The sequence below is a fragment of the Pseudomonas sp. PA1(2017) genome (genome assembly GCF_001945375.1).
Lineage (GTDB): Bacteria > Pseudomonadota > Gammaproteobacteria > Pseudomonadales > Pseudomonadaceae > Aquipseudomonas.
The window spans coordinates 87,026-197,846 of the sequence record NZ_MSXU01000012.1; the positions used below are offsets into that span (position 1 = coordinate 87,026).

110 protein-coding genes and 3 pseudogenes (1 of these 113 only partly in view) are annotated in these 110,821 nt (G+C 63.9%); 73 read left to right on the forward strand and 40 right to left on the reverse strand.

Annotation, left to right across the window (positions count from 1 at the left end; genetic code table 11):
* Window positions 1-6: 6 nt before the first annotated feature.
* Window positions 7-1,389 (reverse strand): NorM family multidrug efflux MATE transporter, encoded by a 1,383-nt coding sequence (locus tag BVH01_RS17685; protein ID WP_075931566.1) that lies wholly within the window; start codon window positions 1,387-1,389, stop codon window positions 7-9.
* A 139-nt stretch (window positions 1,390-1,528) separates the two neighbouring features.
* On the opposite strand from BVH01_RS17685, the gene BVH01_RS17690 reads away from it, so the two are divergent.
* The 9 genes and pseudogenes from BVH01_RS17690 (at window position 1,529) to BVH01_RS17725 (ending at window position 11,196) form a co-directional block, all read left to right on the forward strand.
* Window positions 1,529-2,449, forward strand: a complete 921-nt coding sequence (locus BVH01_RS17690) for a LysR substrate-binding domain-containing protein (protein WP_075931567.1) — start codon at window positions 1,529-1,531, stop codon at window positions 2,447-2,449.
* Between the two features lie 240 nt (window positions 2,450-2,689).
* Window positions 2,690-3,757, forward strand: a pseudogene (locus BVH01_RS25270) (Cache 3/Cache 2 fusion domain-containing protein); the annotation flags it as partial.
* A 132-nt stretch (window positions 3,758-3,889) separates the two neighbouring features.
* Complete coding sequence (locus tag BVH01_RS25275) at window positions 3,890-4,612, forward strand: methyl-accepting chemotaxis protein (RefSeq protein ID WP_371915610.1); 723 nt, start codon at window positions 3,890-3,892, stop codon at window positions 4,610-4,612.
* Between the two features lie 520 nt (window positions 4,613-5,132).
* Window positions 5,133-6,296: a type III PLP-dependent enzyme gene (locus tag BVH01_RS17700; RefSeq protein ID WP_075931569.1), complete on the forward strand. Its 1,164-nt coding sequence runs from the start codon at window positions 5,133-5,135 to the stop codon at window positions 6,294-6,296.
* Between the two features lie 135 nt (window positions 6,297-6,431).
* Window positions 6,432-8,900, forward strand: coding sequence for a Lon protease family protein (locus BVH01_RS17705; RefSeq protein ID WP_075931570.1), 2,469 nt, complete (start codon window positions 6,432-6,434; stop codon window positions 8,898-8,900).
* Window positions 8,901-9,080: 180 nt separating this feature from the next.
* Entirely contained in the window at window positions 9,081-9,422 is a 342-nt protein-coding gene (locus BVH01_RS17710; RefSeq protein WP_075931571.1) for a hypothetical protein, read from the forward strand.
* Window positions 9,423-9,611: 189 nt separating this feature from the next.
* Window positions 9,612-10,100: a TIGR00645 family protein gene (locus BVH01_RS17715; protein WP_075931572.1), complete on the forward strand. Its 489-nt coding sequence runs from the start codon at window positions 9,612-9,614 to the stop codon at window positions 10,098-10,100.
* A gap of 106 nt (window positions 10,101-10,206) precedes the next feature.
* Window positions 10,207-10,512 carry a DUF6482 family protein gene (locus tag BVH01_RS17720; protein ID WP_075931573.1) on the forward strand — a complete coding sequence of 102 codons (306 nt, stop codon included), beginning with the start codon at window positions 10,207-10,209 and terminating at the stop codon, window positions 10,510-10,512.
* A 66-nt stretch (window positions 10,513-10,578) separates the two neighbouring features.
* On the forward strand, window positions 10,579-11,196 hold the full coding sequence (locus BVH01_RS17725) for an FKBP-type peptidyl-prolyl cis-trans isomerase (protein ID WP_075931574.1): 618 nt from the start codon (window positions 10,579-10,581) through the stop codon (window positions 11,194-11,196).
* 221 nt (window positions 11,197-11,417) lie between these two features.
* Here the strand turns inward: BVH01_RS17725 and BVH01_RS17730 are convergent, their stop codons facing one another.
* Both BVH01_RS17730 and BVH01_RS17735 read right to left on the reverse strand, forming a co-directional pair.
* Complete coding sequence (locus BVH01_RS17730) at window positions 11,418-11,645, reverse strand: hypothetical protein (protein ID WP_070887188.1); 228 nt, start codon at window positions 11,643-11,645, stop codon at window positions 11,418-11,420.
* 172 nt (window positions 11,646-11,817) lie between these two features.
* Window positions 11,818-12,786 carry a polyprenyl synthetase family protein gene (locus BVH01_RS17735; protein WP_075931681.1) on the reverse strand — a complete coding sequence of 323 codons (969 nt, stop codon included), beginning with the start codon at window positions 12,784-12,786 and terminating at the stop codon, window positions 11,818-11,820.
* 272 nt (window positions 12,787-13,058) lie between these two features.
* On the opposite strand from BVH01_RS17735, the gene rplU reads away from it, so the two are divergent.
* From rplU to BVH01_RS17760, 5 genes are all read left to right on the forward strand, one after another.
* Window positions 13,059-13,370, forward strand: coding sequence for a 50S ribosomal protein L21 (rplU, locus tag BVH01_RS17740; protein WP_013789840.1), 312 nt, complete (start codon window positions 13,059-13,061; stop codon window positions 13,368-13,370).
* 38 nt (window positions 13,371-13,408) lie between these two features.
* Entirely contained in the window at window positions 13,409-13,666 is a 258-nt protein-coding gene (gene rpmA / locus BVH01_RS17745; protein ID WP_013789841.1) for a 50S ribosomal protein L27, read from the forward strand.
* A gap of 213 nt (window positions 13,667-13,879) precedes the next feature.
* Window positions 13,880-15,103 (forward strand): Obg family GTPase CgtA, encoded by a 1,224-nt coding sequence (cgtA, locus tag BVH01_RS17750; protein WP_075931575.1) that lies wholly within the window; start codon window positions 13,880-13,882, stop codon window positions 15,101-15,103.
* A 101-nt stretch (window positions 15,104-15,204) separates the two neighbouring features.
* Window positions 15,205-16,323 carry a glutamate 5-kinase gene (proB, locus tag BVH01_RS17755; protein WP_075931682.1) on the forward strand — a complete coding sequence of 373 codons (1,119 nt, stop codon included), beginning with the start codon at window positions 15,205-15,207 and terminating at the stop codon, window positions 16,321-16,323.
* 21 nt (window positions 16,324-16,344) lie between these two features.
* Window positions 16,345-16,809, forward strand: coding sequence for a CreA family protein (locus BVH01_RS17760; protein WP_075931576.1), 465 nt, complete (start codon window positions 16,345-16,347; stop codon window positions 16,807-16,809).
* A 265-nt stretch (window positions 16,810-17,074) separates the two neighbouring features.
* On the opposite strand, the gene rpsT is transcribed toward BVH01_RS17760, so the two are convergent.
* A complete protein-coding gene (gene rpsT, locus BVH01_RS17765) occupies window positions 17,075-17,350 on the reverse strand; it encodes a 30S ribosomal protein S20 (RefSeq protein WP_075931577.1) in 276 nt (91 codons plus the stop codon).
* A gap of 260 nt (window positions 17,351-17,610) precedes the next feature.
* Between rpsT and murJ the strand changes: the two genes are divergently transcribed.
* From murJ to BVH01_RS17870, 20 genes are all read left to right on the forward strand, one after another.
* Entirely contained in the window at window positions 17,611-19,155 is a 1,545-nt protein-coding gene (gene murJ, locus BVH01_RS17770) for a murein biosynthesis integral membrane protein MurJ (protein ID WP_075931578.1), read from the forward strand.
* Between the two features lie 106 nt (window positions 19,156-19,261).
* Window positions 19,262-20,212 carry a bifunctional riboflavin kinase/FAD synthetase gene (ribF, locus tag BVH01_RS17775; RefSeq protein ID WP_075931579.1) on the forward strand — a complete coding sequence of 317 codons (951 nt, stop codon included), beginning with the start codon at window positions 19,262-19,264 and terminating at the stop codon, window positions 20,210-20,212.
* Window positions 20,209-23,043 (forward strand): isoleucine--tRNA ligase, encoded by a 2,835-nt coding sequence (gene ileS, locus BVH01_RS17780; RefSeq protein ID WP_075931580.1) that lies wholly within the window; start codon window positions 20,209-20,211, stop codon window positions 23,041-23,043. The genes ribF and ileS overlap by 4 nt, the downstream gene beginning before the upstream one ends.
* Window positions 23,044-23,073: 30 nt before the next feature.
* On the forward strand, window positions 23,074-23,580 hold the full coding sequence (lspA, locus tag BVH01_RS17785) for a signal peptidase II (RefSeq protein ID WP_075931581.1): 507 nt from the start codon (window positions 23,074-23,076) through the stop codon (window positions 23,578-23,580).
* Complete coding sequence (gene fkpB / locus BVH01_RS17790) at window positions 23,573-24,010, forward strand: FKBP-type peptidyl-prolyl cis-trans isomerase (protein ID WP_075931582.1); 438 nt, start codon at window positions 23,573-23,575, stop codon at window positions 24,008-24,010. The genes lspA and fkpB overlap by 8 nt, the downstream gene beginning before the upstream one ends.
* A gap of 48 nt (window positions 24,011-24,058) precedes the next feature.
* A complete protein-coding gene (locus tag BVH01_RS17795; protein WP_075931583.1) occupies window positions 24,059-24,253 on the forward strand; it encodes a stability determinant in 195 nt (64 codons plus the stop codon).
* Window positions 24,253-24,528 (forward strand): type II toxin-antitoxin system RelE/ParE family toxin, encoded by a 276-nt coding sequence (locus tag BVH01_RS17800; RefSeq protein WP_013789853.1) that lies wholly within the window; start codon window positions 24,253-24,255, stop codon window positions 24,526-24,528. The genes BVH01_RS17795 and BVH01_RS17800 overlap by 1 nt, the downstream gene beginning before the upstream one ends.
* A 36-nt stretch (window positions 24,529-24,564) precedes the next feature.
* Window positions 24,565-25,509 (forward strand): 4-hydroxy-3-methylbut-2-enyl diphosphate reductase, encoded by a 945-nt coding sequence (ispH, locus tag BVH01_RS17805; RefSeq protein WP_075931584.1) that lies wholly within the window; start codon window positions 24,565-24,567, stop codon window positions 25,507-25,509.
* Between the two features lie 1,247 nt (window positions 25,510-26,756).
* A complete protein-coding gene (locus BVH01_RS17810; protein WP_075931683.1) occupies window positions 26,757-27,710 on the forward strand; it encodes a sigma 54-interacting transcriptional regulator in 954 nt (317 codons plus the stop codon).
* A gap of 40 nt (window positions 27,711-27,750) precedes the next feature.
* Window positions 27,751-28,647, forward strand: coding sequence for a sigma 54-interacting transcriptional regulator (locus BVH01_RS17815; RefSeq protein WP_075931585.1), 897 nt, complete (start codon window positions 27,751-27,753; stop codon window positions 28,645-28,647).
* A 110-nt stretch (window positions 28,648-28,757) separates the two neighbouring features.
* A complete protein-coding gene (locus BVH01_RS17820) occupies window positions 28,758-29,063 on the forward strand; it encodes a hypothetical protein (protein WP_075931586.1) in 306 nt (101 codons plus the stop codon).
* 56 nt (window positions 29,064-29,119) lie between these two features.
* Window positions 29,120-30,055 carry a hypothetical protein gene (locus BVH01_RS17825; protein ID WP_075931587.1) on the forward strand — a complete coding sequence of 312 codons (936 nt, stop codon included), beginning with the start codon at window positions 29,120-29,122 and terminating at the stop codon, window positions 30,053-30,055.
* 94 nt (window positions 30,056-30,149) lie between these two features.
* Entirely contained in the window at window positions 30,150-30,524 is a 375-nt protein-coding gene (sctI, locus tag BVH01_RS17830) for a type III secretion system inner rod subunit SctI (RefSeq protein WP_075931588.1), read from the forward strand.
* Between the two features lie 44 nt (window positions 30,525-30,568).
* Window positions 30,569-31,333, forward strand: coding sequence for a type III secretion system inner membrane ring lipoprotein SctJ (gene sctJ, locus BVH01_RS17835; protein WP_371915309.1), 765 nt, complete (start codon window positions 30,569-30,571; stop codon window positions 31,331-31,333).
* Window positions 31,334-31,861: 528 nt separating this feature from the next.
* Window positions 31,862-32,488 carry a type III secretion system stator protein SctL gene (gene sctL / locus BVH01_RS24690; RefSeq protein ID WP_075931590.1) on the forward strand — a complete coding sequence of 209 codons (627 nt, stop codon included), beginning with the start codon at window positions 31,862-31,864 and terminating at the stop codon, window positions 32,486-32,488.
* Entirely contained in the window at window positions 32,485-32,709 is a 225-nt protein-coding gene (locus BVH01_RS17850; RefSeq protein WP_075931591.1) for a type III secretion protein, read from the forward strand. Before sctL ends, BVH01_RS17850 begins: the two co-directional genes overlap by 4 nt.
* Window positions 32,696-33,109, forward strand: a complete 414-nt coding sequence (locus BVH01_RS17855) for a hypothetical protein (protein ID WP_075931592.1) — start codon at window positions 32,696-32,698, stop codon at window positions 33,107-33,109. The genes BVH01_RS17850 and BVH01_RS17855 overlap by 14 nt, the downstream gene beginning before the upstream one ends.
* Window positions 33,110-33,121: 12 nt before the next feature.
* Entirely contained in the window at window positions 33,122-35,221 is a 2,100-nt protein-coding gene (sctC, locus tag BVH01_RS17860; RefSeq protein ID WP_075931593.1) for a type III secretion system outer membrane ring subunit SctC, read from the forward strand.
* Window positions 35,221-35,430 (forward strand): HrpT family type III secretion system protein, encoded by a 210-nt coding sequence (hrpT, locus tag BVH01_RS17865; RefSeq protein WP_075931594.1) that lies wholly within the window; start codon window positions 35,221-35,223, stop codon window positions 35,428-35,430. The genes sctC and hrpT overlap by 1 nt, the downstream gene beginning before the upstream one ends.
* A gap of 2 nt (window positions 35,431-35,432) precedes the next feature.
* Window positions 35,433-35,780: a type III secretion protein HrpV gene (locus tag BVH01_RS17870; RefSeq protein ID WP_075931595.1), complete on the forward strand. Its 348-nt coding sequence runs from the start codon at window positions 35,433-35,435 to the stop codon at window positions 35,778-35,780.
* Window positions 35,781-36,184: 404 nt separating this feature from the next.
* Here BVH01_RS17870 and sctU read toward each other — a convergent pair whose 3' ends face one another.
* The 12 genes from sctU to BVH01_RS17930 all read right to left on the reverse strand — a co-directional run bounded on the left by sctU (window position 36,185) and on the right by BVH01_RS17930 (window position 46,608).
* Entirely contained in the window at window positions 36,185-37,261 is a 1,077-nt protein-coding gene (sctU, locus tag BVH01_RS17875; RefSeq protein WP_075931596.1) for a type III secretion system export apparatus subunit SctU, read from the reverse strand.
* Window positions 37,258-38,058: a type III secretion system export apparatus subunit SctT gene (gene sctT / locus BVH01_RS17880; protein WP_075931597.1), complete on the reverse strand. Its 801-nt coding sequence runs from the start codon at window positions 38,056-38,058 to the stop codon at window positions 37,258-37,260. Before sctT ends, sctU begins: the two co-directional genes overlap by 4 nt.
* On the reverse strand, window positions 38,059-38,325 hold the full coding sequence (gene sctS / locus BVH01_RS17885; protein ID WP_075931598.1) for a type III secretion system export apparatus subunit SctS: 267 nt from the start codon (window positions 38,323-38,325) through the stop codon (window positions 38,059-38,061). It abuts the gene before it with no gap.
* Between the two features lie 7 nt (window positions 38,326-38,332).
* Window positions 38,333-38,986: a type III secretion system export apparatus subunit SctR gene (gene sctR, locus BVH01_RS17890; protein WP_075931599.1), complete on the reverse strand. Its 654-nt coding sequence runs from the start codon at window positions 38,984-38,986 to the stop codon at window positions 38,333-38,335.
* Window positions 38,983-39,447 carry a FliM/FliN family flagellar motor switch protein gene (locus tag BVH01_RS17895; RefSeq protein ID WP_075931685.1) on the reverse strand — a complete coding sequence of 155 codons (465 nt, stop codon included), beginning with the start codon at window positions 39,445-39,447 and terminating at the stop codon, window positions 38,983-38,985. The genes sctR and BVH01_RS17895 overlap by 4 nt, the downstream gene beginning before the upstream one ends.
* The gene (locus BVH01_RS17900; protein ID WP_075931600.1) at window positions 39,434-40,150 is read right to left on the reverse strand and encodes a hypothetical protein; all 717 of its coding nucleotides are present in this window, start codon (window positions 40,148-40,150) and stop codon (window positions 39,434-39,436) included. The genes BVH01_RS17895 and BVH01_RS17900 overlap by 14 nt, the downstream gene beginning before the upstream one ends.
* Window positions 40,147-40,563 (reverse strand): type III secretion system HrpP C-terminal domain-containing protein, encoded by a 417-nt coding sequence (locus BVH01_RS17905; protein ID WP_256562798.1) that lies wholly within the window; start codon window positions 40,561-40,563, stop codon window positions 40,147-40,149. The genes BVH01_RS17900 and BVH01_RS17905 overlap by 4 nt, the downstream gene beginning before the upstream one ends.
* Window positions 40,564-40,687: 124 nt before the next feature.
* Window positions 40,688-41,134: a type III secretion protein gene (locus tag BVH01_RS17910; RefSeq protein ID WP_075931602.1), complete on the reverse strand. Its 447-nt coding sequence runs from the start codon at window positions 41,132-41,134 to the stop codon at window positions 40,688-40,690.
* Between the two features lie 2 nt (window positions 41,135-41,136).
* Window positions 41,137-42,486: a FliI/YscN family ATPase gene (locus tag BVH01_RS17915; protein WP_093505572.1), complete on the reverse strand. Its 1,350-nt coding sequence runs from the start codon at window positions 42,484-42,486 to the stop codon at window positions 41,137-41,139.
* 5 nt (window positions 42,487-42,491) lie between these two features.
* Complete coding sequence (locus BVH01_RS17920; protein WP_256562799.1) at window positions 42,492-43,436, reverse strand: FHA domain-containing protein; 945 nt, start codon at window positions 43,434-43,436, stop codon at window positions 42,492-42,494.
* The gene (gene sctV / locus BVH01_RS17925) at window positions 43,433-45,529 is read right to left on the reverse strand and encodes a type III secretion system export apparatus subunit SctV (protein ID WP_075931604.1); all 2,097 of its coding nucleotides are present in this window, start codon (window positions 45,527-45,529) and stop codon (window positions 43,433-43,435) included. Before sctV ends, BVH01_RS17920 begins: the two co-directional genes overlap by 4 nt.
* Window positions 45,529-46,608 carry a TyeA family type III secretion system gatekeeper subunit gene (locus BVH01_RS17930; protein ID WP_075931605.1) on the reverse strand — a complete coding sequence of 360 codons (1,080 nt, stop codon included), beginning with the start codon at window positions 46,606-46,608 and terminating at the stop codon, window positions 45,529-45,531. Before BVH01_RS17930 ends, sctV begins: the two co-directional genes overlap by 1 nt.
* A 228-nt stretch (window positions 46,609-46,836) precedes the next feature.
* Between BVH01_RS17930 and BVH01_RS17935 the strand changes: the two genes are divergently transcribed.
* On the forward strand, window positions 46,837-47,391 hold the full coding sequence (locus BVH01_RS17935) for an RNA polymerase sigma factor (RefSeq protein WP_075931606.1): 555 nt from the start codon (window positions 46,837-46,839) through the stop codon (window positions 47,389-47,391).
* 146 nt (window positions 47,392-47,537) lie between these two features.
* Here BVH01_RS17935 and BVH01_RS17940 read toward each other — a convergent pair whose 3' ends face one another.
* Complete coding sequence (locus tag BVH01_RS17940; protein ID WP_139317872.1) at window positions 47,538-48,761, reverse strand: hypothetical protein; 1,224 nt, start codon at window positions 48,759-48,761, stop codon at window positions 47,538-47,540.
* A 315-nt stretch (window positions 48,762-49,076) separates the two neighbouring features.
* On the opposite strand from BVH01_RS17940, the gene BVH01_RS17945 reads away from it, so the two are divergent.
* Window positions 49,077-50,117: a hypothetical protein gene (locus BVH01_RS17945; protein WP_075931608.1), complete on the forward strand. Its 1,041-nt coding sequence runs from the start codon at window positions 49,077-49,079 to the stop codon at window positions 50,115-50,117.
* Window positions 50,118-50,186: 69 nt separating this feature from the next.
* On the opposite strand, the gene BVH01_RS17950 is transcribed toward BVH01_RS17945, so the two are convergent.
* Together BVH01_RS17950 and BVH01_RS17955 are read right to left on the reverse strand one after the other, a co-directional pair.
* Entirely contained in the window at window positions 50,187-52,376 is a 2,190-nt protein-coding gene (locus tag BVH01_RS17950) for a hypothetical protein (RefSeq protein WP_075931609.1), read from the reverse strand.
* A gap of 10 nt (window positions 52,377-52,386) precedes the next feature.
* The gene (locus BVH01_RS17955) at window positions 52,387-52,866 is read right to left on the reverse strand and encodes a CesT family type III secretion system chaperone (RefSeq protein WP_075931610.1); all 480 of its coding nucleotides are present in this window, start codon (window positions 52,864-52,866) and stop codon (window positions 52,387-52,389) included.
* Between the two features lie 310 nt (window positions 52,867-53,176).
* Between BVH01_RS17955 and BVH01_RS17960 the strand changes: the two genes are divergently transcribed.
* A complete protein-coding gene (locus BVH01_RS17960; RefSeq protein WP_075931611.1) occupies window positions 53,177-53,917 on the forward strand; it encodes a dienelactone hydrolase family protein in 741 nt (246 codons plus the stop codon).
* A 54-nt stretch (window positions 53,918-53,971) separates the two neighbouring features.
* Here the strand turns inward: BVH01_RS17960 and ppa are convergent, their stop codons facing one another.
* The 3 genes from ppa to BVH01_RS17975 all read right to left on the reverse strand — a co-directional run bounded on the left by ppa (window position 53,972) and on the right by BVH01_RS17975 (window position 55,930).
* Window positions 53,972-54,499, reverse strand: a complete 528-nt coding sequence (ppa, locus tag BVH01_RS17965) for an inorganic diphosphatase (protein ID WP_070887203.1) — start codon at window positions 54,497-54,499, stop codon at window positions 53,972-53,974.
* Window positions 54,500-54,537: 38 nt separating this feature from the next.
* Window positions 54,538-55,407: a zinc-dependent peptidase gene (locus BVH01_RS17970; RefSeq protein WP_075931612.1), complete on the reverse strand. Its 870-nt coding sequence runs from the start codon at window positions 55,405-55,407 to the stop codon at window positions 54,538-54,540.
* Window positions 55,408-55,474: 67 nt separating this feature from the next.
* The gene (locus BVH01_RS17975) at window positions 55,475-55,930 is read right to left on the reverse strand and encodes a GNAT family N-acetyltransferase (protein WP_075931613.1); all 456 of its coding nucleotides are present in this window, start codon (window positions 55,928-55,930) and stop codon (window positions 55,475-55,477) included.
* Between the two features lie 229 nt (window positions 55,931-56,159).
* Here BVH01_RS17975 and mpl point away from each other — a divergent pair.
* The 3 genes and pseudogenes from mpl to BVH01_RS17990 all read left to right on the forward strand — a co-directional run.
* Window positions 56,160-57,506 (forward strand): annotated as a pseudogene (mpl, locus tag BVH01_RS17980) (UDP-N-acetylmuramate:L-alanyl-gamma-D-glutamyl-meso-diaminopimelate ligase); the annotation flags it as partial.
* 87 nt (window positions 57,507-57,593) lie between these two features.
* The gene (ubiX, locus tag BVH01_RS17985) at window positions 57,594-58,226 is read left to right on the forward strand and encodes a flavin prenyltransferase UbiX (RefSeq protein ID WP_075931614.1); all 633 of its coding nucleotides are present in this window, start codon (window positions 57,594-57,596) and stop codon (window positions 58,224-58,226) included.
* Entirely contained in the window at window positions 58,219-58,512 is a 294-nt protein-coding gene (locus BVH01_RS17990) for a YceK/YidQ family lipoprotein (protein ID WP_075931615.1), read from the forward strand. The genes ubiX and BVH01_RS17990 overlap by 8 nt, the downstream gene beginning before the upstream one ends.
* A 235-nt stretch (window positions 58,513-58,747) precedes the next feature.
* Here BVH01_RS17990 and BVH01_RS17995 read toward each other — a convergent pair whose 3' ends face one another.
* From BVH01_RS17995 to BVH01_RS18010, 4 genes are all read right to left on the reverse strand, one after another.
* On the reverse strand, window positions 58,748-59,680 hold the full coding sequence (locus BVH01_RS17995) for a 2-hydroxyacid dehydrogenase (RefSeq protein WP_075931616.1): 933 nt from the start codon (window positions 59,678-59,680) through the stop codon (window positions 58,748-58,750).
* Between the two features lie 34 nt (window positions 59,681-59,714).
* Window positions 59,715-60,302 (reverse strand): YigZ family protein, encoded by a 588-nt coding sequence (locus BVH01_RS18000; RefSeq protein WP_075931617.1) that lies wholly within the window; start codon window positions 60,300-60,302, stop codon window positions 59,715-59,717.
* On the reverse strand, window positions 60,302-60,961 hold the full coding sequence (locus BVH01_RS18005) for a TetR/AcrR family transcriptional regulator (protein ID WP_075931618.1): 660 nt from the start codon (window positions 60,959-60,961) through the stop codon (window positions 60,302-60,304). The genes BVH01_RS18000 and BVH01_RS18005 overlap by 1 nt, the downstream gene beginning before the upstream one ends.
* A gap of 110 nt (window positions 60,962-61,071) precedes the next feature.
* Entirely contained in the window at window positions 61,072-61,995 is a 924-nt protein-coding gene (locus BVH01_RS18010; RefSeq protein ID WP_075931619.1) for an aldo/keto reductase, read from the reverse strand.
* Window positions 61,996-62,181: 186 nt separating this feature from the next.
* Here BVH01_RS18010 and BVH01_RS18015 point away from each other — a divergent pair, with 186 nt between their 5' ends.
* Both BVH01_RS18015 and BVH01_RS18020 read left to right on the forward strand, forming a co-directional pair.
* Window positions 62,182-62,700, forward strand: coding sequence for a Rho termination factor N-terminal domain-containing protein (locus tag BVH01_RS18015; protein WP_075931620.1), 519 nt, complete (start codon window positions 62,182-62,184; stop codon window positions 62,698-62,700).
* On the forward strand, window positions 62,697-63,065 hold the full coding sequence (locus tag BVH01_RS18020; protein ID WP_075931621.1) for a DUF3140 domain-containing protein: 369 nt from the start codon (window positions 62,697-62,699) through the stop codon (window positions 63,063-63,065). Before BVH01_RS18015 ends, BVH01_RS18020 begins: the two co-directional genes overlap by 4 nt.
* Window positions 63,066-63,092: 27 nt before the next feature.
* On the opposite strand, the gene BVH01_RS18025 is transcribed toward BVH01_RS18020, so the two are convergent.
* Window positions 63,093-64,013, reverse strand: a complete 921-nt coding sequence (locus tag BVH01_RS18025; RefSeq protein WP_075931622.1) for a LysR family transcriptional regulator — start codon at window positions 64,011-64,013, stop codon at window positions 63,093-63,095.
* Between the two features lie 192 nt (window positions 64,014-64,205).
* Between BVH01_RS18025 and BVH01_RS18030 the strand changes: the two genes are divergently transcribed.
* Both BVH01_RS18030 and BVH01_RS18035 read left to right on the forward strand, forming a co-directional pair.
* Complete coding sequence (locus BVH01_RS18030) at window positions 64,206-65,552, forward strand: aspartate aminotransferase family protein (RefSeq protein WP_075931623.1); 1,347 nt, start codon at window positions 64,206-64,208, stop codon at window positions 65,550-65,552.
* A gap of 181 nt (window positions 65,553-65,733) precedes the next feature.
* The gene (locus BVH01_RS18035; protein ID WP_075931624.1) at window positions 65,734-67,233 is read left to right on the forward strand and encodes a CoA-acylating methylmalonate-semialdehyde dehydrogenase; all 1,500 of its coding nucleotides are present in this window, start codon (window positions 65,734-65,736) and stop codon (window positions 67,231-67,233) included.
* A 163-nt stretch (window positions 67,234-67,396) separates the two neighbouring features.
* Here the strand turns inward: BVH01_RS18035 and BVH01_RS18040 are convergent, their stop codons facing one another.
* Both BVH01_RS18040 and BVH01_RS18045 read right to left on the reverse strand, forming a co-directional pair.
* Complete coding sequence (locus BVH01_RS18040) at window positions 67,397-67,873, reverse strand: transposase (protein WP_256562804.1); 477 nt, start codon at window positions 67,871-67,873, stop codon at window positions 67,397-67,399.
* A 206-nt stretch (window positions 67,874-68,079) separates the two neighbouring features.
* A pseudogene (locus BVH01_RS18045) lies at window positions 68,080-68,468 on the reverse strand (NYN domain-containing protein); the annotation flags it as partial.
* Between the two features lie 214 nt (window positions 68,469-68,682).
* Between BVH01_RS18045 and BVH01_RS18050 the strand changes: the two are divergent.
* The 7 genes from BVH01_RS18050 to azu all read left to right on the forward strand — a co-directional run bounded on the left by BVH01_RS18050 (window position 68,683) and on the right by azu (window position 76,428).
* Entirely contained in the window at window positions 68,683-69,573 is an 891-nt protein-coding gene (locus tag BVH01_RS18050) for an MBL fold metallo-hydrolase (RefSeq protein WP_075931625.1), read from the forward strand.
* Window positions 69,574-69,992: 419 nt separating this feature from the next.
* Complete coding sequence (locus tag BVH01_RS18055) at window positions 69,993-71,114, forward strand: branched-chain amino acid ABC transporter substrate-binding protein (RefSeq protein WP_075931626.1); 1,122 nt, start codon at window positions 69,993-69,995, stop codon at window positions 71,112-71,114.
* A gap of 268 nt (window positions 71,115-71,382) precedes the next feature.
* A complete protein-coding gene (locus tag BVH01_RS18060) occupies window positions 71,383-72,297 on the forward strand; it encodes a branched-chain amino acid ABC transporter permease LivH (protein WP_070887221.1) in 915 nt (304 codons plus the stop codon).
* 4 nt (window positions 72,298-72,301) lie between these two features.
* Window positions 72,302-73,576, forward strand: coding sequence for a high-affinity branched-chain amino acid ABC transporter permease LivM (livM, locus tag BVH01_RS18065; protein ID WP_075931627.1), 1,275 nt, complete (start codon window positions 72,302-72,304; stop codon window positions 73,574-73,576).
* Window positions 73,573-74,445 carry an ABC transporter ATP-binding protein gene (locus BVH01_RS18070; protein ID WP_075931628.1) on the forward strand — a complete coding sequence of 291 codons (873 nt, stop codon included), beginning with the start codon at window positions 73,573-73,575 and terminating at the stop codon, window positions 74,443-74,445. Before livM ends, BVH01_RS18070 begins: the two co-directional genes overlap by 4 nt.
* Window positions 74,442-75,170, forward strand: coding sequence for an ABC transporter ATP-binding protein (locus tag BVH01_RS18075; RefSeq protein ID WP_075931629.1), 729 nt, complete (start codon window positions 74,442-74,444; stop codon window positions 75,168-75,170). Before BVH01_RS18070 ends, BVH01_RS18075 begins: the two co-directional genes overlap by 4 nt.
* An 808-nt stretch (window positions 75,171-75,978) precedes the next feature.
* On the forward strand, window positions 75,979-76,428 hold the full coding sequence (gene azu, locus BVH01_RS18080; RefSeq protein ID WP_075931630.1) for an azurin: 450 nt from the start codon (window positions 75,979-75,981) through the stop codon (window positions 76,426-76,428).
* Window positions 76,429-76,952: 524 nt separating this feature from the next.
* On the opposite strand, the gene BVH01_RS18085 is transcribed toward azu, so the two are convergent.
* Window positions 76,953-77,585: a TetR family transcriptional regulator gene (locus tag BVH01_RS18085; RefSeq protein ID WP_075931631.1), complete on the reverse strand. Its 633-nt coding sequence runs from the start codon at window positions 77,583-77,585 to the stop codon at window positions 76,953-76,955.
* 90 nt (window positions 77,586-77,675) lie between these two features.
* The gene (locus BVH01_RS18090) at window positions 77,676-78,116 is read right to left on the reverse strand and encodes a YhcB family protein (protein ID WP_075931632.1); all 441 of its coding nucleotides are present in this window, start codon (window positions 78,114-78,116) and stop codon (window positions 77,676-77,678) included.
* 173 nt (window positions 78,117-78,289) lie between these two features.
* Between BVH01_RS18090 and BVH01_RS18095 the strand changes: the two genes are divergently transcribed.
* The 3 genes from BVH01_RS18095 (at window position 78,290) to zapE (ending at window position 81,632) form a co-directional block, all read left to right on the forward strand.
* On the forward strand, window positions 78,290-78,919 hold the full coding sequence (locus BVH01_RS18095) for an alpha/beta hydrolase (RefSeq protein ID WP_075931633.1): 630 nt from the start codon (window positions 78,290-78,292) through the stop codon (window positions 78,917-78,919).
* Between the two features lie 47 nt (window positions 78,920-78,966).
* The gene (locus tag BVH01_RS18100) at window positions 78,967-80,316 is read left to right on the forward strand and encodes a tryptophan--tRNA ligase (RefSeq protein ID WP_075931634.1); all 1,350 of its coding nucleotides are present in this window, start codon (window positions 78,967-78,969) and stop codon (window positions 80,314-80,316) included.
* 221 nt (window positions 80,317-80,537) lie between these two features.
* Window positions 80,538-81,632 carry a cell division protein ZapE gene (gene zapE / locus BVH01_RS18105; RefSeq protein WP_075931635.1) on the forward strand — a complete coding sequence of 365 codons (1,095 nt, stop codon included), beginning with the start codon at window positions 80,538-80,540 and terminating at the stop codon, window positions 81,630-81,632.
* A 72-nt stretch (window positions 81,633-81,704) separates the two neighbouring features.
* Here zapE and BVH01_RS18110 read toward each other — a convergent pair whose 3' ends face one another.
* Window positions 81,705-82,616: a GlxA family transcriptional regulator gene (locus BVH01_RS18110; RefSeq protein WP_168177296.1), complete on the reverse strand. Its 912-nt coding sequence runs from the start codon at window positions 82,614-82,616 to the stop codon at window positions 81,705-81,707.
* A gap of 221 nt (window positions 82,617-82,837) precedes the next feature.
* Between BVH01_RS18110 and nfi the strand changes: the two genes are divergently transcribed.
* Window positions 82,838-83,545: a deoxyribonuclease V gene (gene nfi, locus BVH01_RS18115; protein WP_075931637.1), complete on the forward strand. Its 708-nt coding sequence runs from the start codon at window positions 82,838-82,840 to the stop codon at window positions 83,543-83,545.
* Between the two features lie 270 nt (window positions 83,546-83,815).
* Here the strand turns inward: nfi and BVH01_RS18120 are convergent, their stop codons facing one another.
* Window positions 83,816-84,853, reverse strand: a complete 1,038-nt coding sequence (locus tag BVH01_RS18120; RefSeq protein ID WP_075931638.1) for an NADP(H)-dependent aldo-keto reductase — start codon at window positions 84,851-84,853, stop codon at window positions 83,816-83,818.
* A 247-nt stretch (window positions 84,854-85,100) separates the two neighbouring features.
* On the opposite strand from BVH01_RS18120, the gene rplM reads away from it, so the two are divergent.
* From rplM to BVH01_RS18170, 11 genes are all read left to right on the forward strand, one after another.
* The gene (gene rplM / locus BVH01_RS18125; protein ID WP_013789889.1) at window positions 85,101-85,529 is read left to right on the forward strand and encodes a 50S ribosomal protein L13; all 429 of its coding nucleotides are present in this window, start codon (window positions 85,101-85,103) and stop codon (window positions 85,527-85,529) included.
* A 14-nt stretch (window positions 85,530-85,543) separates the two neighbouring features.
* Window positions 85,544-85,936, forward strand: a complete 393-nt coding sequence (rpsI, locus tag BVH01_RS18130; protein ID WP_013789890.1) for a 30S ribosomal protein S9 — start codon at window positions 85,544-85,546, stop codon at window positions 85,934-85,936.
* A gap of 363 nt (window positions 85,937-86,299) precedes the next feature.
* A complete protein-coding gene (locus BVH01_RS25020; RefSeq protein ID WP_256562800.1) occupies window positions 86,300-86,428 on the forward strand; it encodes a hypothetical protein in 129 nt (42 codons plus the stop codon).
* Between the two features lie 34 nt (window positions 86,429-86,462).
* Window positions 86,463-87,056, forward strand: coding sequence for a ubiquinol-cytochrome c reductase iron-sulfur subunit (gene petA, locus BVH01_RS18135; protein ID WP_075931639.1), 594 nt, complete (start codon window positions 86,463-86,465; stop codon window positions 87,054-87,056).
* Window positions 87,056-88,282 carry a cytochrome bc complex cytochrome b subunit gene (locus tag BVH01_RS18140; RefSeq protein WP_075931640.1) on the forward strand — a complete coding sequence of 409 codons (1,227 nt, stop codon included), beginning with the start codon at window positions 87,056-87,058 and terminating at the stop codon, window positions 88,280-88,282. The genes petA and BVH01_RS18140 overlap by 1 nt, the downstream gene beginning before the upstream one ends.
* The gene (locus tag BVH01_RS18145; RefSeq protein ID WP_075931641.1) at window positions 88,282-89,064 is read left to right on the forward strand and encodes a cytochrome c1; all 783 of its coding nucleotides are present in this window, start codon (window positions 88,282-88,284) and stop codon (window positions 89,062-89,064) included. The genes BVH01_RS18140 and BVH01_RS18145 overlap by 1 nt, the downstream gene beginning before the upstream one ends.
* Window positions 89,065-89,377: 313 nt before the next feature.
* On the forward strand, window positions 89,378-89,995 hold the full coding sequence (locus tag BVH01_RS18150; protein WP_075931642.1) for a glutathione S-transferase N-terminal domain-containing protein: 618 nt from the start codon (window positions 89,378-89,380) through the stop codon (window positions 89,993-89,995).
* A gap of 49 nt (window positions 89,996-90,044) precedes the next feature.
* A complete protein-coding gene (locus BVH01_RS18155) occupies window positions 90,045-90,458 on the forward strand; it encodes a ClpXP protease specificity-enhancing factor (protein WP_075931643.1) in 414 nt (137 codons plus the stop codon).
* Window positions 90,459-90,754: 296 nt separating this feature from the next.
* Window positions 90,755-91,120 (forward strand): BON domain-containing protein, encoded by a 366-nt coding sequence (locus BVH01_RS18160; protein ID WP_075931644.1) that lies wholly within the window; start codon window positions 90,755-90,757, stop codon window positions 91,118-91,120.
* 53 nt (window positions 91,121-91,173) lie between these two features.
* Window positions 91,174-91,371: a CsbD family protein gene (locus BVH01_RS18165; protein WP_075931645.1), complete on the forward strand. Its 198-nt coding sequence runs from the start codon at window positions 91,174-91,176 to the stop codon at window positions 91,369-91,371.
* A 145-nt stretch (window positions 91,372-91,516) separates the two neighbouring features.
* Window positions 91,517-92,416 carry a hypothetical protein gene (locus tag BVH01_RS18170; RefSeq protein WP_075931646.1) on the forward strand — a complete coding sequence of 300 codons (900 nt, stop codon included), beginning with the start codon at window positions 91,517-91,519 and terminating at the stop codon, window positions 92,414-92,416.
* A 21-nt stretch (window positions 92,417-92,437) separates the two neighbouring features.
* Here the strand turns inward: BVH01_RS18170 and BVH01_RS18175 are convergent, their stop codons facing one another.
* The gene (locus BVH01_RS18175; protein WP_075931647.1) at window positions 92,438-93,388 is read right to left on the reverse strand and encodes a threonine dehydratase; all 951 of its coding nucleotides are present in this window, start codon (window positions 93,386-93,388) and stop codon (window positions 92,438-92,440) included.
* 82 nt (window positions 93,389-93,470) lie between these two features.
* Between BVH01_RS18175 and BVH01_RS18180 the strand changes: the two genes are divergently transcribed.
* Together BVH01_RS18180 and amn are read left to right on the forward strand one after the other, a co-directional pair.
* Window positions 93,471-94,811, forward strand: coding sequence for a PLP-dependent aminotransferase family protein (locus BVH01_RS18180; RefSeq protein WP_075931648.1), 1,341 nt, complete (start codon window positions 93,471-93,473; stop codon window positions 94,809-94,811).
* A gap of 70 nt (window positions 94,812-94,881) precedes the next feature.
* A complete protein-coding gene (amn, locus tag BVH01_RS18185; RefSeq protein ID WP_075931649.1) occupies window positions 94,882-96,357 on the forward strand; it encodes an AMP nucleosidase in 1,476 nt (491 codons plus the stop codon).
* A 456-nt stretch (window positions 96,358-96,813) separates the two neighbouring features.
* Here amn and BVH01_RS18190 read toward each other — a convergent pair whose 3' ends face one another.
* A complete protein-coding gene (locus BVH01_RS18190) occupies window positions 96,814-97,038 on the reverse strand; it encodes a hypothetical protein (RefSeq protein WP_075931650.1) in 225 nt (74 codons plus the stop codon).
* Between the two features lie 147 nt (window positions 97,039-97,185).
* On the opposite strand from BVH01_RS18190, the gene BVH01_RS18195 reads away from it, so the two are divergent.
* The gene (locus BVH01_RS18195) at window positions 97,186-98,391 is read left to right on the forward strand and encodes an HD-GYP domain-containing protein (protein WP_075931651.1); all 1,206 of its coding nucleotides are present in this window, start codon (window positions 97,186-97,188) and stop codon (window positions 98,389-98,391) included.
* Here the strand turns inward: BVH01_RS18195 and BVH01_RS18200 are convergent.
* A complete protein-coding gene (locus tag BVH01_RS18200) occupies window positions 98,388-99,449 on the reverse strand; it encodes an ATP-binding protein (RefSeq protein WP_075931652.1) in 1,062 nt (353 codons plus the stop codon). The genes BVH01_RS18195 and BVH01_RS18200 overlap by 4 nt on opposite strands.
* Window positions 99,446-100,180: a response regulator gene (locus tag BVH01_RS18205; RefSeq protein ID WP_075931687.1), complete on the reverse strand. Its 735-nt coding sequence runs from the start codon at window positions 100,178-100,180 to the stop codon at window positions 99,446-99,448. The genes BVH01_RS18200 and BVH01_RS18205 overlap by 4 nt, the downstream gene beginning before the upstream one ends.
* 137 nt (window positions 100,181-100,317) lie before the next feature.
* Here BVH01_RS18205 and BVH01_RS18210 point away from each other — a divergent pair, with 137 nt between their 5' ends.
* From BVH01_RS18210 to BVH01_RS18225, 4 genes are read left to right on the forward strand one after another with little or no spacing between them, the layout of a single operon-like run.
* A complete protein-coding gene (locus tag BVH01_RS18210; protein ID WP_075931653.1) occupies window positions 100,318-101,457 on the forward strand; it encodes an efflux RND transporter periplasmic adaptor subunit in 1,140 nt (379 codons plus the stop codon).
* A gap of 15 nt (window positions 101,458-101,472) precedes the next feature.
* Window positions 101,473-104,613 (forward strand): efflux RND transporter permease subunit, encoded by a 3,141-nt coding sequence (locus BVH01_RS18215; RefSeq protein ID WP_075931654.1) that lies wholly within the window; start codon window positions 101,473-101,475, stop codon window positions 104,611-104,613.
* Window positions 104,614-104,615: 2 nt separating this feature from the next.
* Window positions 104,616-106,067 (forward strand): efflux transporter outer membrane subunit, encoded by a 1,452-nt coding sequence (locus tag BVH01_RS18220; protein ID WP_075931655.1) that lies wholly within the window; start codon window positions 104,616-104,618, stop codon window positions 106,065-106,067.
* 2 nt (window positions 106,068-106,069) lie between these two features.
* Window positions 106,070-107,578: an MFS transporter gene (locus BVH01_RS18225; protein WP_075931656.1), complete on the forward strand. Its 1,509-nt coding sequence runs from the start codon at window positions 106,070-106,072 to the stop codon at window positions 107,576-107,578.
* Between the two features lie 441 nt (window positions 107,579-108,019).
* On the opposite strand, the gene BVH01_RS18230 is transcribed toward BVH01_RS18225, so the two are convergent.
* The 3 genes in view from BVH01_RS18230 to BVH01_RS18240 are tightly spaced (at most 1 nt apart) and all read right to left on the reverse strand, a layout consistent with a single transcriptional unit that may run on beyond the window.
* Window positions 108,020-109,630 carry a gamma-glutamyltransferase family protein gene (locus BVH01_RS18230; RefSeq protein WP_075931657.1) on the reverse strand — a complete coding sequence of 537 codons (1,611 nt, stop codon included), beginning with the start codon at window positions 109,628-109,630 and terminating at the stop codon, window positions 108,020-108,022.
* Window positions 109,624-110,421, reverse strand: coding sequence for an amino acid ABC transporter ATP-binding protein (locus BVH01_RS18235; protein ID WP_075931658.1), 798 nt, complete (start codon window positions 110,419-110,421; stop codon window positions 109,624-109,626). The genes BVH01_RS18230 and BVH01_RS18235 overlap by 7 nt, the downstream gene beginning before the upstream one ends.
* 1 nt (window position 110,422) lies before the next feature.
* Window positions 110,423-110,821: the 3' portion of an amino acid ABC transporter permease gene (locus BVH01_RS18240; RefSeq protein WP_075931659.1), read on the reverse strand. Its footprint extends 372 nt past the window's final position; 399 of the gene's 771 nt are visible here — the last part of the coding sequence; its start codon lies off the right edge, out of view — the gene reads right to left on this strand; its stop codon occupies window positions 110,423-110,425.

Below are 110,821 nucleotides of genomic sequence, written 5' to 3' on the forward strand. Positions count from 1 at the left end.
GCTGGCCTAGGACAGGCAGGGCGCTGCGCCGGCACCTTGCACCCGCTGCAGGCGAGTGGTCTTCCAGCGAAAACCCACTACCAGGCCGGTTGCCGTTACCGCCAGGCCGGCGGCCAAGCCCCACCAGACGCCATGGGCGCCCCAGCCGAGCGGGAAGGCAAGCAGCCAAGCCAGCGGCGCGCCGATGCACCAATAGCCGGTCAGGCCGATCACCAGGGTCAGACGGCCGTCGTTGAGGCCGCGAATCGCGCCCATGGCGATGCTCTGCAGGCCATCGAACAGCTCGAACCATGCGGCGATCGCCAGCAGGCTCACCGCCAGGGTGACGATACTGGCGAACGCCGGATCGTGGCGGTCGAGGAACAGGCTGATGATCCACTCCGGCAGCAGCCAGAACGCCAGGGCGAACATCAGCATCAGCACGGCGCCCATGCCCATGCCCAGGTGGCCGGCCAGGCGCGACAGATGCAGGCGGCCCGCGCCGTAATGCATGCCGACGCGGAAGGTCACCGCGTAGGACAGGCCATGGGGCACGATGAACGCCAGGGCGACCGACTGCATGGCGATCTGGTGCGCCGCCAGTTGCACGCTGCCCAGCGCACCCATGCACAGCGTGGCGAAGGTGAACAGCCCCTGCTCGGCGGCGTAGGTGCCGCCAATCGGCAGGCCGAGGCGCAGCAGATCACGAATTTCGGCGCGTTGCGGGCGACCCAGCCCACCGCGCAACCGGTAGCGCTGGTAGGTCGGCGAGATCAGGATGTACAGCCCCAGTGCCAACGCCATGGCGCTGCTGACCAGCGCTGTGGTCAGGCCGATACCGCTCAGGCCCAGGTCCACGCCCAGCCAGCCCTTGATCAGCGCGTAGTTGATGACGAAGTTGGCAAGGGTGCCGACGATGCTGATGGTCATCACCGGGCCGGGATGGCCAATGGCGCTGGTGAAACCGCGCAGAGCCATGAAGCAGAGGTAGGCGGGCAGGCCCAGCGACAGCGGGCGTAGGAACGTCATGGCCTCGCTGGCTGCAGCCGGGTCCTGACCCAAGTGCGGCAACAGCGGGCCCAGGGCATTGAGGCACAACGCGCTGACGACGCCGAGCAGCATGGCCAGCCACAGGCCGTTGCGGATGAGGCGGGTCACGCCGTTCACATCGCCGGCACCATGGCGGATGGCGGCCAGGCTGCCGACCGCCGCGATCACGCCTGTGCAAAAGATCGAGAAGATGAAGTAACAGGTCGCGCCCAGCGCGCCGCCGGCCAACTGCCCCGGGCCGAGCATGGCCATCATCAGCGTGTCGGTGAAAATCATCAGCGCATGGGCCAGCTGCGCGGAGACCAGCGGGCCGGCCAGGCGCAGCAAGGCGCCAAGCTCGTGACCAAGGGGACTTTTCATGATGAGTAAAACTTCGGCTGGGTAAGCACTCCCGAGCTGTCGGGAGAAGGGCAATGCCAGCTATTCTCCGGTTTGCAGCACAAGTCCACAAAAGGAAAATAGCGATGCCAGGCATGATTAAAACTCATGGGTTAGTGCGGTGAGCCGGCACCTGCCACCGTTGTATGCCCTGCGCGCCTTCGAGGCCGCAGCGCGTCACCTGTCCTTTACCCGTGCCGCCGATGAGCTGGCGATTACCCAGAGCGCCGTCAGCCGGCACATCCGCACCCTTGAAGAACACTTCGCCTGCCGACTGTTCGAGCGCCGCGGCCGGGCGCTGCACCTGACCGAGCCGGCGAGCCTGTTACTGCCAGGCGTACGCGAGGGCTTCGAGTCCCTTGAGCGGGCCTGTGCGCATTTGCGTGTGGAGGAGGGCACCCTGCGCCTCAAGGCGCCCTCGACCCTGACCATGCGCTGGCTGCTGGCGCGGCTTTCGCTGTTTCGCGCCCGGCAGGCCGATCTCGAGGTGCAGCTTACCAGCGCCTGGATGGATCTCGACCGCGTGGACTTCCTGCATGAGCCCTTCGACTGCGCGGTGTTGCTCGGTGCCGGTAATTTCAGCAGTGAATGGCACAGCGTGCGGCTGTTCGAGGAATGGCTGATTCCGGTGTGCGCACCCGGCGCTCTGGGCGAACGGTCCTGGGACGTCGGCCGGCTGCAGCAGGCCGAGCTGGTGCACCCCACGCCTGACCGTCGCGACTGGCGCCGCTGGCTGCAGGCCATGGGCCTGACCGATCAGGTGTCACTCAAGGGCGGCCAGGTGTTCGACACCCTGGAACTGGGCATTGTCGCTGCCGCCCGGGGTTACGGCGTGTCGATCGGCGACTTGGCGATGGTCGCCGAGGATGTGCTGCTGGGCCGTCTGGCGCTGCCCTGGCCGACCGCCGTCTCCAGCGGCGAAAGCTATTACCTGGTGTGGCCCCGGTCGCGCCGCGGCCAGGAGCGTTTCGAGCGGTTGGCCGAGTTTCTGCTCGCGGAAGTCGCAGCCATGCAATTGCCCGAGGTCGAGCTGCGCCGCTAGAAATTCGTTGAAAACTTGCACCTACGAGGCGTTTTTCATCACGCCACGTAAAAAATGGGGTGATAGCGTCACGATGGCCATTGACGCACTAAAACTCTCAAGTATTCTCCGCGCTCGCCGACGTACAGGCTGATCATTATTTATTCAATTACTCCATACAGGGACGATGGAGCTCGGAGATGTTTCATGAACCAACCTCGTTCCCGTATCGCCTGGCAACTGGCGACGGCCCTCGCCGCCATGCTGGTGCTGCTGATCAGTGTGAGTACCGTATTCGCCCTGCGCTCGCTGAGCAGCGCCAACCTGGTGACGCGCGAAGAGCACCTGGGCAGCGAAGCACGCCTGCTGGCCGATCAGCTGAGTACCTTCCACGAAAGCCTGCGTGAAAGCACCCAGCGTCTGGCCGGCCTGTTCGAGCGCCGCTTCAGCAGCGGCCTGCGCGTCAGCCCGGACGAGCGAGTGACCGTCGGTGCCCTGCAGGCGCCGGCCCTGTACCTGGGCAGCACTCAACTGAACAACGATTTCAGCGAAGTCGATGAATTTCGCCGCCTGACTGCCGGTGTGGCGACCATCTTCGTGCGTGATGGCGAAGATTTCGTGCGCGTTACCACCTCGCTGACCAAGCAGGACGGCGGCCGGGCGATCGGCACCGTACTCGATCGCAAGCACCCGGCTTATGCACGCCTGCTGGCCGGCGAAAGCTATGTGGGCCGCGCGCTGCTGTTCGAGCGTTTTTACATGACCCAGTACACGCCGGTACGCGACAGCGCCGGGCGGGTCATCGCCGTGCTGTTCGTCGGCTTCGACTACACCGATGCGCAGAACGCCCAGTTCGCCAATCTGGAGCGCTTCCGTATCGGCAGCACCGGTTCCCTGGCCCTGCTCGACGACCAGAACAATTGGCTGGTGGCGCCCTATGGCGCGCAACGTCCCGAGCAACTGACCAGCAACATGACCAAGGTGCTCGGCACTCCGGGCAAGGGCGGTTTCTGGAGCGACGGCGCCCAGGAGTTCTACAGCGTCGCCGTGCCGTTCGCTGGCGGGCCGTGGACCGTGGTGGCGAGCATGCCGGAAGAAGAGATTCAGGCCGTAACCTGGCGCGTCGGCAGCCAGTTGGCGATCGGCAGCCTGGTGACCCTGGTGCTGGCCGTGCTGGCGGTGATCTGGCTGCTGCGTCGCAAGCTGCGCCCGCTCGGCGATCTGGTACGTCAGGCCCAGGCCCTGGGCGCCGGCGACCTGAGCGTGCGGCTGCAGGTCAGCAGCCACGACGAGATCGGCGAGCTGTCGCGCAGCTTCAACCAGATGAGCGAGGCGCTGTCGACCATGGTCGCGCGCATTCGCAGCGCCGCCGGCAACGTCAGCCAGCGCGCCGAGGCGCTGTCCGGCCTGTCCCGTGGTGCCTATGAAGGCATCGAGCAGCAGTCCGGCGAGATCAGCAGCATGGCTGGTGCGGTGGAAGAGTTCAGCGCCACTTCGCTGAACATCGCCGACAACATGCGCAGCACCGAGCGCATGGCCAGCGAGAACGCCAGCCAGACGCGCATCGGCCGCACCTCGATGGAAGAGGCGTCCAACGCGCTGGAGCAAATCTCCACCTCGCTGAACAGTGCGGCCAAGGTCATCGACAGCCTGGGGCAGCGTTCCCAGGAAATCGGCGGGATTCTCAGCGTCATCACCTCGATCGCCGACCAGACCAACCTGCTGGCGCTCAACGCGGCCATCGAAGCAGCACGTGCCGGAGAGCAGGGTCGCGGCTTCGCCGTGGTTGCCGATGAAGTCCGCAGCCTGGCCGGTCGCACCCGTGAGGCGACCACGGAGATCTCCAGCATGATCGGCAGCATCCAGGGTGAGACCAGCAGCGCGATCAGCACCATGGAGCAGGGCCGCCAGCTGATGCAGAACGGCCTGGAGCTCAACGCCAAGGTCGCAGCGGCGTTGACCCACATCGCCGAGCAGACCAGCGCCGCTGGCGAGCAGTTCGCCGCCATCACTACCGCTACCAGCGAGCAGAGCAGCACCGCCACGGTGCTGAGTAGCAACCTGCAGAGCATTGCCCTGGCCAACGGTGAGCAGCGTGAAGTGATCGCCAACCTGGCGCACACCTCCAAGGAGCTGGAAACCCTGGCCACCGACCTGCACCGCGAAGTCGAGCGCTTCCGCTAAGCCCGCCCTCTACGGCTTGCGCTGCCTACTGGCGCCAGCCGCCTTGCGAGCCCCGATTCCGGGGCTCGTCTACGCTTGAAGTCATCATCCTGAAAAGCCTCGGTGCCAAGCTGTCGCCCCGGTGTGGTGAGTGCTCGTGCAGCCCGCGGCTGTGCAGCATTTCGCCGCGATTCGTGTGGAATCCGAAACGCCTGGAAAATCAGTTTCCGTCACGGGCAATTTTTGATTGATCTGAACGAGTCATGGTCTTAAAGTCCGCGCCCGAACGTCCATGCTGGCAACGATCCATTCGGCTCAAGTACTGACGACGAGAGGTTGTCCGGCCTGTTTCAGGCCATGCAATTCTCGGCGACATGCCTTGGGAAGTAGGCGAACCAAAGTGGGGAAACTGATCAGACGTTCCTGGCCTGGCAGCAGGCTTTCCGGCCGATTGCAGAATTGGTCGCCCCCGACGTTGAACCTGTGCCCGGTTCAACTGCCCGAATCCTAGTGTTCATGGTTTAGCCATTTGGAGACCCGCATGTCGATCAAGGTCGAAGACTACTACCCACGCGAAACCTTCAACAAAATGAAGGCCTTCGCCGACCAGCAGGAAACCCCGTTCGTGGTGATCGACACCGCGATCATCAGCCAGGCCTACGACGACCTGCGCGCCGGTTTCGAATTCGCCAAGGTGTACTACGCCGTCAAGGCCAACCCGGCGATCGAGATCATCGAGCTGCTGCGCGACAAGGGCTCGAGCTTCGACATCGCCTCGATCTACGAGCTCGACAAGGTGCTGTCCGCCGGTGTCGGCCCGGAGCGCATCAGCTACGGCAACACCATCAAGAAAGCCCGCGACGTTCGCTACTTCTATGAAAAAGGCGTGCGCCTGTTCGCCACCGATTCCGAAGCCGACCTGCGCAACATCGCCAAGGCGGCGCCGGGCTCGAAGATCTACGTGCGCATCCTCACCGAGGGCTCGACCTCGGCCGACTGGCCACTGAGCCGCAAGTTCGGCTGCCAGCCGGACATGGCCCTGGATCTGCTGATCCTCGCCAAGCAACTGGGCCTGGTGCCCTACGGCATTTCCTTCCACGTCGGTTCGCAGCAGCGTGACATCGACGTATGGGATGCGGCCATCGCCAAGGTCAAGGTGATCTTCGAGCGTCTCAAGGAAGAAGACGGCATCGAGCTGCAGATGATCAACATGGGCGGCGGCTTCCCGGCCAACTACATCACCCGCACCAACAGCCTGGAAACCTACGCCGAGGAAATCATCCGTTTCCTCAAGGAAGACTTCGGCGACCAGCTGCCGGAAATCATCCTCGAGCCTGGCCGTTCGCTGATCGCCAACGCCGGCGTGCTGGTCAGTGAAGTGGTGCTGGTGGCGCGCAAGTCGCGCACCGCCGTCGAGCGCTGGGTGTACACCGACGTGGGCAAGTTCAGCGGCCTGATCGAAACCATGGACGAGTCCATCAAGTTCCCGATCTGGACCGAGAAGAAGGGCGAGATGGAAGAAGTGGTGATCGCAGGTCCCACCTGCGACAGCGCCGACATCATGTACGAGCACTACAAGTACGGCCTGCCCCTGAACCTGGCCAGCGGCGACCGCCTGTACTGGTTCTCCACCGGTGCTTACACCACCAGCTACAGCGCCGTGGAATTCAATGGCTTCCCGCCGCTGAAAGCCTTCTACCTGTAAGCCTGCTGCATCGCCAAGCGCCCGCATCCGTTGCGGGCGTTTTGCTTTCTGCGCCAGTCGGCATTGGTGCCTTGCCAGCGGGAAGTGGGCAGCGCGAGAATGCAGACACTTCTCCGAGGTATTTAAGGATCCCCGATGCCCGATCCCGTTGCAGCCGGCCTGCGCCTGGCGCCCGATGCACTCACCCGTCCCTTCTCGCCCACGCAGTTCGCCTTCACCACCACCGATGACCTGGAGCCCTTTCGCGGTGTACTCGGCCAGGAACGCGCCGTGCAGGCGCTGCAGTTCGGCGTGGCGATGCCGCGCCCCGGGTACAACGTGTTCGTCATGGGCGAGCCGGGCACCGGCCGCTTCTCGTTCGTCAAACGTTACCTGCAGGCCGAGGGCAAGCGCCTGGAGACGCCGCCGGATCGGGTCTACGTCAATCACTTCGACGAGCCCCGCGAGCCGCGAGCCGTGGAGCTGGCGCCCGGCACGGCGGGCGAGTTCATCGCCGACATCAACGCGCTGATCGACAACCTGCTGGCGACTTTCCCGGCGGTGTTCGAGCATCCGTCCTTCCAGCAGAAGAAGAGCGCCATCGACCGCGCCTTCAACAAGCGCTACGACCAGGCTCTGGATGTCATCGAGCGCCTGTCCCTGGAGCGCGGCATCGCCCTGTACCGCGACAGCACCAACATCGCCTTCACGCCGATGCTCGACGGCAAGGCGCTGGACGAGGCCGAGTTCGCCCAGCTGCCGGAAACCGACCGCGAGCGCTTCCACGCCGATATCGCCGCGCTGGAGGAGCGCCTCAACGAGGAGCTGGCCAGCCTGCCGCAGTGGAAGCGCGAGTCCAGCAACCAGTTGCGTCAGCTCAACGAGGAAACCATCACCGTCGCGCTGCAGCCGCTGTTGGCGCCGCTGTCGGAGAAGTACGCCGAGAACGCCGGTGTGTGTGCCTACCTGCAGGCCATGCAGGTGGATCTGCTGAAAAGCGTGATCGACCTGCTGATCGAGGTGGAAAAGCCCGACGCCCAGACCCGCAAGCTGCTCGAAGAGCTGTACTGCCCGAGCCTGATCGTCGGCCACCATGTCGATGGCGGCGCGCCGGTGGTGTTCGAGCCGCACCCGACCTACGACAACCTGTTCGGCCGCATCGAGTACAACACCGACCAGGGCGCGCTCTATACCAGTTATCGCCAACTGCGCCCCGGTGCGCTGCATCGCGCCAACGGCGGTTTCCTGATCCTCGAGGCGGAGAAATTCCTCAGCGAGCCGTTCGTCTGGGAGGCGCTCAAGCGCGCCCTGCAGTCGCGCAAGCTGAAGATGGAGTCGCCTCTGGCCGACCTGGGCCGCATCGCCACCGTGACCCTGAACCCGGAAACCGTGCCGCTGCAACTCAAGGTGGTGATCATCGGTTCGCGCCAGCTGTATTACGCGTTGCAGGACGCCGATCCGGACTTCCAGGAGATGTTCCGGGTGCTGGTCGACTTCGACGAAGACATCCCGCTGGCCGACGACAGTCTGGAGCAGTTCGCCCAACTGATGAAAACCCGCACCACCGAGGAAGGCATGGCACCGCTCACCGCTGCCGCGGTCGCGCGTCTGGCCACCTACAGTGCGCGCCTGGCCGAACACCAGGGGCGGCTGTCGGCACGCATCGGCGACCTGTTCCAGCTGGTCAGCGAGGCGGACTTCATCCGCAACCTGGCCGGCGAGGCGGTGACCGACGCCGATCACATCGAGCGTGCGCTCAAGGCCAAGGCCACTCGCACCGGGCGCGTCTCGGCGCGGATCATCGACGACATGCTCGCCGGCATCATCCTCATCGACACCGTCGGCGCGGCCATCGGCAAGTGCAACGGCCTGACCGTGCTGGAAGTGGGCGACTCGGCGTTCGGCGTGCCGGCGCGCATCTCCGCTACCGTTTATCCGGGCGGCTCGGGCATCGTCGACATCGAGCGCGAAGTCAACCTCGGCCAGCCGATCCACTCCAAGGGCGTGATGATCCTTACCGGTTTTCTCGGCAGCCGCTACGCCCAGGAATTCCCCCTGGAAATCTCGGCGAGCATTGCCCTGGAGCAATCCTACGGCTACGTCGATGGCGACAGCGCCTCGCTCGGCGAGGTCTGTACGCTGATCTCGGCGCTGTCGCGTACGCCGCTCAAGCAGTGCTTCGCCATCACCGGGTCGATCAATCAGTTCGGTGAGGTGCAGGCAGTCGGTGGCGTCAACGAGAAGATCGAAGGCTTCTTCCGCCTCTGCGAAGCCCGCGGGTTGACCGGCGAGCAGGGGGCGATCATCCCGCACTCCAACGTGTCCACCCTGATGCTCGACGAGCGTGTGCTGCAGGCCGTGCGCGCCGGGCAGTTCCATATCTATGCCGTGCGCCATGTGGATGAGGCGCTGAGCCTGCTGGTCGGTAAGGATGCCGGCACGCCAGACGACAAGGGCCACTTCCCCAAGGGCAGCGTGAACGCGCGCGTGGTCGAGCGCCTGCGCGAGATTGCCGAGATCGGCATGGGCGAGGAAGAAAAGCCCGAACAGGCCAAGGAAGCGCTCACCGCGGCGCTGCCGGAAAAGCCCAAGAAGCCGCGGGCGAAAAAGCCTGCGGCGGAATAGGGTGGTTGGCGAGCTGATCAATCGCTGATCGGCTCGCCTGCTACCCTTTGGCCGGCAGCATGCAGGTGCTTGCGCACCTGTCATGCACAAGGTTATCCACAGCTTCTGTGTATAAACCTGCCTTTGCCGGCAGGCGCTTCGGGTGTAGGCTGCAGGTCTGTCTCTGCGAGGATCGCCGCCATGTCGCGTAGCCTCTGCCTGACCCGTGATTGTCTCGGTGTGATCACGCGCATCGAATGCACGGTGCTGCCCCTGGCGGGGGAGCAAGGACTTTGGACGCTGATCTGCGTTGCCGGCCTGTCTGCCCGGCAACCCTCCACCGTCAAGGCGCAAGGCCCATTCCACGGGCCTCTGGTGGTCGAACAGCTGATCGACGACATCGCCGAAAGCCTGGCCGTCCAGGGTTACTGCACCTGCCACGAGCCCATGATCTGGCGCCTGCATGCCCAAGCGCAATTACGCCGTTTGAACAACGCGCGCAGCGCTTCTCGCGGCGTATCCCTGTCGCTGCCCGATAGTTGAGCGGGCCGTTTCGATGCGTTCGCGGCGCGACTCATCGGTCAGCCTGCGACGCCGGGCCGCAGATCTTATCCACAGTCGCCCAGCTACCGCATTCAGCCTGCTTTAGCGCTGTCGTCGGCGAACCCGCCTGCTTGCCTGCGGTCGGACGCTGGGTATACTCGCTCGCCTGTTCATTACCTGTGAGAGTCCATGGAACGCTTTATCGAGAACGCGATGTACGCATCGCGCTGGCTGCTGGCCCCCATCTATTTCGGTCTGTCGCTGGGCCTGCTGGCGCTGGCCCTGAAGTTCTTCCAGGAAATCTTCCACATCCTGCCCAATATTTTCTCCATGGCCGAGGCGGACCTGATCCTGGTGCTGCTGTCGTTGGTCGACATGGCGCTGGTCGGTGGCCTGCTGGTGATGGTGATGATGTCCGGTTACGAGAACTTCGTTTCGCAGCTGGATATCGACGACAACAAGGAAAAGCTCGCCTGGCTCGGCAAGATGGATTCCAGCTCGCTGAAGATGAAGGTAGCGGCTTCCATCGTGGCGATTTCCTCGATCCACCTGCTGCGGGTGTTCATGGATGCCCGTAACCATGATCCCGAGCACCTGAAGTGGTACGTGATCATCCACATGACCTTCGTGATCTCGGCTTTCGCCATGGGTTACCTGGACAAGCTGACCAAGCACTGATCCCGTTGCCTGCCCAACGCCCGGCCTTCCCTGAAAAGCGCCGGGCGTTTTGTTATCTGCGCGGCGACAATCGTATAGTGGTGCCTCTTGCCTGCGAGGACATGCCATGACCCTGCCCGAATTGCTGCGAGCGGCTCGCGATGGTGCGGTTAGCGAGCTCGAACTGATTTCCCTGGAAGGCGGCATCTACCTGTTGCAGATTCTCGGCGCCGAGCAGCGCGCCTACCTGCGCGACGACGCGGGGCGCAACCTGCACCTGCGCTCGGTGGAACATGCTCGCGACCTGCTCGAGGAGCTGCCGGACGTGCCGCTGTTTCTGGTGCATGCCTCGGCCTACGACGAGATGTGCGGCTTGCCGAGCGGCACCCGCGACGCCCTGCGTGTACCGGTCGGCCTGCGCAGCCGCTGGTAAGGCACGGGCGGCGACTGGAACCGTGATAGGCTAGCCGGCCTTTTTTCCTGCTAGCGGAGCGGCGACATGTCCGAACTCGATCTTTCCACTGACGAAGCACGCGTCAGCTACGGCATTGGCCGTCAACTGGGTGGCCAGCTGCGTGACAACCCGCCACCGGGCGTGAGCCTGGATTCCGTTCTGGCTGGCCTGGCCGATGCGTTCGCCGGCCAGCAGAGTCGCGTCAGCGAAGCCGAGCTGTCGGCCAGTTTCAAGGTCATCCGCGATGTCATGCAGGCCGAAGCCAAGGCCAAGGCCGACGCGGCTGCCGGTGCGGGCCTGGCCTTCCTGGCCGAGAACGCCAAGCGTGACGGCGTCACCGTGCTGGCTTCAGGCCTGCAGTACGAAGTGCTGACCGCGGGCGAGGGCGCCAAGCCATCGCGCGACGACAGTGTGCGTACTCACTACCACGGCACCTTGATCGACGGCAGCGTGTTCGACAGCTCCTACGAGCGCGGCCAGCCGGCCGAATTCCCGGTAGGTGGCGTGATCGCCGGTTGGACCGAGGCCCTGCAACTGATGGGTACCGGCAGCAAATGGCGCCTGTACGTGCCGAGCGAGCTGGCCTATGGCGCCCAGGGCGTTGGCAGCATCCCGCCGCACAGCGTGCTGGTGTTCGATGTCGAGCTGCTCGACATCCTGTAAGCACCTGCGAAGGCTGCTGCGCGTCGGCCCTGCGGCGTTAAAAATAGATGAGGAAAGCCGCTTGCGGCTAACGCGCTTCAGCGCGGCCCGAAGGGCGAGCGGAGCGAGTAATGCTCATGTACGAAAGTACAGTCGGTTGCGACCCCGACCGCTTCTTCGCCTATTTTTGCGGGGCCGCCTAGGCCTGGCAGGGCTCTAGCTCGCGAGCCTTCGGATAAGTGTCACGGGCGCAAGGCCCGGGCATAGCAATACAGGAACAGGCTGCGCACCAGTTCCTTGAGGATCAGCGGCTCGCTCGAGCTCAGTTCGTGCAGATCCAGGTCACCCTGCTTACGCAATTCATCCAGCGCCTCTTCTTCGAGTACGGCGCAGACCTCGCCGGTCTCGCGGTGCAGGATGCGCAGGTAGGGATGAGGGCGGTCCAGCCAGGCGTCTATTAGATAAGTCATGCTCGCATCTCCCTGAATGATTGGTAGATATGAGAATAGTTCTTATTACGCTAATAGCAAGTGTTAATCGCGCCTTTCGTCGAACGGTTGCCGTTACGCCTGGTTTGGAAGATGACGAGCATGAAAAAGCCCGTCGCAGGGACGGGCTTCGGGTCATGCGGTTTCCGCTGAATCAGTGCGTGCGCGCCACGGCGAAGTGGCTCAGCTCGACCAGGGCGTCGCGGTAGGCGCTGGCAGGCAGCACCTCCAGGCAGGCAATGGCGCGTTCAGCGTATTCGCGTGCCAGGTTGGCGGTGTAATCCAGGGCGCCTGCGGCCTGCACGGCTTCGCGGATGCTTTCCAGGTCTTCCAGGCCACCTTTCTGAATTGCCTTGCGTACCAGAGCGGCTTGCTCGGCGCTGCCTTCACGCATGGTGTAGATCAGCGGCAGGGTCGGCTTGCCCTCGGCCAGGTCGTCGCCGACGTTCTTGCCCAGCGTGGCGGCATCACCCTTGTAGTCGAGCAGGTCATCGACCAGTTGGAAGGCAACACCAAGATGGTCACCGAACAGGCGCAGCGCCTCGTTCTGCTCGGAGCTCGCTTCGGCCAGGGCGGCGGCGCTCTGTGTCGACGCCTCGAAGAGCATGGCGGTCTTGCCGCGGATGACTTCCATGTAAGTTTCTTCCGTGGTGCTGGCGTCGCGGATCTTCGACAGCTGCAGCACCTCGCCCTCGGCAATCACCCGGGTGGCCTTGGAAAGGATCTTCATTACCGGCATCGAACCGAGCTCGACCATCATCTCGAACGAGCGCGAATAGAGGAAGTCGCCGACCAGCACGCTGGGCGCGTTGCCCCACTGTGCGTTGGCGGTGCTGCGGCCACGGCGCATGTCGGACATGTCGACCACGTCGTCGTGTAGCAGGGTGGCGGTGTGCAGGAATTCGATGGTGGCGGCCAGCAGGCGCAGACGCTCGTCGTTCAGGCCCAGGGCCTTGCCACTGAGCAGCACCAGCAATGGGCGCAGGCGCTTGCCGCCAGCGGAGATGATGTAGTCGCCGATCTTCTCGACCAGCGGGACGCGGGATACCACTTGCTGACGGATAATGCCGTCAACAGCGGCGAAATCATCCGCTACCACACTGTAGAAAGTCTGGGGTTGCATCAGCGACATAAGCTCCTTGGACCGGCACTATCGGCTTTAATAGGCCATAGTTTGCGCGGCATGCTAGGGGGCAGGGTGGGGGCTGTCAAGGCGATGGCAGGCGGCGCTTGCGCTGTCCCGGTGGCTTGCGTACAATCGCGCACCCTGAACTTCCCCCTGGGTATTTCCCTGCCTTACGCAATTGCAAGGGTGTCCATCCGGCCCCGAGCAGCCATGCCAGCCGACACTATTCCTATAAAGCGCTGGGTGAGCAGGATCAACGGAGATTTACCATGTACGCAGTAATTGTTACTGGTGGCAAGCAATACAAAGTCACCGAAGGCGAATTCCTCAAGGTCGAGAAACTGGAGCTGGCCGCTGGCGAAGCACTGACTTTCGACCGCGTGTTGCTGGTTGGCAACGGTGATGACGTCACCATCGGCGCTCCTGTCGTCGAAGGCGCCAAGGTATCGGCTGAAGTCGTTTCGCAAGGTCGTCACGATAAAGTCACCATCATCAAGTTCCGTCGTCGTAAGCACCACATGAAGCGTCAGGGCCACCGTCAGTGGTTCACTGAGATCAAAATCACCGGTATTCAGGCCTGATTCATTTCGCTTGAACCCTTTATAGGAGTATTGAACTCATGGCACACAAAAAAGCTGGCGGTAGTACCCGCAACGGTCGCGACTCAGAAGCCAAACGCCTTGGCGTGAAGATGTATGGCGGCCAGAAAATCGTTCCTGGCAACATCATCGTGCGTCAGCGCGGCACCCAGTTCCACGCTGGTTACGGCGTTGGCATGGGCAAGGATCACACCCTGTTCGCCAAGATCGAAGGCGTGATCAAGTTTGAAGTAAAAGGTGCCTTCGGTCGCCGTTACGTAAGCGTCGTCGCGGCCTAATCGCGAAGTTGCTGGAAAAGCCCCGTCCTGCGACGGGGCTTTTTTGTTTCTGTATCCTGTTGCGCTCGGCTTCGTCCGATTCGGGCGCCGCGCGCGCATCGTGTGGGTTCTTGCCAAACTGTCCTGGGTTGACGCGGGTGGTTTCAGGGCAATTTCGCAAGCACCCGGTGTTTCCTGTTTCAGTGACCCGCGATTATGGCGGGAGGTGTACCCATGAAATTCGTCGATGAAGTATCGATTTCTGTAAAGGCCGGCGATGGTGGCAATGGCATGATGAGCTTCCGTCGCGAGAAGTTCATCGAGAACGGCGGCCCCAACGGTGGTGATGGTGGTGACGGTGGCTCGATCTACATCGAGGCCATGGCCAACCTCAATACCCTGGTGGATTACCGCTATACCCGCCGTTTCCAGGCGCCCAATGGTGAAAAGGGTGGCAGCACCGACTGCACCGGTGCCAAGGGCGAAGACCTGATCCTGCCGGTGCCGATCGGCACCACGGTCATCGATGCCGGTACTCAGGAAGTGATCGGCGACCTGACCAAGGCCGGGCAGCGCCTGATGGTGGCCCAGGGGGGCTGGCATGGCCTGGGCAATACCCGTTTCAAGTCCAGCACCAACCGTGCTCCGCGCCAGACCACGCCTGGCAAGCCGGGTGAGGCGCGTGACCTCAAGCTGGAATTGAAGGTATTGGCGGACGTCGGTCTGCTCGGTTTGCCGAACGCGGGCAAGAGCACCTTCATTCGCTCGGTGTCGGCGGCCAAGCCGAAGGTCGCCGATTACCCGTTCACCACGCTGGTGCCGAACCTGGGGGTGGTCAGTGTCGATCGCTACAAGAGTTTCGTGGTCGCCGACATTCCCGGTTTGATCGAGGGTGCCTCCGAGGGTGCCGGGCTGGGTATTCGCTTCCTCAAGCACCTGGCGCGTACGCGTTTGCTGCTGCACCTCGTCGACATGGCGCCTCTGGATCTGACCGATCCGGCCGAGGCCGCGGCCACCATCGTCGCCGAGTTGACCAAGTTCAGTCCGGCGCTGGCCGATCGTGAGCGCTGGCTGGTGCTCAACAAGGCCGACCAGATCCTCGATGAGGAGAAGGAGCAGCGCGTTGCCGAGATCGTCGCTCGCCTCGAGTGGGAAGGCCCTGTCTACGTAGTCTCCGCCCTGGCGCGCGAAGGCACCGAGCAGCTGTGCTACGACATCATGGATTTTCTCGAAGCGCGCGCCGAGCGCATCCAGGAGAATCCCGAGTACGCCGCCGAGCTTGCCGAGCTCGACCAGCGCATCGAAGATGAAGCGCGTGCTCAGTTGCAGGCGCTGGACGACAAGCGTGCGCTGCGCCGCTCCGGTGTGCGGGCCGTGGGCGACGTCGACGAGGACGACAGCTTCTGGGACGAGGAAGACGAAGAGGATGGCCCGGAGATCATTTACGTCCGGGATTGATAGGACGACAGACGCCGCTTTTTAGCGGCGTTTTTGTAGGTTTTGGCCGTTGCTACCGGTGATGGCTTGCGAAAATGTGCTTCTGGCTGGGGTTGGAAAACATGCGTGACAAGGTAAGTGGTGCGCAGCGCTGGGTAGTGAAGATCGGCAGTGCCTTGCTGACCGCCGATGGCAAGGGGCTGGATCGCGGCGCCATGGCGGTGTGGGTCGGGCAGATGGTGGCGCTGCGAGCGCAGGGCGTGGAGCTGGTGCTGGTATCGTCCGGCGCGGTGGCAGCGGGGATGAGCCGTCTTGGCTGGACGGCACGCCCGAGCGCCATCCACGAGCTGCAGGCTGCCGCGGCGATCGGCCAGATGGGCCTGGTGCAGGCCTGGGAGTCGAGCTTCGGCGAGCATGGTCGACGCACTGCGCAGATCCTGCTGACCCACGATGACCTGTCCGACCGCAAGCGCTACCTCAATGCGCGCAGCACCCTGCGCACCCTGGTCGAGCTCGACGTGGTGCCGGTGATCAACGAGAACGACACAGTGGTGACCGACGGTATCCGTTTCGGTGACAACGACACCCTGGCCGCGCTGGTGGCTAATCTGGTCGAGGCCGATCTGCTGGTGATTCTCACCGATCGTGACGGCATGTTCGATGCCGACCCGCGCAACAATCCCGATGCTCAGTTGATTCATGAAGCACGCGCTGACGACCCGGCCCTGGATGCGGTGGCGGGTGGCGTGGGCGGCGCCCTGGGTCGCGGTGGTATGCAGACCAAGCTGCGCGCGGCGCGCCTGGCGGCCCGCTCTGGCGCGCACACGGTGATCGTCGGCGGCGCCATCGATCAGGTTCTGGCGCGCCTCAAGGCGGGTGAACTGCTCGGCACCCTGCTGGTGCCCGAGCGCGGCATGCTGGCGGCGCGCAAGCAATGGCTGGCCGGCCACCTGCAGACCCGCGGCACTCTGGTGCTGGACGATGGTGCGGTCAAGGCGTTGGTCTCCGACCGCAAGAGCCTGCTACCGGTCGGCGTCAAGGCCGTGCAGGGCAGCTTCCGTCGCGGCGAAATGGTGGTCTGCGTGGCGCCGGATGGTCGGGAAGTGGCCCGGGGTCTGGTCAACTACAGTGCTCTGGAGGCACAGAAGATCATCGGTCGCCCGTCGGACGAGATCGAGCGCCTGCTCGGCTACGTCGATGAGCCGGAACTGGTGCACCGCGATAATCTGATTCTGGTCTAGTGAGCCCTTTGGGAGGTGGCGATGCGTAAGCTTCTGCTGGTTGCTGCGGCGTTGATGGCCGTGCCGATGGGTGCCCTGGCCGAGGAAATCGGTCAGGTCTCCACGGTATTCAAGTGGCTGGGGCCGAACGACAAGATCGTCGTTGAGGCCTTTGACGATCCCAAGGTGGCAGGCGTGACCTGCTACCTGTCGCGGGCCAAGACCGGTGGCGTGAAGGGCGGCCTCGGCCTGGCCGAAGATCGCGCCGAAGCCTCGATCGCCTGCCGCCAGGTCGGGCCGATCAGCTTTGCCGGTGACCTGAAGGATGGCGAGGAGGTGTTCCGTGAGCGCACCTCGCTGGTGTTCAAGACCATGCAGGTCGTGCGTTTCTTCGATCAGAAGCGCAACACCCTGGTTTATCTCGTCTACAGCGACCGCATCATCGAGGGCAGCCCGCAGAATGCGGTGACGGCAATCCCGATCCTGCCCTGGCCGCAGGGTAACTGAGTCGCTGGCCGCTAGGTTCGTCAGTAGGGTCGCTTCGCTGTGCCTGGGCAATTCGGAACGCGTTTTTGTTGGCGGCTCCGTTGGTTTGATATTGCCTCTGCTGCCTCTGTGCGGCCTTGCTGTTGCTCTTGAGGCTGGCACAGGTGCGGATTGTCAGCTGGGGGGCTCAGTGCTCGCGTGGAGAAGGGCATGGAGCAAAGGGTGGCGCTTTTCTCTGAGCAATAAAAAACCGGCCCTGAGGCCGGTTTTTCATGGAGCGGTACGCTTAGGCAGCAGCTTGGCTGAGTGCCTTGACGTGGCCGTTCAGGCGGCTCTTGTGACGAGCGGCCTTGTTCTTGTGGATGATGCCCTTGTCGGCCATACGGTCGATAACAGGCACGGCCAGGGTGTAAGCAGCTTGTGCTTTCTCGTGGTCTTTGGCGTCGATAGCCTTGACTACGTTCTTGATGTAGGTACGAACCATGGAGCGCAGGCTGGCGTTATGGCTACGACGCTTCTCAGCCTGTTTTGCGCGTTTTTTGGCAGAAGGTGTATTGGCCACCGTCAAGCTCCTCGAAAACTATGGGGTTACTGACAAATAAGGCCGCGAATCATGAAGGCGAGCGCGGCACTTGTCAAGGTCGATACTGCGTCAGTCGTCGCGGGGCGGATAACACGAAGGATGCTTTATCGCGCCGGCGATTCTACACTCCCGGCCGCACCGGCGCCGTCGCACCTTCGCGGGTCGGCGCGGTCTGTTGCTGGCGCGTGACGCGCGCGCCGAAATCGATCCAGTAAACGCCGATTGAGCATCCCTGCCGAATGAATCTTCTCAAGTCGCTGGCCGCGGTCAGTTCCATCACCATGTTGTCGCGGGTTCTGGGTTTCGTGCGCGACACCATCATGGCCCGGATCTTCGGTGCGGGTATCGCCTCGGATGCCTTCGTGGTGGCCTTCAAGCTGCCCAACCTGCTGCGCCGCATCTTCGCCGAGGGAGCGTTCTCACAGGCCTTCGTACCGATCCTGGCGGAATACAAGACGCAGAAGGGCGAGGAGGCGACGCGTACCTTCGTTGCCTACGTGGCCGGTCAACTGACGCTGATCCTGGCGCTGGTGACCCTGCTCGGCGTGCTGGCCGCGCCCTGGATCGTCTGGGCCTCGGCCCCGGGCTTCAGCGACAACCCCGAGCGCTTCGAACTGACCAGCGATCTGCTGCGGGTGACCTTTCCTTATATTCTGCTGATCTCCCTGTCGTCCTTCGCCAGCGCGCTGCTCAATACCTGGAACCGCTTCGCGGTACCGGCTTTCGTGCCGACCCTGCTCAACGTCAGCATGATCGTCTTCGCGCTGTTCCTGACTCCGTATTTCGACCCACCGATCATGGCCATGGGCTGGGCGGTGCTGGTCGGCGGCCTGTTGCAGCTGCTCTATCAATTGCCGCACCTGCGCAAGATCGGCCTCCTGGTGCTGCCGCGCCTGAACCTGCGCGACAGCGGCGTATGGCGTGTGCTGCGGCAGATGGGCCCAGCGATCCTCGGTGTGTCGGTGGCGCAGATCTCGCTGATCATCAACACCATCTTCGCCTCCTTTCTGGTCGCAGGCTCCGTGTCGTGGATGTACTACGCCGACCGCCTGATGGAACTGCCGTCCGGGGTTCTGGGCGTCGCCCTGGGCACCATCCTGCTGCCATCGCTGGCCAAGACCCACGCCGCCGAGGATCCGGCCGCCTACTCGAAGCTGCTCGACTGGGGGCTGCGCCTGTGCATCCTGCTGGCGCTGCCCTGTGCCCTGGCCCTGGCGCTACTGGCCGAGCCGCTGGTGGTGTCGCTGTTCCAGTACGGCAACTTCACAGCGCATGACGCCGACATGACCCAGCGCGCCTTGCTGGCTTATTCGCTGGGCCTGTTGGGCATGCTGCTGGTCAAGGTGCTGGCGCCTGCCTTCTATGCGCGCCAGGACATTCGCACGCCAGTGCGCATCGCCATGTTCACCCTGCTGATGACTCAGGTGATGAACGTACTGTTCGTCTTCGTGATTCGTCTGGAGCATGCCGGCCTGGCCCTGGCCATTGGGCTGGCCGCCTGCATCAACGCCGGCCTGCTGTTCTGGAAGTTACGTGCTCGCGGCTTCTACCAGCCGCAGCCAGGCTGGGGGATGTTCGCCAGCAAGCTGCTGGCGGCGCTGCTGGTGATGGTCGTGGTGCTGGTCGGCATGCTCTGGCTGATGCCGGCGTGGAGCGACGGCAACATGTTGGCGCGTCTGCTGCGCCTGGGGGCGCTGGTGGCCGCTGGTGCGCTGAGCTATTTCGCGGTGCTGGGCATCCTCGGTTTCCGCCTGCGCGACTTCTCCCGGCGCTCGGTGGCCTGAACCGCCGCCGTGTCGATGAGCAGTGCCGGTAACGGAGCGCCGTATCCGCTACCCGGCGCCAGCCGCTGTGCGTATAATTGGCCACTTTGTGAGCAAGAAGCGCGTTATGCAGCTGGTTCAAGGCCTTCATAATCTGCGGCCCCAGCATCGGGGCTGTGTCGCCACCATCGGTAATTTCGACGGCGTTCACCGTGGCCACCAGGCGATTCTGGCCCGTTTGCGTGAGCGCGCGGCAGAGCTGGGCGTGCCGAGCTGCGTGGTGCTGTTCGAGCCGCAGCCGCGTGAATACTTCGACCCCGAAGGCGCGCCGGCACGTCTGAGCCGCCTGCGTGACAAGCTCGCCCTGCTGGCTGCCGAAGGCGTCGACCGGGTGCTGTGCCTGACCTTCAACCCGCGTTTGCGTGAATTGAGCGCCGCCGAATTCGTGCAGCGCGTGCTGGTCGACGGGCTCGGCGTGCTGCATCTGGAAGTGGGCGATGATTTCCGCTTCGGCTGCGACCGCGCCGGTGACTTCGCCTTTCTGGCCGAGGCCGCGCAGCGTGAAGGCTTCAGTGTCGAAGCGGCCAAGACCGTGGTGATCGACGAGCAGCGGGTGAGCAGCACGCGAGTGCGAGAGGCCCTGGCCAGCGGCGACTTCACCGTCGCCGAACGCATGCTCGGCCGGCCCTTTCGCATCGTCGGGCGGGTGCTGCATGGGCAGAAGCTGGGCCGCCAGCTCAATGCGCCGACCGCCAACGTGCAGCTCAAGCGCAAACGTGTACCGCTGACCGGGGTGTATCTGGTCAGCGTCGAGATAGACGGCCAGCCATGGCCGGGCGTCGCCAATATCGGCGTGCGCCCCAGCGTGGCCGGTGACGGGAGCGCCCACCTCGAGGTGCACCTGCTGGATTTTGCCGGTGACCTGTATGGCCGGCGTTTGACGGTGGCTTTCCACCACAAGCTGCGCGATGAGCAGCGTTTCGCCTCGCTCGAGGCATTGAAGACGGCCATTGCGGCCGACATTGCCGCTGCCCGCGACCATTGGCAGCGCCAACCGCTGATGAAGAGCCCGACATGACCGATTACAAAGCCACGCTGAACCTGCCCGATACTCCCTTCCCGATGAAGGCTGGCCTGCCGCAACGCGAGCCGCAGACCCTGCAGCGCTGGATTGATATTGGTCTGTACGAAAAGCTGCGCAAGGCCGGTGAAGGCCGCCCGAAATTCGTGCTGCACGACGGCCCGCCCTATGCCAACGGCAGCATTCATATCGGTCACGCGCTGAACAAGATCCTCAAGGACATCATCACCCGCTCCAAGACCCTGGCCGGCTATGACGCGCCGTACGTGCCGGGTTGGGATTGCCACGGCCTGCCGATCGAGCACAAGGTCGAGACCACTTTTGGCAAGAACCAGCCGGCCGACCTGACCCGCGAGCGTTGCCGCACTTACGCGGCCGAGCAGGTCGAGGAGCAGAAGGCCAACTTCATTCGCCTCGGTGTGCTGGGTGACTGGAACAACCCGTACCTGACCATGAATTTCGCCAACGAGGCCGGCGAGATCCGCGCCCTGGCGGAAATGGTCAAGAACGGTTTCGTGTTCAAAGGCCTCAAGCCAGTCAACTTCTGCTTCGACTGTGGCTCGGCCCTGGCCGAGGCCGAGGTCGAGTACCAGGACAAGAAATCCGAAGCCATCGACGTGGCCTTCCCGGTCGAGGATGCCGACAAGCTGGCCGCCGCCTTCGGTCTGGCCAGCCTGAGCAAGCCGACCGCCATCGTCATCTGGACCACCACGCCGTGGACCATCCCGGCCAACCAGGCGCTGAACGTGCACCCGGAATTCACCTACGCGCTGGTGGACGTGGGCGACCGCCTGCTGCTGCTGGCCGAGGAAATGGTCGAGAGCTGCCTGCAGCGCTTCGGCCTCGAAGGCCAGGTGGTCGCCACAGCGGAAGGCTCGGCGCTGGAACTGATCAATTTCCGTCACCCGTTCTATGACCGCCTGTCGCCGCTGTACCTGGCCGAGTACGTCGAGCTGGGCGCCGGTACCGGTATCGTCCACTCCGCGCCCGCCTACGGGGAGGACGACTTCCAGAGCTGCAAGCGCTACGGCATGAGCAACGACGAAATTCTCAACCCGGTGCAGAGCAACGGTGTGTACGTCGACTCGCTGCCGTTCTTCGGCGGCCAGTTCATCTGGAAGGCCACGCCGGCCATCGTCGCCAAGCTCGAAGAAGTGGGCGCGCTGCTCAAGCACGCCACCATCAGCCACAGCTACATGCACTGCTGGCGGCACAAGACGCCGCTGATCTACCGCGCCACCGCGCAGTGGTTCGTCGGCATGGATACCAAACCCAAGGAGGGTGGCACCCTGCGTGAGCGCTCCCTGGCGGCCATCGAAGACACCAAGTTCGTCCCGGCCTGGGGCCAGGCGCGCCTGCACAGCATGATCGCCGGCCGCCCGGACTGGTGCATCTCGCGTCAGCGCAACTGGGGCGTGCCCATCCCGTTCTTTACCCACAAGGAGAGCGGCGAGCTGCACCCGCGTACTGTGGAATTGATGGAAGAGGTCGCCAAGCGCGTCGAGCAAGAGGGCATCGAAGCCTGGTTCAAGCTGGACGCTGCCGAGCTGCTCGGTGCCGAGGCCGACCAGTACGACAAGAGCCGCGACACCCTGGACGTGTGGTTCGATTCCGGTACCACCCACTGGCACGTGCTGCGCGGCTCCCACGCCGATCTGGCGCACAGCAGCGGCCCGGTTGCCGATCTGTACCTGGAAGGCTCCGACCAGCACCGTGGTTGGTTCCACTCGTCCCTGCTGACCGGCTGCGCCATCGATGGCCACGCGCCGTACAAGGAACTGCTGACCCACGGCTTCACCGTCGACGAGCAGGGCCGCAAGCAGTCCAAGTCCCTCGGCAACGTGGTCGCGCCGCAGAAGGTGATCGACAGCATGGGCGCCGACATCCTGCGCCTGTGGGTCGCCTCCACCGACTACTCCGGCGAGATGGCGGTTTCCGACCAGATTCTGCAGCGCAGCGCCGATGCCTACCGGCGCATCCGCAACACCGCGCGCTTCATGCTGGCCAACCTCAATGGCTTCAATCCCGCCACCGACCTGCTGCCGGCCGAGCAGATGCTCGATCTCGACCGCTGGGCCGTCGACGCCACCGCGCGTCTGCAGGACGAGCTGACCGACGCCTACGGCGAGTACCGTTTCTGGAACGTGTATTCCAAGGTCCACAACTTCTGCGTGCAGGAGCTGGGTGGCTTCTACCTGGACATCATCAAGGACCGTCAGTACACCACCGCGCCGGACAGCGTTGCCCGCCGTTCCTGCCAGAGCGCGCTGTTCCACATCTGCGAAGCGCTGGTACGCTGGGTCGCCCCGATCCTGTCGTTCACCGCCGAGGAAATCTGGCAGTTCCTGCCGGGCGAGCGCGCCGAGTCGGTGATGCTGGCCACCTGGTACGAGAGCCTGGCACGCCTGCCGGAAGGCTTCGAACTGGACAACGCCTATTGGGAGCGCGTCATGGCGGTCAAGGGCGCGGTCAACAAGGAACTGGAAAATCTGCGCGCGAGCAAGGCCATCGGTGCCAGCCTTCAGGCCGAAGTCACCCTGTTCGGTGACGACGCCCTGCGTGATGACCTGGCCAAGCTCGGCGACGAACTGCGCTTTGCGCTGATCACTTCCGCCGCCGCCACCGCGCCGCTGAGCGATGCTCCGGCCGATGCCGTGGTCACCGAGGTCGAAGGGTTGAAGCTGAAGATCGTCAAGTCTGCCCACGCCAAGTGCGGCCGTTGCTGGCACCTGCGCGCCGATGTCGGTACTTATGCCGAGCATCCGGAGTTGTGCGGCCGTTGTATCAGCAACATCGAAGGTTCGGGCGAGGTGCGCCACCATGCGTAACGCCCTGGCCCGCATCGCGGAGATGAACCAATGAGCGCACGTTTCGGCAAACTCGGCTGGGTGTGGCTCAGTGTCGTGGTGTTCGTGATCGACCAGATCACCAAGTTCTGGTTCGACAACAACCTGCAGATGTACGAACGCATCACCGTCATTCCCCAAGTACTGGACTGGACCCTGGCCTACAACACCGGCGCGGCCTTCAGCTTCCTGGCCGGTGCCTCCGGCTGGCAGCGCTGGCTGTTCACCCTGATCGCGGTGGTGGTCAGCGTGATTCTGGTGGTGTGGATGAAGCGCCTCAAGGCCGATGAAACCTGGTTGGCCGTCGGCTTGGCCCTGGTGCTCGGCGGCGCGCTGGGCAACCTGGTGGACCGGGTGATCTTCGGCCACGTGGTCGATTTCATCCTGGTGCACTGGCAGAGCAGCTGGTATTTCCCGGCCTTCAATATCGCCGACAGCGCGATCACCGTAGGCGCCGTCCTGCTGGCGCTGGACATGTTCAAGAGCAAGAAGCCTGAAGAAGAGGTGGCACGTGACTGATGTACGTATCGGCCCGGATCGGCAGGTCACCCTGCATTTCGCGCTGAAGCTGGATAACGGCGATGTGGTCGACAGCACCTTCGACAAGCAGCCGGCCACCTTCAAGGTCGGCGACGGCAACCTGCTGCCGGGTTTCGAGGCCGCGCTCTACGGCTTCAAGGCCGGCGACAAGCGCAGCCTGACCGTCGAGCCCGAGCAGGGCTTCGGCCAGCACAACCCGCAGAACGTGCAGGTCATGCCGCGCTCGCAGTTCCAGGAGATGGAGCTGTCCGAAGGGCTGCTGGTGATCTTCAACGACGCCGCCAATACCGAGCTGCCAGGCGTGGTCAAGGAGTTCGACGACGCCCAGGTGACCATCGACTTCAACCACCCGCTGGCCGGCAAGACGCTGACCTTCGACGTCGAGATCATTGAGGTCAAAGCCGTCTAGGCAGTGTAGGATGAGTGCCTTGTCGCCCGCTAAAACAGAGGCCGCACCATGAGCGTACAGCGTTCCCCCATCGTGTCGGAGTTCGAGACTCAGGAATTGGCGGACAGCCACGACGGCTGGTTTCGCCGCAAGGTCGCGGAATCTCTCGCGGACTCTCGCGTTGTGGTTGCTCATGATCAGGTGATGGCCGATGTCGAGGCCGTCATCAGCGAGGCAGAGGCACGGCGGCGGAGTAAGGATTGATGCTGCCGATCGTCTGGCGCGCCACTGCCAGGGACGATCTTTTGCAGATCATTCGCTACATCGCCAATGAAGACCCCAAAGCTGCCAGGCAGCTAAAAGAGCGATTGGAGTCGGTTGTGCTGCCGTTGGCCGAGCATCCCTATCTATATCGTTTTGGTCGGGTGCCCGGAACACGCGAGCTGATCGCTCATCCAAACTACATTCTGGTTTACCGAGTAGCCGCTGACGCTGTGGAAGTGGTGAATGTTCTTCATGCTCGTCAGCAGTATCCTTGAGACGCTGTTCGGCGCCGCGCAATCGAGACAACCAACATGCATATCAAACTCGCCAATCCCCGCGGTTTCTGCGCCGGTGTCGACCGCGCCATCGAGATCGTCAACCGCGCCCTCGAGGTGTTCGGCCCGCCGATCTACGTACGTCATGAAGTGGTGCACAACAAGTTCGTGGTCGAGGACCTGCGCAACCGTGGCGCGGTGTTCGTCGAAGAGCTGGACCAGGTGCCCGATGACGTGATCGTCATCTTCAGCGCCCACGGCGTGTCCCAGGTGGTACGTAACGAAGCCGCCAATCGCGGCCTGAAAGTGTTCGACGCCACCTGTCCGCTGGTCACCAAGGTGCATCTGGAAGTGGTGCGCTATAGCCGCGATGGCCGCGAGTGCATCCTCATCGGCCACGAAGGCCACCCGGAAGTCGAAGGCACCATGGGCCAATACGACGCCAGCAATGGTGGCGCGATCTACCTGGTCGAGGACGAGGACGACGTCGCCACGCTGCAGGTACGCGATCCAGACAACCTGGCCTTCGTCACCCAGACCACCTTGTCGATGGACGACACCAGCAAGGTCATCGACGCCCTGCGCGCGCGCTTCCCCAACATCGGTGGGCCGCGCAAGGACGATATCTGCTACGCCACCCAGAATCGCCAGGATGCGGTCAAGCAACTGGCTGACGAGTGCGACGTGCTGCTGGTGGTCGGCAGCCCGAACAGCTCCAACTCCAATCGCCTGCGCGAGCTGGCAGAGCGCATGGGCACCCCGGCCTACCTGATCGACGGCGCCGAAGACCTCAAGCGTGAGTGGTTCGAAGGCGCCAAGGGCATCGGCATCACTGCTGGTGCATCGGCTCCGGAAGTGCTGGTGCGCGGGGTGATCGACAAGCTCGGCGAATGGGGCGCCAGCAACGTCCAGGAACTGGACGGCCGCCCGGAGAACGTGACGTTCTCCATGCCCAAGGAGCTGCGGCTCAAAGCGGTTTAACACGGCCGTCAACTGCGTCCCGCGGGCGGCGCCAGGTACAGACCGGGGCCCGGCGCACTCCCATGGGGCGCAGCGTCAAGACAGTGATCGCCAGCTTGCAAATGGTCGCCAGCGAGTTTGAATGACTCGGGCCGCTGCTGTGTCTGTACCTGCGTGGCTCATCCAGCGTTTTCTAGCAAGATTCCGCCAGCTTGCGGCTCTCGCAGGCAATTTCCCGCCAGCTAGTGCCTTTCTTGGGCGGGTGCTGATGCTCTATATAGGGCTCTTGGCTTTCTGGCACAGCATCTGCAAAGAGATGACACTCAGTGCCCTTCGTGGCGTACAACTATAATGACAAGCGTGAGGTTCCGTTATGGAAAGCATCAGCACGTGGTCTGTCTCTGTGCCTACAGGCCCTGCATCCCGGCACATCTGCTCGATCTTCGACGTTATGGCCACGCAAGCTGGCTGGAAGGTGCGACCGTTAGCTCCACACAATTTCCTATGAATGAGATGCTCGCCCGCAGGCCCGATTGAGACCATGAATCCCGCGGCCATTTATGGCGCTGATTGCGTCGGCGCGATAGGGGTCGCTCAGTGGAGGAGCGCTCGTGGCATGTGTATCAATTTGTTTCCGGTGAGGAGCCGGCTGTCCACCTGCGTACCTTGGTGGTCGACCGAATATATACTTTTTTGCTTTTCTATCGCTTGAAACCAGGGTGCAACAGTAATTCTCTAAACTCCAATATGTATTTAATTGCCTGGAAAGGAGCGAGCGTCTGGTTATTCAATAGGTTCGCTAGTTGAGTGAATTATTATCCGGATTAATTATTTTTTTGCCTTGCTTATTTATCGCTGAAGCAAGTGCTGTGCTGTTGGCGTCAATATCCGGTCTTCGTCGAAGGCCGCGCGCCAGAGCACGTGGCGCTTGTTTAGCAGTGTCACCGTAGTTTGGTTTTTCGGGTGGGGCTGTATTGAGCGATTGGATTAAAAAGACAAGCGGTATGGCATTACGTCGGAGCGCTATTTTTTTTAACCTCCCATTGAACTGATCCTTTTAGGGGTAGTCACTACTTCGGGTAAAAGCAAAAGCGTTCCAGAGGTGGTTATCGATTGCAGCCGCGCGTTGCGAGGTTTCCGCCGAAAAAATAATCATAATGTCGATACTGTTCGCTCTTCAAAAGTTAGCGGCCAAGAGGCGTATTGTCTGTTCGATATGCATCTTGAAAGTGTGCCGCGTATCGGCGGGAACTGTGAGAGGCTTTTTGATGGTCGAACCAATCTCCAATTGCCAAGAGTCATGCACGTGTCTAAGTGACACGCTGAAATTGGGCGTGTCCCTGCCGGTGATCAGTCAGAATGTCGATATTCTCGTTTGCGGGGAAACCGGCACCGGGAAAGACATGCTGGCGCAGCTCATTCACAAACATTCTGGACGTTCTGGTGCCTTTGTAGGGCTTAACTGCGCAGCCATCCCGGAGTCGCTCGCCGAAAGTCAGCTCTTCGGTGCCGCCAGCGGTGCCTATACCGGGGCTATGCGCGCGCGGTCAGGTTATATCGAGGCCTCCGACAAGGGCACCTTGTACCTGGATGAGATCGACAGCATGCCCCTGGCGTTGCAGGCCAAGCTCCTGCGTGTTCTGGAAGAGCGCGGCGTGGGGCGGCTAGGCAGTACGGACTTCATTCCCCTCGATCTAAGAGTCATTGCCTCCGCCCAGCGGCCATTGGCAAAGTTGGTGAAACAAGGACGTTTTCGTAGCGATCTGTTCTTTCGTCTCAATGCGGTGACTGTTCGACTTCCGCCGCTGCGCGAGCGGCGCGGCGAAATATTGCCATTGTTCGAAAGTTTCGCGCGCACGGCGGCAGCCCGTCTCAAGCGAGAGGTGCCCGTTCTCGAGGCTTCTGTTGCGATGCTGCTACTCGGTCATTCCTGGCCAGGTAATGTTCGTGAACTGCAGTCGGCGGCCAAACGTTTTGTGATGGGGTTCTCGTTACTGAGTTCTGGTGCGTTGGCAATGGAACATGTCCGCACGCATAGCGGTTTGCGAGTGCAGATGAAACGAATTGAAAAAGCACTTATCACCGATGCTTTACACCGTCACGGAGGGCGCCTGGACGCCGTGTCCAAAGAACTTAGTGTTCCTAGGCGAACGCTGCATTTTCGTATCAGGGAACTGGCGTGTACTACCGGTGCGCTCAAGGAGCAATCACTTCAGGGTTGACTCGTCGCATAGGTAATATTCCAGTGGTCGGGGATGAAGTATGGAGTCTGCTCTAGATCTGTTGGTGCTCGAGAATGGAATTTCGAGTTTGGACGTATTAGGACAGAGTATTTCCGAGTTGGGTATTGATGTGCTGCTGTTGGGTGAAACGGGCACTGGCAAGGATACGGTCGCGCGACATCTACACAAACTTTCAAGGCCCAAGGGGCCCTTCGTCGCGGTGAATTGCGCGGCCATCCCGGAAACCTTGTTCGAGAGCGAACTATTCGGTGTCAATGCCGGGGCTTTCACCGGGGCGGATAGAGACCGCAGCGGCTATTTCGAAGCGGCACACAGGGGCACGCTTTATCTCGACGAGATCGACAGCATGCCGCTCAATCTGCAGGTCAAGCTCCTGAGGGTCTTGGAGAGCCGCCAGGTTGAGCGCTTGGGATCGACTCGGGTCATACCCCTGGATATAGGTGTAGTGGCCTCCGCCCAGCGTTCGCTCGATCTGCTGATGGAGGGGGGGCTGTTTCGCCGCGATCTGTATTACCGGCTTAGTGTGATGAGTCTCAGCCTGCCGCCGCTGCGTCAGCGCCCCGGCCATATCGTGTCGGTTTTCAGGCATTTCGTTGCCACTGCCGAGGTCGAGCTCAACATGCCTGCCCCGGTGATCGACGAGCGGGTCGAAGTGCTGCTGCTCAGCCATGGTTGGCCTGGCAATTACCGCGAGCTCAAATCCGCCGCTCGACGCCACGTACTCGGCATGCCGCTGATCGACGACGACCCGGACGAGTCCTCGGAAACTGGCCTCAAGAACCAGTTGCGGCTGATCGAGAAGACCCTCATCCAGCAGTCGCTCAAGCGCAATGACCACTGCATTGCCGCGGTCACCAGTGAGCTGGATATCCCTCGCCGCACCCTCTACCAGCGGATGAAGGATCTCGATGTGTGAAAGGCCATTGCCCGGAAAAGTTCGCCGCACTGGTGGAACCGATTGGCGTACCGACGCCACCCAGGCTGCACAACGATAAACGTTGTGACCACATACAGAGGATAGACGCCATGTCTCTTACCGGTATCCAGAACTTTTTCAACAACGGGCTGCAGAATTTCAATGAAATCGGCTCGCGTCAGGATGGCGCGAACGCGCTTCGTAACGCCAGTACCAACAACAAGACGCTCGATGAAACGATCAAGCAAGGGGAGCTGGACGACCAGGCCGGCGCCCAGCGAAAGGCGGCCGTAAGCGAGGCCGCGCGCAAGAACGCCGATGTCGCCGCCGCCGACGGTATCAAGTCGATGGCGCAGGACACCGCCAACAAGAGCATCAGTTCCGCCATTACCGCCGGCAAGGGCATCCAGTACTGAGACCTCTGCCGAGGCACGTGAATGCCTATTCATCTTAATGGGGGCGTAGAGCCGATATGAACATGATAAGCAACAACCTGGCCCTGGACACCAGTAACCGGGTGGGTTTCTCCGACAGATCCATGGGCCAGAACCAGACGCAGAGTCTGGACGACGTCATCAAGAAACTGGTGCAGCTGCTGATGAAGGCCGGCGGAGGCGACTCCGGTCTCGGGCAGATGGTTAACGACAAACTCGGCGGCCAGGGTGGCCAGGGTGGCGGCCTAGGCGGGCCGGGCGGTGGCCTGGGCGGTGCCGGTGCGCAGGGCGGTGACCTGCAGCAACTGCTGACCAAGCTGCTGGAGCAACTTATTGGTGAAAAGCTCGGCAAGGATTTCGGCCAGTCGCAGTCGCCAGCAGGCGGCGGTGGCGCGCCTGGTATGGGCCAGCAGGGTGGCTCGAATCTAATGGACCAGGTGCTCAGTGGCCTGGCCAAGTCCTCCTTGGATGGCATGCTCAAGCCTGAAACCAATGGGCAGGGCTCGACGTTCGAGCAGAAAGACGCCGGCATGATGATGGATGTCGCCAAGTTCATGGATGCCAACCCCAAGCAGTTTCCACCACCGGATGCCGGCTCCTGGGGCAAGGAGCTGATCGAGAACAAACACCTCGACAAAGGCGAGACCGAGGCGTTCAAGTCGGCCATCGGCATGATCGGCCAGCAACTCGATGCACGGGCTTCCGGGCAGGTGCCTGGCGGTGGCATGGGGCAGGGCGCGCAGTCGGCGCAGGATTTGGGTGGTACCGGCGGACTGGGCAGCCCGTCCGGTGCGTCGTCCCAAGCCGGTGGCGACATTCTCAAGCAACTGAGCGAGGCGATTGGCGGCGTGATGGGCGAGCTGCAAAACCTCAGCAAGAAGCTCGACATGCAGAGCCTTGGTCAGGGGGCGGCGGAAGCGGCCGACTCGATCGTCAATCAGATGTTGCCCGGCGGTGGCAGGCAGCAGGTCTGATCGACTTCTCGCAGGCTCCATACAGGGATGCATGGGGCCGAACTCATGATGGCGTCGCGTTGCGCACGCCGAGCCGGCACTGGAGATTTGCCCAATGAATATCTTGGCAAGCGATGACCTCAACAATATCGCCAAAAAGGGTGGGATCGAACTCGAACAGGGGTTGGTCAACGAACCCTCCAGGGCGGACATCGAACTGTTCGCCTCGCTGATGCATGACCGTGGTGCCGACGAACCGAGCCGTAGTGGAGCCTTCCTGGCCGAGGCGGTGGGCGGACGCATGGGGTCGCTGGAGCAGCTGACCCAGGATGCCAAACGGGGTATGAAAGAGGTGATCAACGTCAATGATCCCTCGTCGATCGCCGACGTGAGCAGGGCCCTGTCTCGCTATTCGCTCGAGATGGCGGTGACCACCAAAGTCATAGGCAAGGGTGGTCAGGCCCTCGAAAAACTCACCAACATGCAATAGGCCAGCCCGTGAAGAAGCGACTTGCCCTGTGGTTCTGCGTGTTGATGCTGGCCGGCTGTAGCGAGCAGACCGACCTGTTCAGCGGGCTGTCCGAACAGGATGCCAACGACGTGATCGCCTCCCTGGGCGATTACCGGATCGACACGGGTAAGCGCACGGAAAAAAGTGGCATCGTCGTCTCCGTGGACCGCGCTGATACCAATCGCGCCATTCGTATCCTGGAGTCCGCCGGCCTGCCGCGCCGTGCCCGTACCAGCATCGGTGAAATCTTCAAGAAAGAGGGCGTCATCTCCACGCCCCTGGAGGAACGGGCGCGTTACATCTATGCCCTGTCCCAGGAACTCGAGTCAACGCTGTCGCAGATCGATGGCGTCATCGTCGCCCGTGTACACGTGGTGTTGCCGGAGCGGGTCGCGCCCGGTGAGCCCGTACAGCCGGCGTCGGCCGCGGTATTCATCAAGCACTCGGAACGGCTGGAGCCGGATGCCGTGCGTCAGCGCATCCAGATGATGGTATCCAGCAGCATTCCCGGCATGGCCGACACGGTCAGTGCCGACTCCGGAAAGTTTTCCATCGTCTTCGTGCCGGCAGCGGCCTTCGACGACGCCGAGCCCCTGGTCAAGTTCGGACCCTTCCTGCTCGAGGAGCACCAGTTGGGCTTCTGGCAGCGGGTCCTGTGGGGCGCGCCAGTGGTGCTCGCCTTGCTGTTGCTAGTCATCGTTCTGGCCGCGCGTGCCGACTGGCGGCAGGCATTGCTTTCGCGCCTTGCGCCGCGGCGCTCCACCACCACCTTGCCGAGCCGCACCTGATGGACGGGCTGGCAGCCGGCTGGATTCGCTGGTGGTATGCGGCCGGCGACCCCGCTTCCTCAGGATGGACCGTCGGTGCCAATGCCGAGCATATGGCCCTAGCCCTTCGCTCACCCATCAGCCGCCATGCGTGCATCGCCGAAAGCCGCGCGGTGCGACTGGCGCAACCCCCGGAGCCTCACCAGGGGCTGTTACGCTGGATCGGTTTGTCCGAAGCCGAACAGGTCTTCACGCTGCATCTCGTCGAAGGCGTATGCGCCTTGTCGCGTTCTTGTGACGCCCTGCCGAGTGTCGACGAGCGTTGGTGCCGCAGCTTGGCGAAGGCGTTACGCCCTGGGCTCTGGCTACCCGCTGGGCCGGTCGACGCACGTCTTCTGCTGGGCGCCTGGGTCGGGCCGCAGCGCTGGGCGAGGGTACGGCTGCAGTGGCCGTCGGCGGCGCTCGACGGGCTTCCGTCCGGGCTGCCTGGCCACCGCCTGGATACGCTCTGGTCAGCGGTGCTCTGGCGCGTGGGGCGGGGAGGTGAGCATGCTGGTCAAGCGTAGGCTGGCGGTGCCCGAGCAGGTGTTGCACGAGCCGCTGCTGCGTCGTGAGACCCTCGACGAGGTGCGGCGCGCCGAGCAGTTGCTCGAGCAGGCCAGGCAACAGGCGGATGAACTGCTTCAGGCTGCAGAACAGCAGTGTCAGCAGTACCTGCAGGACGCCCAGGCGGCTTTCTGGGAGCAGGCCAATTTCCAACTGCAGGCCTTCGCTGACGAGCACGCGGCACTTCAGCGCGAGGTGCTGGCCAGTCTCGACCGCCTGCTGAGCCATGCCCTGAGCCGTCTGCTCGACGAGACGGATCTGTCCCAGCGTATCCACGCCGTACTGCGCAATCTGAGCGCCAGTCCGGCTGCCCAGGCCGCGGCTACGCTCAGTTGTCATCCGCAGCAGGCGCAAGCGGTGCGGGCCTGGCTGGACGCTTCGCCATTGGCCAGCCTGTGGACCGTGCACGAGAGCCCCCAGCTCGGGTTGCAGGCGCTACGCCTGAGCCACGCCCAAGGGGCGCTGGAACTCGATTGGGATGGCTTGCGCAGCTCGCTCGCCGGCCAGCCAGCGGCGGATGCGGCGGCGCATTCACCGATGCATCTACATCAACAAGGAGATCAGGCATGACCAGTATCAACGCGTTGCGCAACGGCTTGGACCGTGTCAACAAGGAGGCCAAGGAGGGGATGATGGATGCCCTGCACCAGGCCATGGACACGGCCAGCGTCGATGATATCAATGCATACAACGATGCGGCCCGCCGGGCGCAGTTGACCGGTGCAATGGTTGGCGAGGAACTGCGTGCTCAGCATGGCCTGACCAAAGCCATCATCGATGGCATACAGTGAGTTTAACCAAGCGTTCGCGGCATGGTGTGGCGAGGGGTATCCGGCCAGCCTCGAGTGCTGGGTCGATGACGCCTCGTTCCAGATAAGCCTGCATGGCGCAGGCCTGCGCTGCAGCCTGGAGATCTGTCAGGGCTGGGATCTCCCGCGCATTGCCGTCTTGCTGGGCGAAGCGGGCGCTGGCCTGGCCTGTGGCTGCCGGGGAGCCCTGGCTTTCGATCCCCAGGCGCATGCCCTGGTGCTGGTGGAGTGGTTGCCGCTGCCCGTCCAGGCCTCGCAGATCCTGACGGCCCTGGAAAATCTGGCTAACCAGCGGGCCGCTATGCTCAGCCTGGCCAGTACTCGCACGTTCGATTTTACCGATTCCACCCCGTTCAACCCGAAGGGCATTGAAGCCCGCTGACAGGAGTAACCGATGCGCAAGGCCCTGAGATGGCTACCGTGGTTGTATTTCGTTGTCGCGATGCCTGCACTCGCGCTCCCGCCGGAAAGCTGGAAGCGCACGGCCTACGCCTATGACGCTCAGCAGGCGGAATTGATGACCGCGCTGGGCGACTTCGCCCGCGAGTTCGGCCTGGCCCTCGACATGCCGCCCATGGACGGTGTGATCGATGGGCGCATTCGCGCCGACAATCCCCAGGGGTTTCTCGACCGGCTGGGCCGTGAGTACCACTTTCAGTGGTTCGTCTTCAACGAGACCCTGTACGTCAGTCCCACCCAGGAACAGACCTCGGCACGCATTGACGTGTCCTCGGAGGCGGTCGACGACCTCGAGGCGGCGCTGAGCAAGATCGGCCTGCTCGATCCGCGCTTCGGCTGGGGGCTGTTGCCGGACGAAGGCGCGGTGCTGGTACGCGGCCCGGCCAAGTACGTGCAGTTCATCCGGGACTACGGCGAAAAGGTCGAGGAGCCGGAGGAGGCGGAGAAGCAGGATGTCATCGTGTTCCCGCTCAAGTACGCCAACGTTGCCGATCGCACAATCCGTTACCGGGATCAGGAGTTGCAGGTGGCCGGCGTGGCACGCATTCTCCAAGAACTTCTGGACGCCCGTTCGCAGACCGGCATGCGGGGCGCGGTGGATGCGGGGGCGAGCCTGAATGGTTTGCGAGCCGGTGGCGGCAGCCGCGACTCGTCCTCCCTGGTCCAGGACGCGCTAGCCAACTCGGGCTTCGAAAACTCCGGCTATGGCCCTGACCTGGGGGCCATGATTGGCTTGGCGCCGGTACCATCTTCGAGTGGCAAGGGCCGTGAGCGAAGTGGCAAGATTCGCGTCAGCGCCGATGTACGCAACAACGCGGTGCTGATCTACGACCTGCCGGCGCGCAAGGCCATGTACCAGGGGCTGATTGCTCAGCTGGACGTGCCGCGCAATGTGATCGAGATCGATGCGGTGATTCTCGACATCGATCGCAACGAGCTGGCTGAACTGTCCAGCCGCTGGTCGCTCACGGCCGGCAGTGTGACGGGCGGTGCCAACCTCCTCCAGCCAGGCGCGCCCTCGACGCTGTTTATCCAGGATGCCGGGCGCTTCTCCGCCGACCTCCGAGCGCTTGAAGGCAATGGCGCCGCCTCGATCGTCGGCAACCCGTCGATCCTGACGCTGGAAAACCAGCCGGCCGTCATCGATTTCAGCCGCACCGAGTACCTCACCGCACTGGCCGAGCGTGTCGCCAATATCGCACCCATCACCGCTGGCACCAGCCTCCAGGTGATTCCTCGTTCGTTGAACCACAACGGTCGCTCCCAGGTTCAGTTGATCGTCGATATCGAAGATGGACAGATCGTCGAATCGCAGATCAAGGAAGAACAGCCGTCCGTGCGTCGTGGCAACGTCAGCACCCAGGCGGTGATCGCCGAACACGGCTCCCTGGTGATCGGCGGTTTTCATGGCGTGGAGGCCAATGACCGGCTCAACAAGATTCCGCTGCTAGGCGATATTCCCGTCATCGGCAAGCTGCTGTTCCAGTCGCGCAGCCGTGAATACACCCAGCGCGAGCGGCTGTTCATCCTCACCCCGCGGTTGATCGGTGACCAGGTCAATCCAGCGCGCTACGTGCAACACGCCAACCCCCATGACCTCGATCGCCAGCTCAAGGAAGTGCAGGCGCGTCGCGGTGTCACCGATCGGCCGACGCGCAACGATGTTCGCGAGGCATTCGAAAACCTGGTCGCCGGCACGCTGCCGCAGGGCTTCAGTGCTGCCAGGGCCTCGTTCCAGCACAACACCCTGTGCCGGTTCGACCCGGGGCTGACGGTCAATGCCGAGCACTCCCAGTGGTTCGTCCGCAAGGACTGGGGCGTGGCAGTGGTGGCTGTGCGCAATGATTCGGCTATGCCCATGCGTATCGACGAGAGCCAGTGTGGCGGTCGCTGGGTCCTGGGCGTGAGCGCCTGGCCGCAAGCCTGGCTGCAGCCCGGCGAGCAGAGCGAGGTTTTCATCGCCATGCGCCAGGCCAAGGCCCTGGACCCTTCCCTCGAACTTCGCCCCTCGCTGCTAGGCGATAAGGAGCCATGATGATGTTTCGCGTATTGGCCGTTGTGTCGATAGTCGGTGTGCTGGCCGGTTGTGCCAGCCCCAAAGGTTGTTCAGGTCAGGCGTGCAAGCGCCCTGACTCCACCCCCAGGAGCCTGGTGATCTGGTGGCCCGACGACATGCGCCAGGGGCTCAATGAGCAGGATCGCCAGCGCGACCTGGACTACACCGTCACGCCGCTGGAGAACTGAGCATGATGCAGACCTCGGAAAAGCGCACCTTCCTCGAACACGCCGCTGCCGAGCGCGGCGCGGTTTGGCCGCTTGCTTCCGGGGTGGCATTCATCAGTCGCCGCGATCACCGATGCTGGGGCATTGCGTTGCACGTGGAGGTTGAGGCCCTGGGCCCCGATCAACTGCGTGCCACCCTGGCGCGGCGTTTTTGCGAGGCCGATCGCTACGATCAGTTCTTCCTGTTTCTCAATCTGCAGCGAGAGTTGGTGGTTTGGCATGCGGCGCCCATACAGGACACCGACATCGTCTCCCTCGACCATATCTGCCAGGAGCAACTCGCCCTCGTAGGGCTGGAGCACCTGCCATGATGGCCCTCGCGTCGCTCACTCACCACTGTGCGCATCCGTCCTCGGTGCCGCACACCCCCCCGTGCCACCGCCCACCGTTCAAGTCAGTGATCGGCAGGTCGACGCACGCAGCGACATTGACCATGGCCAGGCCCCTGGGTCGTCGGGGGAAGTCGACCGAGCCAAGAACGAGCGGTTGATCACAGGACGCATGTACCGAGTCACGGCCGCTGCTCTCAAGCCAGAGCGATGTTAATGAGGCTCGGGCGCCTCGCTCATCCGATGCCGTTTTTGGGCGGCAGGTGAGTCCTGATTCTGACGGCAAGGACGTTGATCGATACCTGATGCGCAATCCTCGCGCCGCCTGACCCGAGACTTTGTTCGGTGCCCGAGCAGCACGCCGGGGGCAGCTGTTCAGGGCGTACTCATAGGTGATCGGTACGAATCACCTGGTCGTCGACCTCGTCGAGCTGCTTCACCAGTTGGTAGATCTGCGCCACCATTTCCAGGGTGGCCCTGGGGATGTAGCGGCCGGTCCGGGTCTTGTACAGGGTGCGTGCCAGCCACACGCTCTGCACTACCGGCACCTTGGCGACCTTGGCCTGGGCGATCAGCGCCAGGGCGTCGTCGTCTTCGCCCTTGCAGTGGATCATCGGCAGGGGCGTTTTGCCGGGCCGGTAGAACAGCGCAACGGCGTAGTGGGTCGGGTTGACCACCAATACGTCGGCCTCCTGCACCGGGCGCGGCGCGGCTTCGGGTTCCTGGTTGAGAATCTCGAAGGCGAACTGGCGCCGCTGGCCCTTGACGTGGGGGTCGCCCTCGGACTGTTTGTATTCCTTCTTGATATCGTCGTGGCTCATGCGCAGGCGCTTGGCATGGAAGAATTTCTGCAGGCCGAAGTCGATGGCCGCCAGCACCAGCAGCAACCCCAGGGTGATGCGCAGGATGTGGCGGAACACCTGCAGCAGCGACTGCCAATAGGTGTCGAGATCGGAATTGGCCAGCAGGATCAGCGTTCCCAGTTCCGGCTCCAGCAACAGGTAGAGGGTGTAGCCAATGACGATGGCCTTGAGCACGCTCATCAACAGGTTGGAGAGGTTTTGCCCGGAGAACATCTGCTTGAGTTGGGCGAAGGGGTTGAGCTTGTTGAAGTCGACTTTGAGCGCCTTGGGCGCGAACAGGAAACCGAACTGCCCCCAGCCGGCCGCCAGGCGCATCAGCATCGCCAGGCCGACGCTCAAGGCGAGAAAGGGCAGCATCACCGCGATGGCTTCGGTGACCAGTTGCTCGACGATCCGCTCGAAGGGTTGCTGGGTTGCATTGACCGACAACTCCATCAGTTGCTTGAGACTGTCCATGCTGCTGTTCGCCAGGCCCAGCGTCACCTCGCTGACCAGAAGCAGGATCAGCAGCTTGCTGACGTCCTGGCTCTGCGCGATCTGCCCCTTCTCGCGGGCATCGCGCAACTGTTTGGGCGTGGCTTTTTCGGTCTTCTCACTCACGGCTCCGGTACCCCTACGATGTGCTGGAGCAGATCGCTGATCACCCTCAGTTGCTGCAGCTCACCGCTGCCCAGCTCCAGCAGCGTCGGCAGATAGATCAGTAGGAAGGCGATGCCGGCGATGCTTTTGGCGGGCATGGCGAGGATGAACACATTGAGCTGTTGTGCGTACAGGCTGATGATCGCCATCACCGCTTCGATCAGCAGCAGTACCGCGATGAAGGGCGCGGCGTACAGCAGCATGTGGTGCAGCGTGCGGCTCAGTTGTTCGAGCAGGATGATCAGGCCATCCTGGGTAAGAATCGGCAGCCAGGCCGTGGGTGGCCAGATCAGGTAGCTGTCCCAGATCACCTGCAGGATCAGCGGTAGCCCGCCGATCACCATCAGCAGCATGATCATCGCCTCCTGAAACAGCATGCCCATGGGGGTCACGTCCGGCCCCAGTGCGGGGTTGATCTGCCCGCCGCTCAGGGCGCCGCGCTGGCTGTCGAGCAGGGCGCCCACCGAGGCGAACATCCAGAACGGCATGTACAGCAGCACGCCCAGCAGTGCGCCCAGGGCCACCTCTTTGAACAGCAGGCCAATCATCCAGCCCAGGTTCGAGTCCTGGCCGTCCAGCGCCGCGCTGATCGACGGTGCCGGGATCAGGGCCACGGCAATGACCACCGCGTAGCGCAGGGGGCCCTTCAGGTATTTGAAGCAGAAAGCGGGTACCAGAAACATGCAGGGCACCAGGCGCGCCGCTGCAAGGCCGATGCCTTGCAGCAGCTCGAAGGCGCTTTGCGTGTCCCAGGGCATCTAACGGGGGCCGCCTGTTCGGGCGATCAGGTCGAAGGCCATGTTGATGAACTGGATCAGTTCCAGGCCGACCCAGCGGCCGGTCATGGCCAGGGTGAGGCCGACGGCGGCCAGCTTGAGGCCGAACGGCAGGGTCTGATCCTGCATCTGCATCAGGGCCTGCAGCAGCGAGGTGACCACCCCCACCAGTACCGCCACGGCCAACGGCGGGGCGGTGAGGATGACGACCAGGAACATGCCTTGCTTGAACAGTGCCAACGCTTCCATGGTGACCTCACAGGTAGGAAAGGAACAGGCTGTCGATCAGCTTCGTCCAGCCATCCACGAGCACGAACAGCAGCAGCTTGAGTGGCAGCGAGATGGTCATCGGCGACACCATCTGCATGCCCAGTGCCAGCAGCAGGTTGGAAACGATCAGGTCGATCACGATGAAGGGGATGTAGATCAGGAAGCCGATCTTGAAGGCGGCCTGCAGTTCGGACAGCACGAACGCCGGGATGGCCAACAGCAGGTCGCTCTTGCTGGCGCTCTCGGCCATCTCCTTGGGCCACATGCGGTGGGTGTTTTCCAGCAGGTGGGTGAGCACGTCCGGGTCGGTGTTATGGGTCATGAACTGTTGCAGTGGGTCGATGATGCCACCAGCGCTTTCCTGCAGGCTCTGGGTGCTGGACATGTCCAGGGGGTTCTGGTCCAGGCGCTTCTGGACCTCATGGGCCACCGGGGCCATGACGAACATGGTGGCGGCGAGGGCGATACCATAGATGGCCATGTTCGGCGGCACCTGCTGCACGCCAATGGCGTTGCGGGTGATCATCAGGGTCATGGCGATCTTCAGGAACGCGGTGCAGACGATCAGCAGGAAGGGCACCAGCGACAGTGCGCCCAGGAACAGCGCCAGGAGAACCGGGTTCATCCCGTCCAGAATCATGTCAGCGATGCCATGCGAGTGATCTGCAGGCCCAGGCGGCCGCCCACGTCGACCAATTCGCCTTCGGCGACCACCTGCTCGCCGCTGCATAGCCAGGCCTGCCCCGGCGTGACGCCCTGCACCTCGAGCACCGCACCATGGTCGAGCCGTTGCAATTGCTCCAGGCTCAGGCTCAGTGAGCCACAGCGCAGCGTCAGGGCCAGGGGCAGATGCGCGAGAGGCGAAAGAGGCTGCCGGTCAGCCAGATCCTCGGGGGGCGTGTCCGTCGACGGCTGCGCCGCTGCCCAGGCCTGCTGCTCGTCATCGGCCCCGTCGACTGCCACCTCGCCCGTATCGTCGGGCGTGATAGGCGTTTGCTGGGCGTCGGGTTGCACCGCCGGGTCTGGCCGCTCATCAAGGTAGGCGGTCTCGCTGGCTTCGTTGGCGTAGGGTGTTTCCAGGGTCGGGTCAGTGGTCGTCATGCTCATGGCCGTCGATTTCCAGGTTCAATAGGAGGCGTGTTCCGCATGCCGTTGTCTGCGCGCGCCAGCGCTGCCCGGCGAGCGCCAGCACACCCTGGCCGTCGCAGTCGAAGTGCGGGTCGCTTGGCACCACCACGTCCCCCGGGCGCAGTGAGGCGAGTTGTTCCAGGGTCAGCTCGCAGCGGCCCAGGATCAGCGGCTCGTGCACCTGCAGGGCGGCCGGAAAGGGTCGGTGAAGCGGGTGCCAGAACGGCGCCTGCAACAGCTGGAGCAGGGTGCCCGCGGCGGCCGTCAATTGGCCGTGGGCGACTTCCTCGCCCAGCGTCACGCGCAGGGCGCAGCGCATCTGCAGGTCTCCCGACGGGGCGCTTTCACGCATCGATAACGGAGCCAGGCAGGTGCTTATCAGCGGGCTAAGCTGCTGACTGATCACCTGCCAGTACCAGGCCTGGGAGTCGCCCGCGACGCTGACCGGCAGCTCACCCAGCAGGCTGAGCAGGGCGCCGGCATCGCTCAGTTGCAAGGCCCCCAGGGCGCTGTCGAACCAGGTGCCGGGGGCGGCCTGCGTCTCGGCTGGCAGCGGCGTCACGCGCAGCTCGCCGCTTAGCCCCCTGGCCTGAAAGGTCGCGCTCAGCCCTACGCCCAGGGCCCGGCTGGCTTGGGCCTGCAGCGGTGCCAGCTGGCGAAGACCCAGCGCGCTCATGCCAGCGCCTCATCGACCAGGGCCAGGCGAACCGGGCTGCCCATGGCCTCGGCCAGCGCCGCCTCGCAGGCGCCGCGCTGGCCACGCAGGCGCTCGAAGGTTTCCCGGCGCGCGCAACCCAGCTCCACCTCCCATTGATCGTCGCGTTTGCCGGCGCGTACCTGAATCCGGCCCAGGTTGGGCATCAGCAGGGTGGCCGTGAACGCGCCTGGGGGCGCGATGGGCAACCGTTGCGCCAATTCGTCGACCAGTTGGCTCGCGGCGGCATCGGGCTTGCCGGCCGCGGCGGTCTGGCCGCCTCCCAGGCCCGAGCCTTCGTCCGATACCGCTTGCGCCGGCTGGATCAGTTGGGCGAAGACCAGCCCGTCGGCCATCAACGCCGAAGGCGACAGGTCTACGCCCTGTGTGAGCATGCGCAGGTCGATGTCGCCACGTCGGAGCGGGCCGCCTTGCTGGAGCCTGGCGGCGGCAGGTTGCGTTTGGGCCGGGGCTGCCGGCGGGCTGGGCGGCTGCGGCCGTCGAGGCGCCGCGGCGGTTTCAGCTTTCATCGTTCAGGGCCTCGGTAAGGCAGGCGAGTTTTTCCACGGCGCGCTGCGCCTGTCTGGCCTGGTCGCTGGCCTGCTGCAACTGGGCCTGATGGGTTTCGAGAAGGGCCTGCTGCTGGTGGACCTCGTGGCGCAACGTGGCCAGGTGATCGAGCATGCGGCGCTCGCGGTCATGCCAGCGGCCGACCTCCTCGAACCCCATGCACTGCTGCAGGTGCTGGCTGGCCAATTGTGCACGGCGGGTGTGCTGCTCCTCTGTCTGTCGCGTGAGCCGCGCCTCGACGTGCTGCAGCTGTTCGTGACTGTTTTCCAGGGTTTGCTGCGCCTCGCGCTGCTGGCGCTCGGCACGTGCCTGGCGGTGCTGGCGCAAGGGTTTGAGCAGGGCGATGGCCTGCTCCAGCGAGGCGCGTTGCGGGTCGATTTCCAGATCGTTTTCCATGCTCACTCCGGTAAGGCATCGGTCAACTGGTTCAACGCCGCCAGCGTGTCTTCCAGGGGCCATGGGCCGCGCAGATCCTGCTGCAGGAACTGGTCGATGGCGCCGTTGAGCTGCACGGCGCAATCGGTGACCGGATCGGCCCCGGCCTGGTATTCGCCCAGGCGCAACAGCATCTCGACCTGGCGGTAGGCGGCCATGAGCCGGCGCAGCCGGTTGTTGGCGCGCTGATGCTCGCGGCTGGCCACGTTGCTCAACACCCGGCTGATGCTGGCCGGCACGTCGATCGCCGGGTAGTGGCCACGCTCGGCCAGCTTGCGCGACAACACGATGTGGCCATCGAGCAGCGAGCGCACCTCGTCGGCCACCGGGTCGTTCATCGAGTCCTGTTCGATAAGTACGGTGTACAGGGCCGTGATCGAGCCGACTTCACTCATTCCCGCCCGCTCCACCAGTTGCGGCAGCAGCGTGTACACCGAGGGCGGCAGGCCACCACGGCCCAGGGGTTCGCCGGCGGCGATGCCGATTTCGCGCTGGGCGCGGGCGAATCGGGTCAGGGAATCGATCAACAGCAATACCTTCATACCGCGGGCTCGGAACGCCTCGGCAATGGCCGTGGCCGTGAAGGCTGCGCGTGCCCGTTCCATGCTGGACCTGTCGGAGGTGGCGCAGACCAGCACCGAGCGCTTGCGCAGCGTCTCGTCCAGTTCGTGGTCGAGGAACTCGCGCAGTTCCCTGCCGCGTTCGCCAATCAGCCCGAACACGATCACGTCGCACCCCATGTTGCGCGCCAGCTCGGCCATCAGGGTGGTCTTGCCGCAGCCCGCTCCCGCGAACAGGCCCACGCGCTGACCCTCGCCAAGCAGCAGGGCGCTGTCGATGGCGCGGATACCGGTGGTCAGCGGCCGGCTGATTCGCGGGCGCTGGGTGGGCGGCAGGGCATCGCTGATGACCGGTAGCGTCTGGCGGGTGTCGCTGGGGCCGGCGAAGGCGCCCAGGGCGTCGCCCAGCAAGGGCCGGCCGAAGCCATCGAGCACGCAGCCCAGCAGGGTTTCGTCGACGCCGATGCGGTGGGCGATCCCCAGCGGTCGGATGGCGGCTCCGACCTGAATGCCCTCCGGGGTGCCCAGGGCGCTGAGCAAGGTGCAGTCCGGCGTGAAACCGACGATCTCGGCGAGAATGTGGCTGCCATCCGCCTTGATCACCTCGCACAGATCGCCCACCTTGGCCGCCGGTACCTGGCACTCGAGCAGGATGCCGCTGACCGCCGTGACCTTGCCACTCACGCGCACGGCGCTGAAATCGTTCAGACGCGCCGCCTGGCGCTGCTCCCACTGTTGCAGGGCCGGCAGCAGGGCACTCACCAGCTCACCTCCAGGCGTTGCTCGCCATCGAACTGGATGCGGCCGTTGTCGATCTGTACCAGGCGGATACCATCGATGCGGTCGCCGATGTACATGCGTCGCCCATCGGCCATCACCAGGTGGCCATTGCTGCCGCCGATGATCTGGGTGATCGCGAAGGGCAGACCGCCGTTGCCATTGAACACCCGGTCGTCGATGCGAAAGTCCACCCGGTGATCCTGTTTGAAGCGCTGCAGCATGCGCTGGTAAACCTGCATGCTCTCGCCCTTCAGGCTACCGCTGAGTACCAGCCCCTGATCGTCGTGTTCCAGGCTGACAGCACCGAGCATGCGCTCGCTGAGCATGGTCTTGAGCAGCCGGGCAGCGCTCTGCTGATCAAGGGCTGCCCGCTGATCTTGTGCAGGGGGGGCCGCGGGCGTGGCGAGTGGCGAGGCGGCAGGGGAGGCACTCGGCGTCAGCGTCGCGCTGCTCAGGCTCCAGGCACTGCCCACCACGCCCAGCAGCACCCCTAGCGTGATGCAGGCGCCGCGGCTGAGTAGGGTGCCGCGGGGCGACGATGTGGTGGGGCCCGGTGTCTCGTCGCCCTGAGCGCCTTGCGCGCCATCGTCGGGGGCGATGATCGGCAGGTTGGTCCAGGGCGCCTCGGCAGGCGCGAGGCTCAGCCACACGGAACCCAGGGCGAACTGGGCATGGGGCTGCAGGTCGGCCAGCGGATGGCCCTCGATATCCAGGGGGTGGCCGTCGGACGCCTCCAGGCGCCAGCCCTCGCCGTCGCGCCGTAGCTGACAGTGGCGAGGGTGCACGCCTGCATCGTGCAGCGCGAGGTCCAGCTCGTCGTCGGCGCCGATAGCCCAGTGATCGCCAATCAGCGGCAGTGCCGCGCCCTGGTGAAGGCCGTTCAGCACCCGAAGTTCAAACAGGTCGTTACCGGATTCGTTCATGCGTATTGCTCGCTCTCTAGGGCCGCTGTTTCCTCCAGTTCGAAGCGGCCGAGGACCTTGACCTGTGCCGAGCTGCTGATCTCCGCGAAGGACAGCACGGGCACGTGATAGAACTCCTCTTGCAGAAGAATGCGCAGGGGGCTGCGCAGATCCTGGGGGACCAGCAGCACGGCGCGCTTCCTGGCGCGCTGTGGAAAGGCCATGTGCAGGTGCTGGAGCAGCAACTGGCTGGTCGCATCACTGAGTGCGAAGAAGGTTTCGGTTTGCGTCTGGCGCAGGCCATCGCGCAGAACACCCTCGCTCTCGGGGGTCAGCAACCAGACCTCCAGGCCTTCTGCAGTGGCGTACTGGTGGTAGATCTGCGACTTCAGGGCGATGCGTACGTAATTCACCAGCATGGCGATGTCGCGTTCGTACTGGCCGTGCTCGACCAACGTTTCGGCGATCACCCGTACCGAGCGCAGCGGTACGCACTCGGCGGCCAGCCCCTGCAGCACCGCTGCAAAGCGCGCCAGTGGCAGGACCCGGAGCATTTCCTGGGCGAGTTCGGGCTGCTCGGACTCCAGCCAGCCAAGGATCGCTTTGGTCTCCTGCAGGCCGATGAACTGCGGTGCGCAGGCATGCAGGGTGCGCTCCATGCGTTCGATGATCAGGGTGGCGGCGCTGATCTGTTCCAGCTCCGCGTTGTGCAGAACCGGCGAATCGGCGGGCATCCAGACCCACTGGCCCTCCTGGCGCTCGACGCTGCCAGGGATCAGCTCGTCGAGTTCGAGCTCGTCAAGGGCCTGGGCATCGACGGCCACATGGCTGTGGCTGAGCGTGGCGCGCATCATCGGCACTTCGTACACCGAGAAGCGGAATTCGTCCTCGGGGATGTGTTCCGACTGCTCGATGATGAACGAGGGTAGGGTCAGGCCGTACTGCACCACCAGGCGATTGCGGCGTTGGCGGATCTCGCTGACGATCGTGGCGATCTGCTGCGCGTCCTGATTGGGGTGGAACTGCAAGACGAACTGGCGGCTGGGATTGAAGGTGCGCAAGTCTTCGTCGCCGTTGAGCTCCGGCGCCACCCACTGGGCTTGCTCGTCCTCCGGTTGCGGTTTGTCGCGGTAAATCTGCAGCACGCCGCCGCACCCGCAGATCAGGGCGATGGTGATGAATATCCCGGTCGGCATGCCGGGCAGCGCGGCGAAACCGAGCATGGCCACCGCCGAGATGATCCACACCTTGGGCTGGCTGGTCAGCTGCTCGGCGATTTCACGGCCGATGTTAGATTGCGGCGTCGGGTTGCCGTCCGGCACCCGAGTGATCACGATGCCGGCGGTGACCGAGATCATCAGGGCGGGAATCTGCGAGATGAGGCCGTCGCCGATGGTCAGGATGGTGTAGATGTGCAGGGCGTCGCCGGCACTCATGTTCATCTGCATCACGCCGATGCTGATGCCGCCGATCATGTTGATGGCGATGATGATCAGCCCGGCGATGGCGTCGCCCTTGACGAACTTCATGGCGCCATCCATCGCCCCGAACAGCTGGCTTTCCTTGGCCAGTTCCTCGCGTCGGGCCCGGGCATCCTGCACGCTGATCAGGTTGGCGCGCAGGTCGCTGTCGATGGACATCTGCTTGCCGGGCATGGCGTCCAGGGTGAAGCGTGCGCCGACTTCGGCGACCCGTTCCGAGCCCTTGGTGATGACCATGAAGTTGACCACCGTGATGATCAGGAAGATCACCGTGCCCACCGCCAGGTTGCCGCCGACCACGAATTCGCCGAAGGCTTCGACGATGTGGCCGGCGTCCTGATCCAGGAGGATCAGGCGCGTGGTCGAGATCGACAGGGCCAGGCGGAACATGGTGGTGATCAGCAGCACCGCCGGGAAGGTGGAGAAGGCCAGTGGCCGCGGCAGGTTCATCGCCAGCATGATCAGCAGGCAGGAAATGCAGATGTTGATGGCGATCAGCACGTCGATCAGCCAGGTCGGCATGGGAGTGATCATCATGAAGATGATCGCCAGCACCACGAAGGCCCCGACGATTTCCGAGCGGCGCATGGCCGCCAGGGCGAGCTGGTTGGCGACATGGATGAGGTACGTCATCAGGCCATCGCCTCCTGCAAGCGGCGCTGTTCTTCATTGACCAGCGCAGTGGACAACAGCAGCAGGTTATCGAGGGCTTTTTGCCGGCTCTTGTTGTCGTTCCAGTTCATGTACTTCAGCTCCTTGAGCAGGGCCAGCAGGCGATTGACCAACGCCAGCTGATGTTCGAGCTGGCGGCCGCCGACTTCCTGCACCAGTTGCAGGGTTTCCTTGGGTTGCATGCCGTCGCTGATGAGTTGCTGCAGGACCTTCACGAATGCTGAGGTCTTCATCTCGAATCCCGGGTTCTTGGCCAGCATTTCGTTACGCATGTGGGCGCAGCTGCCATAGAACTGTTTCAGGAAAGTGGTGCGCTCGATGTTCTTCAGCGCTTCGTGTTGCTGCTTGGGCCGGGCGGTGGTCACCAGGTGGTTGGTTTCCACCAGCAGGTCGCTGAGCTGGGCGTCGAAGCCGTGGTCGCCGTCGCTGTCCTGGTCTTCCCGTTCGCTGATCATCCGGGTCAGTTCCAGCAGGTTCACCTGGCCGTTTCCTGACAGGCTGCGTGCGCTTTCGCGGCGCCGCGGGTCGGCGACTGCCGATGCGAACGGTACCCGGGCGCGCAGTGACCGAGCCTGCTGCCTGTGCTGTGCAGCGAACTGCAGCCGCAATGCCTGCAGCTTCCTGGCTTCCTCGAACGAGCGCTCCTGCTGCGCTCGTCGTTCGGCAAGGCGCAGCAGGCTCAGCGCCTGGCCGAGGTCGTGCCGCGAGCTATCGAAAACCTGCCGGAAACCGCCGTCGCTACGGGCGCTCTGGCGCAACAGGTCGGCCTTCGACTCCAGGGTCGTGAGCAGCTGTTTGTACAGCTTGTACTGCAGGACTTTCTGCGACTGCAGTTGCAGGGCCTTGAAGCGCAGGTTGCGCTTGTGCAGGCGGATGCTGACCTGACTCAGCTCGGCATTGAAGCTGGAAACCTGCTGCGCCGTGGTGCCTGCCGCCTGCGCGCCACCCTGTTGCCCAGGCGTGCCTGAGGGCCCCGCCGATCCCGGTGTGGTCGGCGGCAGGCGCGTGGGCGCAGTGGTGGATTGAGCACGGTTGATCATGGCGCAGCCTGGAAGAACGAATGTTCAATGAGTGGCGTGGGAGCCGAACCGGTTCCCCCAGGTTGCCGTGTGCAGAAATTCGTTCAGGAAACTGTCCGCTAGCGCAGGATCTTGCTCAAGATGACACGGTGGTTAATTGGTATTTACTTATAAATCATTGGCTTATAGCGGCTAATTGAGATGGCATGCATGTAGCTATAGCTCCTGGTCCCTACACAGGAGAATCCCATGTCCGCTAATCTCGCCCTTCGCCATGCCACGCCTCTGCCCGTTAGCCGCACACCCAGCGCCATTCGCCAGTTGACCCAGGCCCAGGTGCAGAAGCTTCGTGCCTTCGTGCACAAGCGCGTGATGAACCCCGACGATGCCGATGACATCCTGCAGTGCACGTTCTTCGAGGCGTTGCGCAACGAGCACAAGTTTCAGCACGCCAGCAAACCGGAGACCTGGCTGTGCGGCATCGCCCTGAACCTGATCCGCAACCATTTCCGGCGTACCTACAACCAGCCTTATCAGGAGAGCCTCGACGACCAGACCAATGTGGCGCACGAGCAGCACATCGACATTGGTCAGTGCGTTGACGGAAGCCGGCAGTTGCAGCGCACGGTGGAAGCCATCCAGACGTTGCCCACGGCCATGCGCCAGGTGATCCATGTCAGCCTGGTGATGGACGGCAATTATCAGGAAACGGCGCAGAGCCTTGGCGTACCGATTGGCACCGTGCGCTCGCGGCTGTCGAGGGCGCGGGAGCAGTTGCGTCGCTCGATTGATCCGTTTGCCTGAAGCCATGGCCTGACGACATGTATCTAAGCATCAGAGATGCATGCCGTCAGGCAGTTGAGGTTTTATTTCGGGTCGCTGCTGAACTGACAACAGCACGACCTTAAAGGTATTCAGGGCTCGGCCTAGTCGTTCGGGGCTTTGCCTAATCAGATCTTGTCAGCGACCTTGCGCACCTTCTCCGGGGCAGCTTCGGTGTTGGAAAGCTGATTGGTGTAAGCACCGATGAACATCTGTACCGGGCTGAATTTACCTTTCTTGAGCCCATCCACGGCTCCCACGATGGCATCCTTGAACGTATTGGCATAGCCACTCAAACCACCTTTGAGTGCACCCAGGAAGCCATCCTCATCCTTGGAGTCGCCTACACCCTTAAGGGTGTTGCTGAGGATGGGAATGAACCACAACTTTTGTGCCGCAGAGCTCACGAATCCCTTGAAGCCGCTCTTGTTGGTGCCATCTTCATACACATAGGGATCTTTTGTCTTATCGAGGCGGTGATCGTCCTTCAGGGCACCGTAACCTTTTTCGGTGAAGTCTTTCCAATTGCCTGCGGGAGTACCATGGCGGGCGTCACCGTCCTTGGTAATCCCGTAAAGATCGCCTTTGCCGCTGACCTTCTCTCTGGAGTCACCGCCGGCAGTCTTCGACGTGTCGATCCAGTTCAGAACCTTGGCTGCATTGTAGGCCGCGTCGGCTCTTGCCTTGGGGTCCTTGTTGTTCTCGGTCCAGTCGCCCAGCTGCTTGTACGCCCCCTCGCGATTAATGTCCTTCTGATCGCCGAGATTTTTCAGAATGGGGTTGGCATTGATGATTTCCTCGGCACTTCGTGTATCACCGGCAGGTCGACCTGTGGCTGCCGTTGGCTTGCTCTTGATCTCCTTCTCCGTCTCTTTGATGGAGCCATCAGGGTTTTTGACCTGCACAGCCGCAACATCGCCGGTTTTTCCACTCGTGGCTGGTCTCTCGTTACCGGTAGTGGCGGTAGGCATCGACGCGGTGGGCTGCCCCGCGCCTAGCATTTGCGCAGAACCATTCTGCAACTTGGCCGTGACCTGCTCCGTGGCCTGTTGAACCAACAGTTTTGCAAGTGTTTTAGCCACTGTGCCTAGTACCTGTTCAAGAAGGCTTTGCTTGGAGCCACCGTGGTTGTTGTGACACCGCTGTTGGTCAAGACCGTTACGTGGCCCGGCGCTGGGGCTGCCAAACGACAGTGGTTTGTTGAGCGGACCAAAATTTACGCTGGCATTGCCCGTGTCTGGCTTGTTTTTACCTGGGGACTTCGCTGCTTCCTCTCGTGGAGGTAAGCCATTAGCTGCGTTACCTGGGTTGTTGAAAGTGGGTTGCTGTCTGTGTGACGGTGCCTTGATCATCATCGCTCTCCGCATTTTCTTTGCATGGGAACTGGTGGTTGGCCGAGTGGCTGCTCGACGAATGGGATCAAATAGTTGTGTGGCAAGCCCGGAGGATCGGTTCCTTGAACTGCCTTGGTCATCGTTAGCCAGATAGGCTGTCGACGTTGTGCAGGGCGAGAAGGGGATCGGCTTGAGCAAGCTGGTCACCGCCCGGTCACCTGGCTCTCCGAGCGTGGCCGGAGGCGTCAGGCAAGGGAACTGTTCGGTGCGGGCTTGCCACCTATTGGGCTCAGCCAGGGCTCAAGGCCCCAAACCGAAGGAGGTATCCATCCGGTGATTTCCAGTCTGGGTTCAGCCGCCAGAACCAATGCCGTCGCCCCGTCCGCGCCGGAGCAGGCGCGTGGCGCCGTCTCCGATCAACTGAAGGTCGCGTCGCACATTGCTGGGAAGCACGACACCGTGTTTTCCAGTGATGTGCTCGACCAACGCTCGGCGTCGCTGACGCCGTTACAACGCCAGTGGCTCGATCGGGCGCGTGCCGCCTTGGTCGGCGATTCCGGGGTTGCGGTGATCAAGGCCGAGGCCAACGAGCACGGTGGGCGTTTCGAATTCGCGCAGATCCTCCATGGTGCCCAGCATGTCGCGTTCCAGCGCGATCAGGCGGGGCGCGGCAGCGAGCTGGCCGTGCTCGACGCGCAGGGTGCTCCGCTGGTGCGACTGACCGATCTCCTGGCGCATGCCGGGCAAGCCCACGCGACATCGCTGACCTCCGCGCAGACGCCTCCCGAGGCGCAGCGGCGTACTTCTCTGGCCCAGGCGCGCGTCGAGCAGAGCGTCGTCGCCGCGCAATCGTCGACCGTTCTGAAGCGTACCGCCGAGGCTGCCGCGATCACGGACGATGAGCCTGCCCGGCGTGGGTTCACCCCTGTGCGGCTCAAGGTCCAAACGCAGCAGCAAGCCCTGGGTTTGCCGGGTGGCGTGGGGCCGATGGAGGTTCGGCTGGCGAAAAGAACGCGCGAGTTGCATGGCGAGAATGGCGCGCCGAAGAGCGATGCCATCGTCGCCAACCAGGCTCCCGACGGCAGTTGGATCCGTAACGGTGACGTCACGGACAAACTGGACGGCTCGTTCATCTTCGTCAGGTTGCTCGACGGTACCCGGCGCGTCGGCAACGCGGGCAATGGCCAGAATGCGCATTTCCAATTGGCCGGTAGGGCCGAGGAAGTCATGTACGCGGGGCGCGTCGAATTTACCGCGGGCCGGGTCAGCCACTACGACAACCAGTCAGGAACCTACGTGCCACCCGGCGAGCTTTGCGCCCAGGCCGGTTTTGAGGATGCGCGCTTCGAGGATGAGGCGCTGAAGAAAACCTGAAGGCGCGCGGTGAGCGAGTGGTCGAGAGCCTGATGGCACGCGAAAACACGCCCAGGCACTCGCTTGCACTCAATTCTCCCGTTCCCGTTGGCCCCCGACATTCTCGCCCATCTCGATGTCCACTGGCGCAGGGCGTTCGCGACGTGCGTTGACCTGGCGTGCCACCTGTTCGCCCAGGCTGGCGAGCCCGCTCAGGGTTTTGCTTACCAGCGCCTCGGTCGCCACTACCCCGGCCTGTGGCAGCGCTTGCTGCAGGCCTCGCAGGCGGTGATAGCCATTCTCCACCGTCCGGGCGTTGGTCGCGGGGCGAGTGCCGTGGGGCAGATGCTCGCGATCAGGGTGGCGAATGTTCTCGACGGCGCTGGCAAGCCGCGAGCTGTCATCGAGCCTGGCTTCATCGCGTGACTGCTTGTTGGCATAGAAGGGCGCCAGAAAGCCGACCGCCTGGATACCTGTCATCAGTACCGAACCGGCCTTGGCTGCCGTCGTGTCGACGCCGACCCGGCTGATCGCCTTGCCCATGCCGTTGAAGAACATCATCGCTGCCGATGCGCTATAGACCTTGCTGGTATAGGCTTCGCGGCTGCTGGGCAGACGAGGATCCGCGCTGCTCAGGCCCTTGTTCCACACCGATGCCAACCGTGCGTCGAGGTTCGCCTCGGGAGGGCGTTCGGGCACATGGGTGGGCAGGCTGCGACCGTCGTGATCGAAGTGCTTGTTTTGCTGGCCCAAGGCCTGCAGTCCGGACATCGCCGCGCCGCCCATGAACGAGGATGCCATGCCCGCCTCCACGCCGGCGGCGGGCAGGGTCGTGGTCAGCTCCAGCAGCCGGCGTACTACCTGGGCACCGCCTTGGGTGGCGAAGGTGATGCCGTCACCCATGAGCGTGCCGTTGTAATAATCCTGCTGCGCGTTGATGAAGCCTTTTCGCGCCTGCTCCAGCGGCTGGGACGCGGCCTGCAGCTCGGCATCGTTGAACTCGCGATAGCGCCCGCCCTCGGTGGTGGCGCGGCGTGGGCCGGGAATCACTTCCCGTGGGTCGACCTTGCGCAATTCGTGGGCGCCGACGCTGGCGAGCATTTCCCGGGCTGCCGGCTTGATGAAATTGTCCAGTGTTTCGTGCACCGCACCCACGGCGGCGCCGCTCGCGGCGGACTGCCTGGCAAGGTCGAACAACGACAGGCGTGGGTCGACATAGGCCCTGGCCAGTACGAATTGCAGGCACGAGGCCAAACCTTGTGGAATGGCCGCGGCGATGAATACCCGGGCGCTGGTGAACAGGCCGCGATTGTGCTCGTCGAGCGTTTGCAGGTGCTGTTCCAGATCCATGCGGTAGAGGCTGTCCTGCAGGGCACTGTCGTGCACGGAAGCGAACGCATCCTTAAAGTGCGCCTGCACCTGCCGCCATTGTTCGACCTGCGCCGTGGCGTGCGCGGTTTGCGTGTCACGCTCGGCCTTGTCCGGCATCTTGCGGGCGCGGCGCAGATCCCGTTCAGCGGCTTGCAGACTGGCGTCGGCCAATGCCTGGCAGGTCGCCAGGATGCGTTCCTTGATGTCCGCCGACCAGCGCTGGGCCAGGGCCTGGAAGGCTTCACGGCCCGCGATCACCTGACGGCGCTCCTCGGCGTTGAGCGAGCAATGCTCCAGTACTTCGTTGTACAGCGCGGCCTGCCCATCCAGATGCCTGGCGATGCGTGGGAGCGCGATGTCCAGAAGCGCCTGCAAGCCTTCGCCGCATACCGCCTGACCGGCGGGCATGGGCTGGCTGTAGTGCCGATCGATTTCGCCGAGCAGTTGCTCCACGCTGTCTCCATAGGGAATGCCGGTGTTGAGTTGGCCCGGCTGGTCGGCATGCAGCAACGTGCTCATGCGTTCGAAATCGAGCTGTGGATCGAGCAGCAGTACACGGCCTTCCAGAATCATGCGCTGGCGGTTCAACTGCAGCGGATCCTGGGCAATCCGCTGTGAGTCTCGAGCCTGGGGCGTGATCGGCCGGGAGAAATTCAGCGGCCGCTGGCCCTGGACCAACCGGGCAAACTCGGCGCGCAGCGACCGCAACTCGGGGTGCAGGGCCTCGAACAACTGGGCCTGGCTACGGGGTGGCGGTTGTTGAGCTTGCAGCCGTTGTTGGGTGGTAAGAGGCGGCTGGTTCGAGGGCTGAGCTCGCGCAGGGCGTGCGTCGGGGCGCTGGAGCTGCTCCCGTGTCGTGGCGCTGGGCGCTGTGGTTTGCGGGCCGGTGCTGGAACGGATGATTTCCATCACTGCGGCCTCAGTAGCTACGCAGCGCAGAGCGCGTCAAACCCGCCATGGGGCGCTCGCTGGGCGGCGGCTCCGGGGGGGCCTCCAGAAAGCAGTCACGACGCCATGCCCTGGCCAGGTCGGCCAGCTCCGCGAGCAACTCCACCAGTCGTTCCGCATGCAGCCCCGGCAGGGTCAGGTTGACTCCAAGGGTGACGCGCCGGCTTTGCGGGTTGAGCGTGAAAACCGGCCCGGCGTGGCCGTCGAACAGATGGAAGTTCATCTCCAGCAGCCGCTGGGCCGCCGTTGCCGTTGCCAGGTCCCCGGCAGGCAGGTTCCCCAGGTCGCCGTGCAGCAGTATCCGGCCGCCACTGGCGGTGTCCTGATGCAACAGGGTGAAATCGATACCGTTGAACTCTACGGCGGTGTGTTCGTAAAGGCTGTGAGGGTTGCTCAGTCGCGTCAGGCTGCAAAAGCTGTCGATCAGGGAACGATAGGCGGGCGTACTCATAAGCACCTTCAAGTCAGGGTGAAGATGCGCCATGGGTGGGGCAATGGAGTCGGCTGGTTCCTTGGATTTTTTGGAAAAATTCAATTAAATCAATTGTTAAGGATTTATTTAAGGTCTGTGAATGTTTGATGAACTCATCGCCTGGCCGCCTCTGGGGGCGTACCGATACGGAAGCGATCAGCCTGTCAGGAGCGCTGTCGGAGAATCGCCGGGCACTCGGTTGTCTTCCTGTTGACCAATACCTAACCTCGCCCATTCATGCCTGCCATCTCCAGGCGCTGGCAGGCAACATCCAATCCGGAGGATCAATATGGCTAACGAGCAAATCGTCATCACCACGCCAGACGGCCAATGCCCGGCCCACGTGTTCACCCCCGCTGACGGGCAGGGCGGCCCGGCGGTCATCTTCTACATGGATGCCGGCGGCATTCGCCCTGCCGTGCTGGCCATGGCCCAGCGGCTCGCCGATGCCGGCTATGTGGTGCTGTTGCCGGATACCTACTATCGCTACGGCGCTTACGGGCCCTTCGATCCCAAGGAAGTGTTCAAGGGTGATTTCCGCGCCATTCTCGGCCCGCTGATGGCCACCACCGGCAATGCCAAGGCTGCGGCGGATATCGATGCCTACATTGCCTACCTAGACGGTCGCAGCGACGTGCAGGGGCAGCGCATCGGCGCGGTGGGTTTCTGCATGGGTGGCGGCATGGCCATCGCCTGCGCGGGTGCGCGACCGGAGCGCTTTGCGGCCGTTGCCAGCTTTCACGGCGGCAACCTGGCCACCGACGCTGCCGACAGCCCACATCTCGCGGCGTCTGCACTGCAGGCCGAGGTCTATATCGCCGCCGCCGAGAACGATGGCAGCTACCCACCGGAAATGGCCGAACGCTTCGAACAGGCGCTGCGTGACGGCGGCGTGACCTTCAGCGCGGAAACCTACCCGGCCAAGCACGGCTGGATGAAGCCGGACTTCCCGGTTTATGACGAGCAAGCGGCCGAGCATGGCTGGAAGCAGATGCTGGCGTTCTTTGGCCGTGCCCTGAAGCGGGGCTAAATCGCAGGCATTAAAAAGCCGGCTTGTGGCCGGCTTTCGTAAGGCAGGTTGTGCTTACTTTTGATAAGCAGCAGCCGCCTTGGTGATCTCGGCGCGGGCCGCGTCGGCGTTGCCCCAGCCTTCGACCTTGACCCACTTGCCCTTCTCGAGATCCTTGTAATTCTCGAAGAAATGCTTGATCTGCTCGATCAGCAGCGGGGGCAGGTCGGTGTATTCCTGAACGTCTTTGTAAATGGTAGTCAGCTTGTCGTGCGGTACGGCGATCAGCTTGGCGTCGCCACCGGCTTCGTCGGTCATGTGCAGCACACCGACCGGGCGGGCGCGGATTACCGAGCCTGGGGCGACCGGGTACGGGGTCACGACCAGCACGTCGAGGGGGTCACCGTCGTCGGCCAGGGTGTGCGGGATGAAGCCGTAGTTGGCCGGGTAGAACATGGGGGTGGCCATGAAACGGTCGACGAACAGGCAGTCGGTGTCGTGATCGATTTCGTATTTGATCGGCGCGTGGTTGGCCGGGATTTCGATAGCGACGTAGATGTCGTTCGGCAGGTCTTTACCGGCCGGAACCTTGCTGTAGCTCATGGGTGACTCCCTGATGTGCGCCAAAAAAAGTGGCGCGATTATAGGTGGATTCCCGCGTCGTTGCCATTACAGCCAATGGTCGTATCGGCAGCCGCGGGCGTGGGTTCCTGATAGTCCGGGTGTTCGACCTGCAGGCGGCGCAAACGTGCCAATGGGTCTTGCCGGTAGAACAGGCGCAATTGTTCGTAGACCGCGGGAAAGGCCTCATCGAGCAGATCCGGCGCGTTGAAGAAGTATTCGCTGCTCACCGCGAAGAACTCGGCAGGGTTTTCCGCGGCGTAGGGGTCGATGACGGTTTGCGCGTCCTCGTCGGCATCCAGCTCGGCATTGAGGCTGTCGAAGGCCTCCTGCATGGCGCTGGCCCACTGCTTCACATCCATATTGCTGTGCAGCGGCGGCAGGCCGTTGGCATCGCCGCCGAGCATGTCCAGCTTGTGGGCCAGCTCGTGGATCACCAGGTTGTAGCCTTCCCAGCCGCCACTGGCCTGCACGCCCGGCCAGGCGAGAATCACCGGGCCCTGCTGCCAGGCTTCGCCGCTGTGCTCGCCGTCCCATTCGTGTTCGATGCCACCGGAGTCGCGATGGCGCTGCGGGCTGACGAAGTCGTCCGGGTAGAGGATCACCTCGTGGAAGCCCTGGTACCAGTTCAGGTCGGCCAGGCCCAGCAGTGGCAATTCGGCGAGCGCCGCCAGGGCCAGGCGGTCCTCGACGTCCAGCTCAAGGCCGGGCAGGGTGCTCAGGTGCTTGGCGTGCAGAAACAGTACGGAGCGCTCGCGCAGCAGCTGCTCTTCTTCTGCACTGAGGCCATCGAGAATCGGCAGGCGCTGGCGCACCGTGGCCCAGCTGCTGGAGCTGACGGGGTGGCGGGAGAGGATGCGACGACGGCGCCAGGCGCTAAACGACCACATGGAAACGACTCGGTGGGAGAGTGGCCGTCACCATAACAGGCCCCCCGCCGACCGCAAGCAGCGGGCGTTACTCGCTGTTGATGGGCAATACGTAGTTCTTGAACTGCTCGTCCTCGACGAAGCCGATCGACTCGTAGACCTTCTGCGCCACCTCGTTATCGCGGCTGGTGGCCACGCGCATGCGCACGGCCTGGGTCTGCTTGGCCATCTTCTTGGCGGTCTGCAGCAGGCGATCGGCGACCAGTTGGCGGCGCGCATCTTCGGCCACGAAGATGTCGTTGAGGATCCACACGCGCTTGAGCGACAGCGACGAATAGCTCGGGTACAGCTGGCAGAAGCCCAAGAGCTTGTCATCGTCGTCGGCCAGGGCCAGGTAGATCACCGATTCGTCGCGCTTGAGGCGGGTTTCCAGAAACTTGCGCGAGGAGTCGGGGAACGGCCTTTCGCCATAGAACTCGCGGTAGCGAACGAACAACGGGGTGAGTAGATCCAAGTGCTCCAGGGTGGCTTGCACGATGCGCATGGGCGAGGGCCTCGTTTGGCTGTCGGGTGGAGACGGCAGGCGTTTCGATTAAAGTGCAGTTTTCGCCCTAAAGCCAGCGAGACAGAGCCTTTAGCCTGCGGTGGGGTGCCATTCGCAGCGCTGGTTTCGCCCTACCGGGCAGGCACGGCGAAAGGCGCCGCTGTGCTAATCTGCGGCCATGTTTTCACGCGGCTCGCCGCCCCCAGGCGCGCCTGTTCTCGAGGTTTTCATGCATATCCACATTCTCGGCATCTGCGGCACCTTCATGGGCTCGCTCGCGGTGCTGGCCAAGGAGCTGGGCCATCGCGTCACCGGCTCGGACGCCAACGTCTACCCGCCGATGAGCACCCAGCTCGAAGCCCAGGGCATCGAGCTGATGCAGGGCTATGACCCGGCGCACCTGCAGCCGGCGCCCGACCTGGTGGTGGTCGGTAATGCCATGAGCCGCGGCAACCCGGCGGTGGAGTACGTGCTCAACAAGGGCCTGCCCTATGTGTCTGGCCCGCAGTGGCTGGCCGATCACGTGCTGCAGGGCCGCTGGGTGATGGCGGTGGCCGGCACCCACGGCAAGACCAGCAGCTCGAGCATGCTGGCCTGGGTGCTGGAGCACGCCGGCATGGCGCCGGGCTTCCTGATCGGCGGCGTGCCACAGAACTTCGGGATTTCCGCACGCCTGGGCGACACGCCGTTCTTCGTGGTCGAGGCCGACGAGTACGACAGTGCCTTCTTCGACAAGCGCAGCAAATTCGTGCACTACCGCCCGCGCACCGCGATCCTCAACAACCTGGAATTCGATCACGCGGACATCTTCCCGGACCTGGCCGCCATCGAACGGCAGTTCCATCACCTGGTGCGCATCATCCCCAGCGAAGGCCTGGTCATTCATCCGGCCAGCGAAACCGCTCTGGCGCGGGCAATCCAGATGGGCTGCTGGACGCCCGTACAGACCACCGGTGAAGGCGGGCAATGGCAGGCGCGCCTGCTCAGCGCCTATGGCTCGCGCTTCGAGGTGAGCTTCGACGGCAAGGTCGAAGGCGTGGTGGACTGGCAACTGACCGGCCAGCACAACGTCGCCAACGCCCTGGCCGTGCTGGCGGCAGCGCGCCATGTCGGCGTGGTACCGGCGCTGGGTATCGAGGCGCTGGGCAAATTCATCAATGCCAAGCGTCGTATGGAAAAGGTCGCCGAGGTGAATGGCGTGACCGTTTATGACGACTTCGCCCACCACCCGACCGCCATCGCCACCACTCTCGATGGCCTGCGCAAGCGGGTCGGCGATGAACAGGTCATCGCGATCATCGAGCCGCGTTCCAACTCCATGAAGCTGGGTGCCCACCGCGACGGTCTGGCCGAATCGGCGGTGCAGGCCGATGCGGTGTTCTGGTACGCGCCGCCGAACCTGGGCTGGGACCTGGCGGCCACCGTTGCCGGCGCCACCAACCCCACCCAGGTGTGCGATTCCCTGGAGGCCATCATCGATGGCGTGAAGGCGCGGGTGCGCCCCGGCACCCAGGTGGTGATCATGAGCAACGGTGGTTTTGGCGGCTTGCATGGCAAGCTGGCTATCGCGTTGGCAAGTGGTAAGGCCTCGTCGGATCAAGAGCAGTCGGAGAGTATGAGTAGTGACAATGTGATTCCTGGCCCATGGGGGACTGGAGGTTAAATGAACGGTCCCGAGAGAATCACCCTTGCCATGACCGGCGCCTCGGGCGCCCAGTACGGCCTGCGCCTGCTCGATTGCCTGGTGCGCGAGGATCGGGAAGTGCACTTCCTGATCTCCAAGGCCGCGCAACTGGTGATGGCCACCGAGACGGACGTCAGCCTGCCGGCCAAGCCCCAGGCCATGCAGGCATTTCTCACAGAATACACCGGCGCCACCGACGGGCAGATCCGCGTCTACGGCAAGGAAGACTGGATGGCGCCGGTGGCCTCCGGCTCGGGAGCGCCGTCGGCCATGGTGGTGGTGCCGTGCAGCACCGGCACCCTGTCGGCCATCGCCACCGGTGCCTGCAACAACCTGATCGAACGCGCCGCGGACGTGGCTCTCAAGGAGCGCCGCCAGCTCATCCTGGTGCCGCGCGAGGCGCCGTATTCGAGCATCCACCTGGAGAACATGCTCAAGCTCTCCAACCTGGGCGCGACCATCCTGCCGGCCTCGCCCGGCTTCTACCACCAGCCGCAGACCCTGGATGACCTGATCGACTTCGTCGTCGCACGCATCCTCAACTGCCTGAACATCCCCCAGGACATGCTGCCGCGCTGGGGCGAACATCACCTCAACAGCGGCGATGACTAGATCCGCCGGCTGGCTCCTGCTGCTCGCCTGCCTGCAACTCGGCGGCTGCGCCACCGCACGTACCCTGGACGCCAACCAGCCCGGCGCACCCGTAGTGTACGCCGGCACGCGGCTGGACTGGTACGCGCTGCAAGGCGGTTGCTGCCCGGTCGAGCGCTTTGGTGCCGAGGCGCCGCGCTACGCCGGCGTCGACCTGCCAGCCAGCGCCTTGCTCGATACCCTGTTGTTGCCGCTGTCGCTGGCCAATGCGCTGGGCATCGGCTTGCAGGTCAGGGGCGGCGGCTGAGGCAAGAGAGCCCGTTCACGATCTTTCGGCTCGATTTCATCGCCTTGGCTGCAAAGTGGCGGGAGTGGCCGTTACCCGATCCACTGTGGGAGTCGCGACCTCGCGACGATTCGCTCAGGCACCGCCGATAGGCAGTCAGGCTACGATCGTTTCGCCCCGAGGTCGGGGCTCCCACAGGTTGGTTTGGGTGGCTGCTTATGCCTTTAAACCGCCTCTTTTGCGTCGCCCGAATGAATCAGATCGGCGTCAGCAATTGCTCACCGCGAAAATGCCGGCCGATGTTGTCGAGAAACTGTGAAAGCGACTGTTCCAGCGCCTGGGGCGAGTTGCCACCGACGTGCGGGGTGATGGTCAGGTTATCGAGGTCGAGCAACTCGGTAGGCGGCAGTGGTTCGCTCTCGTACACATCCAGTGCCGCGGCGCGGATGCGTTTTTCGCGCAGTGCGGTGCCCAGCGCGGCGGTGTCCACCACGCTGCCGCGTGCCACGTTGACCAGATAACCCTGGGGCCCCAGCGCATCGAGCGCTTCGGCGCCGATCAGGTGATGGGTCGTGGCGCCGCCGGGAATGGCGATCACCAGGCAATCGCACCACTGGGCCAGCTCCAGCACGCTGGCGAAATAACGGTGGGGGCTGTCCGCTTTAGGTGAGCGATTGTGATAGCCCACCGGCATGTCGAAGGCTGCCGCGCGGCGGGCCAACTGCTCGCCGATGGCGCCAAGGCCGAGGATGCCCAGGCGTTTGCCGTTGACGCCGTCGGTCATCGGCAGGGCATCGCGCCAGATGCCGGCGCGGCAGGCGTTGTCCAGCCGGCGTACGTCGCGAATCACCGCCAGCAGCAGGGCCATGGCGTGATCGGCGACGCAGCTGGCGTTGCTACCCGCACCGTTGCTCAGGGCGATGCCGCGGGCGCGGGCGGCGTCGAGGTCGACCTTTTCGTAGCCCACGCCGAGTGTGCCGACGAAGCCGAGCTGGGGCAGGCGGGTGATCTCCTCGCCGGTCAGGCCGATGGTGCCGATGGTCAGCACCGCCTGCACGCTGTCGCCGTGCTCGGCGATGGCCGCCTTGCGGGCTTCTGCGCCGGGCGCGTGGGTTACCCGGTAGTGCTCGGCTATGCGTGCCAGGCTGCTTTCGCTTAGCGGGTTGAGAATCAGCAGGTGCGGCTTCATAGATGCTCCATGGCAGGTGGGCGGCTGATGGCGGTCACTCGATGATACGCAGGGTGCTGCGCCCGCGGCTGATATCGGCAAGCAGGCGTTGCAAGGCGTCGATCTGGAGGGGCGGGACGGCAAGGTGCAACTCAGCGCCCTCGGCGTCGAAGTGCTCCTGTTCCAGCGCGGCGTCGAACTCGGCCAGGCGCGACTTGAACAGGGCCAACTCGGCGAAACCGCAATGGCAGGCGCAGGCGGTGCGCGGCACCTGTTCCTGGCGCTCGGCGTTCTGCAGGCATTTGTTGGCGCTGCCGCCATAGGCGCGGGCCAGGCCGCCGGTGCCGAGCTGGATGCCGCCGTACCAGCGCGTCACCACCACGGCCACGCCGTCGAAACCCTGCCCCTCGATGGCGGCGAGAATCGGTCGGCCGGCGGTGCCGCCGGGCTCGCCGTCGTCGCTGAAACGGTACTGCTGGCCAATCTTCCAGGCCCAGCAGTTGTGCGAGGCGCTCGGGTCGCTGACCTGCTCGATGAACGCCTGGGCATCCGCCGCGCTGCTGACGGCGCGGGCCTGGGCGAGAAAGCGGCTCTTGCGGATTTCCTCGCGGTAGTCGCAAGGCGCGAGTAGCAGGTAAGGCATCAGAGGCTCGGCTTCAGCCCGCAACCCTTGAGGATGATGCGCACCATGTTGTCCGCCGCGGCCTGGTAATCGGGTTTGGTCAGGCGCGAGCGGCCGGTGACCCGGCAGATTTCCGAGGCGAAGTCGGCGTGGTACTGGGTGCTGCTCCAGATCAGCAGGATCAGGTTCATGGGGTCGACCGGATCCATCTTGCCGGCGGCGATCCACTGCTCGAAGATCGCCGCGCGCTCGCGAAACCAGGTCTGGTGATCCTTGCCGAAATGCTGGGACAGGAAGGCGCCGCCGCTGATCACTTCCATGGCGAAGATGCGCGACGCCTTGGGGTAGCGGCGCGAGTATTCCATCTTGGCGCGTATGTAGCGCTCCAGCGCCTCGGCCGGGTCGTCGTCGACGCCGAGGCTGTCGAAGGCGCTGTCCCACAGGGCGAGGATGTTGCTCAGCACGGCCAGGTACAGGCCCTGCTTGCTGCTGAAGTAATAGTGCAGGTTGGCCTTGGGCAGGCCCACCGCCTGGGCGATGGTGTTCATGCTGGTGCCCTTGAAGCCGTGCCGGGCGAACTCTTCCTCGGCGGCCGTGATGATCGCTTCTTCGTTCTTCTGCCGGATACGGCCGGTCGGTTTGCCGGATGTGGCGGCGGGGGCGAGGGCGTCAAGGGACATCGAGGGCTTCCGTGGTGATCGAGGAATTCAGCGAATGCAGAAATACTCCACCACAGCGGGCGTGACAAGCGCCGGGGGAGCCCGGTGCATGTCCGCCGGCCCCCTGAAGATCAACTGAACGCCTGGACGATACGCTCGCGCAGTTGGGTATCCGGCAGGCGGCCCTGGCCGGCGCGCAGGTTGTCGACCACGTAGCGCGGGTTGGAGGTGGCTGGAATTACCGCCGTTACGGCTTCGTCGGCGAGGATGAACTTGAGCAGCAGCTGCGCCCAGGATGTGGCGTCGATCTCGTTGGCCCACTCCGGCAACGACTTGCCCTTGACCCGACCGAGCAGCTGGGCGCGCTGGAACGGCCGGTTGATCAGCGTGGCGATGCCATTGTCGCGGCAGTAGGGCAGCAGGCGTTTCTCGGCATTGCGCTCGCCCACCGAATAGTTGAGTTGCACGAAATCCACCTTTTCCTTGGCGAGCACGGCCAGCAGGTCGTCGTGGGCCGACTCGATGTAATGGGTGATGCCGATGTAGCGCACCTTGCCCTGTTCGCGCAGCTCGCGGGCCAGGGCCAGCTGGGTGGTGGTGTCCTGCAGGTTATGCACTTGCAGCAGGTCCATCTTGTCGGCCTGCAGGGCCTTGAGGCTGGCCTCGAACTGCGCCAGGCCGCCCTCGCGTCCGGTGCTCGATAGCTTGGAGGCAAGAAACGCCTTGCCCTGGGTCTTGGTGCGTTTGAGCAGCTCGCCGGTCACCGCTTCGGCGCTGCCATAGCTCGGCGCGGTATCGATCAGCGTGCCGCCGCCATTGATGAAGGCGCGCACCACCTCGTCGAGCGGTTTCAGGCTGGCGTTGTCGAGGCCCACGTTGAAGGTCTGCGAGGTGCCCAGGCCAATCACCGGCAGGCTCTCGCCGCTGGACGGGATCTTGCGCTGCAGTACCGCGGCGGGGTTGGCGGCGAAGGCGAAACCGGGCAGCAGCTGGCTGCTGGCCGCAAGCGTCATCAGGGCAGCACTGCCCTGCAGGAAGTGGCGACGGCTGGGCATGGCGTGCTCCGTTATCGAGAGGGTAAACAGAAGAGACTAGCCGGCCACTCCTGCTGATCGATCGTATCGGTGTCATGACTTGTTACCTGGTGTGTCCTCCTCACGGCGCTCCGTTTGTCCGTCACCGGCAACGGCGCTCGCGCTGGCGCGGTCATCTATCAGGACAGCCAGCCGCGAGGATGCTCCATGAGTAGTACCGCGAAGAAGACCGACCCCAAACTGTGGGACAAAGTGAAGCAGCGTGTCACCAAGGGCGACAAGGGCGGCAAGCCCGGCCAGTGGTCGGCGCGCAAGGCGCAGCTCGCCGTGCAGCTCTATCAGCAGGAGGGCGGCGGCTACGAAGGCGGCAAGCGCCAGGACAACGGCCTGCACCAGTGGACCGAGCAGGACTGGGACACCAAATCCGGCAAGCCCTCTGGCGAAACCGGCGAACGCTACCTGCCCAAGAACGCCCGCGATGAGCTGAGCGCCAAGGACTACGCGCGCAGCACCCGCAAGAAATGCGCGGACAGCCGCGCCGGGCGCCAGCACTCCAAACAGCCGAAAGATGTCGCCGAGAAGGCCGCCAACCACCGAACACCAGCGCTGAGCGGGCTGACCAAGGCCGAGCTGATGAAGCGCGCCTCAAGCAAGAACATTCGTGGCCGCTCGCGGATGAAGAAGGATGAGCTGGTCAATGCGCTGGAAAAGGAGGGCAGCAAATGAGCGAGTTGAACGAGGCGCAGAAGAAGGCCATTCGCAGTGACTTCAAGGCCGCGGTGAACATGCCGCCAGCACGCCTGCGTCGCTGGTTGCAGGCCGCCGACAGCAAGCGTGTGGGCATGACCAAGGGCGGGCGCAAGGTCGAGTCCGTCGGCGATGGCAAGTCGGTCGGCCACCAGATGGGCGAGCGCATTCTGGAGATCAAGGGTAAACGCGTGGCCGAGCTGGAAACCGACGACTACCAGGCGATGCGCAAGGTGATCGGCTACGTGCACCGCCATCTCAAACAGCGCCCGGCTGGAGACCTGAAGGACAGCCGCTGGCGCCAGTCGCTGATGAACTGGGGCCACGACCCGCTCAAGGGCTGACGCGCCATTCGGGCCTGCGAGCGCGCGTCAGGCGCTGGCCGCCAATTCCTGTAGAAAACTCTCCAGCACCAGATGCGGCCGCCGGCCCTTGCGGGTCACCGAGGCCAGGCTGATGTCGTAGAAGCGCGAGTCGGCCTTCAGCGCACGCAGGCGGCCCTCCTTGATCCACGCCTCGGCGTAGTGGTCGGGCAGGTAGCCGATGTAGCGCCCGGTAAGGATCAGAAACGCCATGCCTTCGCGATCGGATGCGCTGGCCGTGCAGTTGAGCACGCCGTAGTGGTTCTGGATTTCCGGCGGCAGGCGGAAGGTCGGTGCGATGGCGTCCTGGGCGTTGAGGCGCTCGTCCGGCAACTCGCGATCGTCGACATAGAACAGTGGGTGGCCGACTGCGCAGTAGAGCAGCGAGCGTTCGTCGTACAGCGGCTGGTAGTCGAGGCCGGACAGGCCGCCGACCATCGGCACCACGCCGACATGCAGACGCCCGTCGAGCACCCCTTGCTCGACTTCGCTGGGCGGCGTCATGCGGATGTTCACTCGCACGTCCGGCCCCAGCGCCTTGAGGCGGGCGAGGGCGCCGGTGATGCGCATGTGCGGTACCGTCACCAGGTTGTCGGTCAGGCCGATGTTCAGCTCGCCGCGCAGGTGCTGGTGCAGGCCGTTGACTTCGGTGCGGAAGCTCTCCAGCGCCGCCAGCAATTGCTGGGTCGACTGATACACCTCGCGGCCTTCCTCGGTCAGCGCGAAGCCGGCGCGGCCACGTTGGCACAGGCGCAGGCCGAGGCGCTGTTCCAGGTCGCTCATCTGCTGGCTGATCGCCGAACGGCCGATGCCCAGTACGCTTTCCGCAGCGGAAAAGCCGCCGCACTCGACCACGCTGCGAAACAACTTGAGCAGGCGGATATCGAAGTCGCTGACTTGGGCGAGGAGCTCGGGGCGTCGGGCGCTTATTGTTTAGTCACCAGTGAACTGAGGATTCGAAGAGTCAGGTTTGAGTGACTTTATGCCTGTGGCACCTTGGCTGACAACTGACCTATGCAGTCTTAACTAAGTGGGAGCGGGCCATGCCCGCGAATAGCAGTTTCGAGCTCCCCATAACTGTTGCGACCACACTGGGCACATCATCCTCACGAGGCCACCGCCATGAACATGCCGCAGACCGCCACGCCGCCCTTGGCCAGCCAGCTCAAGCTCGATGCCCACTGGATGCCATTTTCCGCCAACCGCAGCTTCCAGCGCGACCCGCGGATCATCGTAGCCGGCGAAGGCGCCTGGCTGACCGACGATTCCGGTCGCAAGGTCTACGACAGCCTGTCCGGCTTGTGGACCTGTGGCGCTGGCCATTGCCGCCAGGAGATTCAGGAAGCGGTCGCCAAGCAGCTCGGTACCCTCGACTATTCGCCGGGCTTCCAGTACGCCCACCCGCTGTCGTTCAAGCTGGCCGAGCAGATGGCCGACCTGATGCCGGGCGAGCTCAACCATGTGTTCTTCACCGGTTCGGGCTCCGAGTGCGCAGACACCGCGGTGAAGATGGCCAAGGCCTACTGGCGCCTCAAGGGCCAGGCCAGCAAGACCAAGTTCATCGGCCGCGCCCGCGGTTACCACGGCGTCAACATCGCCGGCACCAGCCTCGGCGGCATCGCCGGCAACCGCAAGATGTACGGCCAGTTGATGGACGTCGACCACCTGCCGCACACCTTGCAGCCGGGCATGGCGTTCACCAGGGGCGCTGCCGAGACCGGCGGCGTCGAGCTGGCCAACGAGCTGCTCAAGCTGATCGAACTGCACGATGCCTCGAACATCGCCGCGGTGATCGTCGAGCCGATGTCCGGTTCGGCCGGCGTCATCGTGCCGCCGGCAGGCTACCTGCAGCGCCTGCGCGAGATCTGCACCCAGCACAACATCCTGCTGATCTTCGATGAAGTGATCACCGCCTTCGGGCGCATGGGCAAGTGGACCGGTGCCGAGTACTTCGGCGTGACGCCGGACATCCTCAACGTCGCCAAGCAGATCACCAACGGCGCCATCCCCTTGGGTGCGGTGATCGCCAGCCGCGAGATCTACCAGACCTTCATGAGCCAGCCGACGCCCGAGCACATGATCGAATTCACCCACGGCTACACCTACTCAGCCCATCCGGTGGCCTGCGCCGCCGGCCTGGCCTCGCTGGAGCTGCTCAAGCGCGAGAACCTGATCCAGCAGGCCGCGGAGCTGGCGCCCAAGTTCGAGAACGCCATCCATGGCCTCAAGGGCGCCAAGCACGTGGTCGACATCCGCAACTGCGGCCTGGCCGGCGCGATTCAGCTGGCGCCCCGTGACGGCGACCCGACCATCCGCCCGTACGAGGCCGGCATTGCCCTGTGGAAGGCCGGTTTCTACGTGCGTTTCGGCGGCGACGGCCTGCAGTTCGGGCCGATGTTCAACGCCAGGATCGAAGACCTCGACCGCGTGTTCAGCGCCGTTGGCGATGCGCTCAACAAACTGGATTGATCGAATACCCGTAGGAGCCCCGCCCCAGGGCGAATGGCATAGGCGACGCAGATGTTGCGTCAAGGCCGCCTTGCTCGCGCCGAGGGCGACGCTCCTACCCGCTCTCGGGCACCTCTAAAAACCCAGGCGATGGCAACGCAGGTCGTTTTTGAGGTGCCTTCAACGTTATCGAGGACTTTACATGAGCACCATCCAGCACCTGATTCACGGCCAACTCACCGACGGCCAGGGCGGCCGCAGCGCCGACGTGTTCAACCCGGCCACCGGCGAAGCGATTCGCCGCGTCGCCCTGGCCGACGTGGCCACCGTGCAGCAGGCCATCGACTCGGCCAAAGAGGCCCTTCCGGCCTGGCGCAACACGCCACCGGCCAAGCGCGCCCAGGTGATGTTCCGCTTCAAGCAGTTGCTCGAGCAGCACGAAGACGCCATCGCCAAGCTGATCGCCGAAGAACACGGCAAGACGCTGGAAGATGCTGCCGGTGAGCTCAAGCGCGGTATCGAGAACGTCGAGTACGCCTGTGCTGCACCGGAAATCCTCAAGGGTGAGTACACCCGCAACGTCGGCCCCAACATCGACGCCTGGAGCGACTTCCAGCCGGTGGGCGTGGTCGCCGGCATCACCCCGTTCAACTTCCCGGCCATGGTGCCGCTGTGGATGTACCCGCTGGCCATCGTCTGCGGCAACTGCTTCATCCTCAAGCCGTCCGAGCGCGACCCCAGCTCTACCCTGTACATCGCCCAGCTGCTCCATGAGGCCGGCTTGCCCAATGGCGTGCTCAACGTGGTACACGGCGACAAGACCGCCGTAGACGCGCTGATCCAGGCGCCGGAAGTCAAAGCCCTGAGCTTCGTCGGCTCCACGCCGATCGCCGAATACATCTACGCCGAAGGCACCAAGCGCGGTAAACGCGTGCAGGCCCTGGGTGGCGCCAAGAACCATGCGGTGCTGATGCCCGATGCCGACCTCGACAACGCCGTCAGCGCCCTGATGGGCGCCGCCTACGGCTCCTGCGGCGAGCGCTGCATGGCCATCTCGGTGGCCGTGTGCGTGGGCGACCAGATCGCCGATGCGCTGGTCGAGCGTATCGTCCCGCAGATCAAGGCCCTGAAGATCGGTGCCGGCACCCAGTGCGGCCTGGACATGGGGCCGCTGGTTACCGCCGCAGCGAAGGAAAAGGTCACCGGCTACATCGACGCTGGCGTTGCCGCTGGCGCCCAACTGGTGGTCGACGGCCGCGGCCTGAGCGTGTCCGGCAATGAAAGCGGCTTTTTCCTCGGCGGCAGCCTGTTCGACCGGGTGACCGCGGACATGAGCATCTACACCGACGAGATCTTCGGCCCGGTGCTGTGCATCGTGCGCGTGGACAGCCTGGAAACCGCCATGAAGCTGATCAACGACCACGAGTACGGCAACGGCACCTGCATCTTCACCCGCGACGGCGAAGCGGCGCGGCTGTTCTGCGACGAGATCGAAGTGGGCATGGTCGGCGTCAACGTGCCGCTGCCGGTGCCAGTGGCCTACCACAGCTTCGGCGGCTGGAAGCGCTCGCTGTTCGGTGACCTGCACGCCTACGGCCCTGACGGTGTGCGTTTCTACACCCGCCGCAAGTCGATCACCCAGCGCTGGCCGCAGCGCAAGACCCACGAGGCGGCGCAGTTTGCGTTTCCCAGCAATAGTTGAGGTGGGGTGAGGTAACAGAAGGCCGATCGGTTGATCGGCCTTTTTGTTGGTGGTGATAAATGCGTCGGCAATTCCTGGGTATCGCTACGCTCAACCGCAGGCTACACGCGACTCGTAGCCCGGCGTCGAGCGAAGCGACACCCGGGGGTGATTTTCAAAGCACCTACAACCTCTCACCGGTAAACATCTCATCGTCCCCGCTGCCCGCCCAATCTGCCGGCAGCAACCCTGCCGCCACATAACGATGAAACGACGACCACGGCCAATCAACCACCCGCTCGACATGCCCATGCTTGCGCGGGTTGTGGTGGATGTAATCGACATGCCGGGCGAAGTCCCCGTCGTCACGAATCCGGTGTTCCCAGAAACGCTGCTGCCATATGCCTCGCTCGCCCTTGCGCTGACGGCTGGCGGATATCCGTTCGCTGTTCGGCAGGGTTCTGGAAAAACCACTCTTGATAAGCCGCCAACGTAAGGCGAAATCCGCATCGCCAGGTGGCAGGGTACACAGGGCGTGCAGGTGATCGGGAAGGATGACGATAGCGTCGATGCGCCACGGACGAAGGCGCATCACATGCCGGAAGCTGCCACGCAGCAAATCAATATGCGCGGTCAGCAAGTCGCGGCGGCGATCTGCCAGATTGAGTGTGAAGAACTAGGTGGCGCCCGGGGTTTTGTCGCGGCGATACAGCACCATTGCCTGCAGTCTCTTGCAGAAGAAACACCGCTCAAATGTAGCCCGGGTTGAGCGAAGCGATACCCGGGGATCGGTGCCCTGGGTATCGCTCTGCTCAACCCAGGCTACGGTCTTTGGTTTACGGTTTCGCACAAATAGAACCTTGCCACCTGTCCAAAGCCGATAACTTCCAAACCTTCCTCACGCAATCGTACGGCCAATCGTGTGAAGTCACTGTCGCTGGAGATCAGGCAGAAGCCATCGAATCGCCGCGTATAAAGCAGATCCATAGCATCAATAATTAACGAGCTGTCGGTGGCGTTCTTTCCCTTGGTATAGGCGAACTGCTGGATCGGTTGGATGGAGTGATCGAGCAGCACCTTTTTCCAGCCGCCCAGGTTGGGCAGGGTCCAGTCGCCGTAGATGCGTTTGACGCTGGCAACGCCGTATTTGGCGATTTCTTCGAAGAGGCCTTTGACGATGGCGGCGGGGCGTTGTCGGCGTCGATCAGGACGGCGAGGTGCTTTTGGTGGGCGGCGTTCGCGTTCTTGCTGGCCATGGTTCTTCCTTGAAAGGCGATGGCCGACCTTACTGCGAAATACTGGCGGTGCGCCACCAGGTGTGGATGGCTTTTAGTCGCATGGGGAAGTTCGCTGCCAGTACAGAGCAGCTATTTGCGTCGAAACGCGCAACAAACCATTGCGCGTTAGGCCGTATTTCGAACCTATCCATCTCTCTATGATGGCTCGCACTTTCCCTTGCGAGGCCATGCCATGAACGCTTTACGTCTGTTGCGCCCTTTGCTGTTAGGCAGTGCCGTGCTGGCTGTGGCCGGTCAGGTGGTGGCGGCTGAGCCGTTGCAGTTGGAGGTTTACAACCCTGGTGCGAAGTCGATTTTCCCGGTGTCGGCGCAGATCGTGTCCGGGCCTACCGAGGCGGTGTTGATCGATGCGCAGTTCCAGCGTGACGATGCCCAGGCGCTGGTCGAGAAGGTGCGCGCTACCGGCAAGAAGCTGACCACCGTGTATATCAGCCACAGCGACCCGGATTATTACTTCGGGCTGGATGTGATTCACCGCGCCTTCCCGGACGCGAAGATCGTCGCCACTGCCGAGACGGTGGCCGCCATCGAGGCGAGCAAGGACGGCAAGCTGGCTCACTGGGGGCCGATCATGGAGGGTAATGCGCCGCAGGCACTGGTGGTGCCTGAAGCGCTGGAGACGCCGAAGCTGACCGTGGATGGTCAGGTGCTGGAAATTCGTGGGCCGGAGCCGGCGCGTACCTTCGTGTGGATTCCGTCGTTGAAGACCGTGGTCGGTGGCATCCCGGTGTCGGCCAATATCCATGTGTGGATGGCCGATACCCAGACCGTGCAATCGCGCCGCGACTGGCTGGCTACCCTGGCGGCCATCGACGCGCTGAAGCCGAGCCGCGTGGTGCCCGGCCATTACCTGCCCAACGGCGATGGCAGCCTGCCGGATTCGCCGCAGACAGTCGCCGCAACCCGCGAGTATCTGCAGGCGTTCGAGGAGGAGGCCGGCAAGGCCAAGGATTCGGCGCAACTGATCGCCGCCATGCGCAAGCGCTACCCGAACCTGGCCGATGAGTCGTCCCTCGAGCTGAGTGCCCAGGTGATCAAGGGCGAGGTGAAGTGGCCGCAATAAAGCGGCGAGAGGGATCGTGCTGGCATCGCTGGTGCCAGCACGATGTTGTTACCGGTTACAACGCGACTGGATCTTCTCTTATAACCACTGGAGCAGGAGATCGACCGCTCTGGCATAAGCCTCGGCAGGCAAAATGGGCGTTTTTCGCGAACGCTCGGAGGGCCTGTCCAAGGTTGTGCAGTGTTTCCCACGGTTGCACCAGCATGGACGACGCCTTGCCCGGCTACGGTGCGCAACAGGCGGCGGTTTGTGGTGAACGTGGCGCCTTTTCAATCGAAAGTGACGCATTGCCTCCAGACATGTGAGGTTACATCGGCGTCAACCGCGACTTTCGTCTAGAAGTTTCAAACGGACGTGCGAATGGCATAGCGCTTGCTCCAGCAGGCGGGCCAATCCAAATACTCCTCAGGAGCACGTCCATGCCTCACACGTCTTTCAAGAAAGGTTTCTTGGCGCTCGCGATCACTGGCGCACTGGGTTTTTCCTCGCTGACTCACGCGGACATCACCATCGGTGTCGGTGCGCCGATGACCGGCGGCAACGCTGCGTTCGGTGACCAGCTGTGGCGCGGTGCCGAGCAGGCTGCGGCGGATATCAATGCGGCGGGCGGTATCAACGGAGAGAAGATCAAGCTGGTGAAGGGCGACGATGCCTGTGAGCCGAAGCAGGCGGTGTCGGTGGCCAACCGCATGGTCGATGCGGACAAGGTGGTGGCGGTGATCGGACACTTCTGCTCGTCGTCGACCATGCCAGCGTCCGAGGTGTATGACGAGGCGGGCATCCTGGCGGTAACGCCGGCGTCCACCAACCCGCAGGTGACCGAGCGCGGCCTGACCGCCATGTTCCGCATGTGCGGCCGTGACGACCAGCAGGGCATCGTGGCCGGCGACTATATCGTCGACGTGCTCAAGGCCAAGAAGATCGCCGTGGTGCACGACAAGGACACCTATGGCCAGGGCCTGGCCGATGCCACCCGTGCGCAGCTCAACAAGCGCGGCGTGAAGGAAGTGATGTACGAAGGCCTGACCCGTGGCGAGAAGGACTTCAACGCCCTGGTCACCAAGATCCGCGCCAGCGGCGCCGAGGTGGTCTATTTCGGTGGCCTGCATGCCGAGGCCGGCCCGCTGGTACGGCAGATGCGCGAGCAGGGCGTGACCGCCAAGTTCATCTCCGGCGACGGCATCGTCACCGACGAGCTGGTCGGCACCGCTGGCGGCCCGCAGTACGTCGACGGCGTGCTGATGACCTTTGGCGCCGACCCGCGCCTGATCGCCGACGGCAAGGCGGTGATCGAGAAATTCCGCGCCAATGGCTACGAGCCGGAAGGCTACACCCTGTACTCCTACGCCTCGATGCAGGTGGTCGCTGCCGCGTTCGCCGGCATCAAGGGCACCGATGGCGCCGAAGCCGCCGCCTGGCTGAAGGCCAACCCGGTGCAGACGGTGATGGGCAAGAAGGAGTTCGACGAGAAGGGCGACCTGAAAGTCTCCGATTACGTGATGTACCAGTGGGGCGCTGACGGCAAGTACAAGCAGCTTTAAGAGAGCGCCTGTTCACGGCCGGCAGAGCAGAACCAGGCAAAGCGAGTGTGGCCATTCGTAGGGTGGGCCGGGGCGCGTAGCTGACGCTTCACCCGTCCCCCTTCTTGCATTCGCAATGGTGGATGAAAAAAGCGTCATCCACCCTACGTCTAAGAGCTCTGCCTCTCGTGAACGAACCTCCAAACCCGGCGGGCCATGACCTGCTGGGGCTGCTGCGGTCGCCTGGCGACCTCGCGCTTCTTTCCGTCACGGACTCAGAGATTTTTCAATGGACGGCATCTTCCTGCAGCAACTGGTCAACGGCCTGACCCTCGGCTCGGTCTATGGCCTGATCGCCATTGGCTACACCATGGTTTACGGCATCATCGGCATGATCAACTTCGCCCATGGCGAGGTGTACATGGTCTCGGCCTACCTCGCCGCCATCGCCATCGCCGTACTGGCCTTCTTCGGTGTGCATTCCTTCCCGCTGGTGATTCTCGGCACGCTGGTGTTCACCATCGTGGTCACCGGAGTGTACGGCTTCGCCATCGAGCGCATCGCCTACAAGCCGCTGCGCAACTCCACGCGCCTGGCGCCGCTGATCAGTGCGATCGGCATGTCGTTGATCCTGCAAAACTACGTGCAGCTCAGCCAGGGTGCGCGGCAGCAGGGCATCCCGACGATGCTCGAAGGCGCGCTGCGCCTGCATGTGGGCGATGGCTACGTGATGATCACCTACACCAAGCTGTTCATCATCGCTGCGGCCATCATCGGCATGCTGGCGCTGACCTTCATCATCCAGAAGACCCGCCTGGGGCGCATGTGCCGCGCCACCCAGCAGGACCGCAAGATGGCGCAGATCCTCGGCATCAATACCGACCGGGTGATCTCCTACGTGTTCGTCATCGGCGCTTCCATGGGCGCGCTGGCCGGGGTGCTGATCACCCTGAACTACGGCACCTTCGATTTCTATGCCGGCTTCATCATCGGCATCAAGGCCTTCACCGCGGCGGTGCTTGGCGGCATCGGTTCGCTGCCCGGCGCGATGCTCGGCGGGCTGATCCTCGGCGTGGCCGAGGCGCAGTTCTCCGGGATGGTCAATTCCGACTACAAGGACGTGTTCAGTTTCTCGCTGCTGGTGCTGATTCTGATCTTCCGTCCCCAGGGCCTGCTGGGCCGTCCTCAGGTAACCAAGGTGTGATGCCGTGAGTACGACTTCTATCGATGTGAAAAAGAGCCTGGTCGATGCGCTGATGGCCGGGTTGATCGCCCTGATCGTGTTCGGCCCGGTGGTGGGCGTGGTGCTCAAGGGCTACGACTTCACCCCGCAATTCGACCGGGTGGCCTGGATGGTCGGCGTGGTGATGATCGGCCGCCTGCTGCTCAGCCTGTTCCTGCAAACGAGCAAAGGCCGCGTGGTGCTGGAGGGCTTCGAGCGCTCCGGTGGCGGCGTTGGCGTGCAGCCGCCGGGCTACGTATCGCGCATGCGCTGGATCATCCTGGGGCTGATCGTGCTGGCGCTGATCTTCCCCTTCTTCGCCAACAAGTACCTGCTGACGGTGATCATCCTCGGCCTGATCTACGTGCTGCTTGGCCTTGGACTGAACATCGTGGTCGGCCTGGCGGGTTTGCTCGACCTGGGCTTCGTGGGTTTCTACGCCATCGGCGCCTACGGCCTGACCATGGGCTACGAATACCTGGGCCTGGGCTTCTGGAGCCTGCTGCCGCTGGCGGCGGTCATGGCGGCCTTCGCCGGGATGATCCTGGGCTTTCCGGTGCTCAGGATGCACGGCGACTACCTGGCCATCGTCACCCTGGGCTTCGGCGAAATCATCCGCCTGGTGCTGACCAACTGGCTGGAGGTTACCGGCGGCCCCAACGGCATGAGCGCGCCGTCGCCGACCTTCTTCGGCCTGGAATTCGCCCGCCGTGCCAAGGACGGTGGCGTGCCGTACCACGAGTTCTTCGGCGTGGCCTACAACCCCAACATGAAGTTCCTGTTCATCTACGCGGTGCTGGTGCTGGTCGTGCTGTTGGTGCTCTACGTCAAGCATCGCCTGACCCGCATGCCGGTCGGCCGCGCCTGGGAAGCGCTGCGCGAGGACGAGATCGCCTGCCGTTCCATGGGCCTGAACCACGTGCTGGTCAAGCTCTCGGCCTTCATGCTCGGCGCCTCCACGGCGGGCATCGCCGGGGTGTTCTTCGCCACCTATCAGGGCTTCGTCAACCCGACTTCGTTCACCTTCTTCGAGTCGGCGTTGATCCTCGCCATCGTGGTACTCGGCGGCATGGGCTCGACGGTGGGCGTGGTGATCGCCGCGTTCGTGCTGACCATCGCTCCGGAGCTGCTGCGCAGCTTCGCCGACTACCGTGTGCTGCTGTTCGGCATGCTCATGGTGCTGATGATGATCTGGCGACCGCGCGGGCTGATTCGCATCAACCGCATCGGCATCGCCCCGCGTAAAGGAGTCGCGCCATGAGTGACAAGATCCTCTCGGTCGACGGCCTGATGATGCACTTCGGTGGCATCAAGGCGCTCAGCGACGTCAATTTCTCGATCAAGCGCAACTCGATCTCGGCGCTGATCGGCCCCAACGGTGCCGGCAAGACCACGGTGTTCAACTGCCTGACCGGCTTCTACTCGGCCACTGGCGGCAAAATCATGCTCAACGCCCAGGGTCGGCAGACCGACGTCATCCAGATTCTCGGCGAGCCGTTCCAGGCCGATGACTTCATCAAGCCGGCGCAATTCGGCTCGCGGCTCTGGTACAAGATGTTCGGCGGCACCCACCTGGTGAACCGCGCAGGCCTGGCGCGCACCTTCCAGAACATTCGCCTGTTCAAGGAAATGACCGTGCTGGAAAACCTTCTGGTGGCCCAGCACATGCTCGCCGAGCGCAGCCTGATCAAGGGCATCCTCAACACGCCCGGCTACCGGCGCGCCGAGAACAAGCTGCTGGACACCGCCTTCTACTGGCTGGAAGTGGTCGATCTGGTGGAGCAGGCCAACCACCTGGCCGGCGAGCTTTCCTATGGCCAGCAGCGCCGCCTGGAGATCGCCCGTGCCATGTGCACCGGCCCGGAGCTGATCTGCCTGGACGAACCCGCCGCCGGCCTCAACCCCTCGGAAACCCACGCGCTGAGCAAGATCATCCGCCTGCTGCGCGACGAGCACGGCCTGACCGTGCTGCTGATCGAGCACGACATGGGCATGGTGATGAGCATCAGCGACCACATCATCGTCCTCGACCATGGGCTGGTCATCGCCCAGGGCGGCCCGGACGCCATCAAGAACGACCCGAAAGTGATCGCCGCCTACCTCGGCGCGGACGAGGAGGAAGTGGCATGAGCGATGTGAATACGGCACCGCTGCTGGCGTTCAAGGACGTCGACGTGCATTACGGGCAGATTCAGGCGCTGAAGAAGGTCAACCTGCACATCAACCCCGGCGAAACGGTGAGCCTGATCGGCGCCAATGGCGCGGGCAAGTCCACGCTGCTGATGTCGATCTTCGGCCAGCCACGGGCCAGCGGTGGGCAGATTCTCTATCGCGGCGAGGACATCACCCGCAAGAGCACCCACTTCGTGGCGTCCAACGGTATCGCCCAGTCCCCGGAAGGGCGCCGGGTGTTCCCGGACATGAGCGTGGAGGAAAACCTGCTGATGGGCACCATCCCGATCGGCGCCCAACACGCCGACGAGGACATGCAGCGCATGTTCGAGCTGTTCCCGCGGCTCAAGGAGCGACGCACCCAGCGAGCGATGACCATGTCCGGCGGTGAGCAGCAGATGCTGGCCATCGCCCGGGCGTTGATGAGCCGGCCCAAACTGCTGCTGCTCGACGAGCCGTCGCTGGGCCTGGCGCCCATCGTGGTCAAGCAGATCTTCGCCACCTTGCGCGAGCTGGCGCAGACCGGCATGACCATCTTCCTGGTCGAGCAGAACGCCAACCATGCGCTGCGCCTGAGTGATCGTGCCTACGTGATGGTCACCGGGGAAATCCGCATGACCGGCACCGGGCAGGAACTGCTCGGCAACCAGGATGTGCGCAACGCCTACCTGGGCGGGCACTGAGGGCTGCAGACGATCCGGCAATGTTCGCGCCGGGGTCGGCGCTCCTACACGATCGGCGCAATGGTTACGCCCGCGTAGGAGCCCCGCCCCGGGGCGAATGGTGGCCGAGTTGCGGTACTGCATGAAGGCTCCATCGCTTCGCACCGGGTCGGCGCTCCTACACGATTGGCGTGATGGCTACGCCCGCGTAGGAGTCCCGCCCCGGGGCGAATGGTGGCCGAGTTGCGGTATTGCATGGAGGCCGCCATCGTTTCGCGCCGAGGTCGGCGCTCCTACACAATTGGCGTGATGCCTGCGCCCGCGTAGGAGCCCCGCCCCGGGGCGAATGGTGGCCGAATCGCGGTATCGCATGAAGGCCGCCATCGTTTCGCGCCGGGGTCGGCGCTCCTACACGATTGGCGTGATGGCTACGCCCTCATAGGAGTCCCGCCCCGGGGCGAATGGTGGCCGAGTCACGGTATTGCATGAAGGCTGCCACCGCTTCGCGCCGGGGGCAGCGCTCTACACGTTACTCGGCGCTGGAACAGCCGCTGGCAGCCTGTGCATAAGCAGCGAACCAATGCTGCAGACTTTCGATGATGGTCATGGTCATGCTCCTCCCGTTCATGGGCGTAGCCTAAGCCTCGTCTCCACGTTGGGCTGCTTGCTTATCTCGATCGTTTCGATAGTTTTCATGGATGGCCGATGAATGGCCTATCTGCATGACCGACGCGAATCACCTGCGGTCTGTTGCCCCAGGTCATGGGAAATGCCCGGCCGATAGGGCACCCTGCAGGCTGTGAACGTTTTCACTGCCAAGGAGACTCCCATGATTCGCAAGTTTGTCGTCGCCTCCGTGCTGGCCCTGGTCAGCGCGCCGCTGTTGGCTGCCGAATGCTCGGTGGAGGTGCATTCCACCGACCAGATGACCTTCGATACCAAGGAGATCAAGGTCAGCAAGAGCTGCAAGACCTTCACCATCGAGCTCAAGCACGTCGGCAACCTGCCCAAGAACGTGATGGGCCACAACCTGGTGGTGGCCAAGACCGCCGACGTACAGGCGATCAGTGCCGACGGCATCGCTGCCGGGGTCGACAAGGATTACCTGAAACCCGACGACGCGCGGGTGATCGCCCACACCAAGTTGATCGGCGGTGGCGAGTCCGACTCTGTGACCTTCGACGTGAGCAAGCTGGATGCTGCCGGTGCTTACCAGTTCTTCTGCTCTTTCCCAGGCCATGCCGCGCTGATGAAGGGCGCGCTGACCCTGGTCGACTGATCCCGGTCGTCATCCCCCGGCCGCTGCTCGTCAGCGGCCTTTTCGTTTTTGCATGAAAATCAGCTGTTTGCCATGGTTACCCACAGACCCTGTTGATAAGCCTGTATCGATCATGTGCAAAAGGCGATGCAGTGCCCGCACCACTTGGCTTGCGGAGCATCGCGCTATTTTTGAGCAGTGTTGGAAAAGCTTTCGGAACAAGGTGTTAGGCGCGAAAGCATGCGGGTCATGAACTTTTCCACGGCTGCTGTGCGTAGTGCTGTGGATAAGGTGAGGGTGCTCGGCTGGAGGCCTCTGAAGACTAGGTCTGCAGGTGATTGGTCAAGTTTTGATCAGCTCGACTGGCTGCGAAAATACGCCATGAAGTCAACCATTACTTCAATGAATTCAGTGTGTTGACTACCCTGGTCGAGAGGGTTGTCCACGGAAGGTGTGGAGCACGTTGTGGATAACGTGCGCGTACTGATGCCCGAGCCACGAACCATGGGCGTTGCGCGGGGGTGATCGTTTTTTGCTCAGCGCCGTCAGCCCTTGTCGCTGCTCAGGCCGCGCCAACGCTTGGCGCCGATCAGGATGAAGCGCAGTTGCTCGATCATCTTGGCTTCCGGGCGGCGATGGGCGGGCAGGGCGCTTGCCTGTGGGTCGATCAGCTCGGGCAGGGTGGCGAATACGGTTTTCACCACCAGATCAGCCAGCACGCTGCGCGCTGCCTCGTCGAGGTGCTGCAGCTTGGGCATCAGGCTCAGGTCGCTGGTCAGGTCGGCAGCGATGTCGTCGCGAAAGGTCGCCAGTGCCTGGCGCACCGGCAGCGAGCCGCCGTATTGCTCGCGGGCGAGAAACAGGAACTGGCCGCGGTGCTGCTCAACTGCACGCAGGAAGATCTGCACCGAGGCATCGATGATGCCGCCCAGCTCGAACTCGTTACGGCGTACCTGGCGCAGGGTAGTGCGAAAGGTTTCGCCAACCTCGGCCACCAGGGCCAAACCCAGAGCGTCCATGTCCTTGAAGTGGCGGTAGAAACCGGTGGGTACGATGCCGGCCGCGCGGGCCACTTCGCGCAGGCTCAGGCTGCTGAAGGCTCGGCCGCTGTCCAGCAGCTCGCGGGCGGCGTCCATCAGCGCCTGGCGGGTAGGGTGGTGCGACTGGCGCGCTGGCATGGAATCACGTCCTTGTCTGGCTCGGTGCAAGCATCGTAAAACAAAACCCCGCCATGGGGCGGGGTTCGATGGTACTGCGCTCGCCGCTATTCAGTAGCGGTTTTTCAAGCCGTAGCCCTCGTCGAGCATGCCAGGAACGTCGCCGGTCTTGGGCGCGTAATCCTTGGGGATTTCCATGTCGCGCGGCGGCGTCAGGCGATCGCGCTTGTCGTTGCTCGGCTCGGCGTGCAGGGTGGCGAGCAGGCGCTGGCGGGTCACTTCGTCGAGCGCCAGGCGATCGGCGCCGTGGGACAGGTGCTCCTGGACGTCGTGATAGCTCTGGGTCAGTTTCTTGACCAGATTGGCGGTGGTATTGAAGTGGGTGACCACTTCGTTCTGGTAGGCCTCGAAACGTTCCTGCATCTCGTCCAGCTGGCGCTGCGTGCGGCTGGGGGCGGCATTGGGCGCAAGACGGGCGATCAGGAAACCGATGGCGATGCCAGCGACCAGGGTAAGTGCCGGTAGCAACCAGGCGGTGAGCGTCTGTTCCACGAGTCCTTCCTCTCTAAACGGCTTTGCTTTACGTTAACGGCTGGAACCTGCGCTGTACACCGCTAAGTGCGTGTAGGCGAAGGTGTTTTAAGGTGTTTACCCGGCAACGCGCAGGCGCGGTGCGGGTACATCGTTCGACGAGTCGACCCGATTGAAGGTCACGGAGTTCACTGTTGCTGATCCGCGAAACCCCCACGATGATCGACGGCCCGAGCGGCCAACTGGAAGCCCTTTGCCTGGAAGTCGCCGACGCGCGCGGCGTTGCGCTGATCTGCCACCCGAACCCGGTACAGGGCGGCACCATGCTCAACAAGGTGGTGTCGACCCTGCAGCGCACCGCCCGCGATGCCGGCTATCACACCCTGCGATTCAACTACCGCGGCGTGGGCGCCAGTGCCGGCAGCCATGACATGGGCAGCGGTGAAGTGGATGACGCCGAAGCCGTCGCCAAATGGCTGCATGAGCGCTACCCGGATCTGCCGATCACCCTGATGGGTTTTTCCTTCGGCGGCTTCGTCGCTGCCGCCCTGGGTGGTCGTCTGGAGGAGCAGGGCGTCGAGCCAGCCAAGCTGTTCATGATCGCCCCGGCCGTTACCCGCCTGACCGCTGAAACGCCCCCCGCCGAGCGCTGCCCGTTGGTGGTGATCCAGCCGGATGCTGACGAGGTGATCGAACCACAGCGCGTCTACGACTGGTCGACCAACCTCGGGCGTGCCCACGAACTGCTGAAAGTGGCAGAATGCGGCCACTTTTTTCACGGCAAGCTGACCGATCTCAAGGATCTGCTGCTGCCTCGCCTCTGATCTGCCGCGTGCCTGCCTGGCACGCGTCCACGTAAGCGAACCTGAACATGACCACGCGTATTCTCACCGGCATCACCACCACCGGCACGCCGCACCTGGGCAACTATGCCGGTGCGATTCGCCCGGCCATCGTCGCCAGCCGCCGCGCCGACATGGATTCCTTCTACTTTCTGGCCGACTACCACGCGCTGATCAAGTGCGATGACCCGGCACGGATCCAGCGCTCGCGCCTGGAGATCGCCGCCACCTGGCTGGCGCTGGGCCTGGACGCCGACAAGGCGACCTTCTATCGCCAATCCGACATCCCGGAAATCCCCGAACTGTGCTGGCTGCTGACCTGCGTGGCCGGCAAGGGCCTGCTCAACCGCGCCCATGCCTACAAGGCCTCGGTGGACAAGAACGTGGAAGCCGGTGAAGACCCGGACGCCGGCGTGACCATGGGCCTGTTCAGCTACCCGGTGCTGATGGCCGCGGACATCCTGATGTTCAACGCCCAGAAGGTGCCGGTCGGCCGCGACCAGATCCAGCACGTGGAAATGGCCCGCGACATCGGCCAGCGCTTCAACCACCTGTTCGGTCAGGGCAAGGATCTGTTCAAGCTGCCCGAAGTGGTGATCGAGGAAGACGTCGCCACCCTGCCGGGCCTCGACGGCCGCAAGATGTCGAAGAGCTACGACAACACCATCCCGCTGTTCGGCAGCTCCAAGCAGCTCAAGGACGCCGTGGCGCGCATCGTCACCGACTCCCGCCAGCCGGGCGAGGCGAAGGATCCGGACAACTCGCACCTGTTCACCATCTATCAGGCCTTTGCCGCACCGACCCAGCAGGCGGATTTCCGTGCTGCGCTGCTCGGCGGTCTGGCCTGGGGCGAAGCCAAGCAGGCGCTCTATGAGCTGCTGGAAGCCGAGCTGGGCGAGGCCCGCGAGCGTTATCACGCCCTGATTGCCCGCCCGGCGGACCTGGAAGACATCCTGCTGGCCGGCGCCGCCAAGGCGCGCAAGATCGCCACGCCGTTCCTCGGCGAGCTGCGCGAAGCGGTGGGCCTGCGCTCGTTCCGCGAGCAGGTGCAGGTAGCCGCCGATACCAGGAAGAAGGCCGCCAAGCGCGCCCGCTTCGTCAGCTTCCGTGACGAGGAAGGCAGCTTCCGCTTCCGCCTGCTCGATGCCGATGGCGAGCAACTGCTGCTGTCGCCATCCTTCGCTGACGGCAAGGCAGCCGGGCAGGCGAGCAAGCGTCTGCAAAGCGGCGAGCCGCTGGACATCCGCGTCCAGGGCGAGGCCTTTGGCGTGTGGCTGGATGACCAACTGGTCGGCCAAAGCCCGGCCTTTGCCGACTCCGCGGCTCTCGAGGCTGCCATCGCCCGCCTGCGTGACGCTCTGGCGCCGGAAGAAGCCTGAGACCATTGGCGCGCGCCGCGGTCTGAGCCGTGTAGGGTGGGCAACGCGAAGCTTGTCCACCATTTGGCCGGTGCAATGGTGGTTCGGTGGAGCGTGGCCTATGCAGCTCGATCCACCCTGTGGCCGCTCGCAAAGCCCTTTGCACCGATAGGGCCTATTTGCCAATCCCCGGGGGCGTCGTTAAAGTGTCGCCCCCGCTTCATTTGCCCGGTTTTCGCACTATGACTCCGCTCGAACGCTACCAGGCCGACCTCAAACGTCCGGACTTCTTTCATGATGCCGCCCAGGAAAAGGCCGTGCGCCACCTGCAGCGCCTGTACGACGAGCTGATCGCCGACGAGCGCAACAAGCCCGGCGTGCTCGGCAAGCTGTTCGGCAAGAAATCCGTCACCCCGGTCAAGGGCCTGTATTTCTGGGGCGGCGTCGGCCGTGGCAAGACCTACCTGGTCGACACCTTTTTCGATGCCCTGCCGTTCAAGGAAAAGGAGCGCACCCACTTCCACCGCTTCATGAAGCGCGTGCACGAGGAAATGCGCTCGCTCAAGGACGTCAAGAACCCGCTGACGGTGATCGGCAAGCGCTTCTCCGAGCAGTTCCGGGTGATCTGCTTCGACGAGTTCTTCGTTTCCGACATCACTGACGCGATGATCCTGGCGACCCTGCTCGAAGAGTTGTTCAAGAATGGCGTGACCCTGGTAGCCACCTCCAACATCGTGCCGGACGGTCTCTACAAGGACGGCCTGCAGCGCGCGCGCTTCCTGCCAGCGATCGAGTTGCTCAAGGTGCACACCGAGATCGTCAACGTCGACAGCGGCATCGACTACCGCCTGCGCGCGCTGGAGCAGGCCGAGCTGTTCCACTTCCCGCTTGGCGACGCGGCCGAGCAGAGCCTGGAAAAGAGCTTCAAGAGCCTGTTGCACGAGCAGACCACCGTGCAGGAAAACGAGTCGCTGATGATCGAGAACCGTGCCATCGTCGCGCGCAAGGTCGGCGGTGACGTGGGCTGGTTCGATTTCCGCGAGCTGTGCGACGGCCCGCGCAGCCAGAACGACTACATCGAGCTGGGCAAGATCTTCCACTCGGTGATTCTCGCCAACGTCGAGCAGATGAGCGTGGCCAAGGAAGACATGGCGCGGCGCTTCATCAACCTGGTGGACGAGTTCTACGACCGCAACGTCAAGCTGATCATCTCCGCCGAAGTTGAGCTCAAGGATCTGTACACCGGCGGGCGCCTGAGCTTCGAATTTCAGCGTACCCTGAGCCGCTTGCTGGAGATGCAGTCCCACGAGTTCCTGTCGCGCCCGCACAAGCCCTGATCGGCCCGCCGCGACGGCAAAGGCCGCACGCCCGCTTCCAGACCGGAAGCACGGCGTGCGGCCTTTTTCGTTTCAGCCTGCGGGCTGCACCTGCTGCTGGAACTGCTGACGGTAGTGGTTGGGCGACAGCCCCGTGTGCTGGCGGAACAGGCGGGCGAAGAAGCTGGCATCGTCATAGCCGATTTCATAGCTGACCGCCTTGATGCTTTTCGCCGATGACGACAGCAAGCCCTTGGCGGTTTCGATGCGCAGGCGCTGCAGGTAGTACAGCGGCTTGTCGCCGGTGGCGGCGTGGAAACGGCGCATGAAGTTGCGGATGCTCATGCCGTGGTCACGGGCCACGTCCTCGAAACGGAAGCGCTCGGCGAAGTGCTCCTCGAGCCACTGCTGGATCTGCAGGATCTTGGTGTCCTGATGCTGCTTCTGGCCGCCGAAGCCGATACGTCCTGGCGTGTAGCTGCGGCGCACTTCATAGAGAATGTCGCGGGCCACGCTCTGCGCCACGCTGGTGCCGCAGAAACGCTCGATCAGGTAGATGTACAGATCGCACGCCGAGGTCGGGCCGGCCACGCAGTAGAGGTTGTCGGCGTCGGTCAGGTGCTTGTCCTGGTTCAGCGCCACGGCGGGAAAACGCGTGGCGAATTCGCCGAAGAAGCGCCAGCAGGTGGTCGCTTCCTTGCCGTCCAGCAGGCCGCTGGCGGCCATCCAGAACACTCCGTTGGCTTCGCCGCACAGGCTGGCGCCGGCGGCGTGCCGCGCCCGCAGCCAGTCGAACACCTGGGGGTAGCGGCTGCACAGGGCGTCGTAGTCGTCCCAGAAGGCCGGCAGAATGATCAGCTGGGCCTCGTTGTCGAGCGGGCCGTCGACCGGTAACTGCACGCCGCTGAAACTGGTGACGGGCAGGCCGTCCGGGCTGACCAGGCGTACCTCGAAGGTTGGTACCAGGCCGAGGCCCTGCTGCTTGCCATGGCGCAAGCCGGCCATATGGAAGAAATCTCTGGCCTGCATGAGGGTCGAAGCGAATACACCGGGCGTGGCGAGGATGCTCACGCGCGTGAGCGGGGACGGGCTGGACATGGCTGTTGTTCTTGTTCGAGTGATTATCGGCCTGATGGTAAAGCCGTCAGGTTCCGGCTGAATCGTCTTCTTTTATCCGGGCTGAGTCCAGCCCGGTCTTGCAACGCCGTGATGGGGGATAGGTTGTCATGCTGAGTTTTGCCGAGTTGGCCGCATCGCCATTCGCCGAGTGGGACGGCACACCCGCCGCCGCGAGAATCCTGCAAAAGGAACTGGCCGAACAGGTGCGGCTGGAGGATGACTTTGCGCCGTTGCGTCTGCTGGCCGGCGTGGATGTGGGCTTCGAGGAGGGCGGCGAAATCACCCGCGCCGCCGCCATTCTGCTGGATGCCGAAACCCTGCAGCCGGTCGCCGAATGCGTGGCGCGCATCCCCACCAGCATGCCGTACGTGCCGGGGTTGTTGTCGTTTCGCGAATTGCCTGCCCTGTTGTCTGCACTGGCGGGATTGCCCCAGGAGCCGGACCTGATCGTCGTCGATGGTCACGGCATTGCCCACCCCCGTGGCCTGGGTATCGCCGCGCACCTGGGCGTGGTCACGGGGCGGCCGACCATCGGCGTGGCGAAGAAAATCCTCACTGGCCATCACTGCGAGCTTGGCGAGGAGCGCGGTGACAAGGTGGAGTTGCTCGACCGTCAGAACCGGCAGATCGGCTGGGTGCTGCGCAGCAAACGCAAGGTACGGCCGCTGATCGTCTCGCCGGGGAACCGCGTGAGCATGCACAAGGCGGCGGAGTTGGTGCTGAGCTGGGACAAGGGCTATCGGCTGCCGGAGCCGACACGCCTGGCGGACCGGCTGGCGTCACGGCGCGACATGAAGGGCCCCAAGCTCCTCTAGGCCGCTTGGTGCAGGGATATGATGGGCTTTCGACCATCCTGCGACTACCGCCTGGGCAGCTTGTGTGGTTTGAGGAAGAGGCCGGGCTAGCCCCAGCCTACCGGCTGAAAGAACTCACGCAACGTAGCCCGGCGTTGAGCGCAGCGATACCCGGGGCAATGCCGGGATTACCATCGCCGGCAAGACCGACCTGGGTATCGCTTCGCTCAACCGCAGGCTACGAATGCGGGGCGATATTCCTGAAGGCACATCGCCCCGCAAGGGACTGATTTATGGCGCCGGATTTGGCTGCGATTTGTGGATCGCCTCGATGCCCTTGAGCACCTCATCGCTGAGCTTCAACTCGCTGCTGGTCAGGTTTGCCTCCAACTGCTCCAGCGAGGTGGCGCCGATGATGTTGCTGGTCACGAACGGCCGGCTGGTCACGAAGGCCAGGGCCATTTGCGCCGGGTCGAGGCCATGTTCGCGGGCCAGGGCCACGTAGCGCGAGCAGGCCGCCACGGTTTCCGGGGCGTTGTAGCGCTGGAAGCGCTCGAACAGGCTCAGGCGCGCATTGGCCGGGCGGGCGCCGTTCTCGTACTTGCCCGAGAGCATGCCGAAGGCCATCGGCGAGTAGGCCAGCAGGCCGCACTGCTCACGAATCGACACTTCGGCCATGCCCACTTCGTAGCTGCGGTTGAGCAGGTTGTAGGGGTTCTGCACCGACACCACGCGGGACATGCCGCGGGCTTCGGCCAGTTGCAGGAACTTCATGGTGCCCCACGGCGTTTCGTTGGACAGGCCGATGTGGCGGATCTTGCCGGCCTTGACCTGCTCGTCCAGCGCTTCGAGGATTTCCTCGATGGGCGTGGAGTCGCTGTCCTGATGCTGATAGCCGAGCTGGCCGAAGAAGTTGGTTGGGCGCTCCGGCCAGTGCAGCTGGTAGAGGTCGATCCAGTCGGTCTGCAGGCGCTTGAGGCTGGCATCCAGGGCGGCGACGATGTGCTGGCGGTTGTGTTTGAGCTGGCCGTCGCGAATGTGGGAGATGCCGTTGCCGGGGCCGGCGACCTTGCTGGCCAGGATCCAGTCGGCGCGATCACCGCGCTGCTTGAAGTATTCGCCGATGATCTGTTCGGTCTTGCTGTAGGTCTCGGCGCGCGGCGGCACCGGGTACATCTCGGCGGTGTCGATGAAGTTGATGCCATAGGCCTTGGCGCGCTCGATCTGGGCGAACGCCTCGGTGGCATCGTTCTGTTCGCCCCAGGTCATGGTGCCCAGGCACAGGGCGCTGACATTGAGATCGGTTCGGCCGAGCTGGCGGTATTCCATTGGAGCGTCCTCTGACAAAAGGGCCATACAAGCAGGTTGAAATTTTTTTCGCAATCAGGATAATCCGCCTCCTCTTTCTGCGGTGGAAGTGATGCGCCGCCTGCCGAAGAATCTTGCCGTACGCGGACGCGCTGACCCGAGCCCCCGAATAGCGCCCGCATCCGGCTGCCTTTGACTTGTCAAAGTACGCACTATTCAGTAAGATCCGCCGTCTATTTTTGCTGGGCGGCCCCTGAGGCTATAAAGAATGAAAACTTTTACCGCTAAACCGGAAACAGTAAAACGCGACTGGTTCGTCGTTGACGCTGCTGGTCAGACCCTGGGTCGTCTGGCTACAGAAATCGCGAGCCGTCTGCGTGGCAAGCACAAGCCTGAGTACACCCCTCACGTTGACACCGGCGACTACATCGTCGTCATCAACGCCGAGCAGGTACGTGTAACTGGCGCTAAAACCAGCGACAAAATGTACTACTCCCACTCCGGTTTCCCGGGCGGCATCAAGTCGATCAACTTCGAGAAGCTGATCGCCAAGGCCCCTGAGCGCGTGATCGAGACCGCGGTTAAAGGCATGCTGCCGAAAAACCCGCTGGGCCGCGACATGTACCGTAAGCTGAAAGTGTATGCGGGCGCTGCTCACCCTCACACTGCTCAGCAGCCTCAAGAACTGAAGATTTAACGGAATAGTTCATTATGTCGGCGACTCAAAATTACGGCACTGGCCGTCGCAAGACTGCAACCGCACGCGTTTTCCTGCGTCCGGGCACTGGCAAGATCTCCATCAACAACCGCACTCTGGACACCTTCTTCGGTCGTGAAACTGCCCGCATGGTAGTTCGCCAGCCGCTGGAGCTGACCGAGACCGTCGAGAAGTTCGACATCTACGTTACCGTCATCGGCGGTGGTGTAAGCGGTCAAGCTGGTGCGATCCGTCACGGTATCACCCGCGCTCTGATGGACTACGACGAGACTCTGCGTCCGGCTCTGCGTAAAGCAGGCTACGTGACCCGCGATGCTCGTGAAGTCGAGCGTAAGAAGGTCGGTCTGCGTAAAGCACGTAAGCGTCCTCAGTACTCCAAGCGTTAATTCGCGACGGTACTCGAAAACGCCCAGTTTCCTCACGGAGCTGGGCGTTTTTCATTTGCGCTCGTAAAAGCCTGGCGCATTTTCCAGGTACGGCTCCCTGTCGTCCTGTCGTCCTGTCGTCCTGTCGTCTTTTCGGCCACGCCATTTCCTGCCTGCTCTGCCCGAGCGCGGGCGTATACGGCCTACTCACCGCTTCGTTGATGCGCGTCATGAGTCGCCCCATCGGCCTGTGCGAATCTCGCGCCGGATTGCAGCAGAGCTGATCTGGACGCACGACCACCACGACTTTCCACCTTCTTCATGCCCAGGCCGCAGCCAGATCTGCACGAGCCGTCCGGCTGGGGCCGTGGATTAAAGTCCTTGATGAGCGTCGAATGGATGCGCCTGGGCGCGAGGCCTCTGCAAGGGTTGGTCGAGCGCTGTGCGCTCGATGCCAGGATGATCATCCGGCCGCTGCTGCGCGCGACCAACACTTACTTATTAGAGGCCTGAACAACAGGCCGGAAAGCCGATGGGAGACGACTGAATGAGCAATGACGGCGTGAATGCGGGCCGGCGTCGCTTTCTGGTGGCAGCCACTTCGGTGGTTGGGGCCGCTGGGGCGGTGGGGGCTGCAATTCCGTTTGTGGGGTCGTGGTACCCGAGTGCCAAGGCCAAGGCCGCTGGCGCTCCGGTCAAGGTGAACGTCGCCAAGATCGAGCCAGGTCAGCAGATGGTGGCCGAGTGGCGGGGCCAGCCGGTATTCATCATGCGGCGCACCGAGGCGATCCTCAGCAACCTCACCAGAATCGAAGGGCAACTGGCCGACGCCGATTCCCAGCATTCGGTGCAGCCGGGTTACGTCGACCCGAAGACGCGCTCGATCAAGCCGGAAATCCTCCTGCTGGTCGGGCTGTGCACGCACCTGGGCTGCGCGCCGTCGTTCCGCCCCGAAGTGGCCCCGGCGGACCTGGGCGAAAACTGGGTGGGCGGTTACTTCTGCCCCTGCCACGGTTCGCGTTACGACCTGGCTGGTCGCGTCTACAAGTCGCAACCGGCGCCGCTGAACCTGCCGGTGCCGCCGCACCGCTACGAATCGGCTGACGTGATCATCATCGGCGTTGATCAGGAGCAAGCATGATGAGCAAATTCATGGACTGGGTGGATGCGCGCTTCCCCGCCACCAAGATGTGGAACGACCACCTCGCCAAGTACTACGCACCGAAGAACTTCAACTTCCTGTACTTTTTCGGCTCCCTGGCTCTGCTGGTGCTGGTCAACCAACTGCTCACCGGCGTATGGCTGACCATGAGCTACAACCCGACTGCCGAGGGCGCCTTCGCGTCGGTAGAAGGGCTGATGCGCGACGTGCGCACCGGCGATACGCCTCACGGCGCGATCCTGCGCTACATGCACTCGACCGGCGCTTCGGCGTTCTTCATCGTGGTCTACCTGCACATGTTCCGCGGCCTGCTCTACGGCTCGTACCAGAAGCCCCGCGAGCTGGTGTGGATCTTCGGCATGCTGATCTACCTCATGCTGATGGCCGAAGCCTTCATGGGCTACCTGCTGCCGTGGGGTCAGATGTCCTACTGGGGCGCCCAGGTGATCATCTCGCTGTTCGGCGCCATCCCCTACGTCGGCGATGCGCTGACCGAGTGGATCCGTGGCGACTACCTGATCTCCGGCATCACCCTCAACCGCTTCTTCGCTCTGCACGTGGTGGCCCTGCCGATCGTCATCCTCGGCCTGGTGGTGCTGCACATCCTGGCGCTGCACGAGGTCGGCTCGAACAACCCGGACGGCATCGACATCAAGAAATACAAGGACGAAAACGGCATCCCCCTCGACGGCATTCCCTTCCATCCGTATTACACGGTCAAGGATATCGTCGGCGTGGTGGTGTTCCTGTTCGTGTTCTGCTTCGTGGTGTTCTTCTTCCCGGAGATGGGCGGCTATTTCCTCGAGAAGCCCAACTTCGAGCAGGCCAACCCGTTCAAGACCCCCGAGCACATCGCCCCGGTGTGGTACTTCACGCCGTTCTACGCGATCTTGCGCGCCATCCCCGACAAGCTGATGGGCGTGATCGCCATGGGCGCCGCCATCGCCGTGCTGTTCGTGCTGCCCTGGCTGGACCGCAGCCCGGTGCGCTCGATGCGCTACAAGGGCTGGCTGAGCAAGCTCTGGCTGCTGGTGTTCTGCGTGTCCTTCGTCATCCTCGGCGTGCTCGGCGTACTGCCGCCCACGCCGGGCCGTACGCTGCTGTCGCAACTGTGCACGGCGCTGTATTTCGCGTACTTCATCCTGATGCCCTTCTACACCAGGATGGAAAAGACCAAACCCGTTCCTGAAAGGGTGACAGGCTGATGAGAAAGCTATTTGCTGCATGTGTGGTCGCGCTACTGCCTGCCTTCGCCCTGGCCGCCGGTGGCCACGGCGTGGCCCTGGACAAGGCCGATATCGACCTGACCGACAAGGCCGCGCTGCAGGACGGCGCACGTACCTTCGCCAACTATTGCATGGGCTGCCACAGCGCCAAGTTCCAGCGCTATGAGCGCGTCGCCGCGGACATCGGCGTGTCCGCAGAGCAGATGATGGCGAACCTGGTGTTCACCGACGCCAAGATCGGCGATCACATGAACATCGGCATGAAACCCGAGGATGCCAAGCGCTGGTTCGGCGCGGCGCCACCGGACCTGACCCTGGTCGCCCGGGTGCGCGGCAACGACTGGCTGTACACCTACCTGCGCACCTTCTACGACGACCCGGCGCGGCCCCTGGGGGCCAACAACCTGGTGTTTCCCAACGTCGGCATGCCCAATGTGCTCGGTCGCCTGCAGGGCCGCCAGTACATGGGTTGCAAGCAGGTGCAGGTGGTCGAGGATGGCAAGAAGCGGTACGACCCGCTGACCGGCACGCCGCTGACCCACGAAGCCTGCGACCAACTGGTGCTCGAGCCCAACAGCGGCCAGCTCAGCCCACAGGCGTTCGATGACAAGGTCCGCAACCTGGTGACCTTCCTGGCCTACTCGGCGGACCCGAACAAACTGCACATGCAGCGCATCGGTACCTACGTGCTGATCTACCTGGCGTTCTTCTTCGTATTCGCCTATTTGCTCAAGCGCGAATACTGGAAGGATGTGCATTAAAAACTTACCTCGGCTTTGGCTTCCTGCGTCGCTCTACCTCCTGCATCCATGCAGTCGTGTGTTGCCATCGCAGCGTTAAAAACAGGCGAAAAATGCTCATGTACTACTCGTACACTCCGCTTTTTCGCCTGTTTTTGCCTCGCGCTGGCTGCCTCGCCTACGTTTTTAAACTGTTCGTCCGGTATCATGCTCAGCCCGCGTATCCCGCGGGCTTTTTTATGCCCTGAACATTCATCCTCAGGGACTGCCGGGAACCGTCGCTAACAATAGTGCTTCCCGGTGCGTTCACGTTTCCCGAATCTGGAGGATCGCCTTGGCTGCGACCAACCGGTTGGCCTGTTATTCCGACGCTGCCGACCACTACTCTCACCGCGTACGCATCGTGCTCGCCGAGAAGAGCGTCGTTGTGGAAATCATCGACGTCGAACAGGGCCGCTTCCCCAACAAGCTGTTGGAAGCCAACCCCTACGGGACCATGCCGACCCTGGTCGACCGTGACCTGGCGCTCTACGAGCCGACGGTGATCATGGAGTATCTGGAGGAGCGCTACCCCCATCCGCCGCTAATGCCGGTGTACCCGGTGGCGCGCGGCAACACCCGCCTGCTGATGCACCGTATCCAGCGCGACTGGTGCTCGCTGGTCGACCTGATTCTCGACCCGCGCAGCAAGGAGCCGGCCCGCGTGCAGGCGCGCAAGGAGTTGCGCGAAAGCCTCACCGGGGTGTCGCCGTTGTTTGCTGAAAAAGCATTTTTTCTCAGCGACGAGCTGAGCTTGGTAGACTGCTGCCTGTTGCCGATCCTGTGGCGCCTGCCGCTACTGGGGATCGAACTGCCAAGGCCGGCCAAACCGCTGCTCGATTACATGGACCGGCAGTTCGCGCGCGAAAATTTTCGCCAGAGCCTGTCGTCCGTCGAACGAGCCATGCGCTGACCCATTTTTCCGGCGCGCCGCATTCGGCGTGCCACGTTCAGGAGGTTTGATGAACTCCAGTCGTCCTTATCTGATCCGCGCGCTGTACCAGTGGATCGTCGACAACGATTGCACACCCCATCTGCTGGTAAACGCCGAATATCCTGGCGTTCAAGTGCCGAGCAAGTTCGTCAGCGATGGGCAGATCGTGCTCAACGTATCGCCCACTGCGGTGCGTGAATTGTCCCTCGATAACGATGCGGTCAGTTTCGAAGGCCGCTTTGGCGGCGTCGCCCACAGCCTGTTCGTACCGTCGCCCGCTGTACTGGCGATCTATGCCCGGGAAAATGGCCAGGGCATGGTGTTCGATCAGGAGCCGCCCCCCGTGCAGAACGACGTCGAAGAGGTCGAGGATGAGCAGACGCCGCCCGACGACGAACCGCCGCGGCCGAGTGGGCGCCCCAGCCTGAAGGTCGTCAAATAGGCGGCCGGTTCGCCAGTGGCCCCGAAATGCCGGTCTCGTGACCGGCATTTTTCGTTTCTAGAGTTTGGATGCGCTGCTTGCATGATGGCATTAAGTCACTTCGTGCAATCTGCCTGAGCCGTTACGCTTGAACTTGCAGTTTGCACGGCAATCATTATCTTTTTATCTGAATAAGTTGTTGTTTTGTAAGGGTTATTTATCATTCCAAAACCTGGCACAGCGCTTGCGATATTCAAGGGGAAGCCACAGCCCTGAAGTTGGATGTGGCGAACTTGAATGAAACAGGAGTGTTGCCCATGAAACAGCCAATCAATAAGTTCGCTTTTGCCGCTATCACTGCGACCGCCCTGAGCTTGTCCGTGGCGGGTACCGCTTTCGCCGATACCTACAACAGCACCCAGCCGACCATGCTGGCTGCCAACACCATGGACAAGGCTGAAGAAGCCGTTTCCGATACTTGGATCACCAGCAAGGTCAAATCGTCCTTCCTGGCTGACGACGGTCTCAGCGCTCTGGACATCAAGGTCGAGACCAACAAAGGCGTGGTTTCCCTGTCCGGCGTAGTGAAAACCGAAGCCGAGCGTGACCTGGCTGTTGCCAAAGCCAAGGAAATCAAAGGCGTTCAAGCGGTTTCCGCTGACGGCCTGAAAGCTGCCGACTGATCATGGGCCAGGGCAGGCCACCGCGGCCTGCCTCCTTCCTTGGAGAATGCATCATGAATTCCGACATCATCAAAGGTAAGTGGAAGCAACTCAGTGGCGATATGAAGGCGCGCTGGGGCAAGCTCACCAACGACGACGTGGATGTCGCCGAAGGCCATAGCGAATACCTGGCGGGTAAACTGCAGGAGCGCTACGGTTGGACCAAGGAAAAGGCCGAGGAAGAACTGCGCGATTTCAGCAGCAAGTACTGACTCGTTCTCGGCGTGATTGGAGAGCCCTGGCCTGTGCCGGGGCTTTCTGCTTTTCAGGGATGAAGTCGCAAGTGCTGCCCGCCGTTTCAAGTTCGCAGGGGCCAGGCCGATACCCTGAGCACATTCGCCAGGCACAGGGCGTCGCATGTCGACCATCACTTCCTCGGGCGCCAACTCGGCGCTACCGGCCAAGGCCGCGGCTACACGCACCATGGATGACGCCAGCGCGTCCGCCGCCAAAGCCGGCAGCGAGCCGGAGCAGCAGCCCTCGGTAACCGTCACCCTCAGCGAATATGCCCAGAAGCGTGCGAAAAGCATGCGCGATGCCTTTGGCAAGCTGCGCGAAATGCAGGCCAGGCAGGACGAATCGCGCAAGGACGCCGCGCGCCAGCGCCTGGAAGACATCAAGAAACGTATCGAGATGCTCAAGCAACTGGTCATGACACTTGGGCCGGCGGGCGCGAAAGGGGCGCTGCGCCAGCTCAAGCAATTGGCCCAGGAGCTCGGACAGGTCGCCTCCGTGCTCAAGGAGCCGTCCGGTGGCGGTACGTCCTCGGTCGGCGTAGCGCAGGTGTCGACTGCCGAAAGCCAGAGTGGAGGCGCGGGCGCTGCCGTTCAGGAGATGGCCACGGTGGATGCGGTGAGCGAGGCGGCGCCTATTGCCGAGGTCGAAGCCCCCGAGGTGAATGCCGAGGCTGCCGAACTGGCGGCCGGCGAAGAGGCCGAGCAGGGCGATGAGCCCGTGGCCAGCGAAAAGGAGGGCGAGCAACAGGCACAAGGCGCCCTCGGCCAGGCGCGCAATGAGCGCAACGAGCGGCAGCGGCGTGCCGATGCCGAAGAGCTGAAGAAGGTCGCCGCACAGCTCAAGCAACTGCTGGCCATGGTGCGCTCGCAGATCAGCGGCAAGCCGGACGAAGAAAGCAAGAAACTCATCGACGGCATCGACAAGCAACTGGCCGAGGTCGAGAAGGCCGCTGGCGAAATGACCGGCGGCGGGTTGTCCCTGAGCTCTTCGATTGGCGCGACGCTGTCGATCAGCGTCTAGCCGGCTCGGGTCGATGGCGGCTCAGGCGAGAATCGCCGCCAGCGCCGCGCGGTCGACGTTGGCACCGCTGAGTACCACGGCGGCGCGCTCGCCACGATTGATCTCCCGCTCCTGAATCAATGCCGCCAGGGCTGCCGCGCCGGCGCCTTCGGCCAGGTTGTGGGTGTCTTCGTGGTAGATGCGCATGGCCTGGCGAATCTCGTCGTCGTCGACCCGCACGATGCGCGCTGCGCCCGCGCGGATGATCTCCAGCGCTTCGGGCTGCGGCATGCGGCAGGCCATGCCATCGGCGATGGTGTCGGCGCTGTCGGTGCAGATGATCCGGCCGGCGGCGAAACTCTGCGCATAACCGTCGGCGGCAGCGCTGACCACGCCGATCACCTCGGTGTCCAGGCCCAGCAGGTCGCGGGTACGAATTACCCCGCAGATGCCCGAGCCCAGGCCGATCGGCACGTAGATGCGTTTGAGCGGCGGTGCGGCCTCGAACAGCTCCAGGGCGTAGGTGGCCACGCCGCGGATCAGGTCCGGGTGCAGCGACGGCACGAAATGCAGGCCATGCTGCACCGCCAGCTCGGCCGCATGGGCGCGGGCTGCGTCGAAGTCACAACCGTGCTCGACCATCTGGGCACCCAGCGCCGCCATGGCCGCGTTCTTTTCCCGGGCATTGCCCTTGGGCACCACGATGATGATCGGCAGCCCGGCCTTGCGGGCGGCCAGCGCCATGCTTTGCCCATGATTGCCACGGGTCGCCGAGATCAGCCCGCTAATGGCCGGATCGCGACGCAGCAGCTCGTCTACGTAGACCAGCCCGCCGCGCACCTTGAAGGCGCCGGTCGGCGTGTGGTTCTCGTGCTTGACCCACACTTCGCAACCCAGGCGCTCGGCCAGCAGCGGCCAGGCGAACTGAGGCGTTGCCGGAATGCTCGGGCGAATCAGGGTGACGGCTTGGCGCAGGGCGGCGAGGTCGAACATCGGGTGGTGCTCCGGGTGGGCTTTGACCAGATGCTACGGTTCGGGCATTGTATGGGTAAATATTTATATTGCATGGCAAGCAATGTGGCTACCTGACCTCCAGGGCAGTTCGCTGCCCACCTATCTGGCATTGGTCGAGGCGATTTCCGTCGCCATCGGCAAGGGCGAACTCAAGCCAGGCGAACGGCTGCCGCCGCAGCGGCGCCTGGCCTGGACGCTGGGCATCAACCCGAGCACGGTGATGCAGGCGTACCGCGAGGCGGCGCGTCGTCATCTGGTGTCCGGGGAGGTCGGCCGCGGTACCTACGTGTTGGCCGATAGCCACGAAGCCAGCCTGTTCCACCTCAAGCAACCGCGGCTACCGGCCGACGGCATCGACCTGTCGACCAACGTGCCGGTGCACGATGGCGGCAGCGACGACCTGTCGCACACCTTGCAGCGGCTGATCGCCGAGAGCCGCCTCGATGCCCTGCAGGCTTACGCGCCGGCCGAGCTCGAACAGCGCGGCCGGGTGGCCGTCAGCCAGTGGCTGCAGCAGCGCGGCCTGCATACGCCGCCGTCCCAGGTGGCGCTCTGTGCCGGGGCTCAGCAGGGCGTCTCGGCAGCGCTGCTGGCGCTATGCGAGGCGGGCGACCCGGTGCTCGCCGAAGCCTTCACCGCGCCCGGCATCAAGGCTGCTGCCCGGCAGTTGCGGCTGCCGCTGCACGGCGTGGCCATGGACGAGCGCGGCATTCTTCCCCAGGATCTCGACCGCCAGGTGCGCGCTACCGGAGCGCGGGTGCTGGTGCTTACTCCGTGCCTGCAGAACCCCACCGGCAGCAGCATGGATGGCGAACGCCGCCAGCGCATTGCCGAACTGGTGGAGCGCCATGGCCTGTGGCTTATCGAGGATGACGTCTACGGCGCTCTCGGCAGCCAGGCGCCGTTGGCCGCGGCGGTGCCGGCACGCAGCCTGTTGGTCAGCAGCCTGTCGAAAACCGTGGCGCCCGGCCTGCGCCTGGGGTTCATGCACGGGGCCCAGGCGCTGCTCAAGCGCATCGACCCGCAAGGCCACGCCACCAGTTGGGCGGTGTCACCGTTGTGCCTGGCGCTGGCTTGCGAATGGATCGAAGATGGCACCGCTGCTCGCAAACTGGCCTGGCAACGCGACGAACTGCAGCAGCGCTGGCGCCTGGCGAGCCGCGTGCTGGGCCCGCGCATGCCGCCTGGCCGTGAGGTGGCGCCGCACCTGTGGCTGCAGCCGCCGGACAGCGCCGCTCTGGTGGCGGCCTGCCGGGCCGCGGGCGTCGAGGTTGTGCCGGCGGACGTATTCGCGGTCGGCCCGGCCCAGGCCAGCGCCATTCGCATCAGCCTGGCCGCCGCGCGCAGCCGCTCTGAACTCAAGCAGGCGCTGGAGCACATCGCCGCCGCCTGGCCTGCTTGATCGAGCCACTTGCACCGGCGTTGTAATGCGTGTCAGCTATGAACCATGAACCCACGATAAGGAACCGTGCATGTCCCTTCCTACAGACGGCGCTTTTATCGTCGTCAACACAGCAGAAGAAGCCGTTGACCGCCTGGCCGCGCTGCACCAGCGCGCCACCGAGGGCCTGAGCCAGGCGCTCAAGCGCTACCTCAAGGACCGCGTGCGCCCCAATGCCGACGAGCAGGCGCTGTTCCGCTACCCCGAGCTGCGCCTGACCTACGATTGCCAGGGCGAAGTGCCGACCACCGTGCGCGCCTACGCCAAGGTACAGGTGCCCGGCACCTACAGCGTGACCATCACCCATCCGGCGGCCTTTCGTAAGTACCTGCTCGAGCAGCTGCAGCCGCTGATGGCCGACTTCACCCTGACCGTCGAAGTCGGCGTCAGCCAGCAGTACATTCCCTATCCCTACGTGGTGGAGCAGGGGGACGAGCTGGCCGGCTCCGGGGTGACCGCTGCCGAGCTGGCGCGGGTGTTCCCCAGCACCGACCTGTCGGCCGCCACCGATGGCACCGCCGATGGCCTGTACGACTGGGAAAACACCGACCCGCTGCCCCTGGCACTGTTCGACGCCGCCCGCGTGGATTTCTCCCTGCGCCGTCTGGTGCACTACACCGGCAGCGACTGGCGCCACGTGCAGCCGTGGATTCTGCTGACCAACTACCACCGCTATGTCGACCAGTTCATCCGCCATGGCCTGGACATGCTCAATGGCGACTCGCGCTTCGAGCGTATGGTGCTGCCGGGCAACGTGGTGATCTCGCGCGGCATGCCCGAAGGCGAAATGCAGGCGATCATCGAGACCGTGGTCTGGCATCGCTACCAGATGCCGGCCTATCACCTGCAGGCGCCGGACGGCGATGGCATTACCCTGGTCAACATCGGCGTCGGCCCGTCCAACGCCAAGAACATCACCGACCACCTGGCCGTGCTGCGCCCGCACTGCTGGCTGATGATCGGCCACTGCGGCGGCCTGCGTCAGTCGCAGACCATCGGCGACTACGTGCTGGCCCACGCCTACATGCGTCGCGACGGCATTCTCGACCGCGTGCTGCCGCCGCACATTCCGCTGCCAGCCCTGGCCGAGGTGCAACAGGCGCTGCAGGACGCCGCTGCCCAGGTTACCGGCGAGCGTGGCGACGACCTCAAGCGCCGGCTGCGCACCGGCACGGTGCTGACCTACGACGACCGCAACTGGGAGCTGCGCTGGGCTCAGGAGCGGCCGCTGATCAACCTGTCACGGGCGGTGGCGGTAGACATGGAAAGCGGCACCATCGCCGCACAGGGTTATCGCCTGCGCGTGCCGTACGGCACCCTGCTGTGCGTGTCGGACAAACCGCTACACAGCGAGATCAAGCTGCCGGGCGCGGCAGGGGCGTTCTACGAGCGGGCGGTGACCCAGCACCTGCACATCGGCATCGCCGCGCTGGATCTATTGCGTGGCCAGCTCAACTCGCTGCACTCGCGCAAACTGCGCAGCTTCGACGAGCCGCCGTTCCGCTGAGGTCATTGCGCTACGAACCTGGCGATGATTTTTCAGCCCATGTTCGCCGATTAGGCAGCTAAATGGCCGGAACGGACATCGGTGCAGTGCCTGTAGGAGCGGGCGGGGACGCCCAGTTCATGCCTGCGATTTTTCGCGCGCATGGCACGCTCCCACAGTGAATCGGCGAACGGCTGCTCCTGCTTTGTAGTTGCCTCTTCATGCGCATACAAGACTTTGAACAGGTTCTAAGAACTTGGTCCGTTTTTGTGGGAGCCGCGACCTCGCGGCGAATTAGTCAGGCACCGCCGATAGGCAGTCAGGCTGCAATCGTTTCGCCCCGAGGTCGGGGCTCCCACAGGTTGGTTTGAGTGGCTGCTCCTGCCTTGTAGCTGCAGCTGCAGCTGCCGCGTCATGCGCATGAAGATCGCGAACGGGTTTTAGGCGGGAGCCACCCCGGTCAATCCGGCGCGGCGTTTACTTGCGGGGTTTGCCGAACATCATCCGCCAGCGGTTGCGGTTGAGCAGGATGTAGCCAGTGAGCTGCATGCCCGCGGCGATCACCAGGCTGCGGGTCAGGTCCGGGTCAGCCGGGCGTGGGCCGCTGTAGATCTGGTAAAGGGCATACACGACACCGATCAGGCCGAGGATGAAGAACACCAGGCCGAGGATGGTCAGGCGGTGAAGCTTGCGTGGCAGCATGGCAGTAAATCGTCATGGATAACGGGGCGGCCAAACTAACCCGGAATCGGTGACGGCGCCAGCCATCTTGTCATTCTGAAATGCGCAGTGATGGGCTAGATTAGTGAGCAGGTATCGACGTGTTAGCTGAGTCCTCTCGAGGCGCCCATGCTGAAGAAAATCCCCACCCACGCCGTTCGCATCGGCATGTTCATCCAGGGCTTCGACGGCAACTGGCTGTCGCACCCGTTCTGGAAAAGCCGCTTCGTCATCGACGACGCCGAGGACCTGGCCCGCGTTCGCCAGAGCGGTGTGGCTGGCGTATGGATCGACACCAGCAAGGGGCTGGACGTCGCCAGCCAATCCGGCCCGGTGCCTGCAGCCATGGTGGCCGTGCCGGTTGCCGAGCCGCTGGTGCTTGCCACGGCGCCGGTGGCGCGCTGCAGCGTGCGCGATGAACTGCAGCGCGCCACCAAGCTGATCAATCGCTCCAAGAAGGCCGTTACCGAGCTGTTCCAGGAGGCGCGACTGGGCAATGCCATCAACGTCGAGGGCTGCATGCCGCTGGTCGCCGACATCAGCGAGTCGTTGGCGCGCAACAGCTCGGCGTTGCTCGGCCTGGCGCGGCTCAAGCACAAGGACGAATACACCTATATGCACTCGGTGGCCGTGTGCGCACTGATGCTGTCGCTGGCCCGGCAACTGGGGTTGGACGAGGAGCGCGCCCGGGAGGCAGGCCTGGCGGGGCTGCTGCACGACGTTGGCAAGATGGCCATGCCGCTGGAGGTGCTCAACAAGCCCGGCAGCCTCACCGATGCCGAGTTCGCCATCATGCGCAGCCACCCCGAGCGTGGCCACGCCATGCTGCTGGCAGCCGGTTCGCTGCCCGAGTCGGCACTGGACGTTTGCCTGCATCACCACGAGAAATACGATGGCAGCGGTTATCCCGGCCGCCTCGCCGGCGAGGCCATCAGCCTGCTGGCGCGCATGGGTGCGGTGTGTGACGTGTACGATGCCATCACTTCCAACCGGCCGTACAAGCAGGCCTGGAACCCGGCCGAGTCCCTGGCGCGCATGGCGCAATGGACCGGCCACTTCGATACCCACGTGTTCCACGCCCTGGTGCGCTCGGTGGGCATTTACCCGCTGGGCTCGCTGGTGCGGCTGGAGTCCGGCCGGCTTGGCGTGGTGGTCGACCTGTTGCCCGGCAAGCTGACCACGCCCGTGGTGCGGGTGTTCTTCTCGGCGAAGAGCAAGGCGGCGATCGCTCAGCAGGAGGTCGATCTGTCCAGGCCGGGCGTCAGTGATCGCATCGTCAGCCGCGAGGATCCGTCCGAGTGGGGGTTCAGTAACCTCGACGATTTCTGGCGCTAGTGAGCTCGCGGCAACTCCACGACGAACCGCGTACCGCTTCCCGCCCGCTCGCAGCGTACCTGACCGCCATGGGCCAGGGCGATGGCCCTGACCACCGCCAGGCCCAGGCCGCTGCCGCCGCTGTTGCGCGAGCGCGACGGCTCGCCGCGGCGGAAGGCCTCGAACACCTGGGTGGCCTGTTCGGCGTCGATGCCCGGGCCGTTATCCGTGACGCTGAGTCGGTAACTGTCAGCCACCACCCCAGCGTCGATGCGCAGCACACCGGGGTCGGCATGGCCCAAGGCATTTTCCAGCAGGGCGATCAGCGCCTGGCGCAGACGAAATTCGTCGCAGACCACGCAAGTTTGCTCATCGAGCTGCAACTGCACCTCGAAGCCGCGGGCCTGCAAACGGCCAGCGAAAGCCTGCACGGTGGTCGCGATGCCCTCGGCGGGGCAGGTAGTTGCGAGGTCGAGCTGCAGGTGGTCGCTGTCGCCCAGGCTCAGCACGCGCAGGTCCTCGATCAGCCGGCCAAGCCCTTCGACCTGACGCAGCAGCCCCTCGAAGGTTTCCGTACTGGGCGTGAACACGCCTTCGGCCAAGCCTTGCAGGCGCCCGCGCAGGATGGTCACCGGTGTGCGCAGCTCGTGGGCCACCGCGGCGTTCCAGAATTGCTGTTCGCGGGTCACGTTCTGCAGGCGCTCGGCCATGGCGTTGAAGTCGCGCACCAACTGGCCGGTTTCACCGAGCGCCCGGTCGTCCGGCGCAGCGCGAGCCTGCAGATTGCCTTGGGCGATTTCCCGCAGGCTGTGGGCCACCGAGTTGAGCGGGGTGAGAATGCGCCGCGACAGGCGGATGCCCACGTAGCCGGCAATGCACACCGCCGCCAGGAGGGTAACCACCATCCACAGCAGCTCGAGGCCCGAAGGCACCCAGGTTTCCGAGATGCTACCGGGCGCGATGGTCGAAGCCACGGCATAGAACGCGTAGCTGCCGATGATCGACAGCAGAATCACGCCTGCCGCCATGATGCTCAGCGACAGCAGAATCTGCCGACGCAGGCTTACCGCGCCACTCATGAGCCGCTCCCGAAGCGATAGCCGACGCCACGCACGCTGACCGGCGTGCCCTGGATGCGGAGGTGTTCCAGTTTGCGGCGCAGCTTGCTGATGTGGCTGTCCACGGTGCGCTCCTGGGTGTCGCCTTCGGGCAGGCAGCCGACCAGCAGCTCGGCGCGGCTGAACACCCGCTTGGGCGCGCGCATCAGGGTCACCAGGATCTTGAATTCGGTGAGGGTCAGATCGAGGGCGTGCTGCCGGTCTTCGATGATCACCGTGGCTTCGTGGTTATCCAGGTCGACCTGGAACTGGCCGACGCGCAACAACTTATTGCCCGCTGCGCCGGCGGTCTTGGCGCGGCGCAGCACGGCACTGACCCGAGCCACCACCTCGGCGGGGTTGAAGGGCTTGACCACATAGTCGTCTGCGCCGATGCGCAGGCCCATCAGCTTGTCGATGTCCTGATCCAGGGCGGTGAGCATGATCACCGGCGTGTCGCCACGGTGGCGGATCTCGGCCAGTACCTGCCAGCCATCCATGCGCGGCATCTGTACGTCGAGCAATACCAGGTCGGGCTTGAGCGCCTGGTGGAGGACCAGGGCCTCCTGACCGTCGCGAGCATGCACGGTGCGCAAGCCGCCGCGCTGCAAGTAAGCGGCGAGGATCTCGGCGATCTCGCTTTCGTCCTCGGCGATCAGGATCAGGGCGTCCTGGCGGGGCGCGGCGGTGGTTTCGGGTGGCGGCAACGTCATGAGCTTCACCTTTTTGGCTGTCTCCACATTATCTCCACAAAAGCTCGAATCAATCCCGATTGTTTGCAACGACACTCGCTTGCTGATGCTGCGCCACGTGCGCAGGACCAAGAATCATCTGGGAGGTCGGCACGGTTATGGGAAGTCAAAAAGGGCGGTACGTCATCGGGCTCAGCCTGTGCGCCCTGCTACTGGGCGGTTGCGACTCGGTGGAACAGGAGGCGCAACCGGTGCCCGTGCAGGTGTCGGTAATGACGCTGACGGCGCAGCCCCTGGATGTCAGCGAAGATCTGCCGGGGCGTGTCGCCGCCCTCAGAACCGCGGAAATTCGCCCGCAGGTCAGCGGCATCGTGCAGCACCGACTGTTCGAGCAGGGCGCCGACGTCAAGGCCGGCGCTGCGCTGTTCCAGATCGATGCGGCACCGTTCGGGGCCGAGGTACAAACCGCGGCGGCCGCCCTCAAACGCGCCCAGGCGGTGCTGGCGCGTGCGCGCATTCAGGCCGAGCGCCTGCAGCCGCTGGTCAGTGCCGAAGCGGTCAGCCAGCAGGTCTATGACGACGCCGTTTCCCAGCGCGAGCAGGCCGTTGCCGATGTGGCCCAGGCCGAAGCGGTGCTGGCGCGCAAGCGCCTGGACCTGAAGTTCGCCACCGTCAGCGCACCGATTGCCGGCCGCGTCGACCAGGCGCAGGTCTCCGAAGGCGCGCTGGTGGCGAGCAGCGATGCGACGCCGATGGCCACCGTCCAGCAGATCGACCAGGTGTATGTCGACGTGCGTGAGTCCGCCACCAGCCTGGAACGCTGGCGCAATGCCCTGGGCCCCAGCACCGACGGCGTGCCGGCCGAGGTGCTGGACAGCAGCGGCAAGGCCTACGGGCTGAGCGGAAAGATCCTGTTTTCCGGGATCAGCGTGGATGCCGGTACCGGCAACGTGCTGCTGCGTATTCAGGTCGATAACCACACCCGCCAGTTGTTGCCCGGCATGTACGTGCTGGCGCGGGTGCTACGGGCGCACTTCGCCGATGCCTTGAGTGTGCCGCAAGAAGCCGTGGTGCGCCGTGGCGGCCAGGCCAGCGTATGGGTGCTTGGCGAAGGCGAGCAAGTGCAGCGTGTGCCGGTCGAGCTGGGCGAACTGGTGGCGCGTCGCTACCGCATCGTCAGCGGCCTCAGCGCAGGCCAACGGGTGGTGATCGAAGGTCTCGATCGCCTCGCCGAGGGCGCGCCCGTCAAGGCGCGCTTGTGGCCAGCAGGCGAGCTGGCCGGCTCGTCTGCGCGCTGATCAGGAGAATTTCCCATGCCGCAATTCTTCATCAATCGCCCGGTGTTCGCCTGGGTGATCGCCCTGTTCATCGTGCTGGCCGGCGTCATCGCCATCCCGCAGTTGCCGATTGCCCGTTATCCGTCGGTGGCGCCGCCCTCGGTAACGTTGTACGCCAGCTACCCGGGCGCCACACCGCAGACCCTCGATGATTCGGTGGTCAGTCTGGTCGAGCGCGAGCTGTCCGGCGTCAAGAACCTGTTGTACTTCGAATCCTCGGTGGATACCTCGGGTACTGCGCAGATCACCGCCACCTTCAAGCCGGGCACTGACCCCGAGCTGGCTCAGGTGGACGTACAGAACCGCATCAAGGCGGTCGAGCCGCGCCTGCCCCAAGTGGTGCGCCAGAGCGGCCTGCAGGTGGAGTCCGCGGCGTCGGGCTTTCTGATGATGATCGGCATGACTTCACCGGATGGCCAGTTCGACGAGGTGGCGCTCAACGACTATCTGGCGCGCAACGTGGTGCCCGAACTGCGCCGCATCGACGGCGTTGGCCGCGTACAGCTGTTCGGCGCCGAGCAGGCGCTGCGCATCTGGGTCGACCCCAGCAAGCTGACCGCTTTCGGCCTGACCATGGGCGATCTGGCCCAGGCCATCGAGGGGCAGAACGCGCAGATCGCCCCGGGTCGGATCGGTGACGAGCCGGCGCTGCCGGGCCAGCGGCTGACCGTGCCGCTGACGGTGCAGGGCCAGTTGGAGACTCCGGAGCAGTTCGCCGCCGTGGTTCTGCGCGCCACCACTGATGGCGCGCGGGTGACCATTGGCGATGTGGCCCGGGTCGAACTCGGCGCGCAGTCCTACGGCTTTTCCAATCGCGAGAATGGTGTGTCGGCGACCAGCGCCGCGATCCAGCTGTCGCCCGGTGCCAACGCGGTGCGCACCGCGCAAGGAGTGCGCGATCGGCTGGCCGAACTGGCGGCAAGTATGCCCAGTGGCATGAGCTACTCGGTGCCGTTCGATACCGCGCCGTTCGTGAAGGTGTCCATCGAGAAAGTCGTCTACACCCTGCTCGAGGCCATGGTGCTGGTGTTTCTGGTTATGTTCCTGTTCCTGCAGAACATGCGCTACACGCTGATCCCGGCTATCGTCGCGCCCATCGCGCTGCTCGGCACCTTTGCGGTGATGTTGCTGGCAGGCTTTTCGATCAACTCGCTGACCATGTTCGGCATGGTGCTGGCCATCGGCATCATCGTCGATGACGCCATCGTGGTGGTCGAGAACGTCGAGCGGCTGATGGCCACCCGTGGCCTGTCGCCGCGCGAGGCGACCCTGCATGCGATGAAGGAAATCACCGGTGCGGTGATCGGCATCACCCTGGTGCTCACCGCGGTATTCATCCCCATGGCGTTCGGCAGCGGCTCGGTGGGGGTGATCTACCAGCAGTTCACCCTGTCGATGGCGGTGTCGATCCTGTTCTCGGCCTTTCTGGCGCTGACCCTGACACCGGCGCTATGCGCCACGCTGCTGCGCCCGGTAGGCGCCGGTCACCATGAGAAACGCGGTTTCTTCGGCGCCTTCAACCGTGGCTTCGAGCGCCTGACCGAGCGTTACACCGGGCGCATCACGCGGCTGGTCGGGCGTAGTGGGCGGATGATGGCGGTATTCGCACTGCTCTGCGGGGTACTGGCCATCGCTGCTCAGCAGTTGCCGTCGTCCTTTCTGCCCGAGGAGGATCAGGGCTATTTCATGACCTCCATCCAGCTGCCGACGGGGGCCACCAGCGAGCGAACGCTGGATGTGGTCAAGCGCTTCGAGGCCCATGTGGCCACGCGCTCGGCCCTGGACGCCAATATGGTGGTGCAGGGCTTCAGCTTCTCGGGTTCCGGCCCCAATGCAGCGATGGCCTTCACCATGCTCAAGGACTGGGACCAGCGCAATGGTGCCACCGCCGCCGAGGAGGCCGAGCTGGCCCAGGCGGCCATGGCCGACGGCGCCGAGGGCACGGTGATGAGCCTGATGCCGCCGGCCATCGACGAGCTGGGCACCTCCTCGGGCTTCACCCTGTTCCTGCAGGATCGCGGCAACCGTGGTGAAGCCGAGCTGTTGGCGGCCCAGGCGCAGCTGCTGGAGCTGGCCGGGCAGAGCAAGATCGTCAGTGATGTGTATCCCGATGGCCTGCCGCCAGGCGAGAGCATTCGCCTGAACATCGACCGCCAGAAGGCCGAGGCCATGGGCCTTTCGTTCTCGGCGGTGAGCAGCACGCTGTCCGCGGCCATGGGGTCGCTGTACGTCAACGACTTTCCCAATGCCGGGCGCATGCAGCAGGTGATCTTGCAGGCCGACGCCCCAGCACGCATGCAGCTCGACGATGTGCTCAATCTGCGCGTGCGCAACACCGGCGGCGGCATGGTGCCGCTGCGCGAAGTGGTGACGCCGGTGTGGAGCGAGTCACCGCAGCAGATGATGCGCTTCCAGGGCTTCCCGGCGGTACGCATCTCCGGCGGCGCGGCCCCCGGCGTTTCCAGCGGCGCGGCGATGGCCGAGATGGAGCGCCTGGTCGTTCAGTTGCCGCAAGGCTATGCGGTGGCCTGGACCGGCCAGTCGCTGCAGGAGCGCCAGTCGGCGGCTCAGGCACCGATGCTCATGGTGCTCTCGGGGTTGGTGGTGTTTCTGGTGCTGGCGGCGCTGTACGAGAGCTGGTCGATCCCGCTGTCGGTGATGCTGGTGGTGCCTCTCGGTCTGCTCGGCGCGGTGGCTGCGGTGATGCTACGGGGCTTGCCAAACGACGTGTTCTTCAAGGTGGGGATGATCACCATCATCGGCCTGTCGGCGAAGAACGCCATCCTGATCGTCGAGTTCGCCCGCCAACTGCACGCCGAGGGGCGCTCGCTGGTGGATGCCGCGGTGACCGCCGCGCGCCTGCGCCTGCGGCCGATCCTGATGACCTCGCTGGCCTTCACGCTGGGTGTGGTGCCGTTGATGCTCGCCGCCGGCGCCAGCGCCGAAACCCAGCACGCCATCGGCACCGGGGTATTCGGCGGCATGCTCAGCGGCACCTTGCTGGCGGTGTTCTTCGTGCCGTCGTTTTTCGTGTTCGTGATGGGGCTGCAGGAGCGCGTCCTGGGTTGGCGCGCACGGCGTGCCGCCGATGTGCCGCAGCCTGGTGAGGAGAAATGAGCATGCGTTGGTTGGTGATGATCGTTTTGCTCGGCAGCCTGTCGGCCTGTTCGATGGCGCCGGAGCTGGAGCGCCCGGCGCCGCCGGTGCCGGCTCGCTTTGCGGAGGTCGGTGCCGTGCAAGGCGGCATGGTGCCCGCTCATGAGATGGGCTGGCGCACGATGTTCGCCGACCCGCAGTTGCAACGGCTGATCGAGTTGGCCCTGGCGCACAATCGCGATCTGCGCCTGGCGGCGTTGAACGTCGATGCCACGCGGTCGATGTTCAATATCCAGCAGTCCACGCGCTTGCCGTCGGTGTCGCTGGATGCCAGCCACACTCGTGAACGGTCACTGGCGCAGGACAACAGCGGTGAATCGCGCCGAGAGGTGAGCAACCAGGTGGCGGTGAACGTTGGCGTAAGCGCATTCGAGCTGGATCTGTTCGGCCGCGTGCGCTCACTGTCCGATGCGGCGTTGGCCCGTTACCTGGCCAGCGAGCAGGGCCGCGACGCGGCGCACATTGCCCTGATCGGGGCGGTTGCCGACGCCTACTTCGCCCGCCAGCTGGCCGACGAGCAACGCCTGTTGGCCGAGCGCACCCTCAAGGATTGGCAGCAGTCCCTGAAGCTCGCGCGTCTGCTGCAGGACGCCAAGCAGAACGGTGGCCTGGATGTCGCCCAGGCCGAAGGCCAAGTGGCCAGTGCCGAGGCCGATCTGCAGGCGCGTCAGCGGGCGTCCGCCCTGGCGGGTAATGCGCTGCAGTTGCTGGTTGGCGAGGCACTGCCCGCTGACCTGCCGGCCGCTCGTATGCTCGAACGGCAGCCGCTGGTGGCGCTTTTGCCGGCTGGCCTGCGTGCGGACATGCTGCTGCTGCGCCCGGACATTCGCCAGGCCGAACAGACCCTCAGCGCCGCCAATGCCGATATCGGCGCAGCGCGGGCTGCGTTCTTTCCCCAGGTGTCGCTGACCGCCTCGTTCGGTTATGCCAGCACCTCGCTGGGCAGCCTGTTCGACCCGAGCCGCCAGGTGTGGCGCTTCACCCCGCAGATCTCCCAGCCATTGTTCCAGGCCGGGCGACTGCGCGCCGAGCTGCGCCTGGCAGAGGTGCGTAAATCCGAGGCGGTGGTTCAGTACGAGCGCGCCATCCAGATCGCCTTTCGCGAAGTGGCCGACGCACTGGCCGGCGTGGCCACCCTGGACGGGCAGATCGAGGCGCAGACCCGCGTGGTGGCAAGTGCACAACGCCGCGTGGCACTCTCGGCGCTGCGTTACGGGGCTGGGGTCGACGGCCGGCTGGAACTGCTCGATGCTCAACGCCAGCTCTACGGCGCCCAGCAGACATTGCTGGAACTGCGCCGTGATGCAGTCGTCAACAGCGTGGCCCTTTACAAGGCGCTCGGCGGTGGGTTGCGCGAGCGCACCATCATCACGGCGGCCAGCGGCACCGCCGACCCTGCTCATCGAGAACCCTAGTCATGTGGCGTGCCGTACCTACCCGTTGGTTGATCCTCGTCGCGGTGATGCTGGCCTTCATGCCGATCGTCATCGACATGACCATCCTGCACATCGCGGTGCCGTCGCTGACCCAGGCGCTCGGCGCTTCGAGCACCGAGATCCTGTGGATCATCGATATCTACCCACTGCTGATGGCCGGCTTGCTGGTGCCAATGGGCACCCTGGCCGACCGGATGGGCAACCGTCGCATCCTGCTGTGCGGCCTCTGCGTGTTCGGGCTGGCCTCGCTGCTGGCCGCGTTCGCGCCCACGCCGGCCCTGCTGATCGGCGCTCGGGTGCTGCTGGCGCTCGGCGGTGCGATGATCATGCCCTGCGTGCTGGGGATCATCCGCCGTACCTTCGAGGACGAGCGCGAACGAGCCATGGCCCTTGGCTTGTGGGGCACCGTCGGCGCCGCTGGGGCGGCAGTCGGCCCACTGATCGGTGGCGCGCTGCTCGAACATTTCTGGTGGGGCTCGGTGTTCCTGATCAACGTGCCGGTGATGGCGGTGGTGATTCCGGTGGCCTTCGCGTTGCTACCGCGCGTCGAGCAAACCACGCCGGGCAGGTGGGCCATCGGTCAGGCGCTGATCCTGATCGCCGGCATCATCGCCGTGGTCTACGGGATCAAGGCCGGCGTCGGCGGCACCCAGGCGCTGCCAATCGCGCTGTTGGTACTGATCGTGGGCCTGGCGTTGCTGGCGTTGTTCGCTCGCCAGCAACTGCGCTCGGCCGAGCCGATGCTCGACCTTTCGCTGTTCGCGCGGCCGGTGCTGCTGGCCGGGTTGATCATGGCGGTGGTCGCCATCGGTGCCCTAGCTGGCGTGGAGCTGACCCTGGCGATGGAGCTGCAGTACGTGCTCGACAAGTCGCCGCTGCAGGCGGGCATTTTCATGATTCCGATCATGACCGCGGCGGCGGTCGGTGGTCCGCTGGCCGGCTACCTGTCCAATCGCTTTGGCCTGCGCCTGGTGGCCAGCCTGTCGCTGGCGGCTTCCGCCGGGGCGCTGGGCTACGTGGCCTTCGCCGATTTGCATGAGCCGGGCCTGGGCGTACCGCTCATGCTCGCTGTGCTGGGGCTGGCACTGAGCATCGGCCTGACCGCTTCTTCGATCGCCATCATGGGCGCGGTGGAGGCCAGCAAGGGCGGCGCCGCGGGCGCTCTGGAGGCGACCGCCTACGAGTTGGGCACCGGGCTGGGAATCACTTTCTTTGGGGTGTTCATGGCCAGCGTTTACGGCCACACCATCGCTTTGCCGGCGCAGCTGGCGGCGCCGCTGGCCGAGCGGGCAGCACGCTCGATCGGTGACAGCTACCTGGTGGCAGCCGAGTTGCCGGCCGAGCAGGGCAGTGCGGTGATCGCGGCGGCCAAGGCGGCGTTCTCCAGTACCCATTCGGTGTTGCTGTGCACCGCGGCCGTGGTGGTCGGTGTGTTGGCCATTGTGGTGTTCAGGTTGTTCAGCGCGCAGCGCGGGCAAAGCGTCCACTAGCCTCTTTAGGAAAAGTATCTGCGCTGCGAGTCGTTTTATTCAGACCTGAAGGGCTGTTCGCGATCCTCTTGGGCGACATGAAAGAGGCTGCTGCAAGGCAGGAGCAGACACTCAAACCAACCTGTGGGAGCCCCGACCTCGGGGCGAAACGATTGCAGCCTGACTGCCTATTTCGGCGGTGCCTGAGCGATTCGCCGCGAGGTCGCGGCTCCCACAATGGATCGGATAACGGCCGCTCCCGCCACTTTGCAGCCACGTAGGGTGGATGACGCTCTTTTCATCCGCCGTTGCGATCACGAAGCGGTGGACGGATGACGCGTCGTCCACCCTACAAATGTCCGCTTCCGCCACTTTGCAGTCAAAGCGCCAAGTCCGAGCCTCGTGAACAGATTCTAAAAAGCGGGCCGCCATTGCGGCGGCCCGGCTCTTTGGCGAGCGGCGTCACCACACCGCGATATGGGAGTCCGCGCGGGGCTCGGTGCCGCCACACAATACGCCGGTTTGCGGGTCTCGCACGATGATCTGCCCGCGGCCGTAATCGGTGGAGTCGCAGGCCACGCTGACGTCGTGACCCAGGCGCGCCAGGGCGGCGGCCAGGTCGCGCGAGGCGGCCTGTTCGATGCCGACCTTCCTGTCGCCCATCCACTGCCAACGCGGTGCGTCGAGCGCCGCTTGCGGGTTGAGGCCGAAATCGACCAGGTTCATCACCATCTGCACATGGCCCTGGGGCTGCATGTAGCCGCCCATCACGCCGAACGGCGCGACCGCGTGGCCGTCCTTGCTGAGGAACCCGGGGATGATGGTGTGGAAGGTCTTCTTGCCGGCGGCCAGGGCATTGGCATGGTTGGCATCCAGGCTGAATTCCTGCCCACGGTTCTGCAGGGAAATACCCGTGTCCGGCACCACCACGCCGGAGCCGAAACCGTGGTAGTTGCTCTGGATGAACGACACCATGTTGCCTTCGCCATCGGCAGTGGCCAGGTACACGGTGCCGCTGGCGTGCGGGTCGCCGGCTTGCGGTTGCAAGGCGCGCTCGCCGATCAGCTCGCGGCGGCGCTCGGTGTAGCCGGGGCTGAGCAGATCGGCCACGGCGACGCGCATGTGCTCGGGGTCGGTGATGTGGTGCAGGCCGTCGCTGTAGGCCAGCTTCAGCGCTTCGATCTGACGGTGCCAGGTCTGCAGGCTGTCGCGGTGATCGAATTCGAAGCCTTGAAGAATCTGCAGGGTCATCAGGGCGACAAGACCCTGGCCGCTCGGCGGGATTTCCCACACGTCGTAGCCGCGGTAGTTGATGCCGATGGGCTCGACCCAGCGCGGCTTGTAGGCCTGCAGGTCAGCCAGGCGCAGGTAGCCGCCGGCGGCGCGCGAGGCCTGGTCGATACGCTCGGCGATCGCGCCTCGGTAGAAGCTCTCGCACTCGCTGTCGGCCAGTGCCTGCAGGGTGCGCGCCTGGGCTGGGTTGCGGAACAACTCACCGGCTTGCGGCGCGCGGCCATCGATCAGAAAGGTGTCGAACCAGCCTTGCAGTGCCGGCTCACGATGGGCGGAAAATTCGTCGAGGGCGACCTGCCACTGGTGGGCGACCACCGGCGACAGCGGAAAGCCATCGGCGGCCAGGCTGATCGCCGGCGCCAGCAATTCGGCGAACGGCAGCCGGCCGAAGCGCCGCGACAGTTCGGCCCAGGCCGAGGGGCAGCCGGGCACGGTGACCGGCGTCCAGCCGTAGGTGGGCATCTGTGCGTGGCCGGCGGCCTGCACGGCGTCGATGTTCAGCGCGGCGGGGGCGTGGCCGCTGGCGTCCAGGCCATGCAACTGGCCCTTGACCCAGACCAGGGCGAAGGCGTCGCCGCCGATGCCGCAGCCGGTGGGTTCGACCACCGTCAGGGCGGCGGCGGTGGCAATGGCTGCATCGATGGCGTTGCCGCCACGGCGCATGATGTCGATGCCGGCCTCGGCGGCCAGGGGTTGCGAAGCCGCGACCATGCCGCGCCGGGCGAACACGCTCTGGCGCTGCGAGGCATAGGGATAGCGGTGTGCGGAAAAACTCAGCATGCGGTTACCTCCGGCAATACGCGACTCAGGAATGCCCGCGTACGCGGGTGGCTGGGTGCGCTGAAAATCTGTTCGGGCGGGCCCTGTTCGATCAGTTCACCCTGGTCGAGTACTACCACGCGATCGGCCACTTCCCGGGCGAAGCCCATCTCGTGGGTGACCACCACCATGGTCATGCCCTGTTCGGCCAATTGTTTCATCACCTGCAGCACTTCGCCGACGGTTTCCGGGTCCAGGGCGCTGGTCGGCTCGTCGAACAGCATGGCCTGGGGCTTCATAGCCAGGGCGCGAGCGATGGCCACGCGCTGTTGCTGGCCACCGGAAAGCATCGACGGATAGTGGTCTGCCTTGTCGGCCAGACCGACCTGCTTGAGCAACTGGCGGGCGTGCTCGAGGGCCTCTGCCTTGCTGATGCCGAGCACCTGGATCGGCGCTTCGATGATGTTCTGCAGGGCGGTCATGTGCGGGAACAGGTTGAAGCGCTGGAACACCATGCCGATGCCGCGGCGCTGGCGGGCGATGTTGCGCTCGCTGTCGCGCACCAGCGAGCCGTCAGGGCGCTCGCGGTAGCCCATGGGCTGACCGTTGACGCGGATGCGCCCGCTTTCGATCTCCTCGAGCAGGTTGATGCAGCGGATGAAGGTGGTTTTACCCGAGCCCGAGGCGCCGATCAGCACCACCACTTCGCCACGCTTGACCTGCAGCGACACGCCCTTGAGGATCTGCAGGTCGCCGTAGGCCTTGTGAATGTCCAGCGCTTCGATGACCAGGTCCTGATTGCTGCTGTGCATCTCAACGCCCCCTCAACAGTTTTGCCGTGTAGCTGCCGAACAGCCGCCTGGACGCCGTGGCCGGGCGCCGGTCGGCCTGCCCGAAGCGCCGTTCCAGCCAGCTCTGGAAGAAACCCCAGAGGGTGGTCAGCAACAGGAAGTAGATCGCCACCACCAGATACAACTCGAATACCCGGAAGGTCGCCGAGGTGATCATCTGAGTGCTGAGCAGCAGCTCCTGCACGCCGATCACGCTGACCAGGGTGGTGTTCTTGAGCATCACGTTGAACTCGTTGCCCAGCGGCGGCACGATGATGCGAAAGGCCTGGGGCAGCACGATGCGGCGCATCAGCTTGCCGAAGGTCATGCCCAGCGAGCGGCCGGCCTCGTATTGACCCTTGTCCACCGCGGCGATGCCGGC

Bases quoted from the DNA above. Each gene is read 5' to 3' on its own strand.
- BVH01_RS17685 (WP_075931566.1), bottom strand. From the start codon at position 1,389: ATGAAAAGTCCCCTTGGTCACGAGCTTGGCGCCTTGCTGCGCCTGGCC.
- BVH01_RS25275 (WP_371915610.1), top strand. From the start codon at position 3,890: ATGGCTGGTGCGGTGGAAGAGTTCAGCGCCACTTCGCTGAACATCGCC.
- BVH01_RS17700 (WP_075931569.1), top strand. From the start codon at position 5,133: ATGTCGATCAAGGTCGAAGACTACTACCCACGCGAAACCTTCAACAAA.
- BVH01_RS17705 (WP_075931570.1), top strand. From the start codon at position 6,432: ATGCCCGATCCCGTTGCAGCCGGCCTGCGCCTGGCGCCCGATGCACTC.
- BVH01_RS17710 (WP_075931571.1), top strand. From the start codon at position 9,081: ATGTCGCGTAGCCTCTGCCTGACCCGTGATTGTCTCGGTGTGATCACG.
- BVH01_RS17715 (WP_075931572.1), top strand. From the start codon at position 9,612: ATGGAACGCTTTATCGAGAACGCGATGTACGCATCGCGCTGGCTGCTG.
- BVH01_RS17720 (WP_075931573.1), top strand. From the start codon at position 10,207: ATGACCCTGCCCGAATTGCTGCGAGCGGCTCGCGATGGTGCGGTTAGC.
- BVH01_RS17725 (WP_075931574.1), top strand. From the start codon at position 10,579: ATGTCCGAACTCGATCTTTCCACTGACGAAGCACGCGTCAGCTACGGC.
- BVH01_RS17730 (WP_070887188.1), bottom strand. From the start codon at position 11,645: ATGACTTATCTAATAGACGCCTGGCTGGACCGCCCTCATCCCTACCTG.
- BVH01_RS17735 (WP_075931681.1), bottom strand. From the start codon at position 12,786: ATGCAACCCCAGACTTTCTACAGTGTGGTAGCGGATGATTTCGCCGCT.
- rplU (WP_013789840.1), top strand. From the start codon at position 13,059: ATGTACGCAGTAATTGTTACTGGTGGCAAGCAATACAAAGTCACCGAA.
- rpmA (WP_013789841.1), top strand. From the start codon at position 13,409: ATGGCACACAAAAAAGCTGGCGGTAGTACCCGCAACGGTCGCGACTCA.
- cgtA (WP_075931575.1), top strand. From the start codon at position 13,880: ATGAAATTCGTCGATGAAGTATCGATTTCTGTAAAGGCCGGCGATGGT.
- proB (WP_075931682.1), top strand. From the start codon at position 15,205: ATGCGTGACAAGGTAAGTGGTGCGCAGCGCTGGGTAGTGAAGATCGGC.
- BVH01_RS17760 (WP_075931576.1), top strand. From the start codon at position 16,345: ATGCGTAAGCTTCTGCTGGTTGCTGCGGCGTTGATGGCCGTGCCGATG.
- murJ (WP_075931578.1), top strand. From the start codon at position 17,611: ATGAATCTTCTCAAGTCGCTGGCCGCGGTCAGTTCCATCACCATGTTG.
- ribF (WP_075931579.1), top strand. From the start codon at position 19,262: ATGCAGCTGGTTCAAGGCCTTCATAATCTGCGGCCCCAGCATCGGGGC.
- ileS (WP_075931580.1), top strand. From the start codon at position 20,209: ATGACCGATTACAAAGCCACGCTGAACCTGCCCGATACTCCCTTCCCG.
- lspA (WP_075931581.1), top strand. From the start codon at position 23,074: ATGAGCGCACGTTTCGGCAAACTCGGCTGGGTGTGGCTCAGTGTCGTG.
- BVH01_RS17795 (WP_075931583.1), top strand. From the start codon at position 24,059: ATGAGCGTACAGCGTTCCCCCATCGTGTCGGAGTTCGAGACTCAGGAA.
- BVH01_RS17800 (WP_013789853.1), top strand. From the start codon at position 24,253: ATGCTGCCGATCGTCTGGCGCGCCACTGCCAGGGACGATCTTTTGCAG.
- ispH (WP_075931584.1), top strand. From the start codon at position 24,565: ATGCATATCAAACTCGCCAATCCCCGCGGTTTCTGCGCCGGTGTCGAC.
- BVH01_RS17810 (WP_075931683.1), top strand. From the start codon at position 26,757: ATGGTCGAACCAATCTCCAATTGCCAAGAGTCATGCACGTGTCTAAGT.
- BVH01_RS17815 (WP_075931585.1), top strand. From the start codon at position 27,751: ATGGAGTCTGCTCTAGATCTGTTGGTGCTCGAGAATGGAATTTCGAGT.
- BVH01_RS17820 (WP_075931586.1), top strand. From the start codon at position 28,758: ATGTCTCTTACCGGTATCCAGAACTTTTTCAACAACGGGCTGCAGAAT.
- BVH01_RS17825 (WP_075931587.1), top strand. From the start codon at position 29,120: ATGAACATGATAAGCAACAACCTGGCCCTGGACACCAGTAACCGGGTG.
- sctI (WP_075931588.1), top strand. From the start codon at position 30,150: ATGAATATCTTGGCAAGCGATGACCTCAACAATATCGCCAAAAAGGGT.
- sctJ (WP_371915309.1), top strand. From the start codon at position 30,569: ATGCTGGCCGGCTGTAGCGAGCAGACCGACCTGTTCAGCGGGCTGTCC.
- sctL (WP_075931590.1), top strand. From the start codon at position 31,862: ATGCTGGTCAAGCGTAGGCTGGCGGTGCCCGAGCAGGTGTTGCACGAG.
- BVH01_RS17850 (WP_075931591.1), top strand. From the start codon at position 32,485: ATGACCAGTATCAACGCGTTGCGCAACGGCTTGGACCGTGTCAACAAG.
- BVH01_RS17855 (WP_075931592.1), top strand. From the start codon at position 32,696: ATGGCATACAGTGAGTTTAACCAAGCGTTCGCGGCATGGTGTGGCGAG.
- sctC (WP_075931593.1), top strand. From the start codon at position 33,122: ATGCGCAAGGCCCTGAGATGGCTACCGTGGTTGTATTTCGTTGTCGCG.
- hrpT (WP_075931594.1), top strand. From the start codon at position 35,221: ATGATGTTTCGCGTATTGGCCGTTGTGTCGATAGTCGGTGTGCTGGCC.
- BVH01_RS17870 (WP_075931595.1), top strand. From the start codon at position 35,433: ATGATGCAGACCTCGGAAAAGCGCACCTTCCTCGAACACGCCGCTGCC.
- sctT (WP_075931597.1), bottom strand. From the start codon at position 38,058: ATGCCCTGGGACACGCAAAGCGCCTTCGAGCTGCTGCAAGGCATCGGC.
- sctS (WP_075931598.1), bottom strand. From the start codon at position 38,325: ATGGAAGCGTTGGCACTGTTCAAGCAAGGCATGTTCCTGGTCGTCATC.
- sctR (WP_075931599.1), bottom strand. From the start codon at position 38,986: ATGATTCTGGACGGGATGAACCCGGTTCTCCTGGCGCTGTTCCTGGGC.
- BVH01_RS17895 (WP_075931685.1), bottom strand. From the start codon at position 39,447: ATGACGACCACTGACCCGACCCTGGAAACACCCTACGCCAACGAAGCC.
- BVH01_RS17900 (WP_075931600.1), bottom strand. From the start codon at position 40,150: ATGAGCGCGCTGGGTCTTCGCCAGCTGGCACCGCTGCAGGCCCAAGCC.
- BVH01_RS17905 (WP_256562798.1), bottom strand. From the start codon at position 40,563: ATGCTCACACAGGGCGTAGACCTGTCGCCTTCGGCGTTGATGGCCGAC.
- BVH01_RS17910 (WP_075931602.1), bottom strand. From the start codon at position 41,134: ATGGAAAACGATCTGGAAATCGACCCGCAACGCGCCTCGCTGGAGCAG.
- BVH01_RS17920 (WP_256562799.1), bottom strand. From the start codon at position 43,436: ATGAACGAATCCGGTAACGACCTGTTTGAACTTCGGGTGCTGAACGGC.
- sctV (WP_075931604.1), bottom strand. From the start codon at position 45,529: ATGACGTACCTCATCCATGTCGCCAACCAGCTCGCCCTGGCGGCCATG.
- BVH01_RS17930 (WP_075931605.1), bottom strand. From the start codon at position 46,608: ATGATCAACCGTGCTCAATCCACCACTGCGCCCACGCGCCTGCCGCCG.
- BVH01_RS17935 (WP_075931606.1), top strand. From the start codon at position 46,837: ATGTCCGCTAATCTCGCCCTTCGCCATGCCACGCCTCTGCCCGTTAGC.
- BVH01_RS17940 (WP_139317872.1), bottom strand. From the start codon at position 48,761: ATGATCAAGGCACCGTCACACAGACAGCAACCCACTTTCAACAACCCA.
- BVH01_RS17950 (WP_075931609.1), bottom strand. From the start codon at position 52,376: ATGGAAATCATCCGTTCCAGCACCGGCCCGCAAACCACAGCGCCCAGC.
- BVH01_RS17955 (WP_075931610.1), bottom strand. From the start codon at position 52,866: ATGAGTACGCCCGCCTATCGTTCCCTGATCGACAGCTTTTGCAGCCTG.
- BVH01_RS17960 (WP_075931611.1), top strand. From the start codon at position 53,177: ATGGCTAACGAGCAAATCGTCATCACCACGCCAGACGGCCAATGCCCG.
- ppa (WP_070887203.1), bottom strand. From the start codon at position 54,499: ATGAGCTACAGCAAGGTTCCGGCCGGTAAAGACCTGCCGAACGACATC.
- BVH01_RS17970 (WP_075931612.1), bottom strand. From the start codon at position 55,407: ATGTGGTCGTTTAGCGCCTGGCGCCGTCGTCGCATCCTCTCCCGCCAC.
- BVH01_RS17975 (WP_075931613.1), bottom strand. From the start codon at position 55,930: ATGCGCATCGTGCAAGCCACCCTGGAGCACTTGGATCTACTCACCCCG.
- ubiX (WP_075931614.1), top strand. From the start codon at position 57,594: ATGAACGGTCCCGAGAGAATCACCCTTGCCATGACCGGCGCCTCGGGC.
- BVH01_RS17990 (WP_075931615.1), top strand. From the start codon at position 58,219: ATGACTAGATCCGCCGGCTGGCTCCTGCTGCTCGCCTGCCTGCAACTC.
- BVH01_RS17995 (WP_075931616.1), bottom strand. From the start codon at position 59,680: ATGAAGCCGCACCTGCTGATTCTCAACCCGCTAAGCGAAAGCAGCCTG.
- BVH01_RS18000 (WP_075931617.1), bottom strand. From the start codon at position 60,302: ATGCCTTACCTGCTACTCGCGCCTTGCGACTACCGCGAGGAAATCCGC.
- BVH01_RS18005 (WP_075931618.1), bottom strand. From the start codon at position 60,961: ATGTCCCTTGACGCCCTCGCCCCCGCCGCCACATCCGGCAAACCGACC.
- BVH01_RS18010 (WP_075931619.1), bottom strand. From the start codon at position 61,995: ATGCCCAGCCGTCGCCACTTCCTGCAGGGCAGTGCTGCCCTGATGACG.
- BVH01_RS18015 (WP_075931620.1), top strand. From the start codon at position 62,182: ATGAGTAGTACCGCGAAGAAGACCGACCCCAAACTGTGGGACAAAGTG.
- BVH01_RS18020 (WP_075931621.1), top strand. From the start codon at position 62,697: ATGAGCGAGTTGAACGAGGCGCAGAAGAAGGCCATTCGCAGTGACTTC.
- BVH01_RS18030 (WP_075931623.1), top strand. From the start codon at position 64,206: ATGAACATGCCGCAGACCGCCACGCCGCCCTTGGCCAGCCAGCTCAAG.
- BVH01_RS18035 (WP_075931624.1), top strand. From the start codon at position 65,734: ATGAGCACCATCCAGCACCTGATTCACGGCCAACTCACCGACGGCCAG.
- BVH01_RS18050 (WP_075931625.1), top strand. From the start codon at position 68,683: ATGAACGCTTTACGTCTGTTGCGCCCTTTGCTGTTAGGCAGTGCCGTG.
- BVH01_RS18055 (WP_075931626.1), top strand. From the start codon at position 69,993: ATGCCTCACACGTCTTTCAAGAAAGGTTTCTTGGCGCTCGCGATCACT.
- BVH01_RS18060 (WP_070887221.1), top strand. From the start codon at position 71,383: ATGGACGGCATCTTCCTGCAGCAACTGGTCAACGGCCTGACCCTCGGC.
- BVH01_RS18070 (WP_075931628.1), top strand. From the start codon at position 73,573: ATGAGTGACAAGATCCTCTCGGTCGACGGCCTGATGATGCACTTCGGT.
- BVH01_RS18075 (WP_075931629.1), top strand. From the start codon at position 74,442: ATGAGCGATGTGAATACGGCACCGCTGCTGGCGTTCAAGGACGTCGAC.
- azu (WP_075931630.1), top strand. From the start codon at position 75,979: ATGATTCGCAAGTTTGTCGTCGCCTCCGTGCTGGCCCTGGTCAGCGCG.
- BVH01_RS18085 (WP_075931631.1), bottom strand. From the start codon at position 77,585: ATGCCAGCGCGCCAGTCGCACCACCCTACCCGCCAGGCGCTGATGGAC.
- BVH01_RS18100 (WP_075931634.1), top strand. From the start codon at position 78,967: ATGACCACGCGTATTCTCACCGGCATCACCACCACCGGCACGCCGCAC.
- zapE (WP_075931635.1), top strand. From the start codon at position 80,538: ATGACTCCGCTCGAACGCTACCAGGCCGACCTCAAACGTCCGGACTTC.
- BVH01_RS18110 (WP_168177296.1), bottom strand. From the start codon at position 82,616: ATGGCCGGCTTGCGCCATGGCAAGCAGCAGGGCCTCGGCCTGGTACCA.
- nfi (WP_075931637.1), top strand. From the start codon at position 82,838: ATGCTGAGTTTTGCCGAGTTGGCCGCATCGCCATTCGCCGAGTGGGAC.
- BVH01_RS18120 (WP_075931638.1), bottom strand. From the start codon at position 84,853: ATGGAATACCGCCAGCTCGGCCGAACCGATCTCAATGTCAGCGCCCTG.
- rplM (WP_013789889.1), top strand. From the start codon at position 85,101: ATGAAAACTTTTACCGCTAAACCGGAAACAGTAAAACGCGACTGGTTC.
- rpsI (WP_013789890.1), top strand. From the start codon at position 85,544: ATGTCGGCGACTCAAAATTACGGCACTGGCCGTCGCAAGACTGCAACC.
- BVH01_RS25020 (WP_256562800.1), top strand. From the start codon at position 86,300: ATGAGCGTCGAATGGATGCGCCTGGGCGCGAGGCCTCTGCAAGGGTTG.
- petA (WP_075931639.1), top strand. From the start codon at position 86,463: ATGAGCAATGACGGCGTGAATGCGGGCCGGCGTCGCTTTCTGGTGGCA.
- BVH01_RS18140 (WP_075931640.1), top strand. From the start codon at position 87,056: ATGAGCAAATTCATGGACTGGGTGGATGCGCGCTTCCCCGCCACCAAG.
- BVH01_RS18145 (WP_075931641.1), top strand. From the start codon at position 88,282: ATGAGAAAGCTATTTGCTGCATGTGTGGTCGCGCTACTGCCTGCCTTC.
- BVH01_RS18155 (WP_075931643.1), top strand. From the start codon at position 90,045: ATGAACTCCAGTCGTCCTTATCTGATCCGCGCGCTGTACCAGTGGATC.
- BVH01_RS18160 (WP_075931644.1), top strand. From the start codon at position 90,755: ATGAAACAGCCAATCAATAAGTTCGCTTTTGCCGCTATCACTGCGACC.
- BVH01_RS18165 (WP_075931645.1), top strand. From the start codon at position 91,174: ATGAATTCCGACATCATCAAAGGTAAGTGGAAGCAACTCAGTGGCGAT.
- BVH01_RS18170 (WP_075931646.1), top strand. From the start codon at position 91,517: ATGTCGACCATCACTTCCTCGGGCGCCAACTCGGCGCTACCGGCCAAG.
- BVH01_RS18175 (WP_075931647.1), bottom strand. From the start codon at position 93,388: ATGTTCGACCTCGCCGCCCTGCGCCAAGCCGTCACCCTGATTCGCCCG.
- BVH01_RS18180 (WP_075931648.1), top strand. From the start codon at position 93,471: ATGTGGCTACCTGACCTCCAGGGCAGTTCGCTGCCCACCTATCTGGCA.
- amn (WP_075931649.1), top strand. From the start codon at position 94,882: ATGTCCCTTCCTACAGACGGCGCTTTTATCGTCGTCAACACAGCAGAA.
- BVH01_RS18190 (WP_075931650.1), bottom strand. From the start codon at position 97,038: ATGCTGCCACGCAAGCTTCACCGCCTGACCATCCTCGGCCTGGTGTTC.
- BVH01_RS18195 (WP_075931651.1), top strand. From the start codon at position 97,186: ATGCTGAAGAAAATCCCCACCCACGCCGTTCGCATCGGCATGTTCATC.
- BVH01_RS18200 (WP_075931652.1), bottom strand. From the start codon at position 99,449: ATGAGTGGCGCGGTAAGCCTGCGTCGGCAGATTCTGCTGTCGCTGAGC.
- BVH01_RS18205 (WP_075931687.1), bottom strand. From the start codon at position 100,180: ATGACGTTGCCGCCACCCGAAACCACCGCCGCGCCCCGCCAGGACGCC.
- BVH01_RS18210 (WP_075931653.1), top strand. From the start codon at position 100,318: ATGGGAAGTCAAAAAGGGCGGTACGTCATCGGGCTCAGCCTGTGCGCC.
- BVH01_RS18215 (WP_075931654.1), top strand. From the start codon at position 101,473: ATGCCGCAATTCTTCATCAATCGCCCGGTGTTCGCCTGGGTGATCGCC.
- BVH01_RS18220 (WP_075931655.1), top strand. From the start codon at position 104,616: ATGCGTTGGTTGGTGATGATCGTTTTGCTCGGCAGCCTGTCGGCCTGT.
- BVH01_RS18225 (WP_075931656.1), top strand. From the start codon at position 106,070: ATGTGGCGTGCCGTACCTACCCGTTGGTTGATCCTCGTCGCGGTGATG.
- BVH01_RS18230 (WP_075931657.1), bottom strand. From the start codon at position 109,630: ATGCTGAGTTTTTCCGCACACCGCTATCCCTATGCCTCGCAGCGCCAG.
- BVH01_RS18235 (WP_075931658.1), bottom strand. From the start codon at position 110,421: ATGCACAGCAGCAATCAGGACCTGGTCATCGAAGCGCTGGACATTCAC.